This window comes from uncultured Aquimarina sp. (assembly GCF_947495315.1).
Lineage (GTDB): Bacteria > Bacteroidota > Bacteroidia > Flavobacteriales > Flavobacteriaceae > Aquimarina.
On record NZ_CANLYD010000023.1, the window covers coordinates 1 to 107,413 of the forward strand.

A 107,413-nucleotide genomic window follows, 5' to 3' on the forward strand; every position below is an offset into this window, starting at 1 on the left:
TTGCGGGTGCAAACATACAACCCTTTTTCATTACAACAACAAAAAATAATAAGTATTTTTAAAGAAAATTATAAACCCTTTATAACACCCTCTAAACATTAAACTTACAACTAGAAAAAAAATAAATTAATTCGAAATTAAACCAAAACAACTTCTAAAGTGACGACGATATCAGTCCTTAATATATAGTACCGTAGAAAACTTTCAGTCATAGAATCCTCAACAAACACCAATGATAGCTGATAACCTTCTATATTTTAATAAATGTACACTGTATTTATTGTGAGGATTTTATTATCGTATTATCTTTGCCTCTTTAATTAGAAAAATAATGATCAAAATTACGTTACCTGACGGTTCGGTTAGAGAATATAATAGCAGCATTACTGCTATGGATGTTGCAAAAGATATAAGCGAAGGCTTTGCACGAAATGTTATTTCGGCAAAGTTCAATGATACCATCATAGAAACATCAACGGAATTAACAACAGACGGAAACTTAGTTTTGTTCACTTGGAGGGATGATGATGGAAAAAAAGCTTTTAGACATTCTACTTCTCATGTTCTAGCACAAGCTTTAGAAGAATTATATCCTGGAGTAAAGCTATCAATTGGTCCTGCTATTGACAATGGATTTTATTATGATGTAGATCTTGGTGATCAAAGTATATCTGAAAAAGATTTCAAGGTTATTGAAGACAAAATGTTGGAAATTGCTAGAGGGAAGCACGAATTCAAAATGAAATCAGTTTCCAAAGCTGATGCTTTAGCTAAATATAAAGAAGAAGGTAACGAATATAAGATTGAATTAATAGAAAATCTTGAAGACGGAACCATTACTTTTTGTGATCACGACACGTTTACAGACCTATGCCGAGGAGGACACATTCCTAATACAGGATTGATTAAGGCTGTTAAAATTATGAGTGTCGCTGGCGCCTACTGGAGAGGAGATGAGAACAACAAACAATTAACTAGGGTTTATGGCACTTCTTTTCCTAAACAAAAGGAATTGAAAGAATATCTGGAACTTCTAGAAGAAGCAAAAAAACGAGACCATAGAAAATTAGGTAAAGAACTAGAATTCTTTACTTTTTCTCAAAAAGTCGGTCAGGGATTGCCTTTATGGCTACCAAAAGGTGCTGCGCTACGTGAACGATTAGAACAGTTCTTAAAGAAAGCTCAGAAAAAAGCAGGGTATGAAATGGTAGTAACACCCCATATTGGACAAAAAGAACTATATGTTACATCTGGTCATTATGCGAAATATGGTGAAGACAGCTTTCAACCAATAAACACTCCTGCAGAAGGGGAAGAATTTTTACTAAAACCAATGAACTGCCCTCATCACTGTGAGATATACAACAGTGGTCCATGGTCCTATAGGGATTTACCTAAACGTTATGCTGAATTTGGTACTGTTTACAGATATGAACAAAGTGGAGAACTTCACGGACTTACAAGAGTGCGTGGATTCACCCAAGATGATGCACATATATTCTGTACTCCTGATCAATTAGATGAAGAGTTTAAAAAAGTAATAGACCTTGTTTTATATGTTTTCGGATCTTTAGGTTTTGAAAATTTCACAGCTCAAGTATCCGTAAGAGATCTTGATAATCCTGAAAAATATATTGGAGATGTTGAAAACTGGGAAAAAGCTGAGAATGCAATCATAAGCGCAGCAAAAGATAAAGGTTTAAATTATGTAATCGAAACCGGTGAAGCTGCTTTTTATGGCCCAAAATTAGACTTCATGGTCAAAGATGCTTTAGGCAGAAGCTGGCAACTAGGAACAATACAAGTAGATTATAATTTACCTGAACGTTTTGATTTACAATACAAAGGTAGTGACAATGAAATGCATAGACCAATAATGATTCACAGAGCTCCCTTTGGTAGCTTGGAAAGATTTATTGCTATTTTATTAGAACATACTGCCGGTAACTTCCCGCTTTGGTTAATGCCTGAACAAGTTATTGTACTATCAATCAGTGAGAAATATGAAAAATACGCTGAAAAAGTTTTAAATTTGTTAGAAAATAACGAAATTCGCGCCCTTGCCGATCATAGAAATGAAACAATGGGTAAGAAAATTAGAGAGGCAGAAATGAAAAAAATTCCTTACATTGTTATTGTAGGGGAACAAGAAGAAAATGACAATACAATCTCTGTAAGAAAACACGGAGGAGAGGATATTGGAGTGATTAGTATTGATAAGTTCACTGAAATAGTTACAGAAGAAATAAATAGAACGTTAAAACCATTTAACGGATAGTAAAATAATTAAGTTTAATTTAAAAATTTAAAGTCATAGCAATAAGAAGAAGAAGGTCTCAAAAACCACTAAGAGTAATCAAAGAAGATGCTCACAGAATCAATCATAAAATTAGGGTTGAGGAAGTACGTCTTGTAGGCGATAATATAGAAGTTGGTGTATACCCAACTAAGAAAGCACTAGCACTTGCAGAAGAGCAAGAGTTGGATCTCGTGGAAATTTCTCCAAAAGCGGTACCTCCTGTTTGTAAAATAATGGACTATAAAAAGTTCTTATACGAACAGAAAAAAAGAGACAAAGCTCTTAAAACCAAAGCTACCAAAGTTACCATTAAGGAGATTAGATTTGGTCCAAATACTGACGAACACGATTACGAGTTTAAGAAAAAACACGCAGTTAAGTTTTTAAGTGAAGGAGCTAAACTAAAAGCTTACGTTTTCTTTAAAGGACGTTCTATCATATATAAAGATCAAGGGCAAATATTATTATTAAGACTTGCTCAAGAATTAGAAGAATATGGTAAGGTAGAACAAATGCCTAAATTAGAAGGTAAGCGAATGATAATGTTTATTGCTCCTAAGAAAACAAAGTAATAAGATAAAAACCTCTTAATATTAAGAGGTTTTGAAGATAATAAGTGAGATTATTATAAAAACAAGGATACAATGCCTAAAATGAAAACAAAATCCAGTGCTAAGAAGCGTTTCAAGCTTACCGGTACTGGTAAAATCAAAAGAAAGCACGCTTTTAAGAGTCATATTTTGACAAAAAAATCTAAAAAGCGTAAGCTGGCTTTAACGCACTCTACGTTAGTGCATAAAAGCGATGAAAATAGTATTAAAGAACAATTACGCTTAAAGTAATCGCTTTTTAATCAGGTTAAAATTATTATAAACCCAGGAGTTGGGCCTTTAGATTTTAAGATTTACACAAAGCAAGTCTTAAAATTATAAAAGACAAAGAGTACGCCACGGCGCACCGCCTACTACTAAAAAATTTAAAATTATGCCAAGATCAGTAAATTCCGTTGCGAAAAGAGCCAGAAGAAAAAGAGTTCTTAAGCAAGCAAAAGGTTACTTTGGACGTCGTAAAAACGTTTGGACAGTAGCAAAAAACGCAGTCGATAAAGCAATGTCATATGCTTATAGAGACCGCAGAAACAAAAAAAGAACTTTCCGTGCTTTATGGATCACTCGTATTAATGCAGGTGCCCGTATTCACGGTATGTCTTATTCTCAATTTATGGGAAAAGTAAAAGCTAATAATATCGAATTAAACCGTAAGGTTCTTGCAGATTTAGCTATGAACAACCCAGAAGCTTTTAAAGCTATTGTAGAAAAAGTGAAGTAATTTTTTAATAATATATTTTCTCACTTATAGTAAAAACCTCGCCTTCAAAAGCGAGGTTTTTTATTGCAGTTAAACGATGTATTATGTATTTTAACGATAAAAAACTGCTTTTTGTCGATTGACAATGGAATTAACTGACATTTTTTTACTACTTTTGACCAAACTGAGTTAGAAACAAACAGAATAGTCAATATTCTATTGTTCACTTTTTATAAACTATATTCTGTTAGGTATATTTTAACTCCGTTTTTATAAGTGTTTTTTTGGGGAAAAACACAAAGGTTAATCTATGACTCGTGACTCTAATTTTTGATATTTACGAAATAGATGTGATCAATAAAAAATAAAGCCCCATGATCCCAAATTGGTTTAAAACTCTACCAAAAAAGAGAAAGTCTAAAACTCCTTTAAATAAAGAGGAAAAAGATCTTCTATACCTTATTAATTTTCTATGGAAAGAGATTGACAAACCTGCTAGTGCTTCGGATATAAAAGTTAAAATAGAAATTTTTAACAAGCTTTCTTTAAATAACAAAATCCAATCGCTTCCAGAAGTATATCTACTTTTAGAAGATCATCTAATTGAAAAAAATACAGCTCGTAAATATACCAAGCAAAAACTGCGAGATAAAATACGTATTGATCATAGCTTCCTATTTAGCTATCCAAATTTTAAACCTATTTTACAGGAACTTAAAAGACAAGAGCTATCTATCTGTAAAATATTTCTCATTCTTGTATTAGAAAAATCTTTAGAGCTAATTGGTGTTTTTAATGATCCTGAGTTAGAAAAAATAAAAACGGATTTAGATACTTATGACAACTCCAATACTATCGAAATTACTGAAGGAAGAAAAAAATTATTAGAATTTTCTTCTGAAATATTTTTTAAAATAAAAGAGAGTTTAGGCGAAAACACTATTGCCAATATATACCTCAATGTATATAAACAACATTTCCAATCCTATCATCTACTCGACTCTTTTACCGCAACCTTAAATGTAATTCCGGAGGATATCTTTGCTAAAGATCTCATCAACTTTCCGAGTAAGCAGCAGATGCTAAAAATGCTTCAAAAGCAATTGAATAGTTTAGAAGATGTTAATGAAAGGCTTACAAAAGAGATTATTGACCGAAAAAAAATAGAAGATGATTTAAAAGATAGTGAGCATCTAAAATCCATAATTTTAGACACCGCTTTAGACGGAATTATTTTGGTAGATAAAGATGGTATAGTACTAGATTGGAATAAACAAGCCGAAATTATCCTAAGAGTAAATAAAAAAGAAACTATAGGTCAAAGTATTTACTCTCTTGTTCCATATAAGCTAAGAGAAGAACTACGTAGCAGTTTCAATAATTATATTGCGACTGGAGAAGGGCAATTAATTAATAAAAGAGTAGAGACTTCTGTCCCCTTAAGAGATGGAACTATAGTCTACGTAGAACTCACCATAATTGCTATTAAAACTAAGGATGACTATCTATTTAATGCTTTTTTTAGAGATATAACAAATAAGAAGATCATTGATAATGACATAAGGGAAGCAAAAGTATTTGCAGAAAAATCAGCAAAAGCTAAATCGATTTTCCTATCCAACATGAGTCACGAAATTAGAACTCCATTGAACGTGATATTAGGTCTTACAGGTATTCTACAAAAAAGTGAGTTTTCTAATCCGGAAGTAGATAGAGCGAATCTGGATGGCATTCAGTTTTCGGCAGAAAATCTTCTAGTACTAGTAAATGATATTTTAGATTTCTCCAAAATCGAAGCAGGTAAACTTACTTGGCAAGAAACGGATTTTAATATACACGAACTTATCAATAATATTTCCAGAGGTTTTAGAATCAAAGCCGATGAAAAAGGACTTAACTACAAAACAATTATAGATCCTTCTTTACCAAAATTTATTATAGGTGATCAGTTTAGATTGAATCAGATTTTAACAAACCTCTTAGGCAATGCTATCAAATTCACTCAAAAAGGTGAGGTTATTATAAGTGTAAGAGTAGAAGAAAAAAAATCTGATAGCATCGCGATAGACTTCTCAGTAAAAGATACGGGTATAGGAATACCAGAAGATAAGCTTAATAATATTTTCAATAGCTTCTACCAGGTTCACGAACCAGGTAAACATAAAATTGAAGGAACTGGTTTAGGACTTTCGATATCTAAGCAACTTATCGAATTACAAGGAGGCACTCTAATGGCAGAAAGTACTCCTTATCAAGGTTCTGATTTTAAGTTTTCGATCGAATATAAAAGAAGTAAACTAACATCTTCAAAATATATTTCGGATTCAATATCAAAAATAAAAAACACTCCTTCCCTATCAGGAATGCGTGTTCTGATTGTAGAAGACAACAGAATGAATCAATTCTTTATCAAGCAATTATTCTCTAATTGGAACGTCCGAGCAGATATTGCTGAAAATGGAAAAGTAGCATTAGAGAAACTAGATAAAGGTCCGTACGATTTAATTTTAATGGATATGCACATGCCAGTTATGGATGGACCGGAGACGACTTCTCATATTAGAAACTCTAATGACCCGAAAATAAAAAATATACCAATCATTGCGTGTTCTGCTGATGTATTTCCCGAATCCAAAAAAACCGCGATAGAGTCCGGAATGGATTTTTATCTTACAAAACCTATCTCCGAAAAAGCACTAGAGGAATTATTATATAACCTAAAACCTAACTTAACAAGGAATCCATTAGTTTATGAAAATACTATGGATATACTGAGAAATGATACCATTAATGATTACCAAAAATTATGTGATTTTTCTACGCTCTACCAAACATTTTCTGGAGATAACGAAATCATTAAATCTGTACTTCAGATATTTATAGAAGAAACACCAAAAGATTATAAAAAGTTACAATCAGCAGTGAAAGATAAAGATCTACTATTGATTTCAGAGCTTGCTCACAAACTAAAATCCAGCTTCAAAACTCTTGGCCTATCAGAACAAGCACTTATTCTTCAACAAATGGAAGAATCCGGAAAAACAGAACGAAATTCTGATTATATTTCACAATTAATGGATATACTAGACACTTCATATCCCGTAATTATTTTGGAAATTAAAAATCAGCTTATTGATTTGACTTCTTTACAGGTATAAAGTGAATAATTTCCTCCTTCTCTTGCTATATTTGCCTTTATGCATAAACAAATTACGAGTAACCAGAATCCTAAAATAAAATTCTTAAACCAGCTTAAGGATAAGTCAAGAGTTCGTAAAAAGGAAAATCGTTTTTTTATCGAAGGTAGACGAGAAATATCCCTTGCTATTTCAGGAGGATATCAACTAGAACATATATATTACTGCGACTCTATTATTTCTAAAGAAGAAGTTTTATTAATTACAAAAACAAGTAATTATGAAATCGTTTTTTTTGAAATTACCCTTGAAATATATCAAAAACTTTCTCATAGATCCACAACTGAAGGTATTTTGGCAATTGCAAAATCAAAAGAAACACTCCTTAGTAATTTAGATCTAAATACAGATAACCCATTAATTTTAGTTGCAGAATCCCCGGAAAAACCAGGGAATATTGGTGCGTTGCTTCGTACCGCTGATGCTGCAAAAGTAGATGCTGTTTTAATCGCCAACCCAAGAACCGATATCTATAACCCTAATATTATTAGATCTAGTGTTGGGTGTGTGTTTACAAATAAAGTTGCTACAGGTAGCACTTTAGAAATTATAAATTTCTTAACTAATAAAAAAATAAATATTTACGGAGCTGCATTACAATCTTCTGAAAATTATTACACCCAAGATTATACTAAACCTACTGCAATTGTCGTTGGTACAGAAGATAAGGGCTTGACCGATGAGTGGTTAAAAAACACTACACAAAACATAAAAATCCCCATGAGTGGTGTTATAGATTCGATGAATGTTTCAGTAGCTGCAGGAATATTAATTTTTGAAGCAAAACGACAACGTGATTTTGTTGTCTGATACCTAAAAAATCATTAACTTTCTAAACCTACAAATCCCAAAGCTACAAACCTATACAAATGACATCAAACCTGCTGTTTTACCTATTGATTGCTATTATCATAATAGTATTTCTTATAGATTCTTTACTTGATATTCTTAATGCTAGACATTATAACAATAGTATTCCTGAAGAACTTTCTGATGTATATCCTGAAGACGAATATCAAAAGTCCGTAGCTTATAAAAGAGCTAACTATAAATTTAAGATGGTTTCTTCATCCGTCTCTTTAATTATTATGCTACTATTCTTTTTTCTTGATGGCTTTGCATGGGTTGACGGAATGGCCAGAAGTTTTTCAGATAATTCGATTATAGTAGGGCTTATTTTTTTCGGCATTATAATGATTAGTAGTGATATCCTATCCACTCCTGCAGCTTATTATAAAACCTTTGTTATCGAGGAAGAGTTTGGATTTAATAAAACTACTACTAAGACTTTTTTTATTGACAAAATAAAAGGTATCATCATGATGATTATTGTTGGTGGTAGCTTACTGGCATTGATTATGTGGTTTTATGAAATTACCGGAAAACATTTCTGGATATATGCCTGGGCCCTAATTTCTATTTTCACATTGGCAATGAATATGTTTTATGCAAAACTTATAGTACCATTATTCAATAAACAGACACCATTAGAACCTGGAGAACTCAGAGATACAATTCAAGAATATTCTAATAACGTTGGATTTCAGTTAAAAGATATTTTTGTAATAGATGGATCTAAAAGAAGTACAAAAGCAAATGCTTATTTCTCTGGCTTAGGAAGTGAAAAAAGAATCACGTTATATGATACATTGATTAAAGACCTTAATAAAGAAGAGATTGTGGCCGTTTTAGCCCATGAAGTAGGACATTATAAAAAGAGGCATGTTATTATCAACCTTCTTTTATCTATTTTACTTACTGGCGTTACTTTATGGTTTCTATCTCTTTTCATAGCGAATCCCTTACTTTCTGAAGCATTAGGTGTAGCTGTACCATCTTTTCATATTGGATTGGTTGCTTTTGGAATCCTATATAGTCCAATATCCGAAATCACAGGACTCATAATGAATGTTGTTTCCAGGGCTTTTGAATTCCAAGCAGATGATTATGCTAAGAACTCCTATGACGGTGAAGCACTTATTAATAGCTTAAAAAAATTATCCAAAAACAACCTTAGTAATTTGACGCCTCATCCAGCAATGGTATTCATACATTACTCACATCCACCACTTTTACAAAGGATAAAAAATATACGAAAACAAATGAATTAAGATAGACTTGGTGGTTACAATTCTTAGTTGTATTTTTAACTATTACTCAAGATTAAAACTAAGTTTTTATTCATTGATAGCACACAATATCACATTAAAAAAAAGGCTTTCTAAGAAAACTTTATAGTATGACTGAAGCCGCTATAGAACAGGAAAACAAACAAATTGCAAAGCAATATAAAGAGTTGCTTCGTATTAGTTATCGCCATCTTAGTAAAGACGATAAAAAACTAATACGACAGGCCTTTGATATTGCAGTAGATGCACATAAAGATCAGCGACGTAAAAGTGGTGAAGCCTATATCTTCCACCCTATCGCTGTTGCCAAGATAGTAGCTAGTGAAATTGGTTTAGACGCAACCTCCATTGCTGCAGCGTTGTTACACGATGTAGTGGAAGATACTGAATATACTTTAGTAGATATTGAACAAATGTTTGGAGAAACCGTTGCGCGTATTGTAGACGGATTAACAAAAATATCTTCTTTAAAAAAGGATAAAGATATTTCGCTACAAGCAGAAAACTTCAGAAAAATGTTGCTCACCCTTAATGACGATGTAAGGGTTATCATTATTAAAATCGCAGATCGTTTGCACAATATGCAAACAATGGATTCTATGCGTCCTGATAAACAGGTCAAAATCGCTTCGGAGACCTTATATATTTATGCGCCTTTAGCACACAGAATAGGACTTTATAATATTAAAACTGAATTAGAGGATTTAGGATTAAAATATACAGAGCCTGAGGTTTATAAAGATATTTTAGAAAAAATAAAAGAAAGCAAAGAAGAACAAGATGCTTATATAAAAAGGTTTTCTGATAAAATAAAAGAAGGACTTGATAAAGAAGGGCTAGATTATGAAATAAAAGGACGACCTAAATCTATTTTTTCGATCAGACGTAAAATTCTGAAACAAAACATAACATTCGACGAAGTCTATGATAAATTCGCAATAAGAATTATCTACAAAGCTGATGATATAGAAAATGAAAAGTTCATCGCCTGGAAAATATATACTATTGTTACAGATTACTATCGTCCCAATCCTATAAGGTTAAGAGACTGGATTTCTCAACCTAAGTCTACTGGATATGAGGCATTGCATATCACTGTAATAGGACCTGACAGTCAATGGGTTGAAGTTCAGATTCGTAGTGAGCGTATGCATGAGATTGCAGAAAAAGGATACGCTGCGCATTATAAATACAAAAACACAGAAGAAAAGCATGATCAAGGTCTAGATGGATGGCTTAATAGATTACAAGAGGCTTTAGAAAACTCTGAAGCTAACGCAGTAGATTTTGTAGAGGAATTTAAGCTGAATTTATATGCAAAAGAAATCTTTGTATTTACGCCTGAAGGTGATCTAAAATCTTTACCCAAAGGCGCTACAGCTTTAGATTTTGGGTTTAGTGTACATACAGAAGTAGGCTTAAGAACTAGAGGTGCTCGAGTTAACAACAAACTGGTTCCGTTAAGTCACGAGCTTCATAATGGAGACCAAGTAGAAATCATTACTTCTTCAAAATCAAAACCTTCCTCTAACTGGCTAGACTATGCCACTACTGCAAGAGCCAGGTCTAAAATAAAATCTGCATTACGTGATGAAAAGAAACAAATTGCCGAAGAAGGAAAAGTAATACTAAAACGTAAACTACGCTCTCAAAAAATAACAATGAGCGAAAAGGTAGTAAACGAACTTGTACTCTACTTCAAGCTTAAAACTAGCCAGGATCTCTTTTATAGAGTAGGTATAGGAACCATTGATAATCAAAAAATCAAAGAGTTTGCTACTACTCGTAGTAATGTATTTATGAATTTTATCAAGAATAAAATTCGAAGAGGTAATCCTAAAGACATTGTTAACAAAGATGAAATTACTTCTAAGTATGATTTATTAGTTTTTGGTAAAGATTCTGAAAAGCTAGAATATAAATTATCCAATTGTTGTAACCCTATTGCAGGTGATGATGTTTTTGGATTTATTACGGTTAACGAAGGAATTAAGATTCATAAAAAAGACTGCCCTAATGCACTACAATTGCAGAGTAATTATGCTTATCGTATCATACAGGCAAAATGGATCGACTCTAGCCAAGAAGTATTTAAAGCAGTTATTAGGCTTAATGGAATAGATAATATAGGTGTTGTCAATGAAGTTACTCAGGTCATATCAAATAACATGCATTTAGCAATCTACAATATGAATTTTGATACAAATGATGGAGTTTTCACTGGTAAAATTACAGTTGGTGTTAAAAATAAAAACACATTAAAAACAGTAATTCAAAATCTAACCAAAATAAATGGGATTGATAAGGTTATACGAGAATAAGTCATTCTATTTTTTTCTGAATAAGTATTCATAAATTGGTGTCTCACTTATAAAAAATAATGTAAATTTGTTTTTTAAATCATTATGAGTACCAAAACAACTACGCAAAACGATCAAAACATCGTTAAAAATGTGTTTACTAGTTTTCTAGAGGAAAATGGTCATAGAAAAACACCTGAACGTTACGCTATACTTCAGGAAATATATGAAAGTGAAGAACATTTTGATATTGAGTCGCTATATATTAAAATGAAAAACAAAAACTATCGTGTTAGCAGAGCTACACTATACAATACGATAGAACTCTTACTAGATTGCAAGTTAGTACGTAAACATCAGTTTGGTCAAAGCCAGGCACAATACGAAAAATCATATTTCGACAGACAACATGATCACCTTATTCTAACGGATAGTGGTGAAGTTCTGGAGTTTTGTGATCCAAGAATACAATCCATAAAAAAAACAATCGAGGAAATTTTTGATGTAGATATTACAAATCATTCATTGTATTTCTACGGAACTAAAAAGAACCCAACTAATCAAGAAAACTAATGGCGGTAAACTTATTACTTGGTCTTCAATGGGGAGACGAAGGTAAAGGAAAAATTGTAGACGTTCTTACAAAAAATTATGATATTATAGCTAGATTTCAGGGCGGTCCTAACGCAGGACATACATTGGAGTTTGATGGTATTAAACATGTATTACATACAATTCCGAGTGGAATTTTTCACGATAAAGCAATTAACTTAGTAGGAAACGGTGTTGTTATCGACCCTGTAATTTTCAAAAAAGAATTAGATAATCTGGCTAAATTTAACTTAGATTATAAATCAAAGTTAGTAATATCTAGAAAAGCACACTTAATACTACCTACGCACAGAATTCTTGATGCCGCATCAGAAGCTTCTAAAGGAAAGGCAAAAATTGGTTCAACACTAAAAGGTATTGGTCCTACTTACATGGATAAAACCGGTAGAAATGGTATTCGTGTAGGAGATCTGGAGTTAACTGACTGGAAAGAACGTTACCGCAATCTGGCAAACAAACATGAAGCTATGATCGATTTCTACGATGCAAAAATAGAATACGATCTTGAAGAATTAGAGAATGAATTCTTTGAAGCGGTTAAAACATTAAAATCTTTGACTTTTATTGATAGTGAAGAATATCTTTATCAAGCGCAAAAGGAAGGAAAAAAAATATTAGCAGAAGGCGCACAAGGATCTTTATTAGATATTGATTTTGGGACATATCCTTTTGTAACATCTTCTAACACAACTGCTGCTGGAGCCTGTACTGGATTAGGTGTAGCTCCTAATAAAATCAAAGAAGTATTTGGAATTTTCAAAGCATATACTACTCGAGTAGGTAGCGGACCTTTTCCGACAGAGTTATTTGACGAAGATGGAGAAACTATGGGACGTATAGGTAATGAATTTGGTGCTACCACAGGAAGAGCTCGTAGATGTGGATGGTTAGACCTAGTAGCATTAAAATACGCTGTACATGTAAATGGTGTGACACAATTAATGATGATGAAGGGTGACGTATTAAGCGGTTTTAAAACCCTAAAAGTATGTACTGCTTATAATTATCAAGGAAAAACTATCACTCACCTACCCTACAATATTGAACCAGAAAATGTAACTCCTGTGTATACAGAGATGAAAGGTTGGTCAGAGGATCTTACAAAAATGAATGATAAGTCACAATTTCCTAAGGAATTAAATGACTACATTGAGTTTTTGGAAAAAGAACTAGAAACTCCAATCACTATTGTTTCTGTTGGACCAGATAGGACTCAGACAATACATAGGTAATCTATAGTAGATTATCACAAAATAAAATTCCTCAAGTATTAATATATACTTGAGGAATTTTATTTTGTAGTACTTCATATAAAAGATTTGATTAAGCAATAATCGGATTGCAATGGAACTAGCTTTTGATGAAATTTGTTTCTAAATAAATATATATCAAAATGAATCATACGCTACATAATTTTCGGATTAAAGCTATTAATCAAAACCTAATCTCTCCACTGTTTGAATTATCTGAATCAGAATTGGCAAAACAGCATGCTCTAAGAATACTTGTAGATCAAAAACCAGAATTTCCGTATCGTGTCAGTTTGGAAGATGCTAACATTGGAGAAGAGGTCATATTATTCTCATATCGGCACCACGCTGCTAAATCTCCATATAAAGCATCCGGCCCCATTTTTGTAAGTAAGAATGTAAAAACTGATACTCTAAAGGTTAATAAAATCCCCACGATGTTAACCCCATAGACTACTATCCGTTAGAGGATATAACGAGAGTGCTATGATGATTGATGCCAAAACAGTACCTGGAGCAACCTTATATGATACGATTCAACTTCTCTTCAATAATTCAGAAATTAAATACTTACATATTCATAATTCAAATCCAGGTTGCTATAATTGTCAGATAGATCGAATTACCCAATACAACACAATAATAAGCTTAATTAAACACCCGTAACTCACTATATGTTATTGAAAATCTATTTTCTCCTAAAGTCATTCTTCTAATTATACTAAAAACCACTTAACAGCTTGTTAATGTGGCACATAAACACGACTTCAATCTCTATCTTTGGTATTCTAAAAACTACAATTGTATGATATTAATTCACATTATTACCGACAATGAAGATAAAGCAATTGAGATAGCAGATTTTCTGAATGAAGAAAAGCTAATCTTAAATTCTATGATATTAGAAAATGTAAGCATACGAAAGCGATTAGAAAATGGTACTTCTCGTAGCACGGATCAAATTCTAATTATGGGAAAAACCAAAGCATTATTATTCAACACTATTGATAAAAAACTAAGGAAAAAATATAGAAATGAAATGCCCATCTTATATTCACTCCCAATTATTAATATGGATTGGGAACAAGCAGATGAACTAATAAAAGAAACAATTCCTGTTTAATTTTGTATCTTTAAACTATCCCTCAATGATTTGTATTTCGATATAAATCAAACTATCAACATTGTTCCCCGGATAAAATAACCTTATTATGGACAATGAAAATTCAAACGAAATTAAAAAACTTCAATCTCAGGTTTTAGATTTAGAACAGGAAATCGAAAATATTTCTAAAAAAGTACAAAAACTACACATTGAAAAAACAGAACAACTTTTAGCTATAGAAGAAGTAATGCTAAAGAGTCGTTTCAGGTTAGTTATACTAATTTTGGCATCATGCGTAATACTAACGTCTTTGGCTATTATTTTAAATTATATTTTTTTTCTAGAAGCTATTTGGATCTGTGTTTTATCTGGAATACTGGGCAGTAGTATTTCCGCATTAATTTCTGCGCTACAACGAAAAGCCAATGGTTGGGAATTTAAAAACGGGTTGAAATATCCTAATGATTCCCCAAAAGATAAATTCAGTATAAGAATGTCTTCTTTTTTTATAATAAGACCGATACTTGGCATTCTATCGGGATTCATAATTTATTACGGTTTTCAGGCTATAGGAGGCTTTAAAATTAATTCAGAAGGATTAGAGGAATCGAGTTTGGTTTTTTGGTCAATACTAGCTGGATTGTTTGCGAAATCTATGATTGAAAAATTAAAAGAAGTCTTTAAAAATTTAGTTGGATCCTAATACTTACATTTTAGTTTTATAAATATTTAATTGAGATATATTTCACAAATTCAAGAATATAAAGAATTACGTAAATGGCTTTACTATAAATAGTGATATGAAATAATATTTTTTTAGATAGTTTTAGTTGAACAAACGTTGAATTTCATTGATTCTATACATCTTTTCAAACAATTTTAAGACTAGCTTTTCTTACTACCTTATAGAAGAATAGTATATTTGCTGTGAATTTGAAAACCCCCTAATTGAGAGTCTTTTTTTCTATATTAATATTCACCGCTTTTGCTATCAGACCAGCAATAGAGATTAGTAATATACTTTACTACCAGCTAAATATTGATACTATTATAGAAAAATATTGTGTCAATAAAGAAAGACCAAAACTAAACTGTAATGGAAAGTGTTATCTGATGACTCAAATGAAAATGAGTAAAACCACTTCTGATACTAATAAAAAAGATTCATTAACTATAATAGTAGAAGCTTTCCTCCCACTCTTCTTTGAGGACAACACCCTACAAATTAAAAACATTTCAAATTTCCACACAGAATATTTACCAAATTGGAAACCAATACATTTATACAAAGAAAATGTTTCCAAAAACATTGATCACCCTCCAGAAATTTATTATTCTTAATCACTCAAACAGTGAAATTGGGATATAGAAAATGACTACGAATTACTCCTAGTCATCTAATTCCTATGTCAATTTTTACAAATCAAATAGCTATTAAGATATCATAACGCATGCTTACATGTGATCATTTATGACTAAAAATAGTGCATCTATTTTATATAATGAAAAATATACTAATGTTAGCTATATTCCTTTGTTTAGGAATAAATAGCTACGCACAATCTTTTCAAGGAAAAGTTGTGGATAATTCTAACAATCCATTATCGGGAGCAATAATAATTGAATCAAGTACACCTACTAATGGTGTAATGAGTGATGATAAAGGCTCATTTAAAATAATTCTCAAAAACTCTAGCGAGGTAATTGTCAGTTTTTTAGGATATGTCACTAAGAAAGTAACACTTACAAATGATGTTAATATCATACGATTAACCGAAGATAATGTAGCTTTAGAAGAAGTATTTGTTACCTCAGCAAGCAGAGAAATTCAGAAGCGTTCTGAAGTACCTGGATCAATCGCCACAATCTCTGCAAAAACTATTCAAGAAACAAAGGCTTTTGGTATCGATCAATTGGTGAACCAAGTTCCAGGAGTTTTTATGTCTACTTCTAGAGCAGCTAGTAATGAACAGCATTTTATGGCTGTTCGTTCTCCTATTTCTACAAAAGCACTCTTTTTATACCTGGAAGATGGATTACAGATACGTCCTACTTCGGTATTTAATCATAACGCTTTATTAGAAATGAACGATGTTTCTTATGATCGTATAGAAGTACTAAAAGGTCCAGCTTCTAGTATCTATGGTAGTGAATCTATTGGTGGCAGCTTTAATTTTATTACCAAAAATCCAACAGAGAATCTAAGCGGAAGTATTGGCTTCCAAACCAATGACATAGGATTAACTCGTTATGAATTAGAAGTATCGGATAAAACCAATGATAAATTCGGTTTCTATTTTGGTGGACACTATGTACAACGTAATAATGGACCAATCGAACATAGTGATTACGAGAAACTGGCCTTTACGTTTAAGACTGTCTATGACTTTTCTGATACCACAAAATGGACAACTGTTTGGGACATCGTTGATTATAGATCTGACATGACAGGTTCTTTAAGTGAATCAGATTATTTTGGAGGAAATTTTGAAAGTGATCAAACATTTACTGAAAGAGAAGCTTTAGCATTTAGAATGAGAACTACACTAGATAAGTTCTGGAATGATCGCAATAAAACTTCTTTTAATTTCATTTTCAGAGATAACACAATGGATCAAAATCCATCGTATAGAGTTCGCCAGTTTAGCGATCAAGGGCAATTAACTGGTTTTGGATCTGGAGAAGTAAATTCCAACCAATTTAGAAGTTTTGTAGGATTGGTTCAGCATAAATTAGATTTCAATTTTGCTAATTCATCATTGATTTTAGGAACTACTGGTGATTTCTCTCCACAAAAATATGTAGCAGAAACCACTAGTATCATTGTAGATCCTGTAACAGGAAGAAATATAGACTTTAGCATAAATTCTGGAGATTTTATATTGAATTATGAAGCAAACATCTTTAACTACGCTGGATTTCTACAATATGAAATATCACCTATTGAGCAATTAAAAGTTACTGCTGCATTAAGATATGATGGATTCGAATATGATTATGACAATCAGGCAGATGAAATTGTAGGTGTAGAAGATGCTGTAGACAACTTCAATAATCTAACTCCAAAGCTAGGGATCAATTATAATTTTTCTAATAAAGCAGGGATCTATGCAAATTATTCACAAGGATTTACTCCTCCACAAGTATCTACATTGTATAGAAACAGTAATCAAGTACAAGAAATAAAACCAAGCAGGTATAACAATTATGAAATTGGAGGATATTATTCGGTTTCATCGAAACTTACTTTGGATGCTGCCATATATGTATTAGAAGGAAAAAACACATTGATCACTTTACGTGATGAGGATGATAACTTTTTTAACACAAACGCAGGTAAAACCAGATCCTATGGAATCGAATACGGAATTACCTGGAATATATTTAAAGAATTGGCAGTTTCACATAATGGTAGTTATGCAAAGCATCAATACATAGATTTTTTTGACAGCGGTATAAATTATTCAGATACAGAAAGAGAGACCGCTCCTAACCTATTGGGAACCTCTATTATAACCTATCGTAAAGATTTTAAAGATATTGGTTTTAGTATTGCAGGAGAACATGAACTTGTAGGAAGTTATAATACGAGTTTCGAAAATCAAGTAGAAAATGACGATGGAACATTTAGTACAGCAATGTATGATGGTCATAATATCTTTAACCTCAGAGCTTCAATAAACTATAAAGGATTTGAAATATGGGGACATGCCCTAAATATTTTTGATGAATTATATGCAGCAAGAGCTTCATATAATAGATTTAGAAATGAAAATAGTTTCACTATTGGAAATCCAAGAGCTTTTCATCTTGGAGCAAGGTATAATTTTTAAAAAAAATAAGTAAATAAGTTTCTAAAATATAATTATGGTCTGCTGTCGCATTGAGTATGTGTTAAAAGAGTTGACATCTCTATCATTTGTTTCTGAACACTACTTCTCTATTATGGGGTAATAGATAATGTCGACAGTAGATCTTTTTATAAGCTTATATAAAACTATATATAATGAAAAAATCAAAACTTAATAGTTGGCTATGGAAATGGCATTTTATAGCTGGATTAATCTCACTTCCTTTTGTTCTTATACTTTCTATCACAGGAACGATTTATCTATTTAAATCTAATTATGAAACTCCTAGACAAAAACATATAAAGGAAGTAACGGTAATTGGAACTCCTATTTCCTTACAAGAGCAACGGTTAATTGCAAATACTAATGCTATTAAAAAACCAAATTCTGTAATTATAGCTACATCTCCCAATCAAGCCACAGAGTTTATTTCAGGTAGATTTGGAGGAAAGAGTAGTTTGTTTGTAAATCCATATACTGGTGTTATTTCTGGAGAGATTATTAGTAAAAAAACAGACATGCATATCGTGAGAAAATTACACGGAGAGCTACTAATGGGTAAATTCGGCACTAAGATCATAGAACTCATAGCAAGTTGGATGGTCGTCTTAATAATAACTGGCTTATATGTTTGGTGGCCTTCTAGAGCATGGAAATTAAAAGGATATTTTATACCGAGAACAAATCTTGATCGCAGAACATTTTATAGAGATCTACATGCCATTTTAGGTTTTTGGACATCTATTTTATTACTTATGATTTTGGCTGGAGGTTTTCCTTGGACAGATGTCTTTGGTAATAATTTTAAACAAATACAAAAATTGACAAATACCGGATATCCTGCTACCTGGCAAGGAAATCAAATACAATCTAATCCTTTTGGAAATCCTTTAACACTGGATCAAATTGTAGCAAAGGCAGAAACATTAAAACTTCCAGGTGAGGTAACGCTTAGTTTCCCAAAAGGCCCAAAAGGAGTATATAGCCTATCTAATTTCAATCCATCTAATTTATCATCACAGCAAAAAATTCATTTTGATCAGTATTCTGGAGAACCTATTCTAAAACATACCTGGAAAGACGTAGGAATTCTAATGCGAGGAAGAATGTGGTTTATGGCCTTTCATCAAGGTGAATTCGGTGTGTGGAATTGGTGGTTGATGTTATGTACTGCGATTATATTAACAATAATGAGTGCATCTGCTATCGCATCTTATGTATTAAGAAAACGAAAGAAAAGCTGGGGCGTTCCTAAAGTTCCTGCCTCATTTAAGGTTGGATATGGTATTATTACTATTCTTATGTTACTTTCTGTACTATTTCCTTTATTCGGAATAAGTCTTACATGCATTGTCATAACTGAATATATTCGAAAACGCATGCAGATTAAAAAAACTAGAATTACATCTTAATAAAACACATCTTATGAAAAAATTATTTATCCCCTTATTATTTGCAATCATTATGATAGGTTGCCAGCAGCAAAATCAAAGTAATAATGAGAATCTAAACTCCATAAAAGGTTCTCAGGCTAAAACCTTTAAAAAGCAAAATTCAGAAAATCGAAACTTGAAACCAGATGGAACTGCCTACACTAGAACGGAGTTAGATACAATGTCACATCAAGAACTGATGGCATTAGTCCATGAAGTACCAAATGATACAATCGCAACTATTGGAATACTTCTGTATGAAGGGTATTTTATGTTAGATGCCATGGGACCTCTGTCTGTATTAAATAGTACTCCTTCCGCTAAAAAACTTTTAATAGGCAGAGACAAAGGAATTGTAACAAGTAGCAGTAATGTAAAAATTCAAGTAGATTATAGTATCGACGATATTGATCAATTGGATATGCTGGTTATTCCAGGTGGATTAGTAGGGACCTATAAAGCTACAAAGGATGAAGAATTGTTAGATTGGATCAAAAAAATTGATCAAAACAGTAAATATACAGTTAGTGTATGTACGGGAGCTTGGATATTAGGAGCAGCTGGATTACTAGAAGGAAAAGAAGCCACTACTAATTGGTATAAAGCTGAAGAAAAATTATCCCTTTATGGAGCAAAATATGTCAAAAAGCGATATACAAACGACGGAAAGTATTGGACCAGCGCAGGAGTTTCTGCTGGAATCGATATGAGTTTAGCATTAGTAGATCATATTTTAGGTCGAAACTATGCGGAGTCTATTGCTCTTAATCTCGAATATGATCCTAGCCCTCCATTCTCTGGCGGACATCCCGATAAAACTGATCCCGTAATAAACTATTTTATGGAACGAATGTATGATGCAGGCCTACAACCTCTTATTGATTCCGAAAAATAATTAAAACCCATGAAACAAGGTCTAAAAATTGTAAAACAAATAAAATAGAAAAAGAATATAAAGATTCTAAACTTCAACTAAATAAAGAAAAATAATACCTTTGAATAAATTAAAAATATATACACATGAAAAAGCTTTTTATACCTGTTCTAACTATAATAACATCATTATTGATCTTTTCCTGTAATCAACTATCCAAAGAAGAACAAGAATTTGATGCATTGATGCAAAAAGTAATTGATGTACACGATGAAGTAATGCCTAAAATGGGAACAATGAGCTCTTTAATAAAAGATCTGGAACCCAAAATTGATACGACCGCTACTGGTAAATCATATGCTAATGCTCAAAAAGACCTTAAAGACTCTTATGATTTTATGATGAATTGGATGAGTGATTTTAGTAATAAATTTCCTCACGGAGAAGAAAACACAGCGAAGGATGTAGAAAAATTTACTGCTAAAATGAAAATGCTTCAGGAAGAAGAAGTTGAAGTTAATAAGCTAAGAGATCAGATCAATTCTAGCATTAATAACGCAAAGAAACTGTTAGAAAAGTCATAACCTCGGGTTTTTGGTTATAGTTTATAAAATTGTTTTATTTTTGCTGCTGCAACAAATCGCTTAAACCAATGAGAAAAATTATTTTATTTGCCTCTGTACTGTTATTGACCAATACATTAGTACACGCACAAAAAAAGAAAGACCTAATAGCAGAAATTGATAAGCTTAGACAAGAGCTAAAGACTACAGAAGGAGAACTAACTGAAGCTCGTAAAAATGAAAGAGTAAGTCTGTCCAAAGTAAAAACAATGGAGACCCAAGTGGCTGACCTGAAAGAAACTAATGCTACACTATTAACTAATATGAGTAGCTTTACAGAGCTTTCTAACAAAAAAGCCACTAATTTACAGACTTCACAAGAAATCATTAAAGTAAAAGATCAACAACTAAATGCTATCAATGATGCGATTACTGCTAATGACTCTCTCAATTTAGCCGTATTTAGTAAGTTCAAAAATGCTATAGGAGGTGATAATATAAAAATCAGTAACGGTACGATATATATAGTTTTACCAAATACTACTCTTTTCGGAGAAAACGATAAAAACTATATTGTAGATGAAAAGGCAAAACCAACATTAGAAAAGATCGCTGCTACACTGAACGCCAATCCAAATCTTACTATATTGGTAGAAGGAAATAGTAATGCTCTAAAACTAGATGGAAAAAAGCTAATCGATAATTGGGATTTAAGTTCCAGACAAGCTGCTTCTGTTGTGAGAGTACTACAATCGGATTATAAAGTAGATCCTAAACGCCTAGAAGCTTTAGGGAAAAGTGAATATAATACTGAAGGTATTGAAACAGTAACGAGAATCATAATTGATCCAAAGTTTGATGAATTTTATAATTTGGTAAAAGACAATATGAAGAATTAATCTTTTAAAGTTTCATATAACATATCTTAAAAGACCAACTATTTCTAGTTGGTCTTTTTTATTGTTTTAATTGAAATATTAGTATCCTAATTTTTAAGAATTCGTGAGTTTTTTAGTTTTAAACTCTGTGGGATTCATTCCAGCATGCTTCTTAAAAAATTTAGAGAAGTGCCCCGCTTCTTTATATCCCAACTCATACGCTATTTCTTCTGAAGTTTTGTCTGAGTATATCAATAAACGTTTTGCCTCTAAAACAATACGCTCGTTAATAGTTGCCAAAGGTGATTTATCACTGTATTTATGGAACAAATTAGATAAAGTCTTTGGAGATTTAAACAACAGTTCTGCATACTCAGCTACCTGATGTTTCTCTCTGAAATGTTGCTCAATGAGAATATTGAATTTTCTTATAATATCCAATTGATTATTTGGCAAATCAGGTTCTGGTAAATCTTCTTTTATAAGTCTTCTGGATTTAATAAGAAATCTTTTTAGAAGTGTCTGAAGCATTTCTCCTTGTATCTGATCTTTATTTTCAAATTCTTCTCTAAAAGAATCAAACATTACTGAGAAACTTGTTTTTTCTTTTTCATTGAGTGTTAATATCTGCGGAACAGAAGATCCAAAAAACAAAAATCCATTACAAGAAACTTCCTGATCATGATCTCTTATACAATAAAATTCTCTATTAAATACCAGTGAAATAATCCCATCTGTATTGTTTTCTATTTCTAAGACATTCAGTGGTGTGCAAAAAACAATTTGATCCTTTTTTAGCTCGACAAGAGATCCATCAATACGAAAACTTACCTCGTGATCTTTGCTCCATATGATCTTATACAATCCTTTATTTCTGAGTAAATCTAATGACGAAGAACAATTAAAGTCCGTAAGAATAAACGTGCTCTCATCTTTTATGCTTGAATAATCTAATCTCATACTCAAATAAACAAATAAATTTTATCAAAAAAGAAAAATCTATCAGTCTTAAGGAATAATTTACATTTCACAGCCTTTACTTCTGATCTAAATTTGCACATATAATTAATCTAAAAACAAAACACATATGGAAACTATAATAGAAAACAACCTGAAACACGTTCACCAATTATTATCAAAAGGAGCTTTTATAGAAGCTATGGATACTTATTTACATGAAGATGTAGAGTTAAGAGAAAGTAATGACCAACCTAAAAAAGGAAAAGAATTTAATTTGAAATTTGAACAAGATTTTATTGATAACCAACTTTCAGAGTTCATTAGATATGAGGTGAAAAATTACGCTATTAATGGAAACCATTCTTTTTATGATGCTGTAATGGAATTAAAACTAAAAGATGGAAGTACCATGCTTTCTGAACAAACAGTAGTAACGGAATGGAAAGATGGTAAAATCTATAGAGAGCGTTATTATCATGCATAGTAAATATTAGTACTAATAGAAAAATCCAATTGTTTTCACAATTGGATTTTTCTATTGCATCAATAAGATCTAATTTCGTTTACGTTACAAGCGATATTCTTTTCTAAACTCCAAAGGTGTTTTATGCGTCTTCAATTTAAAAACCTTAGAGAAATAAGCATAATCTTCATACCCCAAACTTTGTCCAACTAAGGACAAAGAATTATCAGAATGTACAATGAGTCGTTTAGCTTCCAATAGAATACGTTCCGTTATTAATTCCGTTGTAGTTTTATTCAATGTTGTTTTTGTAATCCGATTCAAGTGTTTAGTAGTAATACTAAGCTTTTCTGCATAGAACTTTGCTGATTTTTCAGTTTTATAAAACGCTTCTATTGTCGTTTCTAAAGCAGATAACGTTTGTAAGTAAATGGGAGTTGAAGATCTATGCATTGTTTTGTTATCTACATATAAACGAGATAAATCAATATAAATAAGATCAACCAAACTAGCTATCTTCTGTTTGTTAAAAGGTAGGTTTTGGTGAAATTCTAAATTTACTTCTTTAAAGTAGGGTTCTAACGGAGCAATCTTATCTATCGTCAAGTTTATATAAGGTGGATTATTGTAAGAATAATAAAACGGAAATTGTTGGAGTTTTTTATTTGAAAAATGAAATTCATAAAAATCTTGAGAATGAAAAAAGATATAACCTTCTGGCTGTTCATCAAATTTCCAATAATGTGTCTGACCCGGCATTAAAAAAAATACACTTCCTGGTGATACTTTATAAGAGTTAAAATCAACTTCATGTATACCACTGCCTTTTAAAAAAAATACACATAGAAAGAAGTCATGCTTATGCGGTCTATGAAAGATTTCCTTATTTTTTAGTAAATGTTTCTTTAGATCATTACTGTAAAAATCAGTTAAGGATTCTTCCTTTTCAAATTGAGTTATATTTAATATTGGTATTGTTTTCAAGAAAAAGTAAAATATGTCTCTAAAGTACAAAAAGTTGTGATAAAGCTCTTAATATTTAAAACCTAAGTATCATTAAATTTGTATTTTAAAATAAGAAAAATACAGGATTACCTAATAAATAGAAAATCCTTATTACGAAAAAACGAAGTCTTTTATTTACAAATACTACACTATATGAAACTTCTAAAAGGGACAAAAATCAACAGTATCTTGGAGGGTAGTTGCCCTGTGTGTCAGAATGAAAGTATGTACTTTGAGAAAAATCCATACAAGTTAAAAGAAACGCTAAAAATGAAAGAACGATGTGGTTCTTGCAATACAAAATATAAAATTGAACCTTCCTTCTTTTATGGCGCTATGTATGTAAGTTATCCAGTAGGTATTATGTTTGCCAGCGCTACGTTTATTTTGTCTTACCTTATATTTGGTATTGGTCTAATACCTACCTATTGTATAATTGTATTCGTTATGATTTTTTCTCTTCCAATCATTCTTAGAATATCTCGAAATATATGGATAAACTTTTTTATGAGTTATAAATAAAATTAGAAAATATCGCATAAAGACAAAAAGTTAACGTATTTGAAAATGAAATGATCACTATTGGTAAAAGTGGCTATTGCTACTTAATAGATTATTGCCATTTCATCAAAAATTTATGAGTTTCGATCTGCATTTTTTCCTTTTACAACAAGAAATAACTTGTACTATAGGTTGTACCCTTATTATAAATTGAAGCGGTTAACAAATAAAAACATCATAGAAACATTTAAAAATACCCTTCTTAGACATGTGATTCATCACTTCCTAAAAGATAATCGGGTGCAAAAGAAAAACTCAAAAACAAACCGACTCCTATTACTAAGGTTATTAGACCAATTAGATCCAGAAAGATAGCTTTCTAAAATAAATTGATTAAAAAAACAGTTAAACGAGAAAGGAATCTATGTATGCTACCGATAAAAGATAGCATCATATCGAAAATACTAAGAAACCCTATTGACAGGGGGAAAAGCCCCTTTTGATGTATTGTAAACCAATGTATATAATTGTATGTTTGCAGCAGAATTTTTGATAGCCCCAGGTAACAAATAAAAGAAAAAAGACACTAATATATAGAACCCTAAAATAACTATACATATATGGCACTACAGACTTCTACCCAAATATTTATTTCTGGCACACCTATTCCCTCATATGTTAGCTTGAATTTGGTACAAGCAATTGATGATCATCATACGTTACAAGTGATATGCAGAACGGACGTTGTAGAACAGTTTTCTGAAGAATTAATTGGAGACAGTAAAGAATATCTGGGAGGTATTATTACGGTCAAAATAAGTTCTGTGACTGACTTTGGAGGGTATAAAGAATTAGAATTCAAAGGAATTGTCACTAAAGTTATGGCGACAAAAGGATTTCATCAATCTAGTGGGGATTTAGTAACTATAGAGGCTAAAAGTGCTTCTATCCTATCGGATGATGGTGCCCATTATGATTCATTCAATGATTTGAGTCTTTCTGAAATTTTAGAACACACCTTTCATGGGTATGACAAAGGTAAGTTAGAAACTAGTTTTTCTCCAGTATCTTCTGATACGATCCACTATTCGGTACAACATAACCAAAGTGCCTTTAGTTATGCTAGTAGATTAGCTGCTTATTATAATGAGTGGTTCTATTATGATGGGCAAAAACTTATTTTTGGTAGTCCTAGTAATGAGGAGACTGAACTACAATATGGAGTGGATTTACAAAATTTCTCGGTAGAACTAAATACTGTTTCTAATTCATTCGATTATTTTACGAATGATTACATAGCTGATGAAATTCATAGTAGATCAAGTGATGATATTTCTATCCCTTCAGAAGGCTATCATGGATTTACTGATAATAGATCAAAAGAGTTATTTAATAAACAGACACAGGTCTTTCATAACACCTATGATGATGCTTCTACAAAAGCAAGATTAGATACTCAGGTAGATCAGTACACTAAGGCACGTGCTATGCAACAAGTGATCGCGAAAGGTTCATCTGATAATCCGGGAGTAAACTTGGGAGAAATTATAACGATCAAAGGAAAAGGTAGCTATAGAATTATAAAAATTACACATACCAATATTGAAGGTGGTTCTTATAAAAACACTTTTGAAGCGGTAGATGCTAATTTTACAGCTTACCCAAAAATGGATATCAACAGATACCCAATTAGCAACGTACAGACTGCTATTGTAAAAGAAAATAATGATCCAGATGGGTTGGGTAGAATTAAAGTTCAGTTCATTTGGCAAAAAGCATCAGGCGGAACAACGCCTTGGTTACGTATGATGACTCCTCATGCGGGATCAGATAAAGGGTTTCACTTTATACCAGAACTAGAGGAACAGGTAATTGTTAGCTTCGATGGTGGAAATGCTGAAAAACCATTCGTTATGGGAGCTTTATATAATGGTTCTGCCAAACCTGATAGCTGGCAAACACGTGCTAATGATATAAAAGCGATTAAAACTAGATCCGGACATCTTATAGAATTGAATGATACAGATGGAAGTGAGAAAATTTTGATTAGTGATAAGAATAGTAATTTAATCCAATTTGACACAGCTACAAGTTCAATTACTATTTCTGCTCCAGAGGATTTGATTTTAAAATCCAAAAATTTATCGATTGAAGTTGCAGAAGATATGAATGTAAATGTAAGTGGTTTTAAAAACGAAAATATTTCTAAAGATCATAATCTAAATGCTTTAAACCTATATCATACAGCAGATGAAAATATGGAAACCAAAGCAAAGAGTGTTGAAACAAATGCAGATAAAATTAATGCAAATAGCTCTAAAGAAAACTTAGAATTAAATAGTTCTAAACAAGTAGTCAACAACAGTAATGACAAAATAAAGTTATTTTAATTATGGGAGGAATGATTATTAAAAATTGTAAGAATTATAAAGAAGAGGGAGAAAAAATTACTTGGAATGCTCATAATGGAAATATTGAATTAACAACAGGAAAACAAGTTGTTATGAAAGGAGAAAATGGAGGAGTGAAATTTATTAAGAAAGGACTTTAAATGGCTAAAAGGTTGTCATTTTTGAATCAGGAAGATTTACCTAATTCTAAAAGCAGTAAAAACCAAGAAAGGTTAGTAACTGTTTCTCAAGGAAGGAACTCTTCCTTAAATCTATACCCCTCAAAAGAAGATATAAATATTCGTTATATCCCCTATAACATCAAAAACATTAATTTGAATTATGGGGTTAGGATTATTCAAGAACAGAATGATTTACAAAATCAACAATTAGATTTTGAGGTAAATGTAAGTGTTATCGAAGATGAGGATATTTACGCCTTTAAAATAAGTAGAAGTCAAGTATACGTGAATAATAATTCACCAAATACAACAATAGATGAGATAGCTAATCTTTGCGGGGGAGTTTTGTTTCCTGTATTAATTGATTTTTATGACTATACAATAAAAAACATACCAGAAATAAAAGGTAGGTGGTTCGAATTAAAAAAGACTTTAAAAAAAAGGTTTCAAGGGGATTATATAACTAATTATATTTATTCAATGGAACAAACATTAAAAAATGATTTAGCTATAAATCAAGCACTAAGACAAGATATGTTTTTATCTATTTGGAAACATACCCTAGAGACGAGAGCATATGACGAAATGTTAAGATCTAAGGTAATATTTAATTTCCCAATAATGCCTTATACAAATTCCATCCGTTATGAAGGGAATCAGGATGTTAAAAAACATTATACAACATACAATACAATAAAAACAATATTAAAGGGAAAAATTGCTGAAAACAGAAGTGTAAATGATTTGAAAAATAAAAAAAGATTTTCTACTGAGGCTACTGTAGAAGGATCAAAACCTGAAGGGGATTGTGATGTAGAATATGATTTAGATAGGAAAACCGGAGTTCTTAAATTTTTTAAATCTAAAACGACGATAAAGTTGGAGAAAGATAGTAGGTTTACTACTTTAATTATTAATGAATTGATAAATTAAAAAAATGAGTAATACAGGACATATTGTTTGTAATGGAGCACTTTGTCAGTGTAAAAATGGTTTTACTCCTGATAAATTAAAAGTGTTGAGTGCTCCGAATGAATATGTAAATGATCCCGATGGAGCAGAGAAACTGGTAGCATCTACTATGGATATAGGAATTCCATTAGAGAAAGGTACTTTTGGGCAATGCAAGTTACAACCTAGTTCTAGCGGGTATCTACCTTGTGTGCCAAGCATTACTGCTTGGCAAGATTTTTATGACAAAGTAACACTAAGTAATAATGGTCAGGTATTAGTAGAACGTAGTAAAGGAATTTGTGCAATAGCAGGTAGTCCTTGTGTAGAATTTTTGATGCACGGTCAACAACCCTCAGTATCAGCTGCAGAAGCAAATGAAGTAGATGAAACAGTACAAAGCCAGCTTAATCCTTTAGTTGACCCTAAAAGGATTGATAATAAAGATCCTTTCGAGAATATCCAATTAAGTTAAATCCCATAATAATGACCAGAGGTTTTGCCATTAGAGTAATAGAGGAAGATTTAAAAAATCCAGAAAAAGTAGTTAGCTGGGATGAGCATAATAGGCATTTAGTATTAAAAGATAGTGCCAAGGTTAAGCTAGAGTTATATCAAACCGAACCTATGTTTTCGTCTTCTGATCGCAGTGTGTTCGATGGTTTTTTTTGGGACTTATGGGATATAGAAAAAAGCACTTCTTTTAACTGGAGTAAGACAAAAAATGGTATAAAGCAACCAAGTACTGATAGAGCAAGTAGTACTAGTGTTACACTATCGGTTAAAGAAGGGTTTAAATCAAAACAAGGATATTGGATAGAGGCATTTAAAAAAACAGCAAATTTTGAAACAGGCTGTTCTACAACCGATGCTCTGAGTATGATCATAACTTTTGAACCACCTCCACCAACTGTTAAGGCAACTTGGTTAAACCCTGATGGCAGTGAAATAACAGAAGAAAAGTACTTGGGTCAATGGGTTATGTTAAAACTAGAAACTACAGGACTCAACGAGGAACAGGTCAGAGTTTCTATTTGGGATGATCGGGGTGGAGACACCAGTCTGCTTTATTCTGACGGACATGAAAATTATTCTAATGAAAGAATTACAAATCATAATAGAAAGAAAGGCGAAGAAATAGAAAGATGGAAAGGTAAGTCGATACATGACAAATTGGTATTTCCTGAGAACTATGATGCTTTTCAAAAATATAATCAAACTATTGGAATTGACGGGACACTCACATTTTTAATATCTCTAAGCAAAACTTGGGAGAAATATAAAGTAATGTGGGGAGATTCTATAGAATTGAGAATTCTGGTTGATCATCCAAGACTAGAAAAATACGCAATATCAGACGTATGGTATGGCTTACGTCCAAACCGATATGACCCAAATTATATTTCTGAACCTTTGCAAGTTAGATTGCCAGAGCCTGATGAATTAGCAGAATCAAGGCCCGATTACGCGCCAAAGACTGTTGTTATTGAAGATAGTGTGCTGATGGAATCTAAAGGAATTGATCCCTGCCATTATAAATATATAGAAGTAAGCGAGTTTAATAAAGATAAGAAAGAGCGAACATATGTAGCTTTTGAAGAAAAACCACTTAATAAACCTGACTTTGAACCTTATGAAATAGTAACCGGAGGGAATGGACATAGGAGAAAAGTAATTATCGATTTGATAAATTCAAATGATAAAGAAGGAACAACACCCAAAGCTTGTATATCAGAAAATATACCTAAGACAACATCTGGTGCTGAACATAAAAACAATATGCTCTCTTTTAATATTCCTAAGGAGTTTATTAAAAAAGTAACAGCTTCTGATAAAAAAAGTGAACTTGAAAGTTTTCTTGAAAGACAGCTAAAAAAAATGTCAACTGAATTAGGGTATACTGCCTCAGTTAATGATGTAAATTTCAAAAGAACGAATGAAGGGCAAGTTTTAGATACCAGAATAATAGAGGTGTTAGATCATACAGAGACGAAACTTGTTTTTTATGCTTTATATCCATACAATACAGATGCAATAAGATTATGGGGAATACCAACACCACTTCCATTCATATTGAGATATTTATGGACAGGTAGTATACGACCACATCCTTATTCTATATCAGCACAAAGCTGTAGATATAATAGAGATATTGTTGTAAACACATATCCTAATGTGAAATGGTCTGTATACCTGAATCTAAATCAGGCAGATAAATCAAAACAATTAGGTTGGGGTAATAGTATAAGGCAAACAAAAAAAGAAAAAAAAGATGCTCCTAAAGGATTTATAAAGAGTGGGGATGGTTCTTGGGATTTTGGATTAAAAGTAGCTTTTAACAGAAACAAAGAGTTTTCTGAATATTCTGACAAAACAGCTTTTTCTAAACAGGATGAATATGACTTATCTGCCCCTTTTAAGAATGTGATTGATCCTATTATGAATAACCTAAATGATATTGGAGGTTTTATAAAGGATACAGTACTTGGAAAGAAAAAAGATCCTGAGTCTGATCATGACCAGCCAGATTCCAAGCATCAGATGGCCTTAGAAAAGGCAAAAAAGGCTGCCAAGAAAAAAGAAAAAGAAGATCGAATAAAAATAAAAAATCAACCTGACGTACAAAAAGCATTAGATAAATTACAGGATAACGAAAAAGAAATAAAACAGCTTAAAAATAAAACATATCCAAAAGATAAATATCCATCGCAAAAGGCTCTCGATAAGCAAAAAACGGAGGATAAAGAAAAACTATTAAAAAAGTACAGAAATAGGGATAACCTTCAACAAAACCTAAAGAAAAAAGGTAAGAAAGCGGGAATAGATATCAATCGTAACCTGGTTACTTTTAGAATTATCTACCCTAGCTTGTCCTTTTCTTTTGAATGGTTTTTAAAAGGAACCAAAACAACAAATGCCAATATTACTGCAAATATGGGGCATAAAGTAGGCACGGTACTAAAAGGAAAAATTAACGCAAGTCCTCTGATTGGATTAGAAATTAAACTAGATTTTCTTGCTCTGGCGCAAAGAGCCCATCCCGCAGTATTAGCTCTAATTGCAGCAGCGGATATAGCTATGAGTATGATTGGAGATGGTAGTGCAATTACTTGTGATTTAACGGCAACAGGTACTTTTGGAGGATACCTTCAAGGAGAAATTAATACATTAACCAAAGAAAATAGCTTTAATCCAGATACGGCAAAATCTACTGGAGCAGAATTAGCTACTTTAAAGGGTAATCTAACCATAAAGCTAGAAGCGAGCATCAAAGCAATGAAAACAGCTCGTGTTCTAAAACATCAGGTAATACTTACCGGAGCTGTTGGAGTAAGTGCTACTGCATCTGATTCCGTCCACGCAAAAATTGCTGCGGATACTAAAGGCTTTTATATGGATATAAAGAATACCTTTGAAGGATTAGAACTAATAGGGTATGCTACAGCTCAGGCTGAAATTGTAAAGGAAAGAGATTTAGATGATGAAGATATAACTTTAGATCAACTAGAAAAAAATCCTAAAAAAAAGAAACTAGGAGGTAAAGCAGAATTTAAGTACAGAGTAATTGACAAACAAAAAGCACAAGACGTTACTAAATTTTATTTTAATGATAATTAAATTATGAAAAAACTCATTATCTGCCTATTTGCTATTAGCATGAGCAGTTGTGGTCAAGAAAAACCTAACAAAATGACACAAGAAATTAGCCAAGTCTACAAAGAGGTAAAACATAAAAACGAAGCTATAAATTATCAAGCGGATTTTTATAATAGTGATTGTAGTTTTGAATTATTGATTAATGATATGATGGTCTATAGCTACTATGATACGGGAGGTATAGGCACTAGTTTCCCTATTAATTATAAAATATTAAAACCGGGTTTACAAACCTATACCTTACGCTTGTATCCACAACGTAAACAGGACGGTACTTTTATGGATAGTTTGGTAAAAAAAACATCTTTTAAACTTGCAATATCGGGTGTCCGTTTTAAAGAAGGTGGTATTGATATCCTAGATGAAGGTTTTACTTTCAATACGCCTACTAAACAAGGAACTAATGATGAAGGAGCAGAAGATGTTCCTGTTTTTGACGGACATGGTTTACCTTATGCCGAATATACAGGCACTTTTGAAGCAAAAGTGCCTTATACAATGACAGGTTGGTCAGAATCACAGGACTTAATCAAAGAAGATCAAGATGAATTATTAAAGGAAGTTATTACAACGTATAAAAAATATGGACAAGCTATCGCAGATAAAGATGAAGAAACTTTATTTTCTATGATCTATACCAAACAAAAAGAAATGGCACAAGCAATATATGCTGATAGTTTATCAGTACAAGAAGATTTGGATGTGTATAGAAAAGACTTCTCCTTAAATGAATACCAATCTAGATTATTAGAGAATTACAAACTTCAATTTTTTGGTAATGGTAAAGTAGTAGCTTTAATAAGAACCGACGATAAATATAAAGGAGAATATGCCTTGCATGCTAGTTACAGGAACAAAAATGGAAGAAAAAAATTATTAATTTATAATGTAAACCTTCACCGCCCAAAAGAAGGAGGAGCATTAGAAATTATTAGATAATGAAATCAAACTTTAGATTATTTGTTCTTGTCTTTTTGTGCTGCTTAACAAATAGTTATGCGCAACAAGATACTTCTCTATTGTTTTCGTGCTTTGATATCGATAAAAATATTAATGATTGGTTCTCTACAATAGAAAAAGAACTTACAGCGAATAAAATAATAGATGAAAATGACATTTATCTAGATTTACACTTAATCTCATTATTTGATTCATACAATTCAGAATTTAATTTTTCTCAAAGACAAATAATTGATCAAATATATACTGATAATGGTATTTCTATGAGTGTGTTTTCTAAAAATGATCAATGCTTTAAAAAGAAATCTCAAATAGTTAAAGAAAAAATTATCTTTAAAGAATTATTAAAAGCTGATGCAGTGTTTTTTAGGAAGATTGATTCTTTAAGAATAGATAAAGAAATTAAATTCACGACAGAAGAAGAAGAATCTCAGTTTTACAAATCAATAGCTAGAGAAATGTACTCGGATCAATACTTCAATGATCAGGATTTTAAAATTTTTCTATTAATGCAATTATATTATTACTTCAATAAAGATGAATTTAAAAAGATTGAAGCTCAAAGAGAAAATTTGCATCAAATAGAAGACACAGAAGAAACTGTACCAATAATAGATGATGAAAGAAATAATTAAATTATAATGTTTTCAGTTTCTTTTTTTTTGTTGGTTATAATTTCTGCAGTACTTGCCCTAGGTTTAAGTTCAAAGATTTACAAGAAACATCGTGTCTTTTCTTCAAAATCAGGTAATTTTATTTATCTATTTGTTCTTTATTTTATTGCGATTGGGTTTTGTTACTTATTGTTTCCTAGATTTTTAGATGACCTATCGAATCAGCTCTCACTAGAAGTTCGTCAAGGAGAAATAATTGATGTTACCAGTGTTTGGGATGAATCTTTAGAAAACCATAAGCAAGTAGTAACCGCAAAAACCATTATAGTTTCAGAGATTATTCAAGAAATTGATCAATCTCCATTTAGTACTTACAACATTGGTGATCCAATTAAATTAGTTTACAATGAAGAAAAAGATAAATTGATTGAAGTTTCATTAAGTTCGAAAATAACAAGTAGCTTATTTGTGTTGTCCTGCGTACTTGTATTCATTATAATTATTAGTAGTATTTTATATATACTTGGTTCTTTATCTGGTGAAAGGATATTAAAAAAGATAGAGTTGTTGGCACTTTATGTGATAGTTCCTTTTATTTTTTTAGGCATTATTACAATATGCTCAACATACATTATAAAATTTATATTTCACACAGTTTCTTCTGAAAACGGAATAGTATACTTGGTACTAAGTATTTTCTTTTTGATCTTATTTTCTTGGGTAAGTTGGGCATATTATAAAGTTGTTATAAGAAAAACAGGTCGGAAATAATCAAAATAGGCTAAAATTTAGAGATATCGATTTAGACTGAAAACTCAATGGCAAAGAGACAAGATATTATGATAGAAACTGCTAGACGAAGAACTTCGTCTATCAGAATAGCCATTGAAAAAAATAGAGTATTAAAAAACACAGAAAAAAGTTGGTTGCAAAAACAGAAAAAAGCGTTTCAACGAAATCCAAGTAATTTTGATAAAGAAAAAGCAATACTACTCTATTCACTAATTCCATTATTGGGATATGGCTGGAAAACATATGAAAATGAACGATGATGTCTATTTATAAATAAAAGTTACTCTAATTCTTTATTATTGCAATCAAAGAATGAACTACCCCCTAGGCTGAGTCATCGAGGTATCAAAACAATGTTAGTTGATAGCCAGAAAGGTTTCACTTTTCCTAGTCTTATCTGTTTTGTGATTTATATCAGCTTATAGTTGCCAACATTCAAAAACAAACAAGCCTGAAAATCTTTTGATTTTCGTGCTTTCTGTTTGTCGCGATGACAGGATTAACTTCGTTGATCCTGAAAAAGGAAGTGGTGCTCAAGAAAACCAATTAAGATTATCGCCTAATTTATCTTTTTTATTTCCAAACATAACTTCAAGCAAGCTTGATTATGTTTTGAAATAAAAAATCCAATTGTTTTTGCAATTGGATTTTCTTTGTCGGGATGACAGGATTTGAACCTGCGACCACACGGCCCCCAGCCGTGTACGCTAACCGGACTGCGCCACATCCCGAATATATTATTTTAAGCTCGATACTTTAATTTTCACTAATTACTCTTATAAAGAGAAAAAGTTCAGTGGGGCAGCCCGTCATGAGCGAAGACGAAGGGCCACATCCCGAATATATAATTTTAAGCTCGATACATTAATTTCTACTAATTACTTCTTATAAAAATAAAAAGTTCAGTGGCAGCCTGTCCTGAGCGAAGACGAAGGGCCACATCCGAATTTGTAAAACAAATATAAAAATACTTTTATTAAACTGAAGGATTATTATGTTGTTCTAGAATCTTAATCATCTTAAATGATTTCAACAAATGAAACAGTCCTGGAAGAATTACTGCGCCACCAATAATTAACGATATTCCTAAAACATTAATTACACTATCTGGTGCTATATTTTCTAATAAACTAATACTGTGCGTTTCTGTAATAATGATATTAGGAAAATGAGATACAAATGCTGCTAGCAAAATCAAAAACACTTGTAAGCCTGCAAAAAGCCTACTTAATACTCTCCTACCCTTTTTTATGGTGATCCAAAGAGGAATCAACAACAATCCAGAAATTACCATAGCTCCAATTGCATATGGATCCTTAATAAATCCGTTTACAAAAGTAGATTCATTAGTATATCCATAGATAAAAGTCATTAACCCCATTACAAAAACCACAATAGTTGCAATAGTCGCTTTTCTAACATAAATATTTTCTTTTCCTGGTTCAGATTCACCAATAAGTAATACCGAAGATAAAAAAGCGCAAAGTGATGCAAAAAATAATCCAACTAATATGCTAAAAACATTACACCATGGTCTTACAAAAGCTTCATAAAAAGTTAAGGTACTTACATCTTCTGTAAGCTTAATCTCTCCACTAATCAATCCTCCGAAAACCATTCCTAAAAATATAGGTGTAATCAGACTTGATATTTTAAACATGGCATCATACAATTTCTGAGAATTATCAATCACCGCATCATAATGTCTAAAAACAAAGGCTACTCCTCTCAGTGTGACTCCTAATAAAACTATAGTAAGAGGGATATGCAGATTCACTACCAATATATTATAATATGCCGGGAAAGCGATCCATAAAATCACAATCAGAATAATAATCCAGATATGATTCGCTTCCCATACAGGCCCCATAACTCTATAGATCGTTTTTTTTGTGATTTTTTGATTCTCTTCTGATGAAAACAACTCTACAATGCCGGCGCCATAATCTGCGCCTCCTAAAACCACATATAAGTATAAAGAGAATATCAAAAAGAATAATACAACGTATAGCATAAACTAATTATTTTTAGCATTAAGAACTTTGATCTGACGAATCATTAACCAGGTTACAGCAATAGACAACGTAACATATACCACTATATAAGTGTAGAAACTAAATACAATTCCAGGCATTGGTGTTACTGCATCTTTAGTCCGCATTATTTTATGAATAATCCAAGGCTGTCTTCCAACTTCTGTTACGATCCATCCTGCTTCTAATGCTATAAATCCAAGTGGAGCTAATATTACAAAAAGCAACCAATACTTATTATTAGTAAACCATTTCTTCTTTTTTAAAGAAATGAAGTATAAAAGTCCCGCCAGCATTAATATTCCTCCAATACCTACCATTGTTTGAAAAGCATAATGAACGATAGGTACATTAGGTCTTTCATCTTCAGGGAAATCATTTAATCCTTTCACCTCAGCATCAAAATCACCAAATGCTAAAAACGATAACATTCCAGGAATGGCCAGCTTATATTTCACTTCCTGAGTTTCTGCATTTACAATACCGCCAATATACAAAGGAGCTCCTTTTTCTGTATTATAATGTGCTTCCATTGCAGCAAGTTTTACAGGTTGTCGTTCTGCGATATCCTTTGCGGAAATATCACCACTGATGGGTTGCAGAATGGCTGCAATCGCTCCAAAGGTAATTGCGATTTTAAATGCCTTGGTATGCAGTTTTACTCTTCTTCCCTTAAATACCTGATATGCATGGATTCCTGCTACTGCAAATCCTGTAGCAGTAAAGGCTGCTAAGGTCATGTGTAATGCTTGTGTAAACCAAGCTGGATTTAGCATAGCTTGTACCGGATCAATATTAAGAAACTGTCCGTCTATATAGTCAAAACCACTTGGAGAATTCATCCATCCATTCGCAGCCACCACTAAAATCCCTGAGGCTACCCCCGACAATCCAATAATGACTCCTGTAAACCAATGAAATTTTTCTGGTAGTTTGTTCCAACCATAAAGATAGAATCCTAATGCAATTGCTTCCACAAAAAATGCTGCTCCTTCGAGTGAAAACGGCATTCCTATAATAGGTCCTGCGTGTTTCATGAATTCAGGCCACAACAACCCTAATTCAAACGACAGAGCTGTACCGGAAACGGCACCGGTTACAAAAAAGATGGCAACTCCTTTTTGCCAAGCTTTGGTTAGCGTTAAATAGAGTTGATCTTTAGTTTTCAACCATTTATAATGTGATACTACCATAAAAAAAGGCATCACCATACCAATACAAGCAAAAACAATATGAAATATTAAAGTAAATGCCATTTGGAGTCTTGCTGCATCAAGGTTTTCCATAGAAAATATTTAGAGAAAGAAGATTATTTTAATTACCCTATAAAGATACAACCCAAAGATCGTTTTAAGAAGAAAAACGACCTGTCTTTTCTTTTATTATTAGGCTTTTGAAGAAATAGTTTTGAACAAATCAGAAACGAAAAATTAATACCAGAAATATCCGTTATTATATATGTCTAAAAGTTGCATCAATGATCAACTTTTAAAAACATTAAGATGTTAAGTTTTATTAAATATAAGTTTTGTTAATACAACTTACCCCTCGAATCTTTACCTTAGCAAAGAGACCAATTTATTATATTCACACAGGCTGAAATGGATAGTAAACACTATAGAAAAATACTAGTACTTATTTCTTTTTGGGGTACTTTTCTCTGCTTCGGACAAGAATCAGCAATTACAAAACTTGACAAAGCAATTGACTCTTTGAATACCAATCCAAATTATTCATACACTGTTTTATCAAAAATTTCTAAGAGTAAAAAATATCAAGATTCTATAAAAGCAAAGGCAAAACTATTTTTAGGTAGTTACTTTAATTCTATTGGTGTTGTAGACTCATCGATGTATTATACCAGGGCTTCCTTAATTCATCTCAGAAATAAAAAATACTTAGCCCAAGCATATCGTTTATTGGGATCGAGTTATAGAAGAAGTGGTAAAATAGATGATGCTTTAGAGTTACTATATCAAAGTCTTACAATTTCGGAAGAAATAAATTACCTCGATATGGTAACTAAGGTTAAGTCTGATTTAGGATTGCTATATGCCAATAAAAAGGAGTATGATAAAGCCATACGGTTTTTACAGGAAAGTATTGATACTGCCGAAAACGAACAAGCAATCTATGGTAATTATGTGAACATTGGTGCTATATATTATTTCCAGAAAGATTTTGAAAATGCTGAAAAATATTTTCTCAAAGCATTTGGAATGATGCCTCCAGAAAAAGATCCTAAAGTTTCTGCTACAATAGCACTCAACTTAGGTTCAATACTTTATGAAAATAAAAAATATAATCAGGCTATCGATTATTATGAAAAAAGTAAACAGATTGCTGACAAACACGGTTTTGTAGATAAAAGTTTAAATGCCATTACTCATAAGGCATTAGTAATAGGAATTCTCGGTGATCACTCTGATGCAATACAAATGCTTACGAGTACAATAGCAAAAGCTAAAGAAATTTCTAATCTAGAAATACAGAGAAATATTTATGATAATCTAGCGATTGTTTATAAAGATGCAAATGATCACAAATCTGCAAATGACGCACTAGTTCAATATCATATTTTTAAGGATTCTTTAAATAATAGAAAACAAAAAAAGGAGATTACAGAACTTGAAGTAAAATATGAAACAGCTACAAAGGAAAAAGAGATTTTATTATTAAAAGAAGACCAGCTTGTAAAAGAAGCTGAAATTAAAAGGCAACGCTTATTAAAACGATTTTATATTATTGGTTTTATTATTGTTTTAATACCTATTATTGGTTTGCTACTAGTCTATTATCAAAAATTACAAGTAAAGACTAAATACAATGCGCAAAAAGAAGAGATTAATAGACAGAAAACTACATCTTTTCTTAAAGAACAAGAGCTAAAACTTGCAAACACTTATGTAATTGCTCAAAACGAAGAACGAAATAGAATTGCAAGAGAATTACATGATAGCATTGGTGGAAATCTAGCGGCAATAAAACTACAAATGATTGATATAAAAAAGGGTAAAGAGCTTCAAGATACAATTATTGATCAACTAGATAACACATATCAGCAAGTACGTGAAATATCTCATAACCTTATTCCAAAAAAAATCAGTCAGACAGCTTTTGCTAATTATATAAGTGAATATATAGACACGATAGAAAAAGTTACAGATCCAGACATTACCTTTATACCACATCCAATAGAAAAAATCAATACCATTGATGATAATCAGAAGGTTGAAATTTTTAGAATCATTCAGGAATTGATGACAAACGCTTTAAAACATGCTAAAGCAAAAGTAATCGAGATATGTCTTAATGCTTACCAAGATTCTATTGAAATTATTTTTGAAGACGACGGTATTGGTTTTGACGTTAAAAAAGAAATGAATGGTATTGGTTTGCAAAATATCAAAAAACGATTAGCGTTATTAAAGGCAAAAATAGATATCGATTCTGCAATTAATAGAGGAACGGCTATACGTATTGAAATACCTACTATACTAAATGACAAAAAAATATAAATATAAGTTAGTGGTAGCTGATGACCACAAAATGTTTTTAGATGGTCTGTTAAGTATCATATCTCACGAATCAGATTATGATATTGCCTATACAGCAAGTAATGGCTTGGATCTAAAAAAGTATTTGGATATCAACACTACAGATCAAATTGACCTGGCGATACTAGATATTAATATGCCCAAAATGGATGGAGTAGCTCTTAATCATCATATCAAGGAGCATCATCCTACTATAAAAACACTTATAGTAAGCATGCTATCCGAACCTCAAAAGATCTATGAATTAACTCAATCTGATGTAAATGGATATATACCAAAAAATGCTAAAAAAGAAGAACTTCTACAAGCTATCGAAACCATCTTAAATGGTTCTAATTATTTTTCGGATAGTATAAAAGAAGCATATACAAGGAGTATTTTCGAGCAGAAACAAAATAATGAAGTAAATCTAAGTAAGCGAGAAAAAGAAATACTTCAATTAATTGCCAAGGAATATACTACCCAAGAGATTGCAGATAAGCTTTTTTTAAGTAAATATACTATAGAAGGATATCGTACCAGTTTGATTTCTAAACTCAATGTAAAAAATGTAGTTGGTTTGGCCAAACACGCAATTAAATTGGGATTAGTCGATTAAACTTGGTAAATACAAATTAGATTAAAAGCTTACTGTCATTAACGATATGTAATTTGGTTATTGACAGACCACGTTCTCATCTATTAATATCTCTGTACCTGTATTTGCTAAATCACAAATAGCATTGGGTATAACAATCACATTATTTTCTGTTATATCTAAGGTTTTAAGATTAATCAAATTACTTAGTGTATTAGGTATCTCTTCGATAGTATTTGTTTTTAGTAATAGATATTCTAATGAGAACATATCACCAATCTTTTTATTTATTTCCGTTAAATTATTTCCAGATAACTGAAGTCGTTTTAGATTAGTGAGCCTTGTTATTTCTGAAGGAATAGTACTTATACCTGCATTGTAGATGTCCAATCTAGTAAGTGCTTCGATATCTAAAACCTGATCAGGTATAATACCCAAAGGGTTTGAAGATATTCCTAAAGCTGTTAATTGAGATAAATTTGTTATTCCCTCAGGTACTTCTGATAATTCAATACTATTAATAAATAGTGAATTTAACTTAGAGAGTTCAAACAATTCTGAGGGTAATGTTTTTAAAGAATTATTAGAAAGACTCAAATACCTAAGCTCTGTAAGCTTATTAATATCAGAAGGTATTTCTACTAACAAATTTGTAAACATTCTTAAGTCGGTTAACTTAGTTAAGCTAAAAAATTCTTTCGGTATTATTTCTATCTGATTTTCTCCAAGGTTTAGTGTTCTTAGATTACTTGACAAATCTTGTATCTGCCGTGGGATTTCGGTAATCATATTGCCTTCTAACGACAATGTCTTTAGATAAAATAAATCACAAATCTCAGGAGGTAATACTGTTAATCCTTTTTCATCTAGTTCTAATTCGACTACTTTGTCATCTACAAGAATTACACCTTCCCAGGTAGAAATATCTTCACTCGCTATATTCCATCCTAAAAGATTATCTGGATTTTGATCAAAAATTGTCAATAATGTTTCTCGTTCTGTACTTGCTACTACTCGTACTCTTACTATATAATCCGAAACTGTACCATCCTCTGCCAGAATGCTGTATATAATTGGAGTAGAAAAGTCTAAAGAGACATTAATATCTCGAACGATGGATGCTTTCTCAGAAACTATAACGTTAGGTTTTAATGAGCTTATTGGAGTACCATAAGGTAGTACAACAGACACAACTTTATCTTCCCTATTTATATTAGCAGTAACATCTATATCCAACTCACCATTTTCTTGTGCAAGAAATGTAAATTCTAATATCTCATTTTCAGAATTTAGTAGAATAACATCTGATCCGTCAATTTCTTTAGAGCAAGAAAATACAATCAAACTACATACTATAAGAAGTAGATAGTTATAGGTTAATAAGCCCTTCATTGGTTTTGGTTTTAAGAGTTTTATTATTTGTGTTGGTATCTCTTAACCAAAAGTAGAAAATAGGACTAGTGTATACATCCATGATTTCCATAGAAAGCACACCCTGAAAACCACTATTAATATGATGAAGTGATTAGTTACGTACTTTATTTAAGTTCTATATCTAAAATAGGTGAACTCTATCTAATTTTTCTAAATATCCTCAAGAGCTATAATATCAGCTTCTCTAGTTTTACCGGAGTCATTATCCGACAACAAAGAATAAGACACTTTATAATAATAATTTTTTCCATCACTTCTTTTCGATGGGAAAGAGTTTAAGCTATCAATTTTAAATCTAAATAAAAACCATATTCCAAAAGAATCGCCATACACATTTGAATGATGTTCTAAAAAATCACCAGAAATATTAAAATTTACTCTAACCTTTGTTATTCTATCGGTACTTCCAAGTCTCATTGGTTGAAAATACTGAACATTAAGGTCTGGATTTTCTACACGCCATATTCCTGATCTGTAAATAACTTTCAAGTCTAAATTCTCAGAAATTCCATCAATAATATTATTTACTTCTATGGTAGCAGTGAATTGATCACTATAACTTCTTCCAGAACCGAATCCCTGGTTCACCACCCTATTTGATACAATAGTTACTTTTGTCTGAGTTACCATATCCGTTAACGCTCCTAGATCATCTGTGAAACTTTTCAGTTCTTCGAATCTTGAATGTCCAGATCTGGATAGATTAGAATATACTTCCCTTAGAGGATAAAACGCAGCGTTGTATTCCCAAGCAAGCATACCATTTTGATCAAAAGAAGTTGTGTCTCCAAATGCAAAATTTTTAAAAAAAGACTCTAAAGGAGTATCTCTTAATAAACTTGCTAAAAATGTAAACCCAAAAGCGATTATCGTAAAAAGCAAGGCAACACCTCCTGAACCTATAACCACTGCTCCAAGTGCAATAGCTGAACTTAAAGCGGCAATAGAATGGGCTATGGTTGCATCACGATCTCTGGCGGCTGTACTTATTAAAGCATCATATACAGAAAGTCCCATCGAAAGTCCACCACTGGCTACCTTAAACAATCTATTTAGTGTGTTTTTACTTAAGTCAACACCCTTAACTGCTGCTCTATAATCCATTATCGCATCACCAATTGTCGCTGCCGATCTAAAAAAGTCTATAGCGTCTCTTCTATTAGGATTCTGATACCAATTGCTGATAATAAACAAAGTATTATACAAATCAATCACAATTAACAATCCTTTCAAATTATTTCGACTAAATGTTATTCCGTTTATATTAAAATTATCGGTATTTGGAATATTTATCCTACTCATTGGAGGGCTTTGAATTGGTGTCCCATTACCTGATAATAATTGATTACTTCTAACAATAAGTCCTGAAGGACGTTGTTGAAAATTTTGCCCCATAATACTAAGCTGCGGAGTTAAATTTCCGGAAGGAATTCCACTATTCTGGTATTGAATAAAACTTCGACCACTAATATTTAACCGATCCAAAGATTTTCTTATATCTTCAAATGACTCTAACATTGAAGATATTTTTTGGACTCTTAAAGAAATATTGTATTCTGCAACTTGAAAAAAGATTTTTGATATACTCGGGTGTTGATTTATAATTTCTTCTGTAATATCGATTTCTTGTTCTAATAGTTCGAATAAACTTGTTCCTTTATAAGTATCGATATATGTTATAAACGAATCGGTTATCAACGGGTCCTCTTCATACTCATCCTTTAAATCTAAAGATTTATCTATGTCGTGGGGGTTTAGATATAATACGTTGAATAACTGATAGATAGAATAGCTTCCAACAGTAAATGCCATTACATCATTTCCATTGTGAATTTGATAAGCTTTTTTATAGTAATCACTTTCTAAAAATTTCTTTAAATCTGTTCTTAGCTCATTAATAAGGGCTCTGTGCTCTTTTCTTTCTTCAACTCCTAAAGCACTTACTAGTTTATTTTTATCAATACCAACCTGATCATTTATAACCTCATATGTCTCTTGAGGCATTGGAGTTGCTCCTGCTGCAATTCCAGCTGAAATTTGCTCCCAAAATGTGGGGTTCAAATCTCCTCCATCATATCTACCAACATTATCAGAATCGTTATAAACCATCTGATACGAAGAAAGAGCCAACATAAACATTGCTTCCTGATCTTCTCTTCCCCGCGCATACTCATTAGAATCGGTTTGCATCGCTTGATATACAGTTTCAGGACTTATAGCATATTTCATACCTTCCAAATTTGCCCGAAGTTGAATAACTTCTGTATTAGTAGCAAAAGCTACATCTATAGCACACCCAATAGGATCAGGCAACACGATGAACATGTCTCTTTTAATATCTGGTTTTACTTTATTTTCATAAACATTAATTTGGTTTAGTATGTTATCACACCAGGTATCTGATGCTTTTTGATCTTCTCTAAATGTAGCTCTTACCTGACTTTGCTGTAATACATGCTCTTGACCGAAACCATCTGGAAAACCTGCACAGTTTACTCTTACAAGACCTTTCTTTTTTCTTTCATCGGGTCCAGCATCTAACATTTTTCTATGATACTTTCCTGTCCATTGTACCTGAGAATATCCAACCCAGAGGATTTGATCTTTTACAAATTCTTTTTTTGTTTCAAACTCACCGGAAGAAATACGGTTATCTTCTAAATTTCCATTATTTGTTCTCTGCCCTGCTTCGTAAACAGGTTCATAAATAGTCTGTGCCCTACCATCAACGTGTAGTTCATATTCATAAAATAAATCTTTATCTTCTTCATCAAATAAATATAAATACCCTGAGTTTAATGCTGTTCTACCCACATCAAAATGCTCTAATGAAGGAGGTGCAACTTCTAAAGTAGGAAGCACTAGTGATTCTTCTTGATCTTCTTTAGAATCTGGAGATATTAAATGCTCATCTTTATTATGTTTTGCAAACAATCCATAACGTAAAAAATAAAGCCTAATCTTATCGTTAAACTCTATATGAAACTCTTCGGCCTCATTGGTCACTAGCGTAGTTTGATTTACTCCTGCCAACGTATCTTCCGTTTCTGATGTTTGAGTTTGTGTATTTTGTTGATGCCCGCTCATATATTTAATATTATCGAGTTAGACTATTTTATTTATTGTAACTTAAAATGACCTGATTCCCTTTCACCTTCTGCTTTGACTTATTATCAAAAAGAAATATATCTTCCTTAAATTTTACTAGTAGTTTTTTCTTCTCTTCTTCTAGAATTATGAAAGGAATAATACTTTCGTATTCTTCATATGAATTTAGAGCAACATAATCGAGAAAATCTATTTCTGTAAAGGTTTTTCCATTATACCAATACAAATAAGTTCCCCAACTTTCCTCTGCACCTATTTCTCCTAATACAATAAAATGATTTGTATTATTTGCTTTATAAACTGATAATTGTAACCTCCAACTATCCTGCTGACCTTTAGATGTATACATTACGTTATCGTTATCGTTAATTACGAACAGATGAATACCTTCCTTTGGTCTTTCTTTAAGCAATCCCGTAATAAGCTGGATATTGTATATTGAAATTATATTTTCTACTTCTATACTATCATTACCTTTGGAATTGGATATACTTCTTGGTTGTATTAACTCATACTTTATTGGGTATTCTTTTTCCTGCGTTTGTTCTTTTTTTATAGTTAATTCATTATTCTCAATATTACTTGATGCTACATACGTGTCGTTTTGTAATTGAGGCTTATAATTTTTACCACAAGCACAAATAGCAAGAAAACTTAAAATTATATAGTAATGTATTGATCTCATTATGCTCTATGCGCTTGTTGTGCTATTAATTGCTGATGCGTTTGATTTGCATCGTTTTCTAACTTTAAATTCACAAAGAATGCAGGATTGATTTTATTTGCTAATCCTCTAGATCTGGCAACGTTAGCAATTTCAAAATGTAAATGAGGAGCTCTTGTTCCGCTCGCATTTCCAGATACCCCAGATTTTCCGATCACGTCACCTGATTTCACCTCATCACCTACATTTACTGAAGCTTCTTCCACATGCGCATAACGTAAGAAAATCTTTCCATCATAATTAAAAGCATTTCCCTTTTCGATTTCATCAGGACCATATTGTAACGAGTATCCGTTCTTAGCGTTTTTAAGGTCATCTACATTTGTAATTTTTAACACAATTACTTTCCCAAAACCTGGTCCAGTATAAATTTGATCAATAACTCCGTCTAAACAAGCATAAAGTGTCGTCCCCGTTTCTGCAAAAATATCCAGTCCTGTATGATTTCGAACGCTACCATCTCGATTTCTTCTTACACTACCAAAGGTGCTTCCTTTTGGTTTATAATTTCCAGAAAAAGTATATAATGTTATCTCTGAATTTTCTATAGGATCGGTCCATACACTATTAACAACTTCTTCTTCTTGTTCTTGTTCTTCGGTATCCGGTAAATCCGTAGGGACATCTATTTGTGCTGTATTTGCTATCGAAATAGGAACTCCTCCTGTTGCACATTTAATAGTAGACGCGGCAAGTAATGCTAATCTTCCGTCTACCGCCACTCCATCTGCAGTTCGTTTCCACTTTGTCGGTGAAATTACACTAGCACAAGGAGGAGGGCTTTTCCTCCATTTTTTACAAACGCCTCCAAAAACAAGGTTTGTTTTACTTTTATCCGCATCCGTTGCCCATTGCGTATCTTGTAATTTCACTTGTGAATGAGAAACCATTAATTTACCACTACCAGAACATAATGGACATTTTAGCGTAGCTCCATTTTTAACAAATTCACCAGCCATATCTTATAATTGTTTTAAAGTATAAATACTTTGGTATTCTTGTCTTCCATATTTTTCAACAATAGAAATAACCGCATTTTGCAACCAAAAATCAGTTGGCCTTTTAAAACTATAAAGCCCATCAATAGTTAAATATTCTTCATTTTCAGGATGATTTGCCTTAACTTTTAGTGCTATCTCTCCTACATTTCTAGAGGATTGTAATGAAATTTCTTCTGTAGCAATAATTTTTCCATATCTAGTATTCAGCTCTTGGGATATTGATGTTATCTTATCAGTAATATATTCACTATATAGTGGTTTTAATAGTCCACCGAAATTTTGATATAATGAAATCTCATCAATCAATTTCCGTTCTGAACTCAAAATTTCATCCATATTTAAAATCAACTCCTCAACTTGGTTTCCTTTATATCTATGCTGGACATATTTTTTTATGTTATTCCATACCTCTTGTAATTCCAACATATTATCTATCGCCATAACTTTTCCGATATAAGAAACTCTTAATACCAGGTTATTGTATATAGAAGCTATTTTCTTTAAAATATCCTTCATCGCATAAGATCCATCAGAAAACCGGAAATAAGTATTTCGTACATTAATACTTATAAGACGAATATATGGTTGATTTTCATCCGATTGTATTTTTACTGAAATTTCCCTCTTCAGAGAACCCAAAATATTTCTTGAATAATTAATTGGAAAAGAACTTTCAATAGCATAGTCATATTTTCCTTGTTTAGGCAAGGCTATATGAGCTTCCTCTGAAATAAAAGTATATTTAGTCTGTATCATATGATTTGTGTTCTTGGTATTACTAAAAATATTTTATTATCCTTTACTAATTTTCACATTTCCTCCTCCTTGAAACGAAGCTGTGGCACCGCAGGCAATTTTCATATTTTGTTTACTTTGAATTTCTGCATTTCCACTATTCTGAACTAATTCACCTCCTACTGATGTAGTCATATTATCTTCTACCGTATTTGTATGGCTTCGAGATGAGTTTTCGTAACTCATTGCTGTTTTTATTTTGGTATTTTGACCTACATTGAATGTAGCATCTTCTTCTACATTCATTTCAAAATTTTTAGCATTCAATGTCATTTTCTCTAAAGCTGTAATCGTTATGTTGTTATTAGCAGTATCAATATGAATAGTATTAGCATTTTGATCTATGATGGTAATAAACTCTTTTCCTTCGGTATCGTTAAACTCAATCATATGTCCACTTCGGGTTCTGATTGCTTTAATATCATTATTATTGGTTTTCCATCCGGCAGATTTTGCATTTCCATTATAGAGTGTGCCTAAAACATAAGGTCTCTCTGCGTTACCTCCTTCAAAACCAACCAATACCTCCTCGCCTATTTCTGGAATAAAGTGAAAACCCTTTTCTCCTCCAGAATGAGGTGTCATTAATCGAAGCCAAGGCGTATATTCTCCTAGTGGCTTCTGCCAGTGAAACTGTACTTTTATCCGACTAATTCCATCGGGATCAACATTATCAGTAACTGTTGCCACTTGTGTATCACTTTTAGGATGAATAAAAATATTTGTATGAGGATATACATCGTCATCTACAGAAACACCTTCAAAATGATTTACATACTTACCATTTTCTGTAGCTGTGTGAGTTACTTTAATAATTCTATATGTGTTTTGGTCACTATTTTGTTGCTTTATTTTTACAATTTTCCCTAAACTTACTCCTGGATTATCACTTTTACCTGTAACAACTACCTGTTTAATTTCTTCGGCTTTTTTCTGCTCTTTTACCAGGTTATTGAGTCTCTGCTTCGTTTGTGTATCATTATACGTATTTAGAAAAACCTGAGACTTATGAGGAAACATATCCTTACTTTTATTAGAAGCATATCCGTTATGTCCGTTTATCGAAGTACTAATTTCTGTAGTAGCAACCTCATGTTTTTCATTATTTAAATAATCATTAGTAAAAAAGGAATAACTATTGGATCTAGGGTGTAAACTTCTGGAGAATTCTTGTAAATCAAAACCATACGTTAATGTGGTCTCTTCAGCATCTAAAGGTTTTCCAAACACTAAATTTTCTCCATCATAATAAAACCATTCTCCGTATTGAGCAGATAATCTACTTGCAAACTCAAAACTGCTTTCTCCATTTTGAACACAGTAATGCAAAGCATCATTTGATCTTGTAGATACTGTGGTATTTAACTTTGAACGATCATATTTTTGAAAAACACTGGTTAGAATTGATTCTAAATTCTCATCACTAAAAGACGCATAGTGTGGCCCATCATCTGTTAGTATTGAATTACTCTTAGCTTTAATCAAAATAGAATCTCCCATGGATTGATGAAAACCATTAGTCACTTTTACTTCTGCGACTACGCCATTAAATTTTAGTTCTTTATAGATATCTAAAGAATCTAAGGATGAGACAGAAAGAATAATAGTTTGCCCCAAAAAGTCGTTGCTTTCATCCTCGTTTAGATCGGATTTTTTTTCTAACACGTCTCTACGACATAATATTTCGAGCGTGTGATGATCATCAATTTCTTGCTTAAGTGTAAGTTCCTTAAATGCCTTTATAGAAACTCCGCCAATAAACAATTGAATATTAGATTGAAGTGCCATTGTTGAGTTTTAAAATTAATTTGTGTACCCCAATTACAAAAACAAACTGCTATTCCTTCACTAAAATATTTTATGACAATAAAATTAGTACTTAGAATAAACAATAATTCTGTATTGGTTATTTCAAATTTAGAAAACTAATGGAGGCAAATCAACCAGATATTCAGTGGAAACACACCCCTGAAAACCACTACAAATAGCAATGGCTGGCTACTAAAGAAATTAAGGGTTACCCATAAAATACTCAAATTAGCTTGAAAGAAATTAGATGAGAATTATCTTGATTCAACTTTAATGGAAAGAAAAAACTGGATATAAAATAGAATTTATATCCAGTCATTAAAAGTACTTTGTAAACATTTTGTTTGGGGTTTAGGTTTATGAAAGTCTATCTATGAATTGCGTGGCTACTAGCCGCTGGTAATTCTTGTAAAAACTTTCTTAAAACACTCCAATTGATTTTAAATGAAATAAAATTTGTCATGATTTCCTTTTTTAAATTAATAAACATTTTTTAACCGATACTTATAATTGCCCGATCAGTTGCTAAGTAATTTTCAAAACGCGTGCCAAACTTTTATAAATCAAAACCAAAAAACCATAACAGATTGTTACAAAATAAGTTAAGTGTTAAAAAAAATATTTTAAAATTATCTTATAACATCCATTAAGATTCTTTTATATGATGTTTTAATGAAAAAACAACTTATTATTTTATTGGTGACTCAATTAAAATCAATAAGTGATATTTGGATTGCAATTGGAAGTGTAACTCTTTCAAAAAACCTTTGGGAAAAATCGTCCTACTTTTTTCTTGTATTTTTTATATTCTGTGTATTTTTTGGAGAGTAATTCTTCTTCATAAGAGCTTTTGAAATAAAATAAGATGAGCAATCCTATAGCAATTATTATTTTATAGCCAGAACAGCTATATAAGGCATAAAAGAAACCACTTATCAATATTCCAGAATAAATAGGATGTCTGGAAAATCTATAGAATCCATTTTGTATTAATACTCCATCGTCTATAGGAGCCGGAAAAGGAGATAATTGATTACGTAATTGTAATATTGAACCAAGAATTATAATTCCTCCGGTGACTGTTAGGACTAACAATAGATAACTGATAGATGGAAAACAAAATATTCTTAAATTATATATTGGAAACATATACAATATAAACTGAATCAATACATAGGTAAATCCTTTTTTATCATTTTGCATAGCCTAAAAATAAAAAAAACCTGCCAAGGATAATCACTTCCTCAACAGGTTTTTACTTCAGCAAAATAATCGTTTTACTTAACCATTTTCATCACCCTCACATTTTTATCAGAAACTATCTTTAGAAGATAAATTCCTTTTGGAAGGTTGGCTGTATTCATGGTTACTGTATTTGTTCTGGTGTCTTTAACAAGCGTTGTATTTGTTCTCTTACCCGCTAGATCAAACATTTCTATTCTTACATGGTTATCTTTCATATTTCCTGTAAAAGATAGTGTCAATGATTGATTAAAAGGATTGGGCCAGGCTCTAGCCACTTGCAATGCATCGCTTACAGGAGCTTTGTCAGAAAAAGAACCTTTTATATCATTTATAGATGGGCAATCACTTGGGCAATTATCAAACCATTGGTTATCATACCAGCCATCTGTGCTTCTAAATAAATCATCCGTCTGTGCACCTCCATTATCAGTAAAAACAATTCCTACTTCTACAGATTCATCAACTAGATAAGTATACCAAGGTGATCCATTAATAGTATTCATGGCTACACCAGGCCAAGCTGGAGCACCAGGAATCGCTGCGTTTGCATTTTTATCGTATATATAAATAAATGCCGTATTCCAGGAAGAAGGTTTCTTAAAATATACATCAAAAGAAGTATCTGGAATTATTCCTGGGCATTCACCAGGACAGGTATCCGTCCAACCATTGTTATACCATCCATCTATTGTTCTAAACAAATCATCAGTCTGTGCTCCACCATTATCGTTAAAAACAATTCCCACTTCGACTGATTCATCTATGTCATATGTAAACCAAGGAGAAGTACTTAATTGTGACATTTGAACTCCTGGCCAAGCAGGAAATCCTGGAATTGCTGCATTTGCATTTTTATCATACAAATATACATACGCTGTATTCCAGCTATCTGGTTTTCTGAAGTTAACTGTATATCCTAATGTATCTTCAATCGTATATACTCTGTTAATTACATCAGAACTTCCTGCACTATTTATAGCAACTGCATTTAATTCTGTATTTCCGGTAGAAAATATTGTAAATGCACCGGCGTATAATGTACTTGTTGCATCTGGAGCAGAACCATCTAAAGTATAATATATAACTCCAGAGTTGGTAGCGCTCATGCTTACTTCTACACTTCCATTAAACGTTCCTGAATCTGGTGAAACTGTCAATACTGGAGGTCCTGGATCAGTAGGGCAATCGCTTGGACAACTATCAAACCATTGACCATCATACCAACCTTCTGTTATTCTTGTTAAATCGTCTGTTTGGTCTCCTCCATTATCATTAAATACAATACCAACTTGTACATTTTGATCAATAGTATAAGTAAACCAAGGAGTTCCTTCTATCTCATCCATTGTTGCTCCTGGCCAAGCTGGAAATCCGTCTAATGCTTCTCCAGTATTTTGATTAAATAAATAAATAGTAGCTGATGACCAAGTAGCTGGTTTTTTGAAATACACCTCAAATGGAGACCCATCACCGATTATATAGTCTGCAGGTACTATATTAGACTCGTTACCTTCAGAATCAAAAGCTATTGCTTTTATAGATGTTGTAGTGTTTATATCAAATGGAGTTGTATATTGAGTACTGGAAACTGAAGGATCCGAACCATCTGTGGTATAAAAAATATCTACCGTAGCTCCTTCTGTTGTTGTAGATGCATCCATTTCTACAGTTACAACATCTGTATAAAACCCTGAAGCCGGATTTATCGATAATGTTACAGAATCTGAAAGATCAAAAGGTTCACCTACTAGGACAATTCCGAAAGTAGTTCCAAAAGTTACTGTTCCTCCGGATACTGTTGCTGTAGTATCAGAAAAGTAATCTTTAAGTACAGTTCCTTCAGGCCACATTCCGAAAACGTTTAGTGCTCCAGCAAAATCATTATCCTGTCCCTGGAACACCAATGCTTTATCAGTTTCTCCATTACGATTATACTCACGTTTAAAAATGTATGGAGCATCGCTTAGTTTTTGATGCGAACCAGCACCAATAGAAACATGCTCTCTTCTAAATGTTCCTAATTTTCTCCAATGAAGCAGCATAGCATCATTCATGTTATCCCAGTTCATAAACCCCCGATACCCGGCATCTAAATAGGTTTGAGCATCAAAAAATTCTCTCCCAGATTCATCCCCGTAATAAATTTGGGCTCCTCCCGGAGATAGTAATAATTTTACCGCTCCTTCAAACATATTTCCTCTATAATACTCACTAAAATCGTGAGATCTCAAGTAACTGATCATGTTATACTCACCCGGAGTATTGAATCCCCCGTCCTGATTAAGCTTTTCCGCAAAAGAACTAAAAATTGCTTCTTGTCCCATAGAATCATAAGCTTCTATTGGTGATCTAAAATTGATCATGCTATTGAATTTACTCACGGTAAAATCTTCAGGAAGTGGATCATTCGCGTTATTTTTAATATTCAGAGAAGAATCCTCTCCTGTCATATAAAAATCAAGATCATCTGGTTTTTTGGTAGGATTATTTTGTTTCCATTCTCTTAGCGCTAGAACCGCTTCTTCTTTCAGTTCTTTCCAAACATCAGCTCTCACATGGCGCTCTGTATCTACACGGAAACCGTCAATACCATATTCTCTAACCCAATCAGTCAACCATTTGATTAGATAATATCTAGGCGTTCTTGGCTTGCCTGTTCTGGCAAAATAAGAATCCAATTCATCCAATTCTTGTTGCTTTCTTCCTTCAGTTTCCCATTTATCCAATAACCATTGTGGTAAATTTACAGAGTTAAAAGACTCCGTTCTTACGTCAGGCAAACCATAAAGAGATTGTGTATAATCATCACAAGGTAGTTCTCCGTTATTAGGTTCTCCTTCTTCCTGGCATTGTAATCGTACCCAATCCAAAGGGTAATCTTGATCAACAGGTATTCTTTGACCATTTACATCCTTATAAGTAACATAACCTGAATGGTTCATTACGATATCCAACAAAACTCTAATACCGTGGTTGTGTGCTTCATCAATAAAATCTTCAAACTCTTCTGCAGAGGTAAAGTTTGGATCAAATGCTGTCCAATCATTGGTGTGATAACCGTGGTATGGATAATCATTAAATTCAGTACCGATATACCCATGTCTGTTTTCTACTACCGGAGTAACCCAGATAGCACTTACTCCAAGTTCATTAAAATATCCTTCTCGAATTTTTTGTGTTACTCCCGGAATATCCCCTCCTTGAAAATCAAGTTCGTTAGCTGTACTGTTTTTTTGACGATCAAAGCTCGTATCATTAGTAGGATCGCCGTTATTAAAACGATCGGTAATAAGAAAGTAAACTGTAAGATTATCCCAAGAGAATGGCAGGTTTCTTTCTGATTGTGCTACGCCTAGTCTAGGTAAACAAAGGCAAATTAATAACCCTAAATAGAGTAATTTTTTCATAATTAAGTTTGGTTTGTGTGTTAATAAAAATAATGATCAAGAAAACTTTTACTATAATATAGTTTCCTCAAACGTTGTAATAAATATTTCTAAAAAAAAACGGGAAAATATAATATTCGAAGTGTCGTTTTTTTGCGAAAACGTTTGAGTGTTGATATTTTATTAAGAAAAGGTTAAAAAAGTAAAGAATGAATAAAAAATTAGCGTATAATTTGGTGTATTATCTATTTTCAGATTTAGTAAACCTGTATTTCATATTCTTTTTAAAAACATCACAAGTTTTTCTAAAATTATTCAAATTAGAAATCTATAATTAGCATATTCTAAAATCTAATTACAAAGATTAGTCTTTACTACTAAATAAACAATAGAATCTATCTTAAAAAAAATTATACTTGATCTAATGGCAATGAGTATAAACATCACCAACGGTAAACATAGAAAATAATATCTTGAATAAAGCTTACCCGATCACTTTCAGTTTAGCAAATCGTAGTAACAGCTTTTTAATTCCGCCGTTTTCAAAATTAATCTCTGCTTTCTTATCTTGACCTACCCCATCTAACTGCAGAATTTTTCCTTTACCAAAACGCATATGTTCTACTATGGTTCCAGGTACCAGATCTCCATCAAAAAGATTCGCTTTAGGAGTACTTGTAGCATCATTAGACATTGGTCTTAGTTTACGTAGCTTACGCAATTGTTCCTCTGATGGTTTATGAGAAACCGGTGGTGATCCTGATAATGGCTTTTTAAGCCTTAATTTACTTTTATCTACATCTCCAAAAATATCAGTATCTACTAAAGGCTTATAACGATACGTTTCGATTGGAGTGATATATTCTAGATATTGAGCATCTATTTCTTCTATAAAACGACTAGGTTCTGCATCTACGAGTTTACCCCATCGATAACGAGATTGCGTATAGGTTAGATATGCTTGTTTCTCCGCTCTGGTTAAAGCTACATAAAATAATCTTCGTTCCTCTTCGAGCTCTGATCTGGTATTCATACTCATTCCGGATGGAAACAAATCTTCCTCCATACCTACAATATAGACGTAAGGAAACTCCAGTCCTTTTGCTAAATGTATCGTCATTAAGGCTACTCTATCATCATCACCCGTATCCTGATCCAAATCTGTTGCCAGTGCTACATCTTCTAAAAATTCTGCAAGTGATCCTGTCTCATCTGCCAACTCTTTTTGTTCTTCTACAAAGTCCCGAATACCATTTAATAACTCCTCTATATTTTCAATACGAGCAATTCCTTCAGGTGTTCCATCTTTCTTAAGCTCTTGAAGTAAACCAGTGTTTTTAGCTACCATTTCTGATAATACAAAGGCATCAGAAGTTTGGTTGGTAACTTGAAAACTCTTGATCATATTCATAAAGTTTTCTAACCTGGTTTTTGTTCCGCTATTAATTTTTAGATTAATTCGATCCAGATTTTCAATAATTTCGAAAATAGATCTATCATAATGGTTAGCGGCTACCACTAACTTATCCACAGTAGTACTACCAATTCCACGAGCAGGATAATTAATAACACGTTTTAGTGCTTCTTCATCTTTTGGATTGATAATTAACCTAAGATATGATAAAACATCTTTTATCTCTTTTCTTTGATAAAAAGACAGTCCTCCATAAATTCTATACTTAATATCCCTTTTTCGCAGCGCATCCTCCATAGCACGAGACTGTGCATTTGTTCTATACAGAATAGCAAACTGACCATTGGTCAACTGATGTTGCATTTGATTCTCAAAGATAGAACTTGCTACATATCGTCCTTCATCTCCATCCGTTAGCAATCGATTTACGAAAATTTTAGGACCAGGATCATTCGCAGTCCAAACTACTTTATCAAGTTTTGTTTTGTTTTTATCTATAATAGAATTAGCCGCTTCCACTATGTTTTTGGTAGATCGATAGTTTTGTTCTAATCGATATTGCTGTACATTATCATAATCTCTCTGGAAATTAAGGATGTTATTAATATTCGCTCCACGGAAAGCATAAATACTTTGTGCATCATCTCCTACCACACAAATATTCTGAAATTTATCTGATAATGCTTTTACAATTAGATACTGTGAGTGATTCGTATCCTGGTACTCATCCACCAGAATATATCTAAAGCGATTTTGATATTTAGCCAATACATCTGGAAAACGATTCAACAACTCATTAGTTTTAAGTAATAAATCATCAAAATCCATCGCACCAGCCTTAAAGCAGCGATCTACATAATGCTGATAGATTTCTCCCATACGCGGTCTTTTTGCCATGGCATCAGCCTCTACTAACTCAGCATTTTGAAAATATGCTTTTACAGTAATCAAACTATTCTTATAAGAAGAAATACGCGATTGAACCTGCTTATACTTATAGATATCCTTGTCCAATCCCATCTCTTTAATTACCGAAGAAATTAATCGCTGAGAATCTTGTGTGTCATATATCGTAAAATTAGAAGGATACCCTAATTTATCAGCCTCAATTCTTAGGATTTTAGCAAAAATAGAATGAAACGTTCCCATCCATAGATTCTTTGCTTCACTAGGACCTACAATATCAGCAATACGCTTTTTCATTTCTCGCGCTGCCTTATTGGTAAATGTTAATGATAAGATATTAAATGAATCCACTCCCTGATTCATCAGATAGGCAATTCTATACGTAAGCACTCTAGTTTTTCCTGAACCAGCACCTGCAATAACGATCATAGGACCATCTTTCTGCAGTACAGGAGCTCGTTGCGCATCATTTAATCCGGCTAAATATTCTTCCAAGTTTTCAGTGTTTTTTTCAGACTGGAAATTTAAGGAAAGAATGACATTTATGGAAGCCAAGAGTCTTTTAGTTGTAAACAAGTGATGAACCACTCTCTTTTAGAAATTTAAATAGTATTTCTCTAATTCCTGAGAAGAAATAAAAACTTCTTCTTTTACAATATATCAGAAATACTCTTAATTTATTACATCAAAGACAAGTAATTTAGGGAATTACACAATACTAAAACAACTCATCAAACTTTGCTTCGAATAGTACCCGCACTTTAAAGCATAGACTTCTGATTGAATTACTTTATAAAGCCTTTTGATCAATTTTTAATCCATAAATCAAGTGAAACATTTTTTACTTAAAAGGTTTCGTAATTATTGAAGGTATTTCAAAGTTTTTCATAATAAAACGCTTTTCGCTTCTAATACTTGATCAGCGCCTAATTCGGATACATCTTAACATATTTTTCGTGCCAATTTATAGAATATCAACACCCACAATACCCTAACAGTTTATGTATTGTTAGTTGGATGAACAAACAACGGATATAGACTTTTTGTAAATTTAACCACACAATTAACAACATTTTATAACTCACACAAAAAACTAAAATTTAAACATGAATTCACATTCCCAAATCAACCAATGCATTAAAAACAATGCATGCATTTTTTCATTTATACTTATTCTTATTTCTTCTTGTAGTATCAATGGGCAGGTGTTAAAAGACGAAGTCCCAGCAGGAAAATATATTGGTACCATTGTTAATGGTAACTTTTTTAATGGTAGTAATACGACCCCTTCTGGCACTTACCAAACTACTATTGTAGAACAGTTCAACTCAATTGTTGCAGAGAATGATCATAAAATGGAGAACCTACTAAAAGGTTCTGCTGCTAATAACCCATTCAACATTACTTTGGCAGATATTAATACTGATAAACTAGATCGTATGATCAATTTTGCAGATGCTAATGATATTAACGTAAAAAGAGGTCATGCCCTGATGTGGTATAGCCAAGCACCTCAATGGCTTAGAGATGACGCTACGGGATGGACAAAACAACAAATATTTGATTTTGCTGAATCCTATATTACTACAGTAATGACATATACTAAAGGAAAAATAGATGAATGGGATGTTTTTAATGAAATTATCAATGAAAATAGTGCTGGGTTTCGCTCAGGAACTTGGTATGCCAATGTGGGCAATATTCAGGATTTTATTGATCATTGCTTTATTGTAGCTAAATCTGTTGATCCAGATGTTGTATTATTTTATAATGATTACTCTATAGAAACGTTTAATACCGATCCTAATTCTAAGAATGCTTTTATGAGAACTATGATACAAGGCATGGTAGAAAGAGGTGTTCCAATTGATGCGTTGGGTCTACAAAGTCATTTTGAAAATGGGATTGGAGACAGTTTTACAGATCAAGTAAGCCAAACTATGGATTTTGCAATCGATCTAGGGTTAATTTGTAATATTACAGAACTAGATATCAGAATTTGTAATAATGGTCAACCGGCATCCGAAGAAGAATTACAAGCGCAAAAGGATTCATATCAAAGAATAGCTGCAATGGCATTAGCAAAAGATGGATGTACAGGATTAACTTTATGGGGATTTACAGATGCTTCTTCGTGGATACCAGGTTTTTTTGATGGCTGTGGTAGTGCTTTAATTTATGATAACAACTACCAACCGAAACCTTCGTTTACTGGACTTCTTAATGGATTACAAGGTATCACCGTAGAAGATAATGGAGGCTGTGGCGGCGCAACAGTAGCACAAGCTCCTTTTAATGGAACACCTACTACAATCCCTGGTATTATAGAGTTTGAAAATTATGATATTGGCGGTGAAGGTGTTGCGTATCAAGATGATGATACACTTAATAACGGAGGATCCACTTATAGAGATTGCGATGCCACAGATATTGTATTAGAAGAATCTGGTGCACTAATTATCGGATGGCTAAGTCCTGAAGAATGGTTAGAGTATACAATAAATGTATCCGATTCAGGATCTTATGATTTTACATTTTCTACAGCTGCTGATACAGGTTTTGGAGGAGAAGGTAGTCTAGAACTTGATGGCGTTGACATTTCTGGACTTATCAACTTTGCTTCAACTGGCGGCTGGTCTAATTTCCAAGATACCATAGTAACCGAAATACCTTTAACCGAAGGTGAACATATCTTACGATTTAATGTAGAATTAGGTAGCTTTAATGTAGATAAAATGACTGCTTCTATAAATACACTCGGTACTAATGACTACGGCTTTGATGCTGCAGAAAATTTTAAAGCGTATCCCATACCATTTAATAAAGAATTAAATATTGGTTTTAAAACAATCGGAGAGACAAGTAGCATTACCCTAATAGATATTCACGGAAGAAAAGTTTTTAGTCAAAAATACACCAATGAAGATGCTATAACTATCCATGCTGGAAATTTATCCTCAGGTATGTACTTCTTACAGATAAACCGAAAAGATAATTCTTCGAAAATGATAAAGATTATGAAGCAATAAAATTTATTGTATATAAAAGAAGAGCTGAACATATGAAAAGAAAGAGCTAGCGGTAAAGATATTATTTTACCGCTAACTTTTTCTTTTTACAAAAATTAGATTATTCTTTCCTTGTTAATATCTTTTTTTTGAAAAAACATCGTTGAAATGCAATTTTTTAAGATAAAATACATATATTTAAAAATCTTTATGATACTAAAGAAATTATTTTAACCCCAAAATTTAACCTAATTTTTTTCTTATGTCCCCAAACTTAAACGCTCAGCCCATTGAAAAAGAACAAATCAAATTTCTAACCTTCCCAAAAGAAGATGTACTTAATAAAAGAAAAGATCAAATCGATCGAATTTTAGAATTACAAAGAGCATTATCTCTTGGTAACTTAGAACGCCATAAAGTAAAAATTGTATTTGTTGATAACAAAGGACTCAAAAAAGTAGAAACCACTATTTGGGGAATTACAGATAAAGAAGTAATCCTTAAACAGTCTACTATTATTCCATTAGAAAGAATTATAAGTATCTCATAAAAATTTAAGTGTTATTGCCTTGAAAGCTCTCAATATCTTCTCAATGATGTATTGAGAGTTTTTATTTAAAACATGTAATACAATAAACCTATTTTTAGTGTGTTATGAAACAATTAATATGTATTTAAATCAATGTAATTCAGAATAATAAACCTATTTAAAAACTAATTTTACCCAAAAATCAAAAAATGTTCAAAACCTACTATAAAAAATTAATGCTACTCCTGTTCTTTATAAACGTAATGGTTATACATTCTCAGGATTCTAATGCTCAATTAATCTCCAATAATCCAGATAGTTTCATCGAAAACCTTACCATTAACAAGTCAAAAGGGTTATTTATAAATCTATCGAAGAAAAACACTTCACTTTCATTAAACCTTAAGGTAGAAAAAGTAAAAAACGACCTAATCACATTTATTGGTAGTGTAAACAATCAAAAACTATCTACTTTTACTTTATTTAAAACTAAAAATCAAATAGAAGGAACTTTAGTCCTCAGAAACGAAAAAACCGGTTTCAAAATTTTCACAAATGATCTGGGAAAAGTATATATTGAAGAAGTAGATATTAACTCTCTGGTTTGTATAGATTTTGAAAAAACTGAAGAGGAAAATAACAAAAATACAAATGATGTATTTTCTAAAATGGCTCCTCAATTAGAAAGTCTTCCAGGAGCACCAGGAATTATCTATTTAGACTTTGATGGAGAAGTTGTATCTGGAACAAGTTGGGTTGGTGGCGGCACTATTAATGCACAATCTCCAAATTTTTCTGATCAAAAAATCATAGCTGTTTGGGAAATAATGGCTGAAGATTTTAGAGCTTTTAACTTAAACGTCACTACACGAAGAGACTTATATGATGCTGCTCCACAAAATCGTAGAATGATGTGCATATTTACTCCTACCAAAGATGCAGCGCCTACTGCAGGTGGTGTTGCCTATTTAGGTTCTTTTTCTTCAACTAGAACAGATAATCCATGTTGGATTTATAATTTATCCACAAGAGCAGCTGGAGAGACAGGATCTCATGAGGTAGGACATACATTAAGGCTAAGTCATGATGGCAGACCCGGAGAAGAATATTATGCTGGCCATGGGCAATGGTCGCCAATTATGGGGTGGAGTGCTAACAAAACTTTAGGCCACTGGAGTAAAGGAGAGTATGATAATGCTACTCAACAGCAAGATGACATAGAAATTATCGCTGGATCTCAAAACGGGGTTGGTTTTAGAGAAGATGATCATAAAGACATTATTACAGAAGCTACTCCAATATTAGTAGATACTGATGGAAATGTTAGTGCTGATCAAAACTTTGGTTTTATACATAACAGTGATGATAAAGATGTATTTTCATTTGTAATTGAAACGGGTAATGTTTCTTTCAATTTTAATCCTAGTCCAGATCATCCTAACCTTAATATACAAGCTAGAATTCTGAATGGGATTGGTGAAGAAATTGCTATTTCTGATCCTTCCGGACTCAATGCTGGTTTTGATTTAGATCTCAGTTTTGGAACTTACTTTGTAGAAGTTGATGGTGTTGGAGAAGGAAATCTAAGTAATGGATATTCTGATTACTCATCTATAGGTAATTATTATATTTCCGGTAGGTATATTCCTGGTGATAACAATCAGCCCCCTATAGCAAATTTCGAAGCTGCTACTAATTGTGCTACAGTGAATTTCAATAGTACAACTATAAATAATGTAAATGCTTATTTATGGGATTTTGGAGACGGAACCACGGCTACGGAACAAAATCCAACACATACATATGCCGGCAGTGGTACTTATAGTATTACACTTACTACTTCTAATAGTGCGGGGGAAGATACCAGACAGCGTGATGATTTTATTACCATCAATATTCCTCAACAACCTGCTGGAGCAGATCAAAATATTTGTATTGGAGAATCTACATCGTTAACTGTAACGGGAAACAGTGAATTTAGGTGGTATAATGCCCCCACAGGTGGAACTTTGCTATATACAGGAGCTACTTTTGAAGCACCTGCACTGCAATCTAGTCAGACATATTATGTAGCAGGCTCTTTTGATAACTGTACGACAAATACGAGAACAGCAATCAATATTATAGTAGAGGAAAATCCACAACCTCCTACGATAACAATTCCTGACACTAAAAACCTTACAGCCGATACTACATACGCAGCATATCAATGGTATTTTAATGGAGAACCAATTACTGGTGCTAATGATTCTCAATATGTACCAGATCAAATAGGAAATTATAGTGTCGAAGTTTTTAACGAAACAGGATGTAATGCAATTTCCTCAGCATTTTCTGTTGATTTATCCCAACTTAATTTAAGCCAAGGAACCAGTGTTTTTAAGTTCTACCCTAACCCCACTAAAGATATACTAAGAATTGATGGACTTACCATAAATGAAAATGATATAAGAATAGTAAATACTTCTGGACAAGTAGTAGTTAATTCTGTTATAGAACCTGAGATAGACTTAACTAAATTGTCTAGTGGACTTTATGTGATTCTAATAAACAATAAATCTGTTGGCAAATTTGTCAAACTATAAGTCTTTTTTTAACCTTATTAAAAGCATATTTCTTTAATTCAGAAATATGCTTTTTTGTTTATACAGAGATCAAAAACACATTTTAACTTTCCTGTAATAGATTTTTGAATATCTTTAGAAACCAAAAAAATTAAGATTGAAACACACATTTTTAATTCTCCTCGCCATACTACCAGGAATACTTCTTTGTCAAAAAGAATCCAAACCAGGAACTATTATTACTCAATTTGGTAAGACATACGAAGTTGATAATCCTGACTTTAAAACAAATACAACAAGTGAATTAAAGGCTGTATTTGATGTCGGGAGATCTTTTGGAGATAGTACTAAGATCAATCCGCTTATAAATACTGCAGCCAGGTATCTTAATATGCATGCCGATGCAGGAGTGTCATTAGAGAACCTAAAAGTAGCTTTAGTTATTCACGGAAGTGCCGCTAATGATATTTTGAATAACAAAAATTATAATACAAAATTCGGTTTGGATAATCCAAATACTCCTTTAATATCAGCACTTACCGAAAAAGGAGTTCAGATCATTTTGTGCGGGCAGACCGCTGCGCATAGAAACATCTCTAAGTCTGATGTCCATCCTAATATACAGTTTGCATTATCAGCGATGACCGCTTTAGTACAATTACAAAACGAAAACTACAAACTCATTAATTTTTAACTCAACTCATCCTATGAAAAACAATATATTAATCGCTTTTCTTTTAGTATGTTCAATTATACAAGCTCAAAAAATAGATCCTGATGTAAATTCAATGTCAGAAAAGATAGAAAGCAAGGTTATTGAATGGCGAAGAGATTTTCATCAGAATCCAGAACTCTCTAATCGTGAATTCGAAACTGCTAAGAAAATTGCAAAACATCTAAAAGATCTTGGTTTTGAAGTAACAGAAAATGTAGCTAAAACTGGAGTTGTAGGCATTCTAAAAGGTGGTAAAGAAGGAAAAGTAGTAGCCTTAAGAGCAGATATTGATGCACTTCCGGTAACGGAACGCGCCGATGTACCTTTTAAGTCAACTGTAAAAACAACATTTCTTGATACCGAAGTTGGAGTTAGTCATGCTTGTGGACACGATACACATATTGCCATCCTTATGGGAGTTGCCGAAGTTTTAAGTAAGAATAAAGAAAAAATATCTGGTACAGTTAAGTTTATTTTTCAACCGGCAGAAGAAGGACCGCCTCCTGGAGAAGAAGGTGGAGCAAAATTGATGATCAAAGAAGGTGTGCTTAAAAACCCTGATGTTGATGCTATTTTTGGGTTACATATCAATTCTGGAACTCCTGTAGGTATGATACGTTATAAACCAGGTGGAACTATGGCAGCTGTAGAGCGTTTTGTAATCGATGTAAAAGGAAAACAAACTCACGGATCTGCTCCCTGGACAGGTGTTGATCCTATTTTAATCTCAGCCAAAATAATTGATGGTTTACAAACCATTATAAGTAGAGAATCACCTTTGGTAGATGAGGCAGCAGTAATTACTGTAGGAAAAATCACTAGTGGAGTTCGATTTAATATAATTCCGGAAAGCGCAGAGATGATCGGAACCGTGAGAACTCTTGACCCAAAAATGCGCGAAATGATTATCCGTCGTATGAACGAAATGGTTCCTGCTATTGCCAAAGCATACGGAGGAGAAGCAACTATAAAATTTCAGAATAATACTTCGATCACTTATAATGATCCTAAATTGGTGAAACAAATGCTTCCCACTATTCAGGGAATCGCTGGAAAAGAAAATGTAGTTTTATCCAAAGCAACGACTGGAGGAGAGGATTTTTCGTACTTTCAGGAAGTAGTTCCAGGTTTCTATTTCTTTTTAGGCGGAAAATCTCCAGATACTAAAAAAGCTGCTTCACATCATACGCCAGATTTTTATATTGATGAGAGTGGTTTAGTACTAGGAGTAAAAGTAATGTCTCAATTAACATTAGACTATTTAAACGCTCAATAACATAATTTGTAATGGATATTATCTTAAATTTTCTGGGTTTAATCTCTTGGTGGATGTGGATATTGATCGTACTCGCTTTAGTAGCTGTAAGAGATATATTCTTTAACAAAAAACATACAGTAAGTCATAACTTTCCTATCGTTGGACATCTGCGATATCTTTTGGAAAGTATTGGGCCGGAAATGCGGCAATATTTTGTTGCAAACAATAGAGAAGAACTTCCGTTTAATAGAATTGAAAGAGGATGGGTGTATGCTTCTTCTAAGAATGAAAATAACTACGAAGGATTTGGAACTGATAGAGACATCTATGAACACCAGCATATTTTTGTAAAAAATTGTATGATTCCTTTCCAAATGGATGCCAATCATCCTAATAAACTTGATAAAACTTTTTTGCCATGTGCTAAAGTAATGGGAGCTTATAATCAGCGTAAAAAACCATATCGTCCGGCATCTGCTATCAATGTATCAGCGATGAGTTTTGGTTCTCTTTCTGCTCGTGCGGTAGATTCCTTGAATATTGGAGTAAAAAAAGCAGGTGCCTATCACAATACAGGAGAAGGTGGATTATCACCATATCATAGTAATGGAGGTGATGTTATCTTCCATTTTGGTACAGGATATTTTGGTGTTCGTTCTGAGGATGGGAACTTTTCCATGAAAAAGATGAAGGATTTAGTTAAAAAAAATCCATTTATACGAGCTATCGAAATTAAACTTTCTCAAGGTGCAAAACCAGGAAAAGGTGGTGTATTACCAGGTGCTAAAATCACTCGTGAAATCGCTGAAATTAGAGGTGTCGAAGTTGGCAAAGATGTATTATCACCTTCATCTCATAAAGCCTTTAAAGATGTTCCTGAGCTATTACAATTGATTGAAGATATCGCATCAGAAACGGGATTGCCTGTAGGTATTAAAGCTGCTATTGGTAAAACTGAACAATGGGAGCTATTGGCAGAACTCATGGTAAAATCTAATCGAGGTCCTGATTTTATTACTATTGATGGTGGTGAAGGTGGAACCGGAGCTGCTCCTCCAAGTTTTGCAGATCACGTATCATTACCTTGGATTTATGGGTTTACCGCGATTTATAAAATATTTCAGAAACATAATCTTACCGATAAAGTTGTGTTTATCGGTAGTGGAAAATTAGGATTTCCTGCAAAAGCTGCTATGGCATTTGCTATGGGAGTAGATTGTATCAATGTTGCTAGAGAAGCTATGATGAGTATTGGTTGTATACAGGCTCAAGTATGCCATACCAATAGATGCCCAAGTGGTGTCGCTACCCAAAGCAAATGGCTACAAAAAGGAATTAACGTTCCTCTTAAATCTGATAGACTAGCTCAATATTTTAAATCTTTTAGAAAAGAACTTATAGAAATCACCCATGCAGCCGGATATGAACATCCATGCCAGTTTACTATGAAAGATATAGATGTAAACGTCGATGATGGTGAACTTACTAAAACACTGGAAGATTCATTTAAATACAGTAAAACTGCTGTAGCATATACTTGTGCACAAGACTTAAAAGATTGCTCCTATCTGGGAGGACATTATAAACAAACTGATAAATAATAAATCACTATACATGAATCTAGAAATCATACCTTTATTAATCTCATTAATACCATCGCTTTTTATCACCTTATTAGCATTGTACTATTTTAAAACGCATACAGATAATGAGGAAAAAAGGCGAAGGTTCCTTTTACACAAAGAAAATCAAAAACAATCACTACCATTAAGATTGCAAGCATATGAGCGTATGGCGTTGTTTATGGAACGAATTTCTCCAGGCAAATTGCTCCTTAGAACTCCTCCTCTAGCGGATGATGAAAAAAGTTACGAAGTCTTACTTGTAAATACTATTGAGCAAGAATTTGATCATAATCTTACACAACAGATTTATATCTCTGATGAGTGTTGGAATATTGTAAAAGCTGCTAAAAATGGTACCATTGCATTGATTCGTAAAACAGTTTTAAGGGAAGACGTTGATTCTGCAGATAAAATGAGAGAAATGATTCTGACCACAATCATAGAAAAAGGTTCACCAAGCGATACAGCCTTAGCTGCTATTAAAAGCGAAGTAGCAGATTTGTTTTAGTAGCTTATACAAATTTACAATTGAAAAGATAAGAAGCACATAATGAGCTTTTGTAACTATATACGATTGTTGTGTGCCTTAAGTGAAAAATGAAAAACTTTAAAACAATAAAAGAATACTCGGAAGCGACTCGAATACCGCCTGCTAAACATGAGCACTTTGTTGTAAGAAGCTTTCAAGAAAATATGCCTACAGTTGTTCATAGAATGCCTGCTTTTAGACATGCTTTTTATGCGATAGCATTAAAAATGAATGGAGATGGCAAAGCATTATCAAGTCACTATTCAGATTTCCCAGATGGTTCAGTTGTTTTTTTTAATTCACCCTTTCAAATTTTGTCCTGGGATATAGCCCCAAATTGGGAAGGCTATTATGTTTTAATGACAAGGGACTTCATCGCTCAATCTCATATTTTTAAAAACTTCTTAGAAATATTCCCCTTCTTAAAGATTGATAAAGCTATTCCCTTTCAGGTAAGCGAAGAGGAAACAAAAACACTCTTAAGCATTTATCAAAAGATTGACGAAGAATATCATAGTAATAACTCGGACAAATTTGATTTCATTAGTACATATGTTCTTCTGCTCTTAAATCATGTTAAAAGGTATTTTAATAAAGAAACATCCAAAGAGAAAGCCAGCCAAATCATTAGAACAGCTGATTTAAAATTATTAAGTCGTTATCAGGAATTAATAGAGGTTCATTTTCAAGAAAATAATGATTGGGATTATTCTAAAAATTTACACTCACCAAGTTTCTATGCTGATATATTAAACATACATCCTAACTATTTAAATTCTATTGTCAAGAATAATATGGGTATTACTGCATTACAATATATCCATAAACACCTTTTGCATCTTGCAAAGTCTTACCTCACTCAAACCAATTTAAGCATTAAAGAAGTTGCTTACCTATTGCAATTTGACTCTCCTAACAACTTCAACAATTTTTTCAAAAAACACACTCAATTAACGCCTGGTAAATACAGAAAATCCGCTCTTCTTTGAAATTCATACTTCTTGATTTGATTTAATAAATAAGTCCACCTCCACTTGTGTGCATCTTTGTATCAACAAAAAATTAATGATATGAAGAATCTAGTTATCGGCTTATTAAGTCTTTTTACAATCACATTAAATGCACAGCATTTAAATAACACGCAAGAATTTATCAACCAACTTTTTATAGCTACCGACCAAGGAGAATGGCAAGTAGTGGAGCAATCATTTGCTCCAAGAGTAATCCTTGACTACTCTTCGATGACGGGTAAACCTGCCACAGAAATAATTCCAACACGAATAGTAGAAAGTTGGAAGAGTATCTTACCTGGTTTTGATTACACTCACCATCAAGTGAGCAACTTTATAATTGAACAGAATGAAAACACAACAAAAGTTTTCTGTTATGGTACTGCAACTCACTATTTAGAAAACGAAGGAGAAAATTTATGGACAGTAATAGGCACCTATGATTTTGATTTAACAAAGAAAAAAGAAAAATGGTTAATTACTAAAATGCGATTCAATTTTAAATCCCAATCGGGTAATATCAAGTTGCCTCAATTAGCAATTGAAAATTTAACATCTAAAAATTATATTATGAAAAAAGTAACATTTAAAAGTGAAGGTTTAGACCTTGTAGGAGATCTTTATTTACCAAAAAATTATCAGGAAGGAAAAAAATATCCTGCAGTTCCAATATTAGGACCAATGACCTATGCCAAAGAGCAAGCGCCAACCGAATATGCTAAAAGATTTGCAGAAAGAGGTTACATTGCATTAGCTTTTGATCCACGCTATCGTGGAGAGAGTTCTGGTGTGCCAAGGGAATTGGAAGATCCTATTGCCAAAGTAGAAGACGCAAAAGCTGCTGCTAAATTTTTGGCTTCACTTTCTATAGTAAACGATCAGCAAATTGTTGGATTTGCTGTATGCCAAGGAAGCTCAGAAATGCTACGCGCAGTGTCAGAGGATGACCTATTCAAAGGATTAGTCACAGTAGCGGGACACTACCGAGACAGAGAAGGTGATATTCAATGGATGGGAACAGAAGAAGCATTGGAAGAAAGAATTGCAGCTGGCAAAGTGGCATATAATACCTTTAAACAAACTGGAGAAGTAATCAATGTTCCAGCAGTTGACCAAGCTAGAATGGACGTAGGAATGCCAGGAAAATTTGTATGGGATTGGTATCACACATGGTCTGACAGGGGAATTTGGGTGAACAATTACCCTAAAATGAGCGACGCATTACTTTTTGAATACGAATCTTTAACAGCGGCTCAAAAATTAGATAAGCCGTATCTGATGATTCATAGTGATAATAGCTTTTTGCCTGAAGCTGCTAAAAGACAATTTAAAGCTGTACCTACAACTAAGAAAAAATTACAATGGGAAGGAGAAACTGGTCACCTTCAATATTATGATGACCCGGAAGTTTTAGATAGAACTGCTAACCAAGCTATTAAATGGTACAATGCGATATTTAAATAAAGAGATTGAATTTCAATACTGACTACATAAAAGCGATAGCGGTTTGGGATTATTTCTAAACCGTTTTTGTCATTAATTAAGTATATTTTCATCTGAAAAGTAATTGCGGTTTTATCCGTTACTACTTATACACGAGAGCATTACCAATAATTACATCAAAATCAATAAGACCTTCTTAATTTCTTTTTGAAAAGAAATCAACTTTCATAGACATAAAAAGTCTACCTTCAGTAAAAAATAATGTCGATAGAGCGAAAAGTTCAATTAGTAGAAAACCTTTTTTCTAAATTAGAACAAGAAACCGCTCAGTTTGAGCAATCATCAGGACTTTGTTGTGTCTCTGGCTGTGGAAAATGTTGTACTTACCCAAATGTAGAAGCTTCTCCTATAGAATTTTTACCCTGGGCATTTCACCTGTTTTTAAATGGAGAGGCAGAAAACACAATCATTCAGCTTAATAAAACCAAAAGTTTAACTTGTTTAATTTACAAACCTTTATCTATTATTAATCAAGGTCGTTGTAGTAATTACAAATACCGCGGTTTAATTTGTAGACTGTTTGGATTTGCAGCTAATACCGACAAATATGGCAATTTAAGATTAGCTACTTGTAAAATTATTAAAGAAGGTCAGGCGGACAAGTATAATTCAACTGCCGATGCAATAACCAAAGGACTATATATTCCAATATTTACAGAATATTATATAAATTTAAATCAAATAGATTTTAAATTAGAAAATATAATTTTACCCATAAATAAAGCACTTAAAATGGCTTTAGAAGAAGTTTTGCATTATTATGCGTACAGATCTTTTCTTCGTTTAGGGAAAAAATGTGGTTAAAACCGGAGTTATTCAAATTTATTTAAAATAGAATATTGTAGTGGATATGTATTCTTACCAGCGGTAAAATTGATTTTTAATCAATATTCTTATTTTGAAGATGATTATCAGGAATCCTAAGGTTCATTAAAAACATCAAACTTATCAATGTATTTGACATCAAGCGAATTGAAAAATAGCAGCTAAAAGGCCAGCATTAAGTTTGGTGCTTTTCCGTTATCTTTGTTTTTACTCGAAATAAAAGTATATGACTCTGCTACTTTTCATATTCTAGATCGTTATATATTAAAATGAAATACAAAGAAACATTACCGGATCAATTATTTTCACATCATGTGGAAAGCTATTGGCATATCTTTTCGGATGAGCAATTAACAGCAGATCCTTTAGAAATGTTTCTACCTACTTGTACATTCAATATTATCTTTATTGATTCTCCCTGTATTGTAAGGAGCAATTCGCAGATCAAATGGATGCGTCTAAAACCAGGAGCTTACTTTATAGGACAAACAAATACTTCTTTAAGTTTTGAATCCAAAAGAGCTATTAACATTACAGGTGTGCGGTTTAAACCTTTTGCTTTTGCCAATCTCATTAAAAACCCGCTAATAGATTTTAATGACAGTATTGTAGCTCTGGAAAAGGTATTCTCTATTGATAAAACATCACATTTACTTATCCAAAGAATTTCTATGGAAAGTAAAACTACAATACAAGAGCAACTTATTAATGAATTTACAAATATCTTATTGTCAAAAACGATGTCCGTTGACGAAAGCTTAAGAGCTCAGTTAAACTTCATTATGTTTAGACACGGAAGTATCAGGATCAGTGAGTTATTTGAAGAATTTAATGTAAGTAAGGTCACATTACATAAACATTTCGTAAATAAAGTGGGACTTTCTCCCAAAAAGGTTTCGCAAATATGGCGGATGAATAGAATCCTTCAACTTAGGGAAGAATTTCCTGATATGAGTCTTACTACTATTGGTTTAGAAGCAGGGTTTTATGATCAAGCACATTTCATTAAAGACTTCAATTCAATTTTCAAAATAACTCCTTTTAAGTTTTTTGCTCAAAAATCAAACCTGATCGAAATTACGAATCTTAACATTTCTAAACGATTCTCCAATCAATATGATCCCATCATATCATAATACATTTGGAGCTATTTTCTTTACCGTTTACTTTTTTACAATTTTATGAAAGCTCAAGTTTTTAATTTTGCTTAAAAACCTAAAGCAATGATACTAATTCGTAAATATCTTTTTCTTCTTTTTATCCTATCGTTTTGGCATACAGCTATTTATTCACAGGATATTGAATTAAGCAAGGAGCATAAAGAAGAAGTAATTAACACCTTATCAGAATTGATGAATGATAAATACGTCTTTCCTGATATAGCAAAAGACACTGAAAAACATTTAAAAAATCAATTTAAGAAAGGGCATTTTGATCAATTTACAACGAATGAAAGTTTTGCTACAGCACTTACGGAATCCGTACAATCAATCAATAATGACAAGCATATGAGGATAATGAACCAGCCTCCTTATGAAGCTCCTGCTATGACTCCAGAACGACTCATCGAAGAGAAAATTTATAATCTCAAAAGAAAAAAAGAGTACAATGCTGGGTTTAATACTATAAAAGTACTTGAAGGAAATATAGGGTATCTAGATTTAAGAGGATTTACTTACTATAAAGAGGGAAAGTTAATTGCTGATGCCTATATGAAACTTATCTCAAATACCGATGCAGTAATAATAGATCTAAGTAAAAATGGCGGTGGAGATCCTGAAATGGTACAATATTTATGTAGTTATTTTTTCAAAGGTGATATTCACTTAAATAGTCTATATTTTAGAGAAGGTGATAAAACAATTGATTTTTATACACTCGATAAAGTAGATGGAATAAAAATGATTGACGTTCCTTTATTTGTTATAACAAGTGGAAAAACATTTTCTGGGGCTGAAGAATTTTCATATAACATGCAAACACAAAAACGTGCCACCTTAGTAGGACAGACTACAGGAGGAGGAGCAAATCCAGGAGACACTAGTCCAATTAATGAATTCTTAAGTGTTTTTATTCCGACAGGAAAAGCAATTAATCCAATTACAAAAACAAATTGGGAAGGCGTAGGTGTAGTTCCTGAGATCAAGGTAACGAACGACGAATCATTTAATAAAACGCACGAATTGGCTAAAAAAGCAGCGGATCAATACAGGAAAAAACTAAAAAAAATATATACCAATACTTTCACTAATCTTCTATCAAAATTGGAGAAGTATGATGAAACGAATTCTGAAAAAAACATCTTAGCCACCCTAAAAGATTGTAAAGAAAAGAGGCTTATACAAGAATGGGAAATTAATGCGCTAGGGTATCAATATCTGATGGAACATAAAAAAACGGAAATTGCAGTGTGTATATTCAAAGCAAACACAGTTTTACATCCAGAATCGGCGAATGGGTTTGATAGTTATGCTGAAGGATTAATGATGCTTGGCAACTATGAAAAGTCTATAAAAAATTATAAAAAAGCTGTAGAACTTGCAACTGCGGACAACTCACCAGATCTTTCTGTGTTTCAAGAAAACCTAAAAAAAGCAATACAGAAAAAGTAATAATCTATATATTAATCCAATTAAAATTAAAGAGACAAATTTCGCCTAACTTATATTAATACTGAGGCTAACACGGTGTACAATACATAACATTCTTACGTTTACATTAGCTGCCTACAATACTGATTTTGCGTCAGGGATAGGAACCCTTCTACAGGCTCAGGACAGGTCTAATCTTATTTTATGAAATACCCTTCGAGAACCTCAGGGTACTTAAAAAAAGATATAGTGGATAGCACGCCAGGACGCTATTAATAATGCAATGCCGAATTTGTTTTAATAATCCAATACCCATTAAAATCATCCACATTGTTTACGACACTCATTATAAACAGCTTATTGATTCTAAATTATGATACAGGTCATCTAAAAAACTAATTTTCTTTGTGAATATACTCTTACGTAGATGTATTCAAATTGTACAGAAATTGAATCAAAAAACACCTTTAAACACCTGTAAACATTGATTTTTTTATTTAAAAACCTTGTTTTTAACTATCTTCTATCCTTACGAATAATGCTTTAAAGTCTAAAAGCTTCTGTATAATTGATAATAAATTACAATATTCTGTGTTATTCCTTTTGGATACTAACTTGAATTAAACAAGTTTATTCCACCTAACATGCAATGAAACAATACCACAAATAGATGTGCTCCAGAACCGTCTATTTAAATTTCAGTCTTTGGATTGGAATTGGTTATATCTTACCTCCCGTTTCTCTAGCAAGTGAGGTGTATCTATTATGGACATTAGTGTCCAAGATTTTGTATACCCTAATAATTCAAATTATGCATTTAACTTTTTAAGTAAACACACACAAACTCATGAAACCTTTACAAATTTCAACAAATTACCTACAAAAAAGTTTGGTTATGAAACCCTATTTTATTTTGACATTCGCTTTATTCGTTTTTTATAATGGTATTGCACAAAATCACAAACCTTACGAATTAGGAAGTGAAAAAAACTTTAGTCAAACTATCATGACTAATAAATCTAATGTTGTTACACTAAAATTATCGGATACTGAAAATGTAAAAGGTATCATAAACATCAGAAAAGGAAATATCGAAAACTACTCGGTAATAGGAATAATTAACAATAACAGTAGTTCGACCTTTAGTATTACCAAAGATAAAGGTATTGTAACAGGACAAATTATACTATTCGGTAAGAGAAAAGCATATCGTTATTATTCTGGTGATAGTGATGATATTCTGATACAGGAGGAAGACATTAACAAGGTCTTATGTATTGATTTTAAAAAGGTCTCCTCTAAAGAAGAAAAAACTGGCAGAGCTTCAATAAAAGCTCCTGACCTACAAAGCTTACCAGGATCGGAGTTTACAGTATACCTGGATTTTGACGGAGAAACAGTTAGTGGAACCAGCTGGGTTGGTGGTGGCACCATCAACGCTCAACCATCTGGCTATAGCGATGAAAAAATAACCAACATCTGGAGAATTATGGCTGAAGATTTCAGGCCTTTTGATATTAATATCACCACCAATAGATCTATCTATGAAGCTACTCCAATCAATAAAAGAATGATGGCTATTTTCACATCTACTGATAGTGCTGCTCCAGGATCTGGAGGAGTTGCTTATCTAAACTCTTTTTCTTCGACCAGAAATGATAATCCGTGTTGGGTTTTTAATTCTGGAACCAGATCTGCTGGAGAAACGGGTTCACATGAAGTTGGACATACCCTAGGGTTATCTCATGATGGAACAACATCAGGAACAGAATATTATGCCGGACATGGAGACTGGAGTCCTATTATGGGTTGGAGTGCTAGTGAACCTATTGGTCATTGGAGTAAAGGAGAATATGACGGTGCGAATCAGGATCAGGATGATATGGCGATTATATCAGGAGACCGTAATGGGTTTGGGTATAAACAAGATGATCACGGAGATATACTTACAGCATCTAGTGAATTGATTGTAGATGCTAGTGGTGATGTGAACGCTTCCCTAAACACAGGTTTAATTTCTACAAGAGAAGATAAAGATGTATTTTCTTTTGTTACATCAGGAGGTGCTGTGGAGTTTAGTTTTGAACCTGATCCCTATTATCCTAATCTAAATATTGAAGCTAGAATATTAACCGGCACAGGAGAAGAAGTTGCCATTTCCAGTCCTAGTCGAGATCTTAGTGCAAGTATCTCCAGTACTTTAGCCGGAGGTACATATTTTATAGAAATTGATGGAGTCGGAGAAGGTAATCTATCTACAGGGTATTCTGATTATTCATCTGTTGGTTTGTATTCCATATCTGGTTCCTACCCTCCTGGAAATAATAACCAACCACCAATAGCAAATTTTGAAGCTACCGAAGATTGTAATCAGGTTGCTTTTAGAAGTACTTCTATAAACACTGTTACTTCTTATTTATGGGATTTTGGAGATGGAAACACAGCTACCTCCCAAAACCCAACCCATACCTACAGTGATAGTGGTAGTTATACTGTTTCGCTTACGGTTACAAATGATATTGGTAACGATACAAATATTAAGGATAATTTCCTAGATATTGAAATTGCCTCTGTTCCCGACACTACTAATGAAGTTGTATGTCCTGGAGAATCAGTATCTATAACGCTTTCTGGAAGTAACGGATACATTTGGTATGATCAAGAGAATAGTACTAATATTATTGCTATAGGAAGCACTTTTGAAACACCAGAATTGACTGAAAATCAAGTGTACTATGTATCTGGAACCACAAGACCAATTACTTCTGCAAATGTTGGAATACAAGAAATTAGTGCGAATTCAGGTACTATTCATCAAGGTGGATATAGTTTGGTTTTTGATGTTAAAGAATCCATTATTCTGAAAAAAGCCAAAGTATCTGCCGAAGGTTCAGGAAATAGAACATTACAACTTAAAAGCGCTTCTGGCGAAATATTAGAATCAAAAGATATAAACATTCCAGACGGAGAGAGCATCATTGATATTAATATAAACATTCCTGCCGGTGATAATATGGAAGTAGGTTTTACTGAAAATTCGAATTTATTCCGTAACAACCAGGACGTCAACTATCCGTATGAAATAGCAGATATAGTGAGTATAAAAAGAAGTACTGCCGAAACTAATCCAGAAGGGTTTTATTACTATTTATATGATTGGCAAATAACAACCTTAGGAGAATGTGAAACCTCAGAACGTGCAGCAATATCGGTAACAATATCTGATACTCCTGATCAACCGGTTATTTCCTTTGATACAGAAACCAGTCAAATTACAGTAAATCAAGAATATGATGCTTACCAGTGGTATCTTAACAATGAAGCTATTGCAAATGCCACAGATCAAAGTTTTTTAGCAGAAGAAACGGGCTCTTATACGTTGGAAGTTTTTAATGCCGCCAACTGTAGTACTTTTTCTGAGAGTATCGCTGTATCAACCTTATCTGTGTCTGATATCCCTTTATCGATCAATACTATCGCTGTATATCCAAATCCAACCAACAAAATCTTGTATATTAACGGAATAGACGAATCGATGGATATTTATAGTATCAAAATCGTGAACATGCTAGGACAAATCATAAGGAAATATGACAATCTGGTCACAGCTTTGGATACTACCTCTCTTGAAGCAGGGCTATATTTTCTTGTTATTAACAACCGAATGTCTAAAAAGTTTATGAAAACCTCTTCTTAATTTTTAAATTGACAACTTTTGAATCCAAAAAAGCTGTTAATATACTGAGTCGTTCTGAACATATCAAATCATTTTAGGACGACTCAGAAATAAAAGATTCCCTATTTACTGAATCATCATTATCAAATCGCTTCACTAGCTATGAGCTGCGTCAATCAGGGATAGAAACCCTTCTACAGGCTCAGAACAGGTGTAATCTTATTTTATGAAGTACCCAGATGCTCTAGAAGGGTACGCATAAAAAGATATAGTGGATAGCCCGCCCGGACGCTATTAAAAATGCAATGGTGGATTTTTTTTAGAATACTCATTTATTAATTTATTACCTTGTTTTCCACCATACAACAGTAAACCACACTTAAGAGTGATAGACAACCTACACTCGGTTTAAATCTCTAATCTCAGACTGATAACCCTATCAAAGTGTATAGAAAGTTTCTTCATTAAAGATATCTCAGCATCATTTTTACTGCTATAGTCAATACATGATATTCCTACAATGAATTCTTATTTTTTCTTAATAAAATATTTTTCTCTATTCATTAATTTAGATTAATGCATATCGATTTCAATTACTTCATCTTTACATAATAAACAGTGTTTATAGTTATATCACTTTTCACAATCATTTTAAATCAATTTTATTCAGAATAACAGACCCATTTAAGGAATAATTATACTCAAAAAACCAAAAAAAAATGATCAAGACCCACTTTAAAAATTTAATACCACTCCTGTTCTTTGTGAACGCTATAGTTATGCATTCGCAGGACTCTGAGGCTCAATTAATAGCCGACAATCCAGATAGTTTTATTGAAAACCTTACCATTAATAAGTCAAAAAAGCTATTTCTAAACCTATCTAAGAAAAACACTTCACTTTCATTAAACGTTAAGGTAGAAAAAGTAAAAAACGATCTAACCACATTTATTGGTAGTGTAAATAATCAAAAATTATCCACTTTTGCTTTATTTAAAACCAAAAATCAAATAGAAGGAACTTTAGTCCTCAGAAACGAAAAAACCGGCTATAAAATTTTTACAAATGATCTGGGAAAAGTATACATTGAAGAAGTCGATATTAACTCTTTAGTTTGTATAGATTTTAAAGCAAGCCAAGAAGAAGATAATGCCGATACAAATAGTGTTTTTTCTAAAATGGCTCCTCAATTAGAAAGTCTTCCTGGGGCACCAGGGATTGTTTATTTAGATTTTGATGGAGAAGTAGTCTCCGAAACCATTTGGGCAAGTGGAGGAACAATCAACGCGCAATCACCCAATTTTTCAGATCAAAAGATTATAGAGATATGGAAAATAATGGCTGAAGATTTTAGGCCTTTTAATATTAATATCACCACCAACAGAGCAATTTATGAAGCTGCTCCTAAAGACAGAAGGACGATGGCTATTTTTACACCCACTGATAGTGCTGCTCCAGGAGCAGGAGGTATTGCTATTCTCAATTCTTTTTCATTAGGTAACCTGGTAGATGCTCCGTGTTGGGTATTTAACTTAGGAACCCGTTCTGCGGGAGAAACAGGGTCGCACGAGGTAGGCCATACCTTAGGTTTATCACATGATGGTGTACCAGGAAATTCATACTACGCGGGGCATGGACAATGGAGTCCGATCATGGGTTGGAGTTCCAACAAGCCTATCGGGCAATGGAGCAAGGGAGAATACCCTAATGCAACCGAACCAGAAGATGATATGGCTATCATATCAAGAGATCTTAATGGGTTTGGGTATAGACCAGATGATCACGGAGATACAATTACAGAATCCAGCGACTTAATTGTAAATACTAATGGAGATGTAAATGCTTCACAAAACACAGGTTTAATTTCTACAAGAGAAGATAAAGATGTATTCTCTTTTGTTACATCTGGAGGTACTGTTGAGTTTAATTTTGAACCTGATCCATATTACCCTAATCTAAATATTGAAGCCAGAATATTAAATGATACTGGAGCAGAAATTGCTATTTCAAGTCCTAGTCAAGATCTTAGTGCAAGTATCTCTAGCACGTTAGCTGGTGGTAAATATTTTATAGAAATTGATGGAGTTGGAGAAGGTGATTTATCAACTGGATATTCAGATTATGCATCTGTTGGTTTGTATTCGATATCCGGATCTTACCCTATTGGAGCGCCCATAGCTAATTTCGAAGTTACAACAGATTGTAATAATACGGTAACTTTTAGAAGTACTTCTATTAATGCAGCGGACACCTATCTCTGGGATTTTGGGGATGGTACAAGTTCTGCACTTCAGAATCCTGAACATACATACACCAATAGCGGTCAGTATACAGTTTCGTTGACGGCAACGAATGACATCGGAAGCGATACTCACACCAAAGATAATGTAATCAGCATTCCTTCGCAACCCGATAGTGACAACCAAACCGCCTGCCCGGGAGAATCTATAGCTATTACCGCATCTGGCAGTATTGATTATGTATGGTATGATCAACCACAAAACGGTACTATCCTAGGCACCGGAAACACCTTAACAATATCCGAACTCACCCAAAACCAATCGTATTATGTTTCAGGAACCTCAGCTCCAATAGTTACTGCTACTGCAGGGTTATCAGACATTAATTTTAATTCAGGAGATATTATCCGCTCAGGACTAATACGTTACCTGGTGTTTGATGCTATGCAACCTATACTGCTTACCAAGGCAAAAGTATTTGCCCAAGGGGCCAAAGACAGAACACTAGAACTTAAAGATGCCGAAGGGAATATCATTACTTCTAAAACTATCAATATCCCTAATGGGGAAAGTATTATCGATCTTAATCTATATATCCCTGCTGGTACTAATTTGTTAATCGGTTTTGAAAATAGAGCTGTTAATAGAAATAATCTGTTCTACAGTTATGGTAATATAAATTATCCTTTTGAAGTACCCGGAGTCCTTACCATAAAAGAAAGTACATCCAGCAACTCTCAATCATTCTATTATTACTTATACGACTGGCAGATAACCACTTTGGGGCGTTGTGAAACAGATACCCGTACAGAAGTTGTTATCACCGTTGCTGACAGCCCGGAAATCCCCATAATTACATCGACTGAAGGCACCGATGAAATTAGTGTACCAGACATCTATGCAGCGTATCAATGGTATCGTGACGGAGTAATCATTGAGGGAGCTACAAATTCAAACCTCTTTGTAGATCAGACTGGATTGTATTTGATTGAGGTATCAAACAATGAAGGATGTACCGCTACTTCTGAAAGTATCGAAGTGGAAACACTTTCTATCCCTGATCCTGAAACGTTTTTAAATAACATCGTTGTATATCCTAACCCGGCGAATAATGTGCTTTATATAAATGGATTAGACAATTCAAAAGATATTTATAGTGTTAAAGTTGTAAATATGTTAGGGCAACCAATCATCAAACATAACAGTGCAGTCACCTTTGTAGACACAACGCTACTAGAAGAAGGAATCTATTTTTTAGTGATTAATAATCGTTTTACTAAAAAATTCTTGAAGTCCTATCTTTAACATACAGAAGCGAACCTATATCAGTGAATAGAATTTTTTTTTAATAGCCGAGTTCAGACTCGGCTATTGCTTTTGGGACTAAATTATAGTTCTTAAAAGCCTTCAAAATTACCCAGCCATATCAATATCCTTCAATTTGTTCTCTTCTGCATTTTTTGCTTTTTCGGCAGCATACTCAAAGCCTTGTTGCCACCAACTACGCATTAATTTTTTATTAAAAACCAGTGAGTTTTCGGTTAGTTTAGACGGCGTATAATATAAATTGAGCACTACATCCTTATTCTTAGCAGCTAATTTACCCACCACAGTATCGTGGCCTTCTACCTGGTCAAACATAAAACTAAAAAGATTGACCATTAAGGAAAAAGGATTCTTTCCTAATACTTTATTATGCTCCATATTCTCGGATTCCAGAATGACTGCATCCACTTCTGTAGCTCCTCTTCGGATGGCTTCTCGGATAGGCACCATACACCCAAACCCTCCATCTGCATACTCACACCCATTTTTGGTCACTAAACTCATAAAAGGGACGTAATTACATGAAATCCAAATCCAATCACAAAAATCTTCATAAGAGAAATCATTAATAGATTTGTACTCTGTTGTGTTTTTAGTTAAATTAGAAACGGTTACTACTACATCGCTAACTTTTTTCTTAGCCAGTTCAAACTCTATTTCAGAAAAATTTCTACGAATATTTCTTCTTAGGTTTTTGCTCTCTCCAAACGTTCTTTTACGTTTAAGAAATTGCATTACGGTATTAAAAAAATTGATGGATACAAACTCACGATTTCCTTTTTTTCGTGTTCTAAAAGGATTCACACTAAAAATGGTATTTTGATTTACATTGGTGTAGATATCATATACCTTATCTATATTTCCTAATGCTAATTGAGGTATTAACAAACTTCCTGTAGAGGTACCCAAAAAAAGATCATAGGTTCTACCTTGTTCCTGCATTAAATATTGGGCTACACCTCCTGCATATGCTCCTTTACTTCCTCCTCCGGAAATTACTAATGCACGCATATTTTAATTTATGGGGTTAATTTCTTTTTTAAAAACTCTTGTTGCCTCTTTGGCAAATTATCCTTTAAATCTACATATTTCTTTTGAATCTTAGGATCCTTCAATAGGTTATCTAGTACTTTCCTACAAAAGTTTCTGAATCTCCAATTATGATGTACCGCACCATCCACCAAATCTACAAGAGATTGATCAGAAAAAGCCTTAAGACTTTCTAAATATGTAAATGCATTCTCACGAGTGCTAAAATGATGTACAGGAGCAGCATATCCTGATAATTCGGCATAAAATTGCTGATGTTTTTCTTTTTGATATTCTGGTGTACTAAGCGCCAAAACTAACCAAAGTATCCGCACATTTTTATCATGAAACCCAATAACATCTTTGGTTGCTTCTAAATACTTATTTCTTTCTGAAGGAAAATTAGCCCATAAATGATATAATGCTGGTTCTATAGTGGCATAGGATTCATCTGTTAACAAAGATTCATATTGTTTTTGTAAGCTTTTTGGAATACTACTCATGGTATTAGCGATTGCTTGTCGCACATATATATTATCGGTTTCAAAAGCTTTGGTAAGTAAAGCGATAGCCTCTTGGGATGTTTCGCCATCTAACTGATAAATAACTTCTTGTCCTATATACTCATTAATAGGAAAATCCAAGGCCGTGGCTAATGTCCCCCACTTTCCTGCTAAAGGTTGTGTACGTTCGCCTGCCAGACTTAAATATTTTTTGATAAATGGAGAAGTTGTCAGTATATCCAATGCTTCCTGAGATGGAAACTCAATAGCTTCTAACCATATTTTACGATACTCTAATAAATCCTGACCACTCACCTCTTCTGCGACAGCAATAAAATCTGATGTAGTCACATTTTTGAATTTGTATTTCTCCAGATAATTAGTAATCGTAAGCTTAAAATTAGCATCTCCTATCGCATTCTTTAAGGCGTGTAACGCCCAAGCACCATGTTGATAGAAAGTAAGAGAACTTGCTTTAGGATTTAATAAAGAAGTAGCGTCTGCAGCTTTGGATTGTTCTGTGAGCTGCTCTGCGCTTTCGTATAATTTATACTGAAAATACTCCTCGCCAAAAATTTCTCTTTCTGCTAGTAATGCATAATAGGTAGCAAAACCTTCTTGGAGCCAATGATGTTTCCCTTCTGTTTCGGTTACTAAATCGCCAAACCATTGATGTGCTAACTCATGAGCATTCACATTAATATAATTGCGATCATTAAATCCTATATTGTCTACTACAAAGGCATCAGAAAAAATAGTGGCTCCGGTATTTTCCATCCCGGCATATAAAAAATCTTTTACCGGAATCTGTTTATAGTTCTGCCACGGAAATGCATATCCAATCTCTTTTTCGAGGAAATCAAACATTTTTTTACTATGCTTATACGTAGATTCGAACTTGTCTTTATCCTCAGGATAGTAATACATTTCTAAAGGAATACCACTTTCTGAATTTTCTACCACTTTTTCGTATTTTCCTATTGCCAATGCCAGCAAATAACTACTCATAGGTTGCTGCATGTCATATTCCCATCGCTGGATAGAATCATTTATTGTTTGTTTGCTAACAAGTTTTCCATTCGCTATAACCTCATAGTCTGCATCATAGTTGATTATCATATCAAATTCGATCTTCTCATTCATATCATCAAAACTCGGCAACCAATTAGAGGTATATTTTCCTTGTCCTTGTGTCCAGATCTGATCATTACCTTGATAATCCTTCAGAAAATACAGTGCTTTTTTAGGAGCTGCTATATATTGAATTTCTATACTATGTTCTGAACCTTGTTTAAAATCAGAAGTAACTTGTATCTTTTTGTTGTCATATTCTACGGCTGCTTTCTCTCCATCTAATAAGACATCCATAATTTGCATTTTCTGTGCATCAATGCTGATGGATTGTGTAGGTTGAAGTATTTTAAAAACATAGGCCACTTTTCCTTCTACCTTTTTAAAATTAGCTTCCAGAAAAATATTTACTTTTCCGGTTAAAAAATCTACTGAAGATTCTTCTTTTTTGTCATTCTCGCTCGAGCTGGAATCCACCTGCTGAGCAGATATAGCAAAAGAAATAAAGCCTATTATTACATATAAAATAAATCGCATACAGATCAATAATCAAATGTTCTGCCAAAATAACGATTTTAGTCTGGTAATGTGACAAGTTTTGTGTGGAACCTGGATTATACATCATGAAATCACCATCTAGCCAAACAAGCAGGTATTCCTGATTCTATATTCTTCAAACAATAATGCTCTAATGAATCAGGGCAATCGCATAAAAATTAGCTGTAAAAACATCCATCCTAAGTCCTTCCTTCAAAGGAAGGATCTAAAAAGTCTCCCTTTGAAGGGAGATTTAGAGGGATGTTTGAACTGTAAACATAAAAATACTATGTATCTTTTTTCAATAAAATTGTCCTATATAACGTATTATTCGGGTTGAACATTTTTGCGATAAATAGTATCTTCGCTCTAATGAATGCGAATATCTTACAAACTCCTATCGATTATCTAAAAGGTGTTGGGCCTTCTCGTGCAGATTTGTTACGTACAGAATTAGGTATTCATACCTATCAGGATTTAGTTAATTTATTTCCGAATAGATATATTGATAAAACCAATTATTATAAAATTAATGAGCTACAGCGTACTTCTGCAGAAGTACAAATGGTTGGTAAGATTATTAATATCAAAATGGTCGAACAAAAACGTGGAAAACGTTTAGTAGCCAAATTTATTGACGATACCGGAGAAATGGAATTGGTATGGTTTAGAGGTCATAAATGGATCAAAGAAAATCTAAAATTAAATACGCCTTATGTGATTTTTGGCAAGACCAAATATTATAATGGTTTTAGTATGCCACATCCAGAGATGGAATTACTTACGGAACATGAAAAGAATCTAAAAGTACTCATGCAACCGGTATATCCTTCTACAGAAAAACTATCCAATAAAGGCATTACCAATCGGGTGGTTAGTAAGATGATGCAACAATTATTTCTGGACACTAAAGCACGATTTTATGATACGCTTTCTGAAGAAATACGATCTGAATTAAAACTGATTCATAAAAGTGAAGCAATTCTCAATATTCATTTCCCAAAAAACCAGGAATTACTTGCCAAAGCGCAATATCGATTAAAATTTGAAGAGCTTTTCTATATTCAACTACAGCTTATTACCAAAAAACTAATTCGTAAACATAAAATCAAAGGATTTCCGTTTACCGAAGTCGGGTCTTATTTCACTAATTTCTATAACAATCATCTACCTTTTGAGCTAACCAATGCACAGAAACGGGTGATCAAAGAGATCCGAAAGGATATTGGCAGTAGCGCACAGATGAATCGCTTGTTACAAGGAGATGTAGGATCCGGAAAAACTATTGTAGCATTGATGACGATGCTGCTGGCAATAGATAATGGTTTTCAGGCCTGCTTAATGGCGCCAACTGCTATTTTGGCGAATCAACATTATCAAGGAATTGTAGCATTAACCAAAGATCTGGACATCAATGTAAAATTATTGATGGGTAGTTCTAAAACAAAGGAACGAAGAGAAATTCATCAGGAACTGGAGGAAGGAACATTACATATTCTCATTGGTACACACGCAGTACTAGAGGATAAAGTACAGTTTAAAAATCTCGGGTTAGCGATCATTGATGAGCAGCATCGATTTGGGGTAGCACAACGTTCTAAACTTTGGCATAAAAATACCTATCCGCCACATATTTTGGTAATGACTGCAACACCAATCCCAAGAACGTTAGCTATGAGCCTGTATGGTGATTTGGATATTTCGGTGATTGATGAATTACCACCTGGAAGAAAATCAATTAAAACCGTACATCGATATGATAGCAATCGTCTCAAAGTATTTAAGTTTATAGCAGACGAGATCCAAAAAGGAAGACAAATCTATATCGTATATCCATTGATTCAGGAATCTGAAGCTTTGGATTATAAAGATTTAATGGATGGATATGAAAGCATTGCTCGCTCCTTCCCTACTCCAGATTACCAGATATCCATTGTACATGGTAAGATGAAACCTGCTGACAAGGATTATGAGATGGAACGTTTTGTAAAGGGCGAAACTAATATTATGGTCGCTACAACGGTGATAGAAGTGGGGGTTAATGTGCCTAATGCCAGTGTGATGATCATAGAGAGTGCAGAACGTTTTGGATTATCGCAATTACACCAATTACGGGGTCGTGTGGGTCGTGGAGCAGAACAGAGTTTTTGTATCCTGATGACTAGTCATAAACTATCATCAGATAGTAAAACAAGATTAGAAACTATGGTACGAACCAATGATGGTTTCGAAATCGCAGAAGTAGACTTAAAATTACGTGGACCAGGTGATATTATGGGCACACAGCAAAGTGGAGTTCTAAATCTAAAGATTGCAGATATCGTACGAGATAATGACATCCTAAAGACTGCAAGGTATTATGCCATGAAAATTCTAAAAGAAGATCCTTCTTTGTCTCTAGAAAAGAATAAAGTGTTGTTGTTTACATATCAACAATTAGCTAAGCACAAAAACATCTGGAATTACATTAGTTAAACTGTTAAAAAATTAATATTTCATTAACTAAAGGAGGTACTTAAGAACTACCCTCCTCCTACCTGGACAGTACCTCTCCCCATGCCAAAACAGAGGTCAGTCCTGTATCAAACACAAGTGACACTTAGCTCTGACACAAGTGATACTTCTGTTTATACCTAGCCATGTTTCTGTTTGAAGTACCCTTACCCTGTTTTGGGAGTACCCCAAACGAACCTTTGACACGAATACCCCCACTTGTATAAGTACCCCAAGTGATGTGCTAATTGTGAAATACCCACTTACACAAGTACCCCCTCCTAGGGCTGGAAGTAGGTTTTGGGAAGTTTGCTTCGAAAAGAGCATTTTTTTTAACAGTTTTTGTTAAAACTTAAGGAGTGTCCATATACGATTGCCAAATCACCAAAAGGTATTTGCTTTTAGCATTATCTTTTAATTCCAGAAATCCATATTCATAACAGAAAAGGTACACTTGTCCTTTGCTATTTTTCCAATAATGAGTAAAGTATTTGGGACTAAATCCCTCTTTTAAAAGCTTTTCTTTGCGAATGGTTACTAAACCAGCTTTGTTATACCCTTTTAATATCTTCCGGTTTTTTTTCAATTGTTTATCTATTTTTTTAAATAGGGTATCTTCTTTCTCCTTATTTTGTTGGTAATAAAAAGCAGATCTGCAATAAGAAGAACAGAACTTTTTACCAACTCTTCCTTCAAGCTTCTCATTACAATAGGCACAATTTCGTTTCATAAAACATCTTTCTAAGATAGTGTCCTTATTCTTAAAATTGTTACCTATCTATCGAATTAAACGTTTATTAAACGTTTAATTCGACGGCTTTGGTTGTGATTGGCTATACAAACCTCCATATTTGAACACAATGGAACCTATATATAAATATATCACAATGGAACCTATATATAAATATATCACAATGGAACCTATATATAAATATATAACTCTTAAACATCTCCTAATCGATCAACAAAAAATGATTGGTCTGCAATTCTATCCTGATAAAGTGATTCAGGCTTTAATTAAAGAGTTGCCCAATCCCAAGTGGAGTACCCATTTCAAGATGGTTTACATTGCTAATACAAAGGAAAATCTAGACTTAATTTTTAAGAAATTCAGAGGTATTGCTCGAATTAATTGTAATTTATTTTTTGAAGATAAGGTGATTAGAGAAAATGATGTTGCCGACATTAATTGGTATCGAAACAGAAATAAAACACATTCTTTTAAATACGTTCCGGAAGCATTCTTATTAAAGCTAGAATTAAAAAGATACTCTCTAAACACTTGTAAAACATATATTTCTCAATTTGAAAGATTTATAAACTCCTACTCTCATAAAGAAATTATTGAACTATCTGAAGAGGAAATACGAAACTATTTACAATCCTTGGTTCAGAAAAACAAATCTGACAGTTATATCAACCAGGCCATTAATAGTATCAAATTCTATTATGAAGCCGTGATGGGAATGCCCAACAGGTTTTATAGTATTGAACGACCAAGAAAATCTATGCGTTTGCCTGATATACTAGCTAAAGATGATATTATAAAAATGATCGAAGTCACTACAAACCTTAAACATAAATGTATTATAAGTTTGTTGTATTCTTCAGGACTACGCAGAAGTGAAGTATTAAGTTTAAAACCAGAGGATGTTGATAGTAAGCGAATGCTCATAAAAGTAAAGCAAGCTAAGGGAAATCACGATAGATATACGATATTAAACAAGAGTGTATTAATTCTTCTAAGAGGGTATTACAAAGCTTACAAACCATCGGTATATTTATTTGAAGGACCCAAAACCGGAAGTCAATATAGTGCATCAAGTATATTACATGTAGTCAAAGAAGCTGCTTTAAAAGCGAATATTAGGAAAAGAGTATCCCCACATATGCTGAGACATAGTTTTGCCACCCATCTTTTAGAAGAAGGCACTGACCTAAGGTATATCCAGGCATTATTAGGTCATAAATCAACAAAAACTACAGAAATATATACTCACGTAGCTATAAAAACCTTTAAAGGCATAAAAGATTTATTAAATTAGCTCCTTACAAAATAGAAATATAGTTAACTTTTATAACTATATACAATTGTTAAATCTGCAATCTTCGCTTCGCTCGCTTGCAGATTTAACGTTGTGGGCAAGAGCTGTGATCGGCTCTTCTCGCATATTTACACCTTCTAGGCTACTGCGAAGAGGTTCTGGATACCGATGTTATCGTTGAAATGTTAGGCTTACTTATGGTGGCTCAGCAAAGACAGCAGATAACACCAGGCAAGAAGCAACGGCCAACAACGCCTTGCCCCTTGCCAACTAACTAGTTAGTTGAGGGCCAAGACGCTGCTGACCGCAGCTCTTGCCCACAACGTTCTAAAGCATTCAATACTCTTAGATTTAAAGAAATGGAAACGGTGCACTTTTAAGTGTCTATACTAACATTGGAAATAACATATATCATGGTTAAAAAAAAAATGATATGAGTGAAGAGAAAGCTAAACCAAATTTCGATGTTGCAAAAGCACTAGAGGAAACACTATTTGGGTTTCTATTACTAATGTTGAGAACATTTATGACCACAATAGATTTTTTGTTTAAGCCAAACTCTATGGCTTCTTTTATTAAATCTTATAATAAAAAAGGAAATTCTTCTAATCTACCCGATTATTCTAGACCATTAACATACATAATGGTTTTACTTATCGGATCTATGTATGTGTTTTATCTACTTATTTTGTTTTTGCAATTCGTATTTCAACAGCAAGGAATTGATCCTGAAATAATGAATTCACTCGCAATAGTAAAATTCTTAAAATCTTTAGATTTAATGAAACTCGTTATGGTAATGTTTCCGGTTTTATTATGCTTATCTCTATACTCACTAACTTCAAAATTATTGTTTAGTATAACTGGCATAACATCTGACATTAGAACTCATATACATATAAATTGCTATTTTACAGGTGTTTCTTGGATTTTGTTTTCTTGTTCAATTTTTACTATGGCTTTTTTTAACGATGATCCTGTTAAGAATATAGCGCAAAGGATTTCTCAAATAGTCCCACCTATTTTGGCAATTGGATTTATGAGTCTGTTAATATTGGCAGCTGCAAGATATCTTCAGTACTACAAAAGATGTGTCGCAAAAACATTACCCAAAGCATTGTTTATAGTTATTTCTAATGCATTAATCTGGACAGTATTGTTATTTTCAATAAGTTATTTTGTAATTGGTTTAGCGAGGTCTGGTGCTATGCGGATTTAAACATAAAGCAAAAAACATTGATTGATTAAGAAAAAATCTTGACTTGCAAAATAAGTAATCCATGATGCTTATTTTAAATAAGAAAAACGCTGTAGAACAATTTGTATATTGCATATGCCGCCTTCGGCAGGCAAACGCAACATACAAGAAACGTTGTAAACAAGGCTAAAGAAACATTGTGCTAAAAAAAATATTAGAATCAAGAAAAAAATCTGAAAAGCAAAATAGGCTTTGTATGTTCACTGATTGTCGTGAAAAAGCAATCAAATCTCACGTTCTACAAAAGAATGGTGTCTTAAGAGAAATTTCCGAGAAAAATCATTTGGTTCAACCTTTACCGCCAAGTCCGTTTGAAACTGCGAAAAAAGGAATATTCGATTTTAGGAAAATTGGAGTAAATGACGTTTATACTTTTAAAGGATTTTGTTCAGAACACGACAATGGCATATTTCAGCCAATTGAATCAAATGAAAATTTAGATTTTACTGATTCTAACCAACAAGCATTGTTTAGTTATCGTGGTTTATGTCAAGAAATAAGACGAAAAGAAATATCTGTAGAATGGTTGAATGACTTAATGAAATTATGCCCAATAGAAACAATATATATGATGCAATCATCATTAAATGGATATAAACACGGTATAGAAAATCTGACTTTTTTTAAAAAGGAATTAGAGAAAGCTATAAAAAATGATGATTATTCCTCTTTTGAATTTAAGACAATTAAAATACCAAGACTTGAACTTTGTGTTTCAGTACCATTGAACATTAAAACATCTGCCGACCAAAAATTAGATATTCCATATACGACCTCTTTCATTAATGTATTTCCGAAAGGTGATTTCACATACGTAATTGTAGGTTTTCATAAAGATTATAGATGTAGTTGGACTCAAAAATTTATAACTAAAATGAGAAGTTCTAAAAAAGACAAAATCTTTAAAGAACTAAGCGATCTAGTTACAATGAGATTAGAATTTTGGGCAATGTCACCTAAATTATTTAGACAGATTCCTGCAACTGATGTTGAAAAATATAAACAGTTATTTACTCAAAATGTATTTAATCACGATGCGGAATTAAGAACAAAATTGAATTTATTTAAAAATGCGTAAAAGCCCAGTTTACAACATTGTATAAAAATAATGCGTAGTTTAGTGCTTAATCAAGAGTTCGTGCGCTTTTGTTACATCTGATTTTCCTGCGGAAAATCCTCGCACACAAAACCGCACTATTCTTATACGTAACCGTTAGCTACAATTATCAGATAATGAAAAAAGAACACAAGAAAATAATTGACCATATTTCTACTTATCTGAATGAAAATCCAGAACAAAGGTTTGGCCAGGCAATTTTCAATCTTAAAATCAACGAATTCATAGAAGAAGAAAACTTGATTAATCCTAAATACCAACTAAGAGATATTCACAATGACTCGGACGAAAAAATACTTGGGCGGATTGAATCTCAACTAAAGTGGTTTAACAAACAAAAAGAAAGTTTATAATTTTATGAAACTGTCTTGTAAAAAATGTTCGAAAAGAGAATTTGAAGTTCCAAATTTCACATCTGAAGAGAAAAAAAATCTTTCTGAATTAAAAGCCAATAATAAACTTGGAGAGTTAATTCAAAAAATAGAATCACTCTATGACATAGAAAGTATTGATGCTAAGTTCTCCTTTATGCATATTAATAAAAAGTACGGAAAGTGTAATCGCTGTAATGTTGACTATCTTGAAGGGGAATATGTTGAATGTCCTAAGTGTAAGGCTTTAAATTTTAACTGGAAAACGGAGAAATAAAAAGTAGCTAACATTATATATGAAATCAGAGCAAAGTTTGGTGTTAGATCGAAAGGTCTTTTCCTTTTTGCAATGGCGCTAAATTTTTATAAATTAAACAAGAAACAAAAATGCGCAGATAAATCAATTGGTTCAAGTATTCTTGCCTTGCTCCGATTCATATATTTGGCGTTGTAAGTAATACCCTAAACTTTTAAAGTATTGAGAGAAAAATTAATTGAAAAAGTTATTTCTGAAATAGAAAACCCAACATTTGAAACGACAAAACAATATCTTGAAGTTCATAATGTGGAGTTTGATAATGGAAAACCAAAAATAGAAAGAATAGATTACGACTTTTTTGACAATGTAAATATTGTTTATTTACCTATTCAGAATGAGCCTTTCTTTTTGACCTTACAATTCTCAAAAGAAACCGATGAATTACTTGGAATTGGAACTGAAAATGGAAATCAAGTATATTTAACTGCAACTTCTGAAAACCTAACCTTTGAACAACTTTCGGAATTAACAAAACTCAACGGACTTTCGGGTTGGAGTATTGACGAATTAAGACCAAATAGAAGAAGTAAATACACTTTTAGTCGTATATCATTTGAACCTATAAAAAGTAGAGCCTTTGATCTAGAAACAAAACTCAAATTATTACTAACGGAGTTGGAAAAAGATCTCGACGGAATAAAAAAACTGACTGAAAAGGCTAATGCAACTATTTCTGTTCATCATCAACAATATATTGATGGAAATAAAGGGATAAATTTTGATATAGAAACAATCTCGAGAATGAGTAAATTAAACTTGGGAATAAATATTGACCAATATGTTTTTGGTAATGAATTGAAGTCTGTACTCTGAAAAAAGTACTACTTACAACATCATATATGAAATCAGAGCAAAAGTTCAGTGCTAAATCGAAAGGTTATTTCCTTTTTGCAATGGCGCTAGATTTTTTATAAATTAAACAAGTAATAAAAATGCGCGGATAGATCGATTGGTTTAGGTGTACTTGCCTTGCTCCGATTCATATATTTGGCGTTACCCAACATTTGAAATGAATATCAGTTTTGACCTCGATAGCACGTTAATTCCAAATGGAAAAGAATTCGAAACCGAAAAAAGAAACGGAATCGCAAAACTTCTTGGAATTGAAGAAATACGAAAAGGAACGGATGAATTGATTTCTGATTTGCAACGTCAAGGACATAAAGTTCATATCTATACAACATCATTTCGGACAAAAGGAAAAATAAGACGGACTTTGAAATATTATGGAATAAAAGTTAACCGAATTGTAACCCAGACAGAAAACCAAAAAGTTCTAAAATCTCGGAATATTAACTCCTCAAAGTATCCGCCAGCATTTGATTTTGACTTACATATTGATGATTTAAAAGGTGTCGGAATTGAAAGCGAGAGATTTGATTTCAAAGTGATTATTGTAGACCCAACTGACAAAAATTGGATAGGAAAAATAAATAGTGAGATAAAACAATTGACTAATACTTGAGGTAAAATGGAAAAGAAATGGTTCAGTAAAGGAACTTACAAAAACATCAATTGTGCAAATTGTGGTAAAACTCAAAATGAAATTGCAACAATGGATCATCATTCTGGTATTTGTCCTAATTGTAATATTAGTTGTATTTGGTATTATATAACAAATGAAAACGTTACTCAAATAATTCCCGAATTTGCTCCTGACCCTATTAAAAGTTTTATTGATTGGTGTCAATCTGAATTGGATGAATTAGAGATGACGGAACTAGTTATTGAACTTGAAAATATTGGAAAAAATTAAATAACTAAATAAAAACGTTGGGTAACACTATATATATGTTCATAGCAGTTAAGTGATCAATCGAATGGTTCTTGTATTTTTGGTAAGGCACAATGCTTGCAGAAAGTAAAAGTTAGCAATCAATGCGCAGAAAAATCGAAAAGCAAGGTAACATTTTGCTCTGCTACGACACATATATTAAACGTTAAATCTGCAATCTTCGCTTCGCTCGCTTGCAGATTTAACGTTGTGGGCAAGAGCTGTGATCGGCTCTTCTCGCATATTTACACCTTCTAGGCTACTGCGAAGAGGTTCTGGATACCGATGTTATCGTTGAAATGTTAGGCTTACTTATGGTGGCTCAGCAAAGACAGCAGATAACACCAGGCAAGAAGCAACGGCCAACAACGCCTTGCCCCTTGCCAACTAACTAGTTAGTTGAGGGCCAAGACGCTGCTGACCGCAGCTCTTGCCCACAACGTTAGGCACAAGCTTATCAAAAGAAATCAAACAAGCATTAAAAATTGAAATCAATAACAGTAGATTCACTAATAAATATTTATCGCAAGCTTTTTAAAAGAAGTTACTGGTCAATAGCGCGAATCTATTGTCTATTCTTTCTAGGCGAATTAACAAAACTTTCAGAACCACTTGTAAAATGGATACAACTTGCAAGTGATAATTCCGGAAACATAATATGGAAAAGTATTTTAAATGTCATAGCAACTTATCTAAGTTTTGAAATTCCTAGTTTGGCTACCTTATTCCTATTTCTAATTTTTGCTATAGTTTCTTACCTACGATATCTTGAAGTTAGGAATAATAAAGGTTCGCAAAATATTGAAGAACTTATAAGAGAATTGAATAACAGAATTAAATCTGAAAATAATCAAATAAATAAATTACCAATTCCTGATTTACCAACTTCTGAGCAGGAAAAAATTCTAATCGATTTTCTCAAAAATGATGTTCCTAATATGACGGGAGAAAAATTTGAACGAAACACTTCAAGTTTAATTAACTATTTTTCAAACCTTGATAATAGTGAAAGTTTTATGACTTTTCTAAAAGAAGTTTTGGATAATAAATCAAAATATTCAACAGATCAAAAAGCTATTTTATTAGTTAATTCTGCTCACTTTTTCATTCGTCAATTCGATTATCAAAAGATTGATTTCATGGTTGAAATCATGAAAAAAAGTACTGGTTTAAAACCTTTTAGTAGACATGTTTCGTCGCATTACCTAATAGAACTATTAGAATTAATGAAAAGAAAAGATGAACCTAAATACAAAAGCCTATTAAACGACAAAACATTACTTGATGATTTAAATGCTAGTGGAGTAATCCAAGAATTATTTGATGACTTATCTCATCGAAGAAAAAATGGAGAAGTGAAATGGAAAAATTTTGTTAAAACGGTTTTTTTGAATTCTTATTTAAGTGAGCTTCTAACCGAATTAAAGTAATATTAATACTGAGTCATCTAAAACTGCCAGTGCCTAACAACGTGTATAAAACATAGCTGGCAAGTGTTAAATTGAAAGGTTTGTGTGTATTTGCAAAGACCGCCAAATTTTTAAATTTGGCTTTTAGAACAGAAAAATTAAAAACAAAATATAAAAATTCGGCTCTGTGTTTATCCGAAAAATTAATGTCTTTTTACACGCTACATTTCATACACAGAACGTTATCGCACATTAAACAAATAATGAGTAAACAAATACTACTAATACTCTCACTATTTATAATCAGCTGCAACCCTGCATCTAAAAAAGATCAAATTGTGCCTGAAAATTATATCAACGGAATTCCAAAATCTGTCAAACAGAGTATTTTAGAAACGAAAATAATATTGTCTGAAATTAAAGATCCTTATGAATTACATCTTTATGAAAAAATTCAATTTATCATCAACGATAAAGTAACTTTAGAATACAAAAAAGATGATTTGGAAATTGAAGGTTATCAGGACAATGTCTGTGTGTTTTTTCAAAAACCTGAAAACGGCAGTTTTGTGAATTTTTATGTATTTACATCCAATAATAGACCTTCTCCAAATAAGTTCATTGTTTTTAAACAAAGTGCAAACGAAATTAAATTTATAGGTGAAACTGAAGAATCAACAGCAGATATTTTTGGAGATGTAGATTTGGATGGAATATTTGAAATTGGTGGATTTAATAATTATTGTCAACCTGGCACAAAAGAAAATGAACAACCTGATCATCCTTTATTTTGTATTGAACATTTAAGAGTTTATGAAATTGGAAATACCTTTGAACGAGACTCTATAATGGAAAACTTTATTAAGAAAAATAAAAACATGCGATAACACTATATATGTGATCATAGCAGCTAAGTGATGAATCGAATGGTTCTGGCTTTTTTGCAAGGGCGCAATGATTGCAAAAACAAAAAATTAGCAACCAATGCGCAGAAAAATCGAAAAACAGGGTAACATTTTGCCCTGCTACGACACATATATTAAACGTTAAATCTGCAATCTTCGCTTCGCTCGCTTGCAGATTTAACGTTGTGGGCAAGAGCTGTGATCGGCTCTTCTCGCATATTTACACCTTCTAGGCTACTGCGAAGAGGTTCTGGATACCGATGTTATCGTTGAAATGTTAGGCTTACTTATGGTGGCTCAGCAAAGACAGCAGATAACACCAGGCAAGAAGCAACGGCCAACAACGCCTTGCCCCTTGCCAACTAACTAGTTAGTTGAGGGCCAAGACGCTGCTGACCGCAGCTCTTGCCCACAACGTTGTACATAATTGACCTAAACTCAATCTAAATGGATAAAATTTACATTTTACTACTCTTGATATTAATTACAAGTTGTAAAAATCAAACTGAATTTAAAAACCGAATAAACCAATTACAAACTCAAAATGACAGTTTAAAATCGGAATTAAAAAAATATGAAAACAAATATGTGTTTGACCGAGTAATGATTAAACATTATCCAATTAAAGGTAGCCAAGTGAAAAAAGGAACAAAATATTATGGTGAGTTTGTTTTTGTTTCTGATGTTAGAGACGATTTTGTAATGTTTGGAACTGAAAGGGATGAATCGAAACAAGGTTTTGAAATTAAAAACCCGATTACATTAAAAACTAAAAAGGGTGATTCTGGAGCTTATCGATTTGAAATAGATATCGTAAACGATACGACTAATTTGATATTTAAGCCATTATTAAATAATAAGCTTTCTCTTAAACATCAAAATGCAGGATATAATGGAGTAATAATTTCTGACTACTTAATCGTAAAGTAAAAACTATGTACAACAGTTTGTATATTGCATTTACTCCCTTCGGGAAGCAAACACAACATACAAGAAACGTTATCTATAATTAATGAAACACTATATATTTTTTATATTACTCATTTTGATTAGTTCTGATTCGGAAAGAGTTATCGGAACTTTTGAAATCATAGATAACCTTAATGAAGATACTATAGAAATAAGGAAAGACGGGACCTACACCTATAAGGAAAGAGGTGATAGTTGTTGGTTATGGAATGATTTTACTGGAAAATGGAAATTAGAAGATATCACACTGACTTTATTTGAGATACAAAGAACTTTGGATATAACTTCCAAAATTGAACGCAATTATTTTGATAACTCTAGCGATTCCATAAGGATAAATGTAAAATCATTTAATGAAGAGTCAATAGGAGATTTTAAAATAAAATATGAAAGTCTAATTAATGGATTACCTAAATATGAAGTAAAAACAGATAACAATGGTATAATTAAGTTACCAAAATTTAAAATTAAATCTTTAGATAATGAAATAGTAGTTATCGGAATGGATTATGTTGTTTATGGTGATACTATTTCTGAGCAATTCTCCATTGATGAAAAAATTGACAATATAATTATTAGATTGAACAAATCACCGGATTCAATCAACCAGTATTATGAACATAAGTTTAAATATAAAGATAATAAGCTGATCTCCTACGAATCGCCAAGATTATCTGAAAATAAAATATATAAAAAACTATAGATAACAATTTGTATAATGCATATGCTCCCTTCGGGAAGCAAACGCACCATACAAGAAACGTTGTAGCCAATTAAACTGAATGCAAAAAACAGTCGAATTTATAGAAGATAGAATTAAGTGGAGAGCTTCTCAACATGGTCTACCGAATAAAAGTGTCTTTTTATTTGAAAACTTGACTGATGAAGTTAAAATGAAATATTCAAATCATTTTGACGAAAAAGATAGTGGAAAAATAATCTTACTATTTACGGATTCAAAGAATAATTGGACAGCATTGGGAACTAAAAGAATCATTGGATATAATGGAACAAAACTCAACTCTGTAAAACTAGAATCAATTAAAGATGTAGATTCTAAAAATCGGAAAGAATATTTCGAAAAAGCAGAAGCTGGCCAAACTAAGCTAAAAAAAATTAAAAAACGAAATGAATATGAATTATTGATTACTGAATTTGACGGGAAAGAAACCGAATTTATAACTAAAAAAGGAAGCGATTTTTTCTCACTATGGAATATTGTACTTATGATTACAAGGTTAAATGAAAATTCGAAATGAAAATTGAATGTACTTGCGGAAATATAATATCTGATTCTTCTGATTACATAATGTACAAAGGAAGATTTATTCCTGATAGAAATTGGGACGATTTTTGGGATGCTATTGATTTTGCAATAGAAAAATCAGGACCATCAGAAAAGGAAAAAGAAGATGCTTGTATGAAATTGCGAATGATGAGAGTTTTTGATTCAATATTGGAATGTATCGAATGCGGTAAATTATTTGTAGATGACGAAAATGGAAACCTTGTAACTTATTCGCCCGATTCAAAAAAATACAATGGAATATTCAAGAAAAAATAACTGGCTACAACACTATATATATGATCATAGCTGTTTATGGCTAGATCAAATGGTCTTTGTATATTTAGAATGGCGCAATGCTTGCAAAACTAAAAAATAGCAATCAATGCGCGGATATGTCGATAATTGGGTAACATTTTACATAGCTACGACATATATATTAAACGTTACCACACATTTGGAAAAAACAGAAAGACCATATAATCTAGAAGAAATAAAGCTATTGAAAAGTAGAAAACACTCTCTTTGGCAACATTTTGAGAATTTTGGAATGAAATGGATTATTGCCACATTTATCCTAATCGGACCATTTTTGTTGTATGAAAAATTCGTTCAAGAAGTACCACCTAAGACAGAATTACCAATAGTCATTATTCTACAAATTATTGCAATTATTACTGTGCTGATAATAATGAAACGGATGGGAGAAATCGGTTGGAACAAAAAAGTCGATAATGAAATTAAAAACGGAAAAGCACTGATTCTCAAAATTAAAACGCAAAGAGTTGTTAAAAGAAAAGATCCCGAAGATTTTGGTTCTGGATTTTACCTAGAAATAGATAAAAATAAAACACTCTTTTTACAAGGCCAATATTTTGATGAGTTACAATATTCTCGAAAATTCCCAAATACTGACTTTGAAATTGTCAGAACTAAACTAAACTTTAATGAATTAATTAATATAAACTCTTTCGGAGAATATTTAAAGCCTGAAAGAAAAATAAAGGCGTTCTCAGAGGAACAATATGAAAGCGGAAATTTACACTATGATGGAGATGTGTTAGAAATGTCAATTGACGAAATAAAATAAAAACGTGTGGTAACAACACCTATGCGATAATGCGAGGTTTTGGTTTAATCGAAAGGTCATCGCCTATTTGGTTTGTCGCCAAAAATTTAAATTTAGTATTTTAGAAAAGATAAAAACAAAACATAAACTTTGGCTAAGTGCTGGATCGAAAACCTATGATTTCCTGCTCCCGCACTACGCATAGCTAAACGTTACCACATATTAGAAAAAAAGAAAAATCAAGAAATCGAAGAATTGAAAGAACACATGGAATTGCAAAAACTGATTTGTAAAAAATATAATTCTGACTTTACTCCTGTTGACGATAAGCTTTTTATCGGAGTTTCTTCAAATCTTGAACTTGAACCTTTGAATGGACTAAGACATCCCAGGCACGGACAAATGGACGGATGGTATATTTGGAGTGGTGAATGGTCGGACGAAGATGATTTCTTCAAGCCTTTATGTTTAGAAGATCTGATTGAATTAAAACCTGAGATAACTAAATATCTTGGACTTGATGTTGGGTTTCGTTTTTTGACGGACAAAAATGGATATGAAGATGTTTGGTTTGATCAAAATATAACGGAATTAAAATAAAACATGTGGTAACAAGGTGTATGAATTAATTGCGGCGGAATTTCCTTATCGGAAATTCACGCGCATTAATTATCTTTAGCAACGGCGGAAAGTACCTGCGTACTTTCTCGCAACTAATCATACACTAATCGTTAAGGCGCATTGTTGGAATCTGAAAAGCAGAACGCAACAGCGGACAAAAGCCAGACCAGTGAACAGTGTATTTTTTGTGATGGCCAGTACCTAATCGAAGAAAAAGCGATAGAAAAGCCAATATTGAGGAGGTTTACTGAGCAGTAACCTGCCTGTCGGCAGACAGGCGTGCTAAAAAATCGCTTTTTTGGCTGATCAGCATCGGAATTAAAAAAGTTCAGGTTTATTTAGTTTGGTCTGTCTCCTACTCGATGACAGCAACCCAATCGCGGGAAGGAAAACTAATATAACGGAGTTTTAATGCAAGTAATATTGCCTTGCTGCGGCTTGTTTGCAAAGGCTTGCCATTGAAAAAAAGATACGCGCCATAACACTATATATGTGATCATAGCAGCTACGTGATTAATCCAAAGTTTGTTGTATTTTTATGAAGGCGCAATGCTTGCAAAAAGTAAAAGTTAGCAACCAATGCGCAAGAAAAATCGAAAATCAGGGTAACATTTTGCCCTGCTACGACACATATATTAAACGTTGTAAATAATTATGAAAGTACTTTTCTTAACTTTTTCCTGTTTTTTTATTTTTTCATTTTCTGATATCCAAAATGAAAAAATAATTTACGAAAACTATTGCCAAGCAATTGATAGTTATGGAAGCACATTTCCTTACTATTTAGTTGTCAATATAACTGACTTAAATACAGGAAATAGCAAAGAAGTTTGTTTAGAAGGTGGAGAACTCGTTTATGCTCTAACAAATGAATGGAATATTAATATTGAAAAGGATTACAAAACAGCAAAAAAGATTAAGCGGAGAAAAAATCGGGAGTTTAATATAAAAACGAAAAGTATCCTGAAAAGGTTAAACAGAATTTCATATTCAAATACAGAGCTAACTGAATATTCTAAAATGGTTAATATCGATTCTATTTCAAAAAGCATTTTAAAATCCGATAAATGGAGCTTTTATCATAATTCTGAAAAAGAACAAATTATGATGGCTCATCTTTTATTTAATAAAGGAATTTTGACTGGAACTAATGATTGTTTTGGAGGCGAAGAGTTGACATATATAAATTGGAAAGATTAAAACTATTTACAACACCAAGTATGATGTCATAGCAGTTAAGTCATAACCTAATGGTTCTTGTATATTTGCTATGGCCCAAAGATTTTATGAAGTGAAAGTTATAAAATCTGCGCAGATAAGTCGATGGCTTGGTAACATTTTGCTCTGCTACGACACATACTTATAACGTTGTATGTAATTCCAAAAGAACTTCAAATCATAAATGAAAATTAAGAAACTGACTTTATTAATACTTTCACTATTTATTTCTTCTCTAATAATGGAATCTTGCTCTTCGGATATTGGAGACACAAAATATAGAAACGCAAATTATCTTTATTATAAGGAAGAAGGAAAAACTGGATATTGGCAAAAAACAAGCTCGAATTCGGATTTTAAATATAAAAAAGGAAAATTAACTTACTTTTTTGATAATGGAAATCGATTTGGAGAAATAGAAGTAATTGACAGTTTGCCTAACAGAATTGAAAAGTTTTATGATAAAGATTCTAATAAGCTTATAAAAACTGTATGGAGAAAAGCTGATTCCGTTATTAAATTAAAATATGAAAATGGATATTATAAAGGATATCATTCTAATAATGGAATTCTAACAAAAGAAGGAAACATAGAAAATAATCTTGAGCAAGGTGTTTGGAAAAAATACAGGAAGAATGATGGCTCTCTAAGACAAATAATTGAACTTAAGGACGGACTAGAACACGGTAAAAGAGAAAACTTTTGGGAAAATGGCAAATTGCAAAGTGTATCTTATTGGAATATGGGAAAACAAGTTGGAGAAGGAGTAATTTATTTTGAAAATGGAAATCTAGAAGAAAAAAACTTTATAAAAAACGGAGAACTTCACGGAATAGTTAAAGTATATTTTCAAAATGGCAACTTAAAATCATCTGATAAGTATTGGTATGGAAAAAAATGTGATACCAGTAAAACATTTTATGAAAATGGAAACATTAAAAAGCTACAAATTGTCAATTTGGATACAGTAAGTCAAATAACTACTGGCAAAGAATTACGTTACTCTAAAAATGGGAAATTAAAAGCAGAAGCTGAGTTCAAGGACTTTAAAACAAATGGAAGCTTAATAATTTATAATGATAATGGAATTGTAATTGAGAGATCCGAAAAAATTAATAATAAACATCACGGACATATCATTACTTATAATGACTCTGGAATTAAAAATCTTGAAGGGAATATGAAAAATGGTTTCTTTGATGGTATCATTAAGCACTATGACGAAAATGGCAATTTAAATAAATCCATTACTTATGATAATGGAATAGCCAAAGACTCAATAATATATTAAAACTACATACAACAATTTGTATATTGCATATGCCGCCTCCGGCAGGCAAACGCAACATACAAGGAACGTTATCAACAATAAGTTAAATATAATAGATGAAAAAAATTTACTTTTCAATTGGATTGTTTTTAGCCACAATTAATCCAATCCTATCTCAAAAAAATAAACTTGAATTTGGAATAAAAGCGGCACTAAATTATTCTTCATTTACCAATGATAAAGATGAAGGTTTCCCTATAAATTATCAAGGAAAAATAGGAGTGCAAATAGGTGGATTAATGAATTTAAATTTAACCGAGAAGATTGCTATTCAACCTGAAGTCTTATTTTCGGTACAGAATAGTGATTTTTTAATTGACTTTAGTGTTGATCCTGACAGACCTCCTGGAATACCAGCGGGTATTGATGGTGACATAAAGGAATTTATGATATTAGTACCGATAACTTTAAAATATTCTTTTAACGAAAAAATTAATTTCAATATTGGTCCTCAATTAGGCTATAATCTAAATAGAACAATTGAGTATAACGACTCTAATGTCATAGGAGAATTTTTAAAACTTACTTCCAATTCAAATATAGAATTTGGAGTAATAGTAGATTTAGGATATAATCTTGGAAAAAAAATCAGAACAGGTATAAGATATAGTTACGGAATAACCAAGCGGATTGAAGCAAATAGTTCGGTGTTTTCAATCGGAATAGATTATAGAATCTAAAAAAAGTTGATAACATCATATATAAAATCAGAGCAAAGTTTAGTTCTAGTTCGAAAGGTCATTTCCTTTTTTGTGATGGCGCTAGATTTTTATAAATTGAACAAGAAATAAAAATGCGCAGATAGATCAATTGGTTTAGGCTTGCTTGCCTTGCTCCAATTCATATATTTGGCGTTGTGCATAATAAAACCATTTTTCCTTAACAATTGATACAATAAAATGGCAACGGATTAGTATTAAAAGATTTATGAAAAATATAATTGCATCGTATAAAGTAAATAAATTTCCACCTTATATTGTTTTCAGTTCTATTTTTTTAGGATTTTTACTTTTTTTAGCTATAGAGGGAAAAGTATTAATTGAACCAATCTTAGCTTTTGTAATTTTAGGTATCCTTTCTTTAGGGATTATAATCGATATTTTATGGCTACTTTTCGGTAGAATCCTACTAATCAACAACAAAAGGGAATTCTTAATTGAGAAAAAATTGCTATGCATAACATATCGAACAAAAAAAATACAGAAACCTTTTGAAGTTGAAATTCGTAAAAATATTAAATCTAATTTTTATTTAGGAAGAAGAAGTAATGATTGGCTTACATTTTACCACAAGAGAGGGTTACGTTTTTTTGAACAAAATGGAGATCTAATTTTCGAGATTGGATTAAATGATAAAATTAATGCTGAAAAAATATTCGAAAAAATAAAATAACAATGCACAACAACATATATGTGACCATAGCAGCAAAGTGATCAATCGAATGGTCTGTGTATATTTGGTAAGGCGCAATGCTTGCAGATGATAAAAGTTAGCAACCAATGCGCAGAAAAGTCGAAAAGCTCGGTAACATTTTGCTCTGCTACGACACATATATTAAACGTTATCTGTAATTGCAATGACCATAACCAAATATCATATTGAATTGTATAAAAAAGTTGGTGGTGATGTAGACCATCTTCAGCGAATAGGAACTTCTGAAGAAAAAAGTAGTGCCAATCAAAACATCATTGTAGAGATGGAAGAACTTGTATCAAATTTGGAACTAATAAAAAATGGAATGACCTCGAATTAATATACGGAAGAAATAAACGCAAAGCTTAACAAATTATGTATTGATGATTCCATAATTGCTGAATTGAAAAAATTGAAATCCTTTAGATAGAATTTATGAAACCATCATTGGAATTACCGAAAACTTTAAGAGCTCCTGAAATTGATGAAGTTCCTATGAATTCATCAATAAGTGAACGTTTAAAGCTACGAGAAACAGCAAAAATTGTGGAAGGATTCAAAATTCTACCAAAAGACAATAATCCGGAAAACAAAGAATTAGCTTTTAATTTCTACGCTGAAATTAATATTGACAACTCAAAACTTTGGGATTTAATACTTGAATTGAGCAATCAGATGCCAGATGAAATTTCATTGATTTTTAATCATTCTGATTGTGACCCTGAATACGGAAAATATTCCGACAAAAATCAAACTCTTGACTTTGTTTCTAAATATAAGACTGAAATTATTTCCGACACTTTTATCGATATTGGAATGATTTTTCACTCGGATTCTGAATTAATCGAAATTTTTGTTCCTGAGTCTAAATACATAAAGTTTTGGGGAGTTGATCAAGAATCATTTCTCAAATCGATGGATAAGTTTGACCTTAAAGAAATTGACGGAATTGAATTTGTGGATGAATATCCAAAAGTTAGAGAACCTTTAAGATTATTTGATAAAAATACAACAGACTCGAACGAACTGATTGAATTATTTAGGACAAATTTTAAATAAAAAAACAGATAACACTATATAACAAAACATAGCTGCCCTTTAGGTCAGCAACGTTTGTTATATTTAACGTTACAGCACATATGAAAAAAACACTTCTTCTAATATTGATTTTGTTTGTGTCAAGCATAAGTTATTCCCAAGAAACTAAAAAAATATCTTTTGATGATTTAAAAATCGAACTTGAAAATTTTTTAGTGGAGAAAAATCAAATAAGATACTTAGAAAAGGATTCTGTTAAGATTGGTCGGCTCTATATTGGTGGAATTCATAATAAGTTGTTAGATAAACAATTAAAAAATGGCATTTATGTTTTTAACAACAATTCAACTCATAGTTTGTCATTTTTTGTAATTATAGAAAATAATTCATACGATATTTTAGATATATCAACCCTAAGCGGACTTATTGAATCAGCTAAGAAAGTAATAGTTTTTTCTAATAAACAAAACTATTGCTATGAAATAACAATAGACTATTTATCAAGGCTTATTGGTGTTCATTATAATATAAATAGAAATCCAAGATATATAGGAAACAAAAATTGCAAATCTGAATTAAAACCGATAAAGAGTATTTTTACATTAAATTCACTAAAACTTAAACTTGCTGAATTTTTAGTTGAGAAAAGTGAATTCAAAAACATTGACTATTATTTTAAAGACTCTTATTATCTAGGTATTAATCGAACAGATTTCTATTATGGAATGCCTAAAGAGAATGAAAATATTGATTGCGGAATATATTCATTCGCTAACTACGAAAAATATGAACCCAACATATATTATGTAATTGTTAATGAAGGTGGGATTGAAATATTTGAAATGAAAAATGAAAAAAATCTAAATACTCTCATAAGCAAAATTTTGTCTTTTGGAGAAGATCAAAGGTATTGTCATTTGAAAACAACACAAATTATTAAACAAGTTTTTGAAAACTATGATTATTCAAGTTGTTTTATCAACTGGACCAAAGAGTTACCATAGGTCAAATTGAAAACGTGCTGTAACATCATATATGAAATCAGAGCAAAGTTTAGTGTTAGATCGAAAGGTCATTTCCTTTTTGTAGTGGCGCTAGATTTTTATAAATTAACAAGAAATAAAAATGCGCAGATAGATCGATTGGTTCAGGCTAGTTTGCCTTGCTCCGATTCATATATTTGGCGTTATACACAATAAAACCAATTATTTGAAAATAGCAGAATTATCTAAAGAAATAAAGGGTTTACTGGAGCAATTTGACGCTCCCCAAAGACTTATTAAACATCTAACTATTGTTAATTCAACAGCTTTCCATATAGTTGAACAATTAAAAACTGAATGGCCAAACTTGGTATTAAATGAAAAAGAATTACTATTTGGTGCATCCACTCACGACATCGGAAAAGCTTTAATTACCGATGAGCTATATAAAAAAGGTAAAAAACACGAATCTGAGGGATTTAAAATACTAAAAGAACTCGGCTACAATGATGAGGAATCAAGATTTACCATAACTCATGGGAATTGGGAGAATTCAGATCTGAAAATAGAAGACCTAATCGTATGTTTATCTGACAAAATTTGGAAAGGAAAACGAATAAATGAATTAGAGGAACGGATAGCAAACAAAATTTCAGAATTAACCGAAACGGATTATTGGGATGTTTCAATGAAATTGGAATTAATTCTCGAAAAGATTGCTATAGGATCAGATGATAGAATTGCATGGCAAGGATTATAAAATGTGTATAACAACATATATGTGATCATAGCAGTTAGGTGATCAATCGAATGGTTCTTGTATATTTATGATGGCGCAATGCTTGCAAAAAGTAAAAGTTAGCAATCAATGCGCAGAAATATCGAAAAGCAAAGTAACATTTTGCTCTGCTACGACACATATATTAAACGTTATAAGCAAGAAGAAGAAAAATAATAAATGGAAATACTAATAATTACTGGACCACCTTATTCTGGAAAAGGAACGCAATGCGAAATCTTAAATGAGCAACTAGATTTTAAACATATTTCAACTGGAGATAGATGCCGATTTGAAAAGGAAAACGGAACCGAAATTGGAAAAATAATGGCTGAATATGAAGAAAAAGGAGATTTAGTTCCTGATTCGCTAATGAAAGAATTGTTTAGCCAAATCCTGAATAAAAACAAAACTAATAAGGGTATAATTCTAGATGGTTATCCAAGAACGGACGCTCAAGTTGATGATTTAATTGAACTAGTCGAACGAAAGGATATGGAAATCGGAAAGGTATTGAATATCGAGGTGCCAAAATCTGAACTTTTAATTAGAGCTAAGAAAAGAGCGGAGACATCTAACAGAAAGGATGATAAAGACCCTCAAATTCATATAAAACGAATTGAAGTTTTTGAAAAATCAACTAGACCTGCTATAGAGTATATGAAATCAAAACTTGCAGTTAAAACTTTTGACGGACTTGGATCAATTGAGGAAATAACTGAACGAATAAAAGCAAGCTTATAACACTATGTATAGTGCATATACTCCCTTCGGGAAGTAAACGCACCATACATTTAACGTTACCTGCAAGCGCAAAAAAGCCTGAATTATAAATGAATATATTACAAAAAATAGCTAGAAAAATTATAAAACGATCATTTGATCTTTCTGTTTCAACAATCGAATTCTTTAGCAAAATGGAACCTTATGAACAAAAGGTTTCGGAATTAAGAAATCTTGAAAAAGGAACTTTAGGAAAAGAAATCGCTGAATGTCTCGACAACCATAATCTGACTTTAGTGCCTAAATATGAAAGTCACGATTTGAAACACGTTTTACTTAATTACCAAATGACAGCTGAAGACGAAATCCGAATGCAAGCTTTTATGGTTGGAAATGGAAATTATTCTATTCCTTCATTTGCAATTTTGATTTTCGGAGCAATTTTACTTCCAGACTTATGGCGGACTTTTTACTCGGACTTTAAAAAAGGAAAGAAATCTATCGGAATTTCGGAATGGACAATCGAAAAGTATGCAACTCGAAATCTGACTGAATTGAGAACTGAATTATTAAAACCAGAATTTGAACAAAAAACAATATTTGATATGAAACGAGTTACCAAATTTGGAGCTTTTGCTTCAATAGCGGCTGGAATTTTTGGAATGCTATTCTGTTTGCCATTTCTGTTTTCATCGAATATGGCTGATTTAGTTGGAGCTGGATTTCCTTTTGTCGGCGGAGCAATATTAGCAGTTGGTGGGCTTTTGGCTTTATCGAATTTATCACAACCAAATAAAAGTCAACTGGTAACAACATAAACAACTCGTGAAATTATATAACCCACTTTTTTCAATAATTGTAATAATTATCCAACTGATATTATCTCTGAAAGACTATTATGAACTACAAGAATGGAAAAAAGAAAATCCCGAACTTGATTCATTGATAAATGTAGTTATCCAATATGATACATTTTTTTTGTTTGTATTAATAATCGGAATTTATGAAATGTTGACAAAACCGAGTTGGTTTAAAATCTTAATCCGAATATTTTTGGTTTGCATTATTTTAGGAACAGAATTTTCTGGACTTATTCCAATCGAGGATTTTAAATCAGGAATTTATAATACTGCTTGGTTTTCAGCAGTAGTTGCAATCGTTCTGATTTTAATCCGAATTGGAAAATATGGGATTAAAAAAATGAATAATAGAAAACTGAATAAAGCCAGCAGGTAACAAAGGCTATAGTTAATGCGGGTTTTGGCACTTAACTCAAAGTTTAGAGCCTATAACCAAGTCCGCCAAATCTTTTTGATTTGGGTTTACAACAAAAAAGATAAAACAAAATAAAAAGTTTTGGCTAAGTGCTTAATCGAAAGTTGACTACTTTTAATTCCCGTACTAACCATAGCCGAGACGTTGTGCTTAATTTACCAAAATGCGAATAATCGAGATTAACGGAAATAAATTTTCAAATATGAAAGGATTCTATC

General features: G+C 32.5%; 91 protein-coding genes and 1 tRNA gene. 75 read left to right on the top strand and 17 right to left on the bottom strand.

Features of this window, described 5'->3' with window-relative positions; translation table 11 throughout:
- The first annotated feature begins 331 nt into the window (after nt 1-331).
- From thrS to Q0910_RS26705, 20 genes are all read left to right on the top strand, one after another.
- On the top strand, nt 332-2,278 hold the full coding sequence (thrS, locus tag Q0910_RS26615) for a threonine--tRNA ligase (RefSeq protein WP_299223399.1): 1,947 nt from the start codon (nt 332-334) through the stop codon (nt 2,276-2,278).
- Between the two features lie 77 nt (nt 2,279-2,355).
- Nucleotides 2,356-2,871 (top strand): translation initiation factor IF-3, encoded by a 516-nt coding sequence (gene infC, locus Q0910_RS26620; protein ID WP_255424797.1) that lies wholly within the window; start codon nt 2,356-2,358, stop codon nt 2,869-2,871.
- A 72-nt stretch (nt 2,872-2,943) separates the two neighbouring features.
- The gene (gene rpmI, locus Q0910_RS26625) at nt 2,944-3,141 is read left to right on the top strand and encodes a 50S ribosomal protein L35 (RefSeq protein WP_027394180.1); all 198 of its coding nucleotides are present in this window, start codon (nt 2,944-2,946) and stop codon (nt 3,139-3,141) included.
- Nucleotides 3,142-3,283: 142 nt separating this feature from the next.
- A complete protein-coding gene (rplT, locus tag Q0910_RS26630) occupies nt 3,284-3,628 on the top strand; it encodes a 50S ribosomal protein L20 (RefSeq protein WP_027394179.1) in 345 nt (114 codons plus the stop codon).
- Nucleotides 3,629-3,981: 353 nt separating this feature from the next.
- A complete protein-coding gene (locus Q0910_RS26635; RefSeq protein ID WP_299223401.1) occupies nt 3,982-6,765 on the top strand; it encodes an ATP-binding protein in 2,784 nt (927 codons plus the stop codon).
- A gap of 39 nt (nt 6,766-6,804) precedes the next feature.
- A complete protein-coding gene (locus tag Q0910_RS26640; RefSeq protein WP_299223403.1) occupies nt 6,805-7,614 on the top strand; it encodes an RNA methyltransferase in 810 nt (269 codons plus the stop codon).
- A 59-nt stretch (nt 7,615-7,673) separates the two neighbouring features.
- Entirely contained in the window at nt 7,674-8,915 is a 1,242-nt protein-coding gene (locus tag Q0910_RS26645) for a M48 family metallopeptidase (protein ID WP_299223405.1), read from the top strand.
- Between the two features lie 128 nt (nt 8,916-9,043).
- Nucleotides 9,044-11,254 (top strand): RelA/SpoT family protein, encoded by a 2,211-nt coding sequence (locus tag Q0910_RS26650; protein ID WP_299223407.1) that lies wholly within the window; start codon nt 9,044-9,046, stop codon nt 11,252-11,254.
- 84 nt (nt 11,255-11,338) lie between these two features.
- The gene (locus tag Q0910_RS26655; protein WP_118456664.1) at nt 11,339-11,806 is read left to right on the top strand and encodes a transcriptional repressor; all 468 of its coding nucleotides are present in this window, start codon (nt 11,339-11,341) and stop codon (nt 11,804-11,806) included.
- Nucleotides 11,806-13,077, top strand: coding sequence for an adenylosuccinate synthase (locus Q0910_RS26660; RefSeq protein WP_118456665.1), 1,272 nt, complete (start codon nt 11,806-11,808; stop codon nt 13,075-13,077). Before Q0910_RS26655 ends, Q0910_RS26660 begins: the two co-directional genes overlap by 1 nt.
- A gap of 161 nt (nt 13,078-13,238) precedes the next feature.
- Entirely contained in the window at nt 13,239-13,547 is a 309-nt protein-coding gene (locus tag Q0910_RS26665) for a DUF1203 domain-containing protein (protein WP_299223410.1), read from the top strand.
- 37 nt (nt 13,548-13,584) lie between these two features.
- Complete coding sequence (locus Q0910_RS28700) at nt 13,585-13,761, top strand: DUF1203 domain-containing protein (RefSeq protein WP_366142705.1); 177 nt, start codon at nt 13,585-13,587, stop codon at nt 13,759-13,761.
- 139 nt (nt 13,762-13,900) lie between these two features.
- Nucleotides 13,901-14,218, top strand: a complete 318-nt coding sequence (locus tag Q0910_RS26670; RefSeq protein WP_299223413.1) for a hypothetical protein — start codon at nt 13,901-13,903, stop codon at nt 14,216-14,218.
- An 88-nt stretch (nt 14,219-14,306) separates the two neighbouring features.
- Complete coding sequence (locus tag Q0910_RS26675; RefSeq protein WP_299223415.1) at nt 14,307-14,903, top strand: hypothetical protein; 597 nt, start codon at nt 14,307-14,309, stop codon at nt 14,901-14,903.
- 245 nt (nt 14,904-15,148) lie between these two features.
- Nucleotides 15,149-15,541, top strand: a complete 393-nt coding sequence (locus Q0910_RS26680) for a hypothetical protein (RefSeq protein WP_299223417.1) — start codon at nt 15,149-15,151, stop codon at nt 15,539-15,541.
- Nucleotides 15,542-15,702: 161 nt separating this feature from the next.
- Complete coding sequence (locus Q0910_RS26685; RefSeq protein WP_299223419.1) at nt 15,703-18,033, top strand: TonB-dependent receptor; 2,331 nt, start codon at nt 15,703-15,705, stop codon at nt 18,031-18,033.
- A gap of 173 nt (nt 18,034-18,206) precedes the next feature.
- On the top strand, nt 18,207-19,463 hold the full coding sequence (locus Q0910_RS26690; RefSeq protein ID WP_299223421.1) for a PepSY domain-containing protein: 1,257 nt from the start codon (nt 18,207-18,209) through the stop codon (nt 19,461-19,463).
- A 13-nt stretch (nt 19,464-19,476) separates the two neighbouring features.
- Nucleotides 19,477-20,379, top strand: a complete 903-nt coding sequence (locus tag Q0910_RS26695) for a DJ-1/PfpI family protein (protein WP_299223423.1) — start codon at nt 19,477-19,479, stop codon at nt 20,377-20,379.
- A 125-nt stretch (nt 20,380-20,504) separates the two neighbouring features.
- Entirely contained in the window at nt 20,505-20,942 is a 438-nt protein-coding gene (locus Q0910_RS26700) for a hypothetical protein (protein ID WP_299223425.1), read from the top strand.
- A gap of 68 nt (nt 20,943-21,010) precedes the next feature.
- The gene (locus Q0910_RS26705) at nt 21,011-21,820 is read left to right on the top strand and encodes an OmpA family protein (protein ID WP_299223427.1); all 810 of its coding nucleotides are present in this window, start codon (nt 21,011-21,013) and stop codon (nt 21,818-21,820) included.
- Nucleotides 21,821-21,913: 93 nt separating this feature from the next.
- Here Q0910_RS26705 and Q0910_RS26710 read toward each other — a convergent pair whose 3' ends face one another.
- A complete protein-coding gene (locus Q0910_RS26710; RefSeq protein WP_299223429.1) occupies nt 21,914-22,759 on the bottom strand; it encodes a helix-turn-helix domain-containing protein in 846 nt (281 codons plus the stop codon).
- A gap of 127 nt (nt 22,760-22,886) precedes the next feature.
- On the opposite strand from Q0910_RS26710, the gene Q0910_RS26715 reads away from it, so the two are divergent.
- Nucleotides 22,887-23,243, top strand: a complete 357-nt coding sequence (locus tag Q0910_RS26715) for a hypothetical protein (RefSeq protein ID WP_299223431.1) — start codon at nt 22,887-22,889, stop codon at nt 23,241-23,243.
- A gap of 84 nt (nt 23,244-23,327) precedes the next feature.
- On the opposite strand, the gene Q0910_RS26720 is transcribed toward Q0910_RS26715, so the two are convergent.
- On the bottom strand, nt 23,328-24,206 hold the full coding sequence (locus Q0910_RS26720; RefSeq protein WP_299223433.1) for a helix-turn-helix transcriptional regulator: 879 nt from the start codon (nt 24,204-24,206) through the stop codon (nt 23,328-23,330).
- Nucleotides 24,207-24,380: 174 nt separating this feature from the next.
- Here Q0910_RS26720 and Q0910_RS26725 point away from each other — a divergent pair, with 174 nt between their 5' ends.
- The 10 genes from Q0910_RS26725 (at nt 24,381) to Q0910_RS26770 (ending at nt 34,534) form a co-directional block, all read left to right on the top strand.
- On the top strand, nt 24,381-24,749 hold the full coding sequence (locus Q0910_RS26725) for a DUF983 domain-containing protein (RefSeq protein ID WP_299223435.1): 369 nt from the start codon (nt 24,381-24,383) through the stop codon (nt 24,747-24,749).
- Nucleotides 24,750-25,348: 599 nt separating this feature from the next.
- The gene (locus tag Q0910_RS26730; protein ID WP_299223437.1) at nt 25,349-27,118 is read left to right on the top strand and encodes a phage baseplate assembly protein V; all 1,770 of its coding nucleotides are present in this window, start codon (nt 25,349-25,351) and stop codon (nt 27,116-27,118) included.
- Between the two features lie 2 nt (nt 27,119-27,120).
- Nucleotides 27,121-27,279, top strand: a complete 159-nt coding sequence (locus Q0910_RS26735; protein ID WP_299223439.1) for a hypothetical protein — start codon at nt 27,121-27,123, stop codon at nt 27,277-27,279.
- 21 nt (nt 27,280-27,300) lie between these two features.
- Nucleotides 27,301-28,233 carry a hypothetical protein gene (locus Q0910_RS26740; protein ID WP_299223441.1) on the top strand — a complete coding sequence of 311 codons (933 nt, stop codon included), beginning with the start codon at nt 27,301-27,303 and terminating at the stop codon, nt 28,231-28,233.
- Between the two features lie 4 nt (nt 28,234-28,237).
- Entirely contained in the window at nt 28,238-28,726 is a 489-nt protein-coding gene (locus tag Q0910_RS26745) for a DUF4280 domain-containing protein (RefSeq protein WP_299223443.1), read from the top strand.
- A gap of 11 nt (nt 28,727-28,737) precedes the next feature.
- Nucleotides 28,738-31,869, top strand: a complete 3,132-nt coding sequence (locus tag Q0910_RS26750; protein ID WP_299223445.1) for a hypothetical protein — start codon at nt 28,738-28,740, stop codon at nt 31,867-31,869.
- Between the two features lie 3 nt (nt 31,870-31,872).
- Nucleotides 31,873-32,847 (top strand): hypothetical protein, encoded by a 975-nt coding sequence (locus Q0910_RS26755; RefSeq protein WP_299223447.1) that lies wholly within the window; start codon nt 31,873-31,875, stop codon nt 32,845-32,847.
- Nucleotides 32,847-33,503 (top strand): hypothetical protein, encoded by a 657-nt coding sequence (locus tag Q0910_RS26760; RefSeq protein WP_299223449.1) that lies wholly within the window; start codon nt 32,847-32,849, stop codon nt 33,501-33,503. The genes Q0910_RS26755 and Q0910_RS26760 overlap by 1 nt, the downstream gene beginning before the upstream one ends.
- Nucleotides 33,504-33,509: 6 nt before the next feature.
- Nucleotides 33,510-34,253, top strand: a complete 744-nt coding sequence (locus Q0910_RS26765) for a hypothetical protein (RefSeq protein WP_299223451.1) — start codon at nt 33,510-33,512, stop codon at nt 34,251-34,253.
- A 47-nt stretch (nt 34,254-34,300) separates the two neighbouring features.
- Nucleotides 34,301-34,534 carry a hypothetical protein gene (locus Q0910_RS26770; RefSeq protein ID WP_299223453.1) on the top strand — a complete coding sequence of 78 codons (234 nt, stop codon included), beginning with the start codon at nt 34,301-34,303 and terminating at the stop codon, nt 34,532-34,534.
- Between the two features lie 396 nt (nt 34,535-34,930).
- On the opposite strand, the gene Q0910_RS26775 is transcribed toward Q0910_RS26770, so the two are convergent.
- The 3 genes from Q0910_RS26775 to Q0910_RS26785 form a co-directional block, all read right to left on the bottom strand.
- Nucleotides 34,931-35,005, bottom strand: a tRNA-Pro gene (locus Q0910_RS26775).
- 245 nt (nt 35,006-35,250) lie between these two features.
- Entirely contained in the window at nt 35,251-36,288 is a 1,038-nt protein-coding gene (locus tag Q0910_RS26780) for a cytochrome d ubiquinol oxidase subunit II (protein ID WP_299223455.1), read from the bottom strand.
- 3 nt (nt 36,289-36,291) lie between these two features.
- Nucleotides 36,292-37,593: a cytochrome ubiquinol oxidase subunit I gene (locus Q0910_RS26785; RefSeq protein WP_299223457.1), complete on the bottom strand. Its 1,302-nt coding sequence runs from the start codon at nt 37,591-37,593 to the stop codon at nt 36,292-36,294.
- Between the two features lie 315 nt (nt 37,594-37,908).
- Between Q0910_RS26785 and Q0910_RS26790 the strand changes: the two genes are divergently transcribed.
- Nucleotides 37,909-39,825, top strand: coding sequence for a sensor histidine kinase (locus Q0910_RS26790; protein WP_299223459.1), 1,917 nt, complete (start codon nt 37,909-37,911; stop codon nt 39,823-39,825).
- Nucleotides 39,809-40,462, top strand: a complete 654-nt coding sequence (locus Q0910_RS26795; RefSeq protein ID WP_299223460.1) for a response regulator transcription factor — start codon at nt 39,809-39,811, stop codon at nt 40,460-40,462. The genes Q0910_RS26790 and Q0910_RS26795 overlap by 17 nt, the downstream gene beginning before the upstream one ends.
- A 57-nt stretch (nt 40,463-40,519) precedes the next feature.
- Here the strand turns inward: Q0910_RS26795 and Q0910_RS26800 are convergent, their stop codons facing one another.
- The 9 genes from Q0910_RS26800 to Q0910_RS26840 all read right to left on the bottom strand — a co-directional run bounded on the left by Q0910_RS26800 (nt 40,520) and on the right by Q0910_RS26840 (nt 56,758).
- Complete coding sequence (locus Q0910_RS26800; RefSeq protein ID WP_299223462.1) at nt 40,520-41,833, bottom strand: hypothetical protein; 1,314 nt, start codon at nt 41,831-41,833, stop codon at nt 40,520-40,522.
- A 192-nt stretch (nt 41,834-42,025) separates the two neighbouring features.
- Complete coding sequence (locus Q0910_RS26805) at nt 42,026-44,962, bottom strand: toxin VasX (RefSeq protein WP_299223463.1); 2,937 nt, start codon at nt 44,960-44,962, stop codon at nt 42,026-42,028.
- A gap of 28 nt (nt 44,963-44,990) precedes the next feature.
- Nucleotides 44,991-45,668, bottom strand: a complete 678-nt coding sequence (locus Q0910_RS26810; protein ID WP_299223465.1) for a hypothetical protein — start codon at nt 45,666-45,668, stop codon at nt 44,991-44,993.
- Complete coding sequence (locus Q0910_RS26815; protein ID WP_299223467.1) at nt 45,668-46,666, bottom strand: peptidoglycan DD-metalloendopeptidase family protein; 999 nt, start codon at nt 46,664-46,666, stop codon at nt 45,668-45,670. Before Q0910_RS26815 ends, Q0910_RS26810 begins: the two co-directional genes overlap by 1 nt.
- A gap of 3 nt (nt 46,667-46,669) precedes the next feature.
- On the bottom strand, nt 46,670-47,464 hold the full coding sequence (locus Q0910_RS26820; RefSeq protein ID WP_299223469.1) for a hypothetical protein: 795 nt from the start codon (nt 47,462-47,464) through the stop codon (nt 46,670-46,672).
- A gap of 36 nt (nt 47,465-47,500) precedes the next feature.
- Entirely contained in the window at nt 47,501-49,291 is a 1,791-nt protein-coding gene (vgrG, locus tag Q0910_RS26825) for a type VI secretion system Vgr family protein (RefSeq protein WP_299223471.1), read from the bottom strand.
- A 777-nt stretch (nt 49,292-50,068) separates the two neighbouring features.
- Nucleotides 50,069-50,515, bottom strand: coding sequence for a methyltransferase (locus Q0910_RS26830; RefSeq protein ID WP_299223473.1), 447 nt, complete (start codon nt 50,513-50,515; stop codon nt 50,069-50,071).
- 74 nt (nt 50,516-50,589) lie between these two features.
- On the bottom strand, nt 50,590-53,964 hold the full coding sequence (locus Q0910_RS26835; RefSeq protein ID WP_299223475.1) for a starch-binding protein: 3,375 nt from the start codon (nt 53,962-53,964) through the stop codon (nt 50,590-50,592).
- Nucleotides 53,965-54,427: 463 nt separating this feature from the next.
- Nucleotides 54,428-56,758, bottom strand: a complete 2,331-nt coding sequence (locus Q0910_RS26840) for a UvrD-helicase domain-containing protein (RefSeq protein ID WP_299223476.1) — start codon at nt 56,756-56,758, stop codon at nt 54,428-54,430.
- A gap of 611 nt (nt 56,759-57,369) precedes the next feature.
- On the opposite strand from Q0910_RS26840, the gene Q0910_RS26845 reads away from it, so the two are divergent.
- The 14 genes from Q0910_RS26845 to Q0910_RS26910 all read left to right on the top strand — a co-directional run bounded on the left by Q0910_RS26845 (nt 57,370) and on the right by Q0910_RS26910 (nt 79,641).
- The gene (locus Q0910_RS26845) at nt 57,370-59,292 is read left to right on the top strand and encodes a family 1 glycosylhydrolase (protein WP_299223478.1); all 1,923 of its coding nucleotides are present in this window, start codon (nt 57,370-57,372) and stop codon (nt 59,290-59,292) included.
- A 241-nt stretch (nt 59,293-59,533) separates the two neighbouring features.
- Nucleotides 59,534-59,821, top strand: coding sequence for a hypothetical protein (locus tag Q0910_RS26850; protein ID WP_299223480.1), 288 nt, complete (start codon nt 59,534-59,536; stop codon nt 59,819-59,821).
- A 188-nt stretch (nt 59,822-60,009) separates the two neighbouring features.
- Nucleotides 60,010-62,385 carry a PKD domain-containing protein gene (locus Q0910_RS26855; RefSeq protein ID WP_299223482.1) on the top strand — a complete coding sequence of 792 codons (2,376 nt, stop codon included), beginning with the start codon at nt 60,010-60,012 and terminating at the stop codon, nt 62,383-62,385.
- A 136-nt stretch (nt 62,386-62,521) separates the two neighbouring features.
- On the top strand, nt 62,522-63,058 hold the full coding sequence (locus tag Q0910_RS26860; RefSeq protein ID WP_299223484.1) for a DsrE family protein: 537 nt from the start codon (nt 62,522-62,524) through the stop codon (nt 63,056-63,058).
- Nucleotides 63,059-63,071: 13 nt separating this feature from the next.
- The gene (locus tag Q0910_RS26865) at nt 63,072-64,355 is read left to right on the top strand and encodes an amidohydrolase (protein ID WP_299223486.1); all 1,284 of its coding nucleotides are present in this window, start codon (nt 63,072-63,074) and stop codon (nt 64,353-64,355) included.
- A gap of 11 nt (nt 64,356-64,366) precedes the next feature.
- Nucleotides 64,367-65,938: an FMN-binding glutamate synthase family protein gene (locus Q0910_RS26870; RefSeq protein ID WP_299223488.1), complete on the top strand. Its 1,572-nt coding sequence runs from the start codon at nt 64,367-64,369 to the stop codon at nt 65,936-65,938.
- 13 nt (nt 65,939-65,951) lie between these two features.
- Complete coding sequence (locus tag Q0910_RS26875) at nt 65,952-66,470, top strand: hypothetical protein (RefSeq protein ID WP_299223490.1); 519 nt, start codon at nt 65,952-65,954, stop codon at nt 66,468-66,470.
- An 89-nt stretch (nt 66,471-66,559) separates the two neighbouring features.
- The gene (locus tag Q0910_RS26880) at nt 66,560-67,480 is read left to right on the top strand and encodes a helix-turn-helix domain-containing protein (RefSeq protein ID WP_299223492.1); all 921 of its coding nucleotides are present in this window, start codon (nt 66,560-66,562) and stop codon (nt 67,478-67,480) included.
- Between the two features lie 81 nt (nt 67,481-67,561).
- Nucleotides 67,562-68,965: a nuclear transport factor 2 family protein gene (locus Q0910_RS26885; RefSeq protein ID WP_299223494.1), complete on the top strand. Its 1,404-nt coding sequence runs from the start codon at nt 67,562-67,564 to the stop codon at nt 68,963-68,965.
- 240 nt (nt 68,966-69,205) lie between these two features.
- On the top strand, nt 69,206-69,808 hold the full coding sequence (locus Q0910_RS26890) for a YkgJ family cysteine cluster protein (RefSeq protein WP_299223496.1): 603 nt from the start codon (nt 69,206-69,208) through the stop codon (nt 69,806-69,808).
- Between the two features lie 290 nt (nt 69,809-70,098).
- Nucleotides 70,099-70,965, top strand: a complete 867-nt coding sequence (locus Q0910_RS26895; protein ID WP_299223498.1) for a helix-turn-helix domain-containing protein — start codon at nt 70,099-70,101, stop codon at nt 70,963-70,965.
- A gap of 87 nt (nt 70,966-71,052) precedes the next feature.
- Nucleotides 71,053-72,441 (top strand): S41 family peptidase, encoded by a 1,389-nt coding sequence (locus Q0910_RS26900; RefSeq protein ID WP_299223500.1) that lies wholly within the window; start codon nt 71,053-71,055, stop codon nt 72,439-72,441.
- A gap of 874 nt (nt 72,442-73,315) precedes the next feature.
- Nucleotides 73,316-76,117, top strand: a complete 2,802-nt coding sequence (locus tag Q0910_RS26905; RefSeq protein WP_299223502.1) for a PKD domain-containing protein — start codon at nt 73,316-73,318, stop codon at nt 76,115-76,117.
- Nucleotides 76,118-76,815: 698 nt separating this feature from the next.
- The gene (locus Q0910_RS26910) at nt 76,816-79,641 is read left to right on the top strand and encodes a PKD domain-containing protein (protein WP_299223504.1); all 2,826 of its coding nucleotides are present in this window, start codon (nt 76,816-76,818) and stop codon (nt 79,639-79,641) included.
- Between the two features lie 108 nt (nt 79,642-79,749).
- Here Q0910_RS26910 and Q0910_RS26915 read toward each other — a convergent pair whose 3' ends face one another.
- Nucleotides 79,750-80,673, bottom strand: a complete 924-nt coding sequence (locus Q0910_RS26915) for a patatin-like phospholipase family protein (RefSeq protein ID WP_299223506.1) — start codon at nt 80,671-80,673, stop codon at nt 79,750-79,752.
- 8 nt (nt 80,674-80,681) lie between these two features.
- The gene (locus tag Q0910_RS26920) at nt 80,682-82,802 is read right to left on the bottom strand and encodes a M1 family metallopeptidase (RefSeq protein WP_299223508.1); all 2,121 of its coding nucleotides are present in this window, start codon (nt 82,800-82,802) and stop codon (nt 80,682-80,684) included.
- A gap of 372 nt (nt 82,803-83,174) precedes the next feature.
- On the opposite strand from Q0910_RS26920, the gene recG reads away from it, so the two are divergent.
- Nucleotides 83,175-85,277, top strand: a complete 2,103-nt coding sequence (gene recG / locus Q0910_RS26925; protein ID WP_299223510.1) for an ATP-dependent DNA helicase RecG — start codon at nt 83,175-83,177, stop codon at nt 85,275-85,277.
- Between the two features lie 370 nt (nt 85,278-85,647).
- Here the strand turns inward: recG and Q0910_RS26930 are convergent, their stop codons facing one another.
- Nucleotides 85,648-86,025 (bottom strand): hypothetical protein, encoded by a 378-nt coding sequence (locus Q0910_RS26930; protein WP_299223512.1) that lies wholly within the window; start codon nt 86,023-86,025, stop codon nt 85,648-85,650.
- Nucleotides 86,026-86,266: 241 nt separating this feature from the next.
- Between Q0910_RS26930 and xerA the strand changes: the two genes are divergently transcribed.
- The 27 genes from xerA to Q0910_RS27065 all read left to right on the top strand — a co-directional run bounded on the left by xerA (nt 86,267) and on the right by Q0910_RS27065 (nt 107,156).
- Nucleotides 86,267-87,340 (top strand): site-specific tyrosine recombinase/integron integrase, encoded by a 1,074-nt coding sequence (gene xerA, locus Q0910_RS26935; protein WP_299223568.1) that lies wholly within the window; start codon nt 86,267-86,269, stop codon nt 87,338-87,340.
- Between the two features lie 433 nt (nt 87,341-87,773).
- Complete coding sequence (locus Q0910_RS26940) at nt 87,774-88,559, top strand: hypothetical protein (RefSeq protein WP_299223514.1); 786 nt, start codon at nt 87,774-87,776, stop codon at nt 88,557-88,559.
- 178 nt (nt 88,560-88,737) lie between these two features.
- Nucleotides 88,738-89,676, top strand: a complete 939-nt coding sequence (locus Q0910_RS26945; protein ID WP_299223516.1) for a hypothetical protein — start codon at nt 88,738-88,740, stop codon at nt 89,674-89,676.
- A gap of 155 nt (nt 89,677-89,831) precedes the next feature.
- Nucleotides 89,832-90,068 (top strand): hypothetical protein, encoded by a 237-nt coding sequence (locus tag Q0910_RS26950; RefSeq protein WP_280936237.1) that lies wholly within the window; start codon nt 89,832-89,834, stop codon nt 90,066-90,068.
- A 4-nt stretch (nt 90,069-90,072) separates the two neighbouring features.
- Nucleotides 90,073-90,363: a hypothetical protein gene (locus tag Q0910_RS26955; RefSeq protein WP_299223521.1), complete on the top strand. Its 291-nt coding sequence runs from the start codon at nt 90,073-90,075 to the stop codon at nt 90,361-90,363.
- A 201-nt stretch (nt 90,364-90,564) separates the two neighbouring features.
- The gene (locus tag Q0910_RS26960; protein WP_299223523.1) at nt 90,565-91,218 is read left to right on the top strand and encodes a DUF4279 domain-containing protein; all 654 of its coding nucleotides are present in this window, start codon (nt 90,565-90,567) and stop codon (nt 91,216-91,218) included.
- A gap of 196 nt (nt 91,219-91,414) precedes the next feature.
- A complete protein-coding gene (locus tag Q0910_RS26965; protein ID WP_118501048.1) occupies nt 91,415-91,870 on the top strand; it encodes an HAD family hydrolase in 456 nt (151 codons plus the stop codon).
- A gap of 6 nt (nt 91,871-91,876) precedes the next feature.
- Nucleotides 91,877-92,161 carry a hypothetical protein gene (locus Q0910_RS26970; protein ID WP_299223528.1) on the top strand — a complete coding sequence of 95 codons (285 nt, stop codon included), beginning with the start codon at nt 91,877-91,879 and terminating at the stop codon, nt 92,159-92,161.
- Between the two features lie 503 nt (nt 92,162-92,664).
- A complete protein-coding gene (locus Q0910_RS26975; RefSeq protein ID WP_299223530.1) occupies nt 92,665-93,609 on the top strand; it encodes a hypothetical protein in 945 nt (314 codons plus the stop codon).
- Between the two features lie 242 nt (nt 93,610-93,851).
- Nucleotides 93,852-94,475, top strand: a complete 624-nt coding sequence (locus tag Q0910_RS26980; protein ID WP_299223532.1) for a hypothetical protein — start codon at nt 93,852-93,854, stop codon at nt 94,473-94,475.
- 465 nt (nt 94,476-94,940) lie between these two features.
- The gene (locus tag Q0910_RS26985; RefSeq protein WP_299223534.1) at nt 94,941-95,423 is read left to right on the top strand and encodes a hypothetical protein; all 483 of its coding nucleotides are present in this window, start codon (nt 94,941-94,943) and stop codon (nt 95,421-95,423) included.
- A gap of 82 nt (nt 95,424-95,505) precedes the next feature.
- A complete protein-coding gene (locus tag Q0910_RS26990; protein WP_066316471.1) occupies nt 95,506-96,165 on the top strand; it encodes a hypothetical protein in 660 nt (219 codons plus the stop codon).
- A gap of 79 nt (nt 96,166-96,244) precedes the next feature.
- Entirely contained in the window at nt 96,245-96,721 is a 477-nt protein-coding gene (locus Q0910_RS26995) for a hypothetical protein (RefSeq protein ID WP_299223538.1), read from the top strand.
- Complete coding sequence (locus tag Q0910_RS27000) at nt 96,718-97,026, top strand: hypothetical protein (RefSeq protein WP_299223540.1); 309 nt, start codon at nt 96,718-96,720, stop codon at nt 97,024-97,026. The genes Q0910_RS26995 and Q0910_RS27000 overlap by 4 nt, the downstream gene beginning before the upstream one ends.
- A 178-nt stretch (nt 97,027-97,204) precedes the next feature.
- Nucleotides 97,205-97,837: a hypothetical protein gene (locus Q0910_RS27005; protein WP_299223542.1), complete on the top strand. Its 633-nt coding sequence runs from the start codon at nt 97,205-97,207 to the stop codon at nt 97,835-97,837.
- Nucleotides 97,838-98,071: 234 nt separating this feature from the next.
- Nucleotides 98,072-98,416, top strand: a complete 345-nt coding sequence (locus tag Q0910_RS27010) for a hypothetical protein (protein WP_299223544.1) — start codon at nt 98,072-98,074, stop codon at nt 98,414-98,416.
- Nucleotides 98,417-99,091: 675 nt separating this feature from the next.
- Entirely contained in the window at nt 99,092-99,637 is a 546-nt protein-coding gene (locus Q0910_RS27015; RefSeq protein ID WP_299223546.1) for a hypothetical protein, read from the top strand.
- A gap of 202 nt (nt 99,638-99,839) precedes the next feature.
- Nucleotides 99,840-100,946 carry a hypothetical protein gene (locus tag Q0910_RS27020; RefSeq protein ID WP_299223548.1) on the top strand — a complete coding sequence of 369 codons (1,107 nt, stop codon included), beginning with the start codon at nt 99,840-99,842 and terminating at the stop codon, nt 100,944-100,946.
- A gap of 95 nt (nt 100,947-101,041) precedes the next feature.
- Nucleotides 101,042-101,665: a porin family protein gene (locus tag Q0910_RS27025; protein WP_299223550.1), complete on the top strand. Its 624-nt coding sequence runs from the start codon at nt 101,042-101,044 to the stop codon at nt 101,663-101,665.
- Between the two features lie 247 nt (nt 101,666-101,912).
- Nucleotides 101,913-102,377, top strand: a complete 465-nt coding sequence (locus Q0910_RS27030; RefSeq protein ID WP_299223552.1) for a hypothetical protein — start codon at nt 101,913-101,915, stop codon at nt 102,375-102,377.
- 184 nt (nt 102,378-102,561) lie between these two features.
- The gene (locus Q0910_RS27035; protein ID WP_299223554.1) at nt 102,562-102,738 is read left to right on the top strand and encodes a hypothetical protein; all 177 of its coding nucleotides are present in this window, start codon (nt 102,562-102,564) and stop codon (nt 102,736-102,738) included.
- Between the two features lie 95 nt (nt 102,739-102,833).
- Complete coding sequence (locus tag Q0910_RS27040; RefSeq protein ID WP_299223556.1) at nt 102,834-103,457, top strand: hypothetical protein; 624 nt, start codon at nt 102,834-102,836, stop codon at nt 103,455-103,457.
- Between the two features lie 80 nt (nt 103,458-103,537).
- Complete coding sequence (locus Q0910_RS27045; protein ID WP_299223558.1) at nt 103,538-104,440, top strand: hypothetical protein; 903 nt, start codon at nt 103,538-103,540, stop codon at nt 104,438-104,440.
- Between the two features lie 205 nt (nt 104,441-104,645).
- A complete protein-coding gene (locus Q0910_RS27050; RefSeq protein WP_299223560.1) occupies nt 104,646-105,179 on the top strand; it encodes an HD domain-containing protein in 534 nt (177 codons plus the stop codon).
- Between the two features lie 198 nt (nt 105,180-105,377).
- Nucleotides 105,378-105,941, top strand: coding sequence for a nucleoside monophosphate kinase (locus Q0910_RS27055; RefSeq protein ID WP_299223562.1), 564 nt, complete (start codon nt 105,378-105,380; stop codon nt 105,939-105,941).
- Between the two features lie 89 nt (nt 105,942-106,030).
- The gene (locus tag Q0910_RS27060; protein ID WP_299223564.1) at nt 106,031-106,738 is read left to right on the top strand and encodes a hypothetical protein; all 708 of its coding nucleotides are present in this window, start codon (nt 106,031-106,033) and stop codon (nt 106,736-106,738) included.
- Nucleotides 106,739-106,745: 7 nt separating this feature from the next.
- Nucleotides 106,746-107,156, top strand: a complete 411-nt coding sequence (locus Q0910_RS27065) for a hypothetical protein (protein WP_299223566.1) — start codon at nt 106,746-106,748, stop codon at nt 107,154-107,156.
- Nucleotides 107,157-107,413: the final 257 nt, after the last annotated feature.

What these genes read in the sequence shown, in the direction of transcription:
- thrS (WP_299223399.1), top strand. Translation starts at nt 332, where the DNA reads ATGATCAAAATTACGTTACCTGACGGTTCGGTTAGAGAATATAATAGC.
- rpmI (WP_027394180.1), top strand. Translation starts at nt 2,944, where the DNA reads ATGCCTAAAATGAAAACAAAATCCAGTGCTAAGAAGCGTTTCAAGCTT.
- rplT (WP_027394179.1), top strand. Translation starts at nt 3,284, where the DNA reads ATGCCAAGATCAGTAAATTCCGTTGCGAAAAGAGCCAGAAGAAAAAGA.
- Q0910_RS26635 (WP_299223401.1), top strand. Translation starts at nt 3,982, where the DNA reads ATGATCCCAAATTGGTTTAAAACTCTACCAAAAAAGAGAAAGTCTAAA.
- Q0910_RS26640 (WP_299223403.1), top strand. Translation starts at nt 6,805, where the DNA reads ATGCATAAACAAATTACGAGTAACCAGAATCCTAAAATAAAATTCTTA.
- Q0910_RS26645 (WP_299223405.1), top strand. Translation starts at nt 7,674, where the DNA reads ATGACATCAAACCTGCTGTTTTACCTATTGATTGCTATTATCATAATA.
- Q0910_RS26650 (WP_299223407.1), top strand. Translation starts at nt 9,044, where the DNA reads ATGACTGAAGCCGCTATAGAACAGGAAAACAAACAAATTGCAAAGCAA.
- Q0910_RS26655 (WP_118456664.1), top strand. Translation starts at nt 11,339, where the DNA reads ATGAGTACCAAAACAACTACGCAAAACGATCAAAACATCGTTAAAAAT.
- Q0910_RS26660 (WP_118456665.1), top strand. Translation starts at nt 11,806, where the DNA reads ATGGCGGTAAACTTATTACTTGGTCTTCAATGGGGAGACGAAGGTAAA.
- Q0910_RS26665 (WP_299223410.1), top strand. Translation starts at nt 13,239, where the DNA reads ATGAATCATACGCTACATAATTTTCGGATTAAAGCTATTAATCAAAAC.
- Q0910_RS28700 (WP_366142705.1), top strand. Translation starts at nt 13,585, where the DNA reads ATGATTGATGCCAAAACAGTACCTGGAGCAACCTTATATGATACGATT.
- Q0910_RS26670 (WP_299223413.1), top strand. Translation starts at nt 13,901, where the DNA reads ATGATATTAATTCACATTATTACCGACAATGAAGATAAAGCAATTGAG.
- Q0910_RS26675 (WP_299223415.1), top strand. Translation starts at nt 14,307, where the DNA reads ATGGACAATGAAAATTCAAACGAAATTAAAAAACTTCAATCTCAGGTT.
- Q0910_RS26685 (WP_299223419.1), top strand. Translation starts at nt 15,703, where the DNA reads ATGAAAAATATACTAATGTTAGCTATATTCCTTTGTTTAGGAATAAAT.
- Q0910_RS26690 (WP_299223421.1), top strand. Translation starts at nt 18,207, where the DNA reads ATGAAAAAATCAAAACTTAATAGTTGGCTATGGAAATGGCATTTTATA.
- Q0910_RS26695 (WP_299223423.1), top strand. Translation starts at nt 19,477, where the DNA reads ATGAAAAAATTATTTATCCCCTTATTATTTGCAATCATTATGATAGGT.
- Q0910_RS26700 (WP_299223425.1), top strand. Translation starts at nt 20,505, where the DNA reads ATGAAAAAGCTTTTTATACCTGTTCTAACTATAATAACATCATTATTG.
- Q0910_RS26705 (WP_299223427.1), top strand. Translation starts at nt 21,011, where the DNA reads ATGAGAAAAATTATTTTATTTGCCTCTGTACTGTTATTGACCAATACA.
- Q0910_RS26710 (WP_299223429.1), bottom strand. Translation starts at nt 22,759, where the DNA reads ATGAGATTAGATTATTCAAGCATAAAAGATGAGAGCACGTTTATTCTT.
- Q0910_RS26715 (WP_299223431.1), top strand. Translation starts at nt 22,887, where the DNA reads ATGGAAACTATAATAGAAAACAACCTGAAACACGTTCACCAATTATTA.
- Q0910_RS26725 (WP_299223435.1), top strand. Translation starts at nt 24,381, where the DNA reads ATGAAACTTCTAAAAGGGACAAAAATCAACAGTATCTTGGAGGGTAGT.
- Q0910_RS26730 (WP_299223437.1), top strand. Translation starts at nt 25,349, where the DNA reads ATGGCACTACAGACTTCTACCCAAATATTTATTTCTGGCACACCTATT.
- Q0910_RS26735 (WP_299223439.1), top strand. Translation starts at nt 27,121, where the DNA reads ATGGGAGGAATGATTATTAAAAATTGTAAGAATTATAAAGAAGAGGGA.
- Q0910_RS26745 (WP_299223443.1), top strand. Translation starts at nt 28,238, where the DNA reads ATGAGTAATACAGGACATATTGTTTGTAATGGAGCACTTTGTCAGTGT.
- Q0910_RS26750 (WP_299223445.1), top strand. Translation starts at nt 28,738, where the DNA reads ATGACCAGAGGTTTTGCCATTAGAGTAATAGAGGAAGATTTAAAAAAT.
- Q0910_RS26755 (WP_299223447.1), top strand. Translation starts at nt 31,873, where the DNA reads ATGAAAAAACTCATTATCTGCCTATTTGCTATTAGCATGAGCAGTTGT.
- Q0910_RS26760 (WP_299223449.1), top strand. Translation starts at nt 32,847, where the DNA reads ATGAAATCAAACTTTAGATTATTTGTTCTTGTCTTTTTGTGCTGCTTA.
- Q0910_RS26765 (WP_299223451.1), top strand. Translation starts at nt 33,510, where the DNA reads ATGTTTTCAGTTTCTTTTTTTTTGTTGGTTATAATTTCTGCAGTACTT.
- Q0910_RS26770 (WP_299223453.1), top strand. Translation starts at nt 34,301, where the DNA reads ATGGCAAAGAGACAAGATATTATGATAGAAACTGCTAGACGAAGAACT.
- Q0910_RS26780 (WP_299223455.1), bottom strand. Translation starts at nt 36,288, where the DNA reads ATGCTATACGTTGTATTATTCTTTTTGATATTCTCTTTATACTTATAT.
- Q0910_RS26785 (WP_299223457.1), bottom strand. Translation starts at nt 37,593, where the DNA reads ATGGAAAACCTTGATGCAGCAAGACTCCAAATGGCATTTACTTTAATA.
- Q0910_RS26790 (WP_299223459.1), top strand. Translation starts at nt 37,909, where the DNA reads ATGGATAGTAAACACTATAGAAAAATACTAGTACTTATTTCTTTTTGG.
- Q0910_RS26795 (WP_299223460.1), top strand. Translation starts at nt 39,809, where the DNA reads ATGACAAAAAAATATAAATATAAGTTAGTGGTAGCTGATGACCACAAA.
- Q0910_RS26800 (WP_299223462.1), bottom strand. Translation starts at nt 41,833, where the DNA reads ATGAAGGGCTTATTAACCTATAACTATCTACTTCTTATAGTATGTAGT.
- Q0910_RS26805 (WP_299223463.1), bottom strand. Translation starts at nt 44,962, where the DNA reads ATGAGCGGGCATCAACAAAATACACAAACTCAAACATCAGAAACGGAA.
- Q0910_RS26810 (WP_299223465.1), bottom strand. Translation starts at nt 45,668, where the DNA reads ATGAGATCAATACATTACTATATAATTTTAAGTTTTCTTGCTATTTGT.
- Q0910_RS26815 (WP_299223467.1), bottom strand. Translation starts at nt 46,666, where the DNA reads ATGGCTGGTGAATTTGTTAAAAATGGAGCTACGCTAAAATGTCCATTA.
- Q0910_RS26820 (WP_299223469.1), bottom strand. Translation starts at nt 47,464, where the DNA reads ATGATACAGACTAAATATACTTTTATTTCAGAGGAAGCTCATATAGCC.
- vgrG (WP_299223471.1), bottom strand. Translation starts at nt 49,291, where the DNA reads ATGGCACTTCAATCTAATATTCAATTGTTTATTGGCGGAGTTTCTATA.
- Q0910_RS26830 (WP_299223473.1), bottom strand. Translation starts at nt 50,515, where the DNA reads ATGCAAAATGATAAAAAAGGATTTACCTATGTATTGATTCAGTTTATA.
- Q0910_RS26835 (WP_299223475.1), bottom strand. Translation starts at nt 53,964, where the DNA reads ATGAAAAAATTACTCTATTTAGGGTTATTAATTTGCCTTTGTTTACCT.
- Q0910_RS26845 (WP_299223478.1), top strand. Translation starts at nt 57,370, where the DNA reads ATGAATTCACATTCCCAAATCAACCAATGCATTAAAAACAATGCATGC.
- Q0910_RS26850 (WP_299223480.1), top strand. Translation starts at nt 59,534, where the DNA reads ATGTCCCCAAACTTAAACGCTCAGCCCATTGAAAAAGAACAAATCAAA.
- Q0910_RS26855 (WP_299223482.1), top strand. Translation starts at nt 60,010, where the DNA reads ATGTTCAAAACCTACTATAAAAAATTAATGCTACTCCTGTTCTTTATA.
- Q0910_RS26865 (WP_299223486.1), top strand. Translation starts at nt 63,072, where the DNA reads ATGAAAAACAATATATTAATCGCTTTTCTTTTAGTATGTTCAATTATA.
- Q0910_RS26870 (WP_299223488.1), top strand. Translation starts at nt 64,367, where the DNA reads ATGGATATTATCTTAAATTTTCTGGGTTTAATCTCTTGGTGGATGTGG.
- Q0910_RS26875 (WP_299223490.1), top strand. Translation starts at nt 65,952, where the DNA reads ATGAATCTAGAAATCATACCTTTATTAATCTCATTAATACCATCGCTT.
- Q0910_RS26880 (WP_299223492.1), top strand. Translation starts at nt 66,560, where the DNA reads ATGAAAAACTTTAAAACAATAAAAGAATACTCGGAAGCGACTCGAATA.
- Q0910_RS26885 (WP_299223494.1), top strand. Translation starts at nt 67,562, where the DNA reads ATGAAGAATCTAGTTATCGGCTTATTAAGTCTTTTTACAATCACATTA.
- Q0910_RS26890 (WP_299223496.1), top strand. Translation starts at nt 69,206, where the DNA reads ATGTCGATAGAGCGAAAAGTTCAATTAGTAGAAAACCTTTTTTCTAAA.
- Q0910_RS26895 (WP_299223498.1), top strand. Translation starts at nt 70,099, where the DNA reads ATGAAATACAAAGAAACATTACCGGATCAATTATTTTCACATCATGTG.
- Q0910_RS26900 (WP_299223500.1), top strand. Translation starts at nt 71,053, where the DNA reads ATGATACTAATTCGTAAATATCTTTTTCTTCTTTTTATCCTATCGTTT.
- Q0910_RS26905 (WP_299223502.1), top strand. Translation starts at nt 73,316, where the DNA reads ATGAAACCCTATTTTATTTTGACATTCGCTTTATTCGTTTTTTATAAT.
- Q0910_RS26910 (WP_299223504.1), top strand. Translation starts at nt 76,816, where the DNA reads ATGATCAAGACCCACTTTAAAAATTTAATACCACTCCTGTTCTTTGTG.
- Q0910_RS26915 (WP_299223506.1), bottom strand. Translation starts at nt 80,673, where the DNA reads ATGCGTGCATTAGTAATTTCCGGAGGAGGAAGTAAAGGAGCATATGCA.
- Q0910_RS26920 (WP_299223508.1), bottom strand. Translation starts at nt 82,802, where the DNA reads ATGCGATTTATTTTATATGTAATAATAGGCTTTATTTCTTTTGCTATA.
- recG (WP_299223510.1), top strand. Translation starts at nt 83,175, where the DNA reads ATGAATGCGAATATCTTACAAACTCCTATCGATTATCTAAAAGGTGTT.
- Q0910_RS26930 (WP_299223512.1), bottom strand. Translation starts at nt 86,025, where the DNA reads ATGAAACGAAATTGTGCCTATTGTAATGAGAAGCTTGAAGGAAGAGTT.
- xerA (WP_299223568.1), top strand. Translation starts at nt 86,267, where the DNA reads ATGATTGGTCTGCAATTCTATCCTGATAAAGTGATTCAGGCTTTAATT.
- Q0910_RS26940 (WP_299223514.1), top strand. Translation starts at nt 87,774, where the DNA reads ATGAGTGAAGAGAAAGCTAAACCAAATTTCGATGTTGCAAAAGCACTA.
- Q0910_RS26950 (WP_280936237.1), top strand. Translation starts at nt 89,832, where the DNA reads ATGAAAAAAGAACACAAGAAAATAATTGACCATATTTCTACTTATCTG.
- Q0910_RS26955 (WP_299223521.1), top strand. Translation starts at nt 90,073, where the DNA reads ATGAAACTGTCTTGTAAAAAATGTTCGAAAAGAGAATTTGAAGTTCCA.
- Q0910_RS26965 (WP_118501048.1), top strand. Translation starts at nt 91,415, where the DNA reads ATGAATATCAGTTTTGACCTCGATAGCACGTTAATTCCAAATGGAAAA.
- Q0910_RS26970 (WP_299223528.1), top strand. Translation starts at nt 91,877, where the DNA reads ATGGAAAAGAAATGGTTCAGTAAAGGAACTTACAAAAACATCAATTGT.
- Q0910_RS26980 (WP_299223532.1), top strand. Translation starts at nt 93,852, where the DNA reads ATGAGTAAACAAATACTACTAATACTCTCACTATTTATAATCAGCTGC.
- Q0910_RS26985 (WP_299223534.1), top strand. Translation starts at nt 94,941, where the DNA reads ATGGATAAAATTTACATTTTACTACTCTTGATATTAATTACAAGTTGT.
- Q0910_RS26990 (WP_066316471.1), top strand. Translation starts at nt 95,506, where the DNA reads ATGAAACACTATATATTTTTTATATTACTCATTTTGATTAGTTCTGAT.
- Q0910_RS26995 (WP_299223538.1), top strand. Translation starts at nt 96,245, where the DNA reads ATGCAAAAAACAGTCGAATTTATAGAAGATAGAATTAAGTGGAGAGCT.
- Q0910_RS27000 (WP_299223540.1), top strand. Translation starts at nt 96,718, where the DNA reads ATGAAAATTGAATGTACTTGCGGAAATATAATATCTGATTCTTCTGAT.
- Q0910_RS27015 (WP_299223546.1), top strand. Translation starts at nt 99,092, where the DNA reads ATGAAAGTACTTTTCTTAACTTTTTCCTGTTTTTTTATTTTTTCATTT.
- Q0910_RS27020 (WP_299223548.1), top strand. Translation starts at nt 99,840, where the DNA reads ATGAAAATTAAGAAACTGACTTTATTAATACTTTCACTATTTATTTCT.
- Q0910_RS27025 (WP_299223550.1), top strand. Translation starts at nt 101,042, where the DNA reads ATGAAAAAAATTTACTTTTCAATTGGATTGTTTTTAGCCACAATTAAT.
- Q0910_RS27030 (WP_299223552.1), top strand. Translation starts at nt 101,913, where the DNA reads ATGAAAAATATAATTGCATCGTATAAAGTAAATAAATTTCCACCTTAT.
- Q0910_RS27035 (WP_299223554.1), top strand. Translation starts at nt 102,562, where the DNA reads ATGACCATAACCAAATATCATATTGAATTGTATAAAAAAGTTGGTGGT.
- Q0910_RS27040 (WP_299223556.1), top strand. Translation starts at nt 102,834, where the DNA reads ATGAAACCATCATTGGAATTACCGAAAACTTTAAGAGCTCCTGAAATT.
- Q0910_RS27045 (WP_299223558.1), top strand. Translation starts at nt 103,538, where the DNA reads ATGAAAAAAACACTTCTTCTAATATTGATTTTGTTTGTGTCAAGCATA.
- Q0910_RS27055 (WP_299223562.1), top strand. Translation starts at nt 105,378, where the DNA reads ATGGAAATACTAATAATTACTGGACCACCTTATTCTGGAAAAGGAACG.
- Q0910_RS27060 (WP_299223564.1), top strand. Translation starts at nt 106,031, where the DNA reads ATGAATATATTACAAAAAATAGCTAGAAAAATTATAAAACGATCATTT.